98 protein-coding genes and 5 pseudogenes are annotated in these 92,153 nt (G+C 58.1%); 52 read left to right on the top strand and 51 right to left on the bottom strand.

Annotated features, from left to right (window positions below; translation table 11 throughout):
* Nucleotides 1-93: 93 nt before the first annotated feature.
* The 4 genes from C1A35_RS31500 to C1A35_RS36480 form a co-directional block, all read right to left on the bottom strand.
* Complete coding sequence (locus C1A35_RS31500) at nucleotides 94-756, bottom strand: SOS response-associated peptidase (RefSeq protein ID WP_104668178.1); 663 nt, start codon at nucleotides 754-756, stop codon at nucleotides 94-96.
* 8 nt (nucleotides 757-764) lie between these two features.
* On the bottom strand, nucleotides 765-1,022 hold the full coding sequence (locus tag C1A35_RS31505) for a hypothetical protein (protein WP_104668179.1): 258 nt from the start codon (nucleotides 1,020-1,022) through the stop codon (nucleotides 765-767).
* A gap of 68 nt (nucleotides 1,023-1,090) precedes the next feature.
* On the bottom strand, nucleotides 1,091-1,498 hold the full coding sequence (locus C1A35_RS31510) for a hypothetical protein (RefSeq protein ID WP_104668180.1): 408 nt from the start codon (nucleotides 1,496-1,498) through the stop codon (nucleotides 1,091-1,093).
* Nucleotides 1,499-1,571: 73 nt separating this feature from the next.
* Nucleotides 1,572-1,748: a hypothetical protein gene (locus tag C1A35_RS36480; protein WP_199773080.1), complete on the bottom strand. Its 177-nt coding sequence runs from the start codon at nucleotides 1,746-1,748 to the stop codon at nucleotides 1,572-1,574.
* 209 nt (nucleotides 1,749-1,957) lie between these two features.
* Between C1A35_RS36480 and C1A35_RS36855 the strand changes: the two genes are divergently transcribed.
* A complete protein-coding gene (locus C1A35_RS36855) occupies nucleotides 1,958-2,104 on the top strand; it encodes a hypothetical protein (protein ID WP_234823080.1) in 147 nt (48 codons plus the stop codon).
* A gap of 3 nt (nucleotides 2,105-2,107) precedes the next feature.
* Here C1A35_RS36855 and C1A35_RS31520 read toward each other — a convergent pair whose 3' ends face one another.
* Complete coding sequence (locus C1A35_RS31520) at nucleotides 2,108-2,371, bottom strand: hypothetical protein (RefSeq protein ID WP_104668181.1); 264 nt, start codon at nucleotides 2,369-2,371, stop codon at nucleotides 2,108-2,110.
* A gap of 58 nt (nucleotides 2,372-2,429) precedes the next feature.
* Here C1A35_RS31520 and ligD point away from each other — a divergent pair, with 58 nt between their 5' ends.
* From ligD to C1A35_RS31540, 4 genes and pseudogenes are all read left to right on the top strand, one after another.
* On the top strand, nucleotides 2,430-3,395 hold the full coding sequence (ligD, locus tag C1A35_RS31525; protein WP_104668182.1) for a non-homologous end-joining DNA ligase: 966 nt from the start codon (nucleotides 2,430-2,432) through the stop codon (nucleotides 3,393-3,395).
* A 273-nt stretch (nucleotides 3,396-3,668) separates the two neighbouring features.
* Nucleotides 3,669-3,856, top strand: a pseudogene (locus tag C1A35_RS36860) (DUF3606 domain-containing protein).
* Between the two features lie 307 nt (nucleotides 3,857-4,163).
* Nucleotides 4,164-4,577 carry a SyrB-like regulator gene (locus C1A35_RS31535; RefSeq protein WP_104668183.1) on the top strand — a complete coding sequence of 138 codons (414 nt, stop codon included), beginning with the start codon at nucleotides 4,164-4,166 and terminating at the stop codon, nucleotides 4,575-4,577.
* Nucleotides 4,578-4,689: 112 nt separating this feature from the next.
* Entirely contained in the window at nucleotides 4,690-5,232 is a 543-nt protein-coding gene (locus C1A35_RS31540) for a hypothetical protein (protein WP_104668184.1), read from the top strand.
* A gap of 100 nt (nucleotides 5,233-5,332) precedes the next feature.
* On the opposite strand, the gene C1A35_RS31545 is transcribed toward C1A35_RS31540, so the two are convergent.
* Nucleotides 5,333-5,641 carry a WGR domain-containing protein gene (locus tag C1A35_RS31545; RefSeq protein WP_234823081.1) on the bottom strand — a complete coding sequence of 103 codons (309 nt, stop codon included), beginning with the start codon at nucleotides 5,639-5,641 and terminating at the stop codon, nucleotides 5,333-5,335.
* Between the two features lie 112 nt (nucleotides 5,642-5,753).
* The gene (locus tag C1A35_RS31550) at nucleotides 5,754-6,248 is read right to left on the bottom strand and encodes a ProQ/FINO family protein (protein WP_234823082.1); all 495 of its coding nucleotides are present in this window, start codon (nucleotides 6,246-6,248) and stop codon (nucleotides 5,754-5,756) included.
* Nucleotides 6,249-6,448: 200 nt separating this feature from the next.
* Between C1A35_RS31550 and C1A35_RS31555 the strand changes: the two genes are divergently transcribed.
* Nucleotides 6,449-7,360 carry a nucleotidyltransferase and HEPN domain-containing protein gene (locus C1A35_RS31555; RefSeq protein WP_104668186.1) on the top strand — a complete coding sequence of 304 codons (912 nt, stop codon included), beginning with the start codon at nucleotides 6,449-6,451 and terminating at the stop codon, nucleotides 7,358-7,360.
* A gap of 30 nt (nucleotides 7,361-7,390) precedes the next feature.
* Here the strand turns inward: C1A35_RS31555 and C1A35_RS31560 are convergent, their stop codons facing one another.
* The 5 genes from C1A35_RS31560 to C1A35_RS31575 all read right to left on the bottom strand — a co-directional run bounded on the left by C1A35_RS31560 (nucleotide 7,391) and on the right by C1A35_RS31575 (nucleotide 10,982).
* A complete protein-coding gene (locus tag C1A35_RS31560) occupies nucleotides 7,391-7,762 on the bottom strand; it encodes a hypothetical protein (RefSeq protein ID WP_104668267.1) in 372 nt (123 codons plus the stop codon).
* A 112-nt stretch (nucleotides 7,763-7,874) separates the two neighbouring features.
* Nucleotides 7,875-8,450 carry a hypothetical protein gene (locus C1A35_RS36130; RefSeq protein WP_158665212.1) on the bottom strand — a complete coding sequence of 192 codons (576 nt, stop codon included), beginning with the start codon at nucleotides 8,448-8,450 and terminating at the stop codon, nucleotides 7,875-7,877.
* 336 nt (nucleotides 8,451-8,786) lie between these two features.
* Nucleotides 8,787-9,242, bottom strand: a complete 456-nt coding sequence (locus tag C1A35_RS31565) for a helix-turn-helix transcriptional regulator (protein ID WP_104668187.1) — start codon at nucleotides 9,240-9,242, stop codon at nucleotides 8,787-8,789.
* Nucleotides 9,243-9,838: 596 nt separating this feature from the next.
* Nucleotides 9,839-10,276, bottom strand: coding sequence for a hypothetical protein (locus tag C1A35_RS36865; RefSeq protein WP_234823083.1), 438 nt, complete (start codon nucleotides 10,274-10,276; stop codon nucleotides 9,839-9,841).
* Nucleotides 10,269-10,982: a ParA family protein gene (locus C1A35_RS31575; RefSeq protein WP_104668188.1), complete on the bottom strand. Its 714-nt coding sequence runs from the start codon at nucleotides 10,980-10,982 to the stop codon at nucleotides 10,269-10,271. The genes C1A35_RS36865 and C1A35_RS31575 overlap by 8 nt, the downstream gene beginning before the upstream one ends.
* A gap of 657 nt (nucleotides 10,983-11,639) precedes the next feature.
* On the opposite strand from C1A35_RS31575, the gene C1A35_RS31580 reads away from it, so the two are divergent.
* Genes C1A35_RS31580 through C1A35_RS31590 form a run of 3 tightly spaced genes read left to right on the top strand, consistent with a single transcriptional unit; the run spans nucleotide 11,640 to nucleotide 14,681 of the window.
* The gene (locus tag C1A35_RS31580; RefSeq protein WP_104668189.1) at nucleotides 11,640-12,041 is read left to right on the top strand and encodes a MobC family plasmid mobilization relaxosome protein; all 402 of its coding nucleotides are present in this window, start codon (nucleotides 11,640-11,642) and stop codon (nucleotides 12,039-12,041) included.
* Between the two features lie 3 nt (nucleotides 12,042-12,044).
* The gene (locus C1A35_RS31585) at nucleotides 12,045-14,462 is read left to right on the top strand and encodes a relaxase/mobilization nuclease domain-containing protein (protein ID WP_104668190.1); all 2,418 of its coding nucleotides are present in this window, start codon (nucleotides 12,045-12,047) and stop codon (nucleotides 14,460-14,462) included.
* A gap of 6 nt (nucleotides 14,463-14,468) precedes the next feature.
* The gene (locus tag C1A35_RS31590) at nucleotides 14,469-14,681 is read left to right on the top strand and encodes a hypothetical protein (protein WP_104668191.1); all 213 of its coding nucleotides are present in this window, start codon (nucleotides 14,469-14,471) and stop codon (nucleotides 14,679-14,681) included.
* Between the two features lie 102 nt (nucleotides 14,682-14,783).
* Here C1A35_RS31590 and C1A35_RS31595 read toward each other — a convergent pair whose 3' ends face one another.
* The 14 genes from C1A35_RS31595 to C1A35_RS31660 form a co-directional block, all read right to left on the bottom strand.
* Complete coding sequence (locus C1A35_RS31595; RefSeq protein WP_158665213.1) at nucleotides 14,784-15,455, bottom strand: hypothetical protein; 672 nt, start codon at nucleotides 15,453-15,455, stop codon at nucleotides 14,784-14,786.
* 630 nt (nucleotides 15,456-16,085) lie between these two features.
* Nucleotides 16,086-18,182 carry a type IV secretory system conjugative DNA transfer family protein gene (locus tag C1A35_RS31600; RefSeq protein ID WP_104668193.1) on the bottom strand — a complete coding sequence of 699 codons (2,097 nt, stop codon included), beginning with the start codon at nucleotides 18,180-18,182 and terminating at the stop codon, nucleotides 16,086-16,088.
* Nucleotides 18,179-19,201: a P-type DNA transfer ATPase VirB11 gene (gene virB11 / locus C1A35_RS31605; protein WP_104668194.1), complete on the bottom strand. Its 1,023-nt coding sequence runs from the start codon at nucleotides 19,199-19,201 to the stop codon at nucleotides 18,179-18,181. The genes C1A35_RS31600 and virB11 overlap by 4 nt, the downstream gene beginning before the upstream one ends.
* Nucleotides 19,182-20,387 (bottom strand): type IV secretion system protein VirB10, encoded by a 1,206-nt coding sequence (gene virB10 / locus C1A35_RS31610; RefSeq protein ID WP_104668195.1) that lies wholly within the window; start codon nucleotides 20,385-20,387, stop codon nucleotides 19,182-19,184. The genes virB11 and virB10 overlap by 20 nt, the downstream gene beginning before the upstream one ends.
* Entirely contained in the window at nucleotides 20,384-21,196 is an 813-nt protein-coding gene (gene virB9, locus C1A35_RS31615) for a P-type conjugative transfer protein VirB9 (protein WP_104668196.1), read from the bottom strand. The genes virB10 and virB9 overlap by 4 nt, the downstream gene beginning before the upstream one ends.
* On the bottom strand, nucleotides 21,193-21,888 hold the full coding sequence (locus tag C1A35_RS31620) for a virB8 family protein (protein ID WP_104668197.1): 696 nt from the start codon (nucleotides 21,886-21,888) through the stop codon (nucleotides 21,193-21,195). The genes virB9 and C1A35_RS31620 overlap by 4 nt, the downstream gene beginning before the upstream one ends.
* 37 nt (nucleotides 21,889-21,925) lie before the next feature.
* Complete coding sequence (locus tag C1A35_RS31625) at nucleotides 21,926-22,954, bottom strand: type IV secretion system protein (protein WP_104668198.1); 1,029 nt, start codon at nucleotides 22,952-22,954, stop codon at nucleotides 21,926-21,928.
* A gap of 14 nt (nucleotides 22,955-22,968) precedes the next feature.
* Nucleotides 22,969-23,196, bottom strand: coding sequence for a hypothetical protein (locus C1A35_RS36870; RefSeq protein WP_104668199.1), 228 nt, complete (start codon nucleotides 23,194-23,196; stop codon nucleotides 22,969-22,971).
* Nucleotides 23,186-23,890, bottom strand: coding sequence for a type IV secretion system protein (locus C1A35_RS31635; protein ID WP_104668200.1), 705 nt, complete (start codon nucleotides 23,888-23,890; stop codon nucleotides 23,186-23,188). The genes C1A35_RS36870 and C1A35_RS31635 overlap by 11 nt, the downstream gene beginning before the upstream one ends.
* 11 nt (nucleotides 23,891-23,901) lie before the next feature.
* Nucleotides 23,902-24,984 carry a lytic transglycosylase domain-containing protein gene (locus tag C1A35_RS31640; RefSeq protein WP_104668201.1) on the bottom strand — a complete coding sequence of 361 codons (1,083 nt, stop codon included), beginning with the start codon at nucleotides 24,982-24,984 and terminating at the stop codon, nucleotides 23,902-23,904.
* Complete coding sequence (locus C1A35_RS31645; protein WP_104668202.1) at nucleotides 24,981-27,440, bottom strand: VirB4 family type IV secretion/conjugal transfer ATPase; 2,460 nt, start codon at nucleotides 27,438-27,440, stop codon at nucleotides 24,981-24,983. Before C1A35_RS31645 ends, C1A35_RS31640 begins: the two co-directional genes overlap by 4 nt.
* Before the next feature lie 2 nt (nucleotides 27,441-27,442).
* Complete coding sequence (locus tag C1A35_RS31650) at nucleotides 27,443-27,742, bottom strand: type IV secretion system protein VirB3 (RefSeq protein WP_104668203.1); 300 nt, start codon at nucleotides 27,740-27,742, stop codon at nucleotides 27,443-27,445.
* 2 nt (nucleotides 27,743-27,744) lie between these two features.
* Nucleotides 27,745-28,089, bottom strand: a complete 345-nt coding sequence (locus tag C1A35_RS31655; protein WP_104668204.1) for a TrbC/VirB2 family protein — start codon at nucleotides 28,087-28,089, stop codon at nucleotides 27,745-27,747.
* 11 nt (nucleotides 28,090-28,100) lie between these two features.
* Entirely contained in the window at nucleotides 28,101-29,051 is a 951-nt protein-coding gene (locus C1A35_RS31660) for a lytic transglycosylase domain-containing protein (protein WP_104668205.1), read from the bottom strand.
* 158 nt (nucleotides 29,052-29,209) lie between these two features.
* On the opposite strand from C1A35_RS31660, the gene C1A35_RS31665 reads away from it, so the two are divergent.
* The 11 genes from C1A35_RS31665 (at nucleotide 29,210) to C1A35_RS31720 (ending at nucleotide 37,443) form a co-directional block, all read left to right on the top strand.
* Nucleotides 29,210-29,818: a hypothetical protein gene (locus C1A35_RS31665; RefSeq protein WP_104668206.1), complete on the top strand. Its 609-nt coding sequence runs from the start codon at nucleotides 29,210-29,212 to the stop codon at nucleotides 29,816-29,818.
* Nucleotides 29,815-30,351 (top strand): thermonuclease family protein, encoded by a 537-nt coding sequence (locus C1A35_RS31670; RefSeq protein ID WP_104668207.1) that lies wholly within the window; start codon nucleotides 29,815-29,817, stop codon nucleotides 30,349-30,351. Before C1A35_RS31665 ends, C1A35_RS31670 begins: the two co-directional genes overlap by 4 nt.
* Nucleotides 30,348-31,049 carry a thermonuclease family protein gene (locus C1A35_RS31675; RefSeq protein ID WP_104668208.1) on the top strand — a complete coding sequence of 234 codons (702 nt, stop codon included), beginning with the start codon at nucleotides 30,348-30,350 and terminating at the stop codon, nucleotides 31,047-31,049. Before C1A35_RS31670 ends, C1A35_RS31675 begins: the two co-directional genes overlap by 4 nt.
* Complete coding sequence (locus tag C1A35_RS31680) at nucleotides 31,050-31,460, top strand: hypothetical protein (RefSeq protein WP_104668209.1); 411 nt, start codon at nucleotides 31,050-31,052, stop codon at nucleotides 31,458-31,460.
* Complete coding sequence (locus C1A35_RS31685; RefSeq protein WP_104668210.1) at nucleotides 31,457-32,053, top strand: hypothetical protein; 597 nt, start codon at nucleotides 31,457-31,459, stop codon at nucleotides 32,051-32,053. Before C1A35_RS31680 ends, C1A35_RS31685 begins: the two co-directional genes overlap by 4 nt.
* A gap of 12 nt (nucleotides 32,054-32,065) precedes the next feature.
* Nucleotides 32,066-32,482: a hypothetical protein gene (locus C1A35_RS31690; RefSeq protein WP_104668211.1), complete on the top strand. Its 417-nt coding sequence runs from the start codon at nucleotides 32,066-32,068 to the stop codon at nucleotides 32,480-32,482.
* 418 nt (nucleotides 32,483-32,900) lie between these two features.
* Nucleotides 32,901-33,281, top strand: coding sequence for a hypothetical protein (locus C1A35_RS31695; RefSeq protein ID WP_104668212.1), 381 nt, complete (start codon nucleotides 32,901-32,903; stop codon nucleotides 33,279-33,281).
* Nucleotides 33,282-33,902: 621 nt separating this feature from the next.
* Complete coding sequence (locus C1A35_RS31705) at nucleotides 33,903-34,505, top strand: acyl-homoserine-lactone synthase (RefSeq protein WP_199773082.1); 603 nt, start codon at nucleotides 33,903-33,905, stop codon at nucleotides 34,503-34,505.
* A 61-nt stretch (nucleotides 34,506-34,566) separates the two neighbouring features.
* Nucleotides 34,567-35,223 (top strand): GntR family transcriptional regulator, encoded by a 657-nt coding sequence (locus C1A35_RS31710; protein ID WP_158665214.1) that lies wholly within the window; start codon nucleotides 34,567-34,569, stop codon nucleotides 35,221-35,223.
* A 24-nt stretch (nucleotides 35,224-35,247) separates the two neighbouring features.
* The gene (locus C1A35_RS31715) at nucleotides 35,248-36,498 is read left to right on the top strand and encodes a diaminobutyrate--2-oxoglutarate transaminase (RefSeq protein ID WP_104668215.1); all 1,251 of its coding nucleotides are present in this window, start codon (nucleotides 35,248-35,250) and stop codon (nucleotides 36,496-36,498) included.
* A gap of 207 nt (nucleotides 36,499-36,705) precedes the next feature.
* Nucleotides 36,706-37,443 carry a LuxR family transcriptional regulator gene (locus C1A35_RS31720; RefSeq protein WP_104668216.1) on the top strand — a complete coding sequence of 246 codons (738 nt, stop codon included), beginning with the start codon at nucleotides 36,706-36,708 and terminating at the stop codon, nucleotides 37,441-37,443.
* Between the two features lie 40 nt (nucleotides 37,444-37,483).
* Here C1A35_RS31720 and C1A35_RS31725 read toward each other — a convergent pair whose 3' ends face one another.
* Complete coding sequence (locus C1A35_RS31725; protein ID WP_104668217.1) at nucleotides 37,484-38,221, bottom strand: class I SAM-dependent methyltransferase; 738 nt, start codon at nucleotides 38,219-38,221, stop codon at nucleotides 37,484-37,486.
* Entirely contained in the window at nucleotides 38,218-39,390 is a 1,173-nt protein-coding gene (locus C1A35_RS31730) for an NAD/NADP octopine/nopaline dehydrogenase family protein (protein ID WP_104668218.1), read from the bottom strand. The genes C1A35_RS31725 and C1A35_RS31730 overlap by 4 nt, the downstream gene beginning before the upstream one ends.
* Before the next feature lie 182 nt (nucleotides 39,391-39,572).
* Here C1A35_RS31730 and C1A35_RS36135 point away from each other — a divergent pair, with 182 nt between their 5' ends.
* From C1A35_RS36135 to C1A35_RS31760, 6 genes are read left to right on the top strand one after another with little or no spacing between them, the layout of a single operon-like run.
* Entirely contained in the window at nucleotides 39,573-40,112 is a 540-nt protein-coding gene (locus tag C1A35_RS36135) for a discoidin domain-containing protein (protein WP_158665215.1), read from the top strand.
* Nucleotides 40,102-40,545, top strand: a complete 444-nt coding sequence (locus tag C1A35_RS31740; RefSeq protein ID WP_104668220.1) for a cupin domain-containing protein — start codon at nucleotides 40,102-40,104, stop codon at nucleotides 40,543-40,545. The genes C1A35_RS36135 and C1A35_RS31740 overlap by 11 nt, the downstream gene beginning before the upstream one ends.
* A gap of 15 nt (nucleotides 40,546-40,560) precedes the next feature.
* A complete protein-coding gene (locus tag C1A35_RS31745) occupies nucleotides 40,561-41,259 on the top strand; it encodes an HAD family hydrolase (RefSeq protein WP_104668221.1) in 699 nt (232 codons plus the stop codon).
* Nucleotides 41,260-41,290: 31 nt separating this feature from the next.
* Complete coding sequence (aepX, locus tag C1A35_RS31750) at nucleotides 41,291-42,190, top strand: phosphoenolpyruvate mutase (protein WP_104668222.1); 900 nt, start codon at nucleotides 41,291-41,293, stop codon at nucleotides 42,188-42,190.
* Nucleotides 42,187-43,329, top strand: coding sequence for a phosphonopyruvate decarboxylase (aepY, locus tag C1A35_RS31755; RefSeq protein ID WP_104668223.1), 1,143 nt, complete (start codon nucleotides 42,187-42,189; stop codon nucleotides 43,327-43,329). The genes aepX and aepY overlap by 4 nt, the downstream gene beginning before the upstream one ends.
* Nucleotides 43,319-44,527: an MFS transporter gene (locus C1A35_RS31760; RefSeq protein WP_234823084.1), complete on the top strand. Its 1,209-nt coding sequence runs from the start codon at nucleotides 43,319-43,321 to the stop codon at nucleotides 44,525-44,527. Before aepY ends, C1A35_RS31760 begins: the two co-directional genes overlap by 11 nt.
* Before the next feature lie 367 nt (nucleotides 44,528-44,894).
* Here the strand turns inward: C1A35_RS31760 and C1A35_RS36880 are convergent, their stop codons facing one another.
* Together C1A35_RS36880 and C1A35_RS31765 are read right to left on the bottom strand one after the other, a co-directional pair.
* Complete coding sequence (locus C1A35_RS36880) at nucleotides 44,895-45,086, bottom strand: hypothetical protein (RefSeq protein WP_234823085.1); 192 nt, start codon at nucleotides 45,084-45,086, stop codon at nucleotides 44,895-44,897.
* 320 nt (nucleotides 45,087-45,406) lie between these two features.
* On the bottom strand, nucleotides 45,407-47,404 hold the full coding sequence (locus tag C1A35_RS31765) for a right-handed parallel beta-helix repeat-containing protein (protein ID WP_104668225.1): 1,998 nt from the start codon (nucleotides 47,402-47,404) through the stop codon (nucleotides 45,407-45,409).
* A 350-nt stretch (nucleotides 47,405-47,754) separates the two neighbouring features.
* On the opposite strand from C1A35_RS31765, the gene C1A35_RS36145 reads away from it, so the two are divergent.
* A complete protein-coding gene (locus C1A35_RS36145) occupies nucleotides 47,755-47,985 on the top strand; it encodes a hypothetical protein (RefSeq protein WP_158665217.1) in 231 nt (76 codons plus the stop codon).
* Nucleotides 47,986-48,075: 90 nt separating this feature from the next.
* Here the strand turns inward: C1A35_RS36145 and C1A35_RS37145 are convergent, their stop codons facing one another.
* The 11 genes and pseudogenes from C1A35_RS37145 to C1A35_RS31830 form a co-directional block, all read right to left on the bottom strand.
* Nucleotides 48,076-48,198: a hypothetical protein gene (locus C1A35_RS37145; RefSeq protein ID WP_272939280.1), complete on the bottom strand. Its 123-nt coding sequence runs from the start codon at nucleotides 48,196-48,198 to the stop codon at nucleotides 48,076-48,078.
* A 367-nt stretch (nucleotides 48,199-48,565) separates the two neighbouring features.
* Nucleotides 48,566-49,303 carry a glycosyltransferase family 2 protein gene (locus tag C1A35_RS31780; RefSeq protein WP_234823086.1) on the bottom strand — a complete coding sequence of 246 codons (738 nt, stop codon included), beginning with the start codon at nucleotides 49,301-49,303 and terminating at the stop codon, nucleotides 48,566-48,568.
* Nucleotides 49,304-49,876: 573 nt separating this feature from the next.
* Nucleotides 49,877-50,962: an ABC transporter ATP-binding protein gene (locus C1A35_RS31790; protein WP_104668227.1), complete on the bottom strand. Its 1,086-nt coding sequence runs from the start codon at nucleotides 50,960-50,962 to the stop codon at nucleotides 49,877-49,879.
* 45 nt (nucleotides 50,963-51,007) lie between these two features.
* Nucleotides 51,008-52,309, bottom strand: a complete 1,302-nt coding sequence (locus C1A35_RS31795; RefSeq protein WP_104668228.1) for a D-tagatose-bisphosphate aldolase, class II, non-catalytic subunit — start codon at nucleotides 52,307-52,309, stop codon at nucleotides 51,008-51,010.
* A complete protein-coding gene (locus C1A35_RS31800; protein WP_104668229.1) occupies nucleotides 52,306-53,259 on the bottom strand; it encodes an SIS domain-containing protein in 954 nt (317 codons plus the stop codon). The genes C1A35_RS31795 and C1A35_RS31800 overlap by 4 nt, the downstream gene beginning before the upstream one ends.
* Before the next feature lie 12 nt (nucleotides 53,260-53,271).
* Nucleotides 53,272-54,129 carry a carbohydrate ABC transporter permease gene (locus C1A35_RS31805; protein ID WP_104668230.1) on the bottom strand — a complete coding sequence of 286 codons (858 nt, stop codon included), beginning with the start codon at nucleotides 54,127-54,129 and terminating at the stop codon, nucleotides 53,272-53,274.
* A complete protein-coding gene (locus tag C1A35_RS31810; RefSeq protein ID WP_104668231.1) occupies nucleotides 54,129-55,046 on the bottom strand; it encodes a carbohydrate ABC transporter permease in 918 nt (305 codons plus the stop codon). The genes C1A35_RS31805 and C1A35_RS31810 overlap by 1 nt, the downstream gene beginning before the upstream one ends.
* Nucleotides 55,043-56,299: an ABC transporter substrate-binding protein gene (locus C1A35_RS31815; RefSeq protein WP_104668232.1), complete on the bottom strand. Its 1,257-nt coding sequence runs from the start codon at nucleotides 56,297-56,299 to the stop codon at nucleotides 55,043-55,045. Before C1A35_RS31815 ends, C1A35_RS31810 begins: the two co-directional genes overlap by 4 nt.
* A 35-nt stretch (nucleotides 56,300-56,334) precedes the next feature.
* Nucleotides 56,335-57,290 (bottom strand): annotated as a pseudogene (locus C1A35_RS31820) (N-acetylglucosamine kinase).
* Nucleotides 57,287-58,081: a DeoR/GlpR family DNA-binding transcription regulator gene (locus tag C1A35_RS31825; RefSeq protein ID WP_104668234.1), complete on the bottom strand. Its 795-nt coding sequence runs from the start codon at nucleotides 58,079-58,081 to the stop codon at nucleotides 57,287-57,289. Before C1A35_RS31825 ends, C1A35_RS31820 begins: the two are co-directional and overlap by 4 nt.
* Before the next feature lie 168 nt (nucleotides 58,082-58,249).
* On the bottom strand, nucleotides 58,250-59,566 hold the full coding sequence (locus tag C1A35_RS31830; RefSeq protein WP_104668235.1) for an alpha-glucosidase/alpha-galactosidase: 1,317 nt from the start codon (nucleotides 59,564-59,566) through the stop codon (nucleotides 58,250-58,252).
* Nucleotides 59,567-59,667: 101 nt separating this feature from the next.
* Between C1A35_RS31830 and C1A35_RS31835 the strand changes: the two genes are divergently transcribed.
* Nucleotides 59,668-60,519, top strand: coding sequence for a helix-turn-helix domain-containing protein (locus C1A35_RS31835; RefSeq protein ID WP_104668236.1), 852 nt, complete (start codon nucleotides 59,668-59,670; stop codon nucleotides 60,517-60,519).
* A gap of 132 nt (nucleotides 60,520-60,651) precedes the next feature.
* On the opposite strand, the gene C1A35_RS36485 is transcribed toward C1A35_RS31835, so the two are convergent.
* From C1A35_RS36485 to C1A35_RS31855, 5 genes are all read right to left on the bottom strand, one after another.
* On the bottom strand, nucleotides 60,652-60,831 hold the full coding sequence (locus C1A35_RS36485; protein ID WP_199773083.1) for a hypothetical protein: 180 nt from the start codon (nucleotides 60,829-60,831) through the stop codon (nucleotides 60,652-60,654).
* Between the two features lie 132 nt (nucleotides 60,832-60,963).
* Nucleotides 60,964-61,899, bottom strand: coding sequence for an aldose 1-epimerase (locus C1A35_RS31840; RefSeq protein ID WP_104668237.1), 936 nt, complete (start codon nucleotides 61,897-61,899; stop codon nucleotides 60,964-60,966).
* 144 nt (nucleotides 61,900-62,043) lie between these two features.
* Nucleotides 62,044-62,958, bottom strand: coding sequence for an SMP-30/gluconolactonase/LRE family protein (locus C1A35_RS31845; protein WP_104668238.1), 915 nt, complete (start codon nucleotides 62,956-62,958; stop codon nucleotides 62,044-62,046).
* Nucleotides 62,959-62,960: 2 nt separating this feature from the next.
* Nucleotides 62,961-64,112 (bottom strand): mandelate racemase/muconate lactonizing enzyme family protein, encoded by a 1,152-nt coding sequence (locus C1A35_RS31850; RefSeq protein WP_104668239.1) that lies wholly within the window; start codon nucleotides 64,110-64,112, stop codon nucleotides 62,961-62,963.
* A 54-nt stretch (nucleotides 64,113-64,166) separates the two neighbouring features.
* On the bottom strand, nucleotides 64,167-64,949 hold the full coding sequence (locus C1A35_RS31855) for an SDR family NAD(P)-dependent oxidoreductase (RefSeq protein WP_104668240.1): 783 nt from the start codon (nucleotides 64,947-64,949) through the stop codon (nucleotides 64,167-64,169).
* A gap of 187 nt (nucleotides 64,950-65,136) precedes the next feature.
* On the opposite strand from C1A35_RS31855, the gene C1A35_RS31860 reads away from it, so the two are divergent.
* From C1A35_RS31860 to C1A35_RS37380, 3 genes and pseudogenes are all read left to right on the top strand, one after another.
* Complete coding sequence (locus C1A35_RS31860; protein ID WP_104668241.1) at nucleotides 65,137-65,826, top strand: GntR family transcriptional regulator; 690 nt, start codon at nucleotides 65,137-65,139, stop codon at nucleotides 65,824-65,826.
* Between the two features lie 65 nt (nucleotides 65,827-65,891).
* Nucleotides 65,892-66,047 (top strand): annotated as a pseudogene (locus C1A35_RS37235) (family 20 glycosylhydrolase); the annotation flags it as partial.
* 393 nt (nucleotides 66,048-66,440) lie between these two features.
* Nucleotides 66,441-66,680, top strand: a pseudogene (locus C1A35_RS37380) (TetR/AcrR family transcriptional regulator); the annotation flags it as partial.
* Between the two features lie 186 nt (nucleotides 66,681-66,866).
* Here C1A35_RS37380 and C1A35_RS37385 read toward each other — a convergent pair.
* Nucleotides 66,867-67,090 (bottom strand): annotated as a pseudogene (locus C1A35_RS37385) (IS110 family transposase); the annotation flags it as partial.
* Between the two features lie 260 nt (nucleotides 67,091-67,350).
* On the opposite strand from C1A35_RS37385, the gene C1A35_RS31880 reads away from it, so the two are divergent.
* The 10 genes from C1A35_RS31880 to C1A35_RS31925 all read left to right on the top strand — a co-directional run bounded on the left by C1A35_RS31880 (nucleotide 67,351) and on the right by C1A35_RS31925 (nucleotide 79,215).
* The gene (locus C1A35_RS31880; RefSeq protein WP_104668245.1) at nucleotides 67,351-68,865 is read left to right on the top strand and encodes a sugar ABC transporter ATP-binding protein; all 1,515 of its coding nucleotides are present in this window, start codon (nucleotides 67,351-67,353) and stop codon (nucleotides 68,863-68,865) included.
* Entirely contained in the window at nucleotides 68,858-69,853 is a 996-nt protein-coding gene (locus tag C1A35_RS31885; protein ID WP_199773084.1) for an ABC transporter permease, read from the top strand. The genes C1A35_RS31880 and C1A35_RS31885 overlap by 8 nt, the downstream gene beginning before the upstream one ends.
* Entirely contained in the window at nucleotides 69,853-70,812 is a 960-nt protein-coding gene (locus C1A35_RS31890) for an ABC transporter permease (protein ID WP_104668246.1), read from the top strand. The genes C1A35_RS31885 and C1A35_RS31890 overlap by 1 nt, the downstream gene beginning before the upstream one ends.
* 68 nt (nucleotides 70,813-70,880) lie before the next feature.
* Nucleotides 70,881-72,029: a substrate-binding domain-containing protein gene (locus tag C1A35_RS31895; RefSeq protein WP_234823087.1), complete on the top strand. Its 1,149-nt coding sequence runs from the start codon at nucleotides 70,881-70,883 to the stop codon at nucleotides 72,027-72,029.
* A 123-nt stretch (nucleotides 72,030-72,152) separates the two neighbouring features.
* A complete protein-coding gene (locus tag C1A35_RS31900; RefSeq protein ID WP_104668247.1) occupies nucleotides 72,153-73,364 on the top strand; it encodes a Gfo/Idh/MocA family protein in 1,212 nt (403 codons plus the stop codon).
* Nucleotides 73,361-74,314, top strand: a complete 954-nt coding sequence (gene glk / locus C1A35_RS31905) for a glucokinase (RefSeq protein ID WP_158665218.1) — start codon at nucleotides 73,361-73,363, stop codon at nucleotides 74,312-74,314. The genes C1A35_RS31900 and glk overlap by 4 nt, the downstream gene beginning before the upstream one ends.
* A 57-nt stretch (nucleotides 74,315-74,371) precedes the next feature.
* The gene (locus C1A35_RS31910; RefSeq protein WP_158665219.1) at nucleotides 74,372-75,379 is read left to right on the top strand and encodes an SIS domain-containing protein; all 1,008 of its coding nucleotides are present in this window, start codon (nucleotides 74,372-74,374) and stop codon (nucleotides 75,377-75,379) included.
* Nucleotides 75,380-75,423: 44 nt separating this feature from the next.
* Nucleotides 75,424-76,635 carry an ROK family transcriptional regulator gene (locus C1A35_RS31915; protein ID WP_104668250.1) on the top strand — a complete coding sequence of 404 codons (1,212 nt, stop codon included), beginning with the start codon at nucleotides 75,424-75,426 and terminating at the stop codon, nucleotides 76,633-76,635.
* 36 nt (nucleotides 76,636-76,671) lie between these two features.
* The gene (locus C1A35_RS31920) at nucleotides 76,672-77,586 is read left to right on the top strand and encodes a sugar phosphate isomerase/epimerase family protein (RefSeq protein WP_104668251.1); all 915 of its coding nucleotides are present in this window, start codon (nucleotides 76,672-76,674) and stop codon (nucleotides 77,584-77,586) included.
* A 255-nt stretch (nucleotides 77,587-77,841) separates the two neighbouring features.
* Nucleotides 77,842-79,215, top strand: a complete 1,374-nt coding sequence (locus tag C1A35_RS31925) for an ISNCY family transposase (RefSeq protein WP_104668252.1) — start codon at nucleotides 77,842-77,844, stop codon at nucleotides 79,213-79,215.
* A 6-nt stretch (nucleotides 79,216-79,221) separates the two neighbouring features.
* Here C1A35_RS31925 and C1A35_RS31930 read toward each other — a convergent pair whose 3' ends face one another.
* Nucleotides 79,222-79,959, bottom strand: a complete 738-nt coding sequence (locus C1A35_RS31930; protein WP_104668253.1) for a hypothetical protein — start codon at nucleotides 79,957-79,959, stop codon at nucleotides 79,222-79,224.
* Nucleotides 79,960-80,397: 438 nt separating this feature from the next.
* Between C1A35_RS31930 and C1A35_RS31935 the strand changes: the two genes are divergently transcribed.
* The gene (locus tag C1A35_RS31935) at nucleotides 80,398-81,825 is read left to right on the top strand and encodes an ISNCY family transposase (RefSeq protein ID WP_104668254.1); all 1,428 of its coding nucleotides are present in this window, start codon (nucleotides 80,398-80,400) and stop codon (nucleotides 81,823-81,825) included.
* 385 nt (nucleotides 81,826-82,210) lie between these two features.
* The gene (locus C1A35_RS31940; RefSeq protein WP_104668255.1) at nucleotides 82,211-82,357 is read left to right on the top strand and encodes a DUF1127 domain-containing protein; all 147 of its coding nucleotides are present in this window, start codon (nucleotides 82,211-82,213) and stop codon (nucleotides 82,355-82,357) included.
* Between the two features lie 235 nt (nucleotides 82,358-82,592).
* Here C1A35_RS31940 and C1A35_RS31945 read toward each other — a convergent pair whose 3' ends face one another.
* Nucleotides 82,593-82,880, bottom strand: a complete 288-nt coding sequence (locus tag C1A35_RS31945; RefSeq protein ID WP_234823088.1) for a hypothetical protein — start codon at nucleotides 82,878-82,880, stop codon at nucleotides 82,593-82,595.
* A 111-nt stretch (nucleotides 82,881-82,991) separates the two neighbouring features.
* Nucleotides 82,992-83,297 carry a hypothetical protein gene (locus tag C1A35_RS31950; protein WP_199773085.1) on the bottom strand — a complete coding sequence of 102 codons (306 nt, stop codon included), beginning with the start codon at nucleotides 83,295-83,297 and terminating at the stop codon, nucleotides 82,992-82,994.
* Between the two features lie 390 nt (nucleotides 83,298-83,687).
* On the opposite strand from C1A35_RS31950, the gene C1A35_RS31960 reads away from it, so the two are divergent.
* The 8 genes from C1A35_RS31960 (at nucleotide 83,688) to C1A35_RS32000 (ending at nucleotide 90,623) form a co-directional block, all read left to right on the top strand.
* Complete coding sequence (locus C1A35_RS31960; protein ID WP_104668257.1) at nucleotides 83,688-85,292, top strand: RcgA family putative transporter; 1,605 nt, start codon at nucleotides 83,688-83,690, stop codon at nucleotides 85,290-85,292.
* On the top strand, nucleotides 85,282-86,301 hold the full coding sequence (locus tag C1A35_RS31965) for an alpha/beta fold hydrolase (RefSeq protein ID WP_104668258.1): 1,020 nt from the start codon (nucleotides 85,282-85,284) through the stop codon (nucleotides 86,299-86,301). The genes C1A35_RS31960 and C1A35_RS31965 overlap by 11 nt, the downstream gene beginning before the upstream one ends.
* Before the next feature lie 580 nt (nucleotides 86,302-86,881).
* Entirely contained in the window at nucleotides 86,882-87,337 is a 456-nt protein-coding gene (locus C1A35_RS31975; RefSeq protein ID WP_104668259.1) for a DUF3846 domain-containing protein, read from the top strand.
* Complete coding sequence (locus tag C1A35_RS31980; RefSeq protein WP_104668260.1) at nucleotides 87,334-88,335, top strand: hypothetical protein; 1,002 nt, start codon at nucleotides 87,334-87,336, stop codon at nucleotides 88,333-88,335. The genes C1A35_RS31975 and C1A35_RS31980 overlap by 4 nt, the downstream gene beginning before the upstream one ends.
* A 101-nt stretch (nucleotides 88,336-88,436) precedes the next feature.
* Nucleotides 88,437-88,808: a hypothetical protein gene (locus tag C1A35_RS31985; RefSeq protein WP_234823090.1), complete on the top strand. Its 372-nt coding sequence runs from the start codon at nucleotides 88,437-88,439 to the stop codon at nucleotides 88,806-88,808.
* A gap of 297 nt (nucleotides 88,809-89,105) precedes the next feature.
* A complete protein-coding gene (locus C1A35_RS31990; RefSeq protein ID WP_104668261.1) occupies nucleotides 89,106-89,435 on the top strand; it encodes a hypothetical protein in 330 nt (109 codons plus the stop codon).
* A gap of 443 nt (nucleotides 89,436-89,878) precedes the next feature.
* Nucleotides 89,879-90,076 (top strand): trans-acting factor B, encoded by a 198-nt coding sequence (locus C1A35_RS31995; protein ID WP_104668262.1) that lies wholly within the window; start codon nucleotides 89,879-89,881, stop codon nucleotides 90,074-90,076.
* Between the two features lie 265 nt (nucleotides 90,077-90,341).
* Complete coding sequence (locus C1A35_RS32000) at nucleotides 90,342-90,623, top strand: hypothetical protein (RefSeq protein WP_104668263.1); 282 nt, start codon at nucleotides 90,342-90,344, stop codon at nucleotides 90,621-90,623.
* A 418-nt stretch (nucleotides 90,624-91,041) separates the two neighbouring features.
* Here C1A35_RS32000 and C1A35_RS32005 read toward each other — a convergent pair whose 3' ends face one another.
* Complete coding sequence (locus tag C1A35_RS32005) at nucleotides 91,042-91,269, bottom strand: hypothetical protein (RefSeq protein ID WP_104668264.1); 228 nt, start codon at nucleotides 91,267-91,269, stop codon at nucleotides 91,042-91,044.
* A 487-nt stretch (nucleotides 91,270-91,756) separates the two neighbouring features.
* On the opposite strand from C1A35_RS32005, the gene C1A35_RS32010 reads away from it, so the two are divergent.
* Nucleotides 91,757-92,110 carry a ParB/Srx family N-terminal domain-containing protein gene (locus tag C1A35_RS32010; RefSeq protein WP_234823091.1) on the top strand — a complete coding sequence of 118 codons (354 nt, stop codon included), beginning with the start codon at nucleotides 91,757-91,759 and terminating at the stop codon, nucleotides 92,108-92,110.
* Nucleotides 92,111-92,153 lie beyond the last annotated feature (43 nt).

The raw sequence follows: 92,153 nt of genomic DNA on the forward strand, positions 1-92,153 counted from the left end.
TGCACTAATGCTGGTTCTAATGCCAGAACATCGCCTAACTGGCTCGTTCAGCAAAATCCGCTCACCGGACGCTCACGCTACAAGCGCCGTGCACTAAAGGAGCAGGGGCTCTGTGGCTCTCTCCGCCGGCAGCACCATCATCGCATCATTGGGATAGGGGCGCTGCAGCGCCTTCGCGTGTTCCCAGTCGGCGGTCATCCAGAGCTCGATATCAGCCTCGCTCGTCAGCAGAACCGGCATTGCCTTGCTATGGATTGGCTTGACGACGTCGTTGGCATCGCAGGTGAGGAAGCCGAACAGCTCGTGCTCGCCGGCACGCGGGTTCTTCGTCGATCCGCGCTCACCTTTCCATGTCGTCCAGATCCCGGCGAAAAAGGCGAGGGGCTGGCCGTCATCGATCACGAACTGGCGCTCGGTCTTCTTCGGTTTCGTGTTTTCCCACTCGATGAATGTCGTCCATGGCACCAGGCAGCGGCTCGGAACGCCGAGCCAGCGGCGCCAATGCGGAGAATCCGTCTTGCGGATATTGGTCACGCCATAATCGGGCTTCCCTTTCGTCACGAACGAAGGTGAGGGCATGCCCCATGTGAGGTTTGCGATCTCGCGCTCCCCGTCCGCGGTGTTCCGAACGACCGGCGCGACCCGATCGGGATAGGCCTCCTGCGACGGGTTCGCCCGGTTGGTGATATCGCGCGTCGCCTTCGACCGGCGCCACAGTTCGTCAAAGAGCACTTCGATCGTGTACTTGTTGCACATGCGTCCTCTCAAGCGTTGCGATTGATCCTGCCAAGTCTCAGGCCGTTGCCTTCACGGTTCCCACATTGGGAGCAGATGAGATGAGGTCGGAGAATGGCGATCGGCGTGTCGGCGCCATACTTCTTCGCGAGCTGCCATCGGTCAAGCCAGTTGGTGTAGCCGCATTGCGCACACCGGGCGCCGATAATGTGCCATTCCGCCAGCTCATTGAAGGTGAGGTGGCCGATGCCTTGCGAAGTATCGATTTCATCGTGCTCGAAACTCACCTCAACTCGCGTCGGCGGTCTGACGCGCTCCTACTCGATTTTGGTAGGTATCGCGCTGGCGGACATCGTCAACGAGCGCCGACAGTAGGCGCCCCCATGCCGTGATACTCCGGCCTGAAGAACGTGCATTGGTATTTGCTCGTCAGTACTGCCAACAGCGCGCGAGTGATGGTGGCCTTGGCATCGTCTCGCCTGTTGGCATCAATGCCGACGAGGTCCTTCGCGACGGCCTCCGGCACCTTCCAAAGTTCCTCGGCCAGTAGGTCAATGATTTCCGTGTCATCGACCGCGACCCCGTCACGCTCAATCCGATGATTGATGCGGATGCCGGTTACGATCGACCGTGCGATCCAGTCAGCGCTCGACTTCTCCCGTCGCCGTGATTGGCCCGTGCCGGCGAATGCTCGCTTTATCGGCGCGCGCGTGGTCGTGAGGCGAATGTAGATGCCTTGATCCAGGCTCTCGTGATCGGTCACAGCCAATCTTCCTCGCTGCCGGCTGGTGTTCTGCCGCACTGTTGAACGAGCATCCCCGCCTGACACCTGGTGGTTAGCTCTGTTTCGCTGGAGGCCAGGTCTCCGGCCGATGCTCAAAACAGAACCATTTGGACGGGCCCTTGCCGATGGCGAAACCGAAGCCGCCCCAATTCTTGCATGCCGGGTGTTCGCACAGATGGACCCATGGTCCGTCGATCGTTTCGTTCGTCACGCCCTGTTCGTCGCTCACAAGACGGTCTCCTCTCTGACTCCTCCCAAAATTGGGGAGTTCGGACGCTAGCAATTGTTCTCTGTTTGTTCTTACATTATCTCAATCTCATGGTCGAGACAATTGGCGAAGCTTTCAGCCTGGGATGGCGACTTAAGGCGCGCTGCGCGTACGGTAAGCGCGAGGGCCTGAAGTCGATTCGCGAATGCACGTGGACCTATGATCTTGACATGCTGACGCTCGTCACCACTCGCGGCCGGGACTTTCCGCTTGCGCTGCTCGCGTCTCGGCTGCGCTGTCCGCGCTGCGGATCGCGCCTGGTTTCGGTGGCGTTCATTCCCCCGGCCGGTGGAGATCTGAAACGGGGCGCGGCCTAAACGTCAATGAACTGGTGAGGATTTCGCCTTGCGGATGATCACGCCGCCAGACTCTTCGAACATCTTGTCTTTGGCGTCGAGCGCGAACCAGTGATTATGCGCCAGTTCGATCAAGGCGTCGGCGACCTCTCGCTCAGCCCAGCCGGCCGCCTCGGCACAGTCGGCCACCGATCTGAAGGCGAATTCGATCGCCATCTGGCAATCCAGATCGCGATCGGGATACGCGCTCTCGCGCTTTGGTGGTGCAAAGGTCGGCTGTTTCGGCATGGCGCTCCTCCTGTACGGCCAGCTTAGACATTTTTGATGTTTCGCGCGTTAATGCGTAATGGCTAAAACAGCGAAGAAAAAGCCGCCTGCCGATCCGATGCCGCGCCGTATCGATCCCTGTGTTGCAACCCTCGTCGACAAGCCGCCGAAAGGTCCGGAGTGGGCCTTTGAGGTGAAATGGGACGGCTACCGGCTCGCGCTCCATGTCGCGCCAGGCGAGGTGAGGGCGATCACGCGTGGCGGCTACGACTGGACCAAGAAATTCGGATCGATCGTCGCAGAGGCCCGCGAGTTGGTGCACGCTTCCCTGATCATCGACGGCGAGGCGGTCGTTCTCGATGAGCAGGGCCGGTCAGATTTCGGGCTGCTGCAGCGCGCCGTCGGCAGAAAGCCGAGCCTGCACGATGCCAACGAGATCATCTTCTATGCCTTCGATCTCCTCTATCTCGACGGCCACGATTTGCGATCATTGCCGCTAGCGGAGCGCCGGCGCAGGCTCGAGCCGATCGTCGCCGACAGGAGGGGCGCCATTCGCTTCTCGGAGGAGATTCACGCCGACGGCGCCGAGTTCTTTCGGGCCGCGTGCGAGCTCGGCCTCGAAGGCATCATCGCCAAGCGCAGGGACGCACCCTATCGGTCCGGCCGCCGGCCGGAGTGGCTGAAGATCAAGTGCGCTCGGCGCGATACCTTTGTGATCGTCGGCTATGAGCCTTCGACCATGCCAGGAGCGGTCGGCCGTTTGCTACTCGCGGCGAAAAAGGGGAACGGGCTCGTCTACGTGGGCGGTTGCGGTACTGGTTGGAGCAACAAGGAAGCGGTAGAGCTTCGTGAACTGCTCGACGCGATCCCCGCGGCGCGGCCGCCTGTGGTGCTGAAACGAAAGGGCGCCGTCTTCTCCGAGCCGCTGCTTGTCGCCGACGTGGAGTATCGAGCCTGGACGCAGGACGGAAAGCTTCGGCATCCGTCGTTCAAGGGCGTCAAGAAACGGACTCGCAATATGAAGATCTATTCTCAGGACGAGTAGACGACGCACCCAGCTTTGGAATCGTGGTATCGCGGAGATAGGCATTTCGGGCCGTGGCAGCGGCGGTGCTTGACTGTCCGCTTCCGGCCAGGCCTGATAAGTTCAGCTGCCGATTGCAGGGCGCAATGCTGCCGTTCACAGAATTAATCGAGGACGTCGCCTTCGGCGCACGGAACCGTGCTCCCACGAGCCCTGCACGAGGGTTATTGCTGGGAACCAAAAGTGCCTTCTGCAATTAGATGCTCGTCCCAAACGGGCGAAGTGGAGGAGAACGTGGTCGACGATCCGACTAAGCGAGGCCGCGACAGGCAGTTTGTTTCGACACAGGAACACGAGGTTGCCTATATCATGCGGGCGGCCAGGCGACACGACAAAGAGTATTGAAGGCCATTAGGGAGGCGGGACCTTCGCGCGAAAAGGTCATGGACCATTTGCGCGGCCGTTCAAACGGAAAGCCCTGAGGCAACCCCTGCGAGACTGTTGCAAGTCTCGCCGCATCGATCACAACCTGATGATGGCCACGTCTGAACTCCATCTGAATGCCCGCGACCTTAAAGCGGTCCGCGGTATCACCGGAAATGAAGATGGCGCCGGCATGGATGCGACCACAGCCAAAAGGGATATTTCACGATCGCCCGATGTGGCGGCTAGGCTGTTCTGCCGAAAGCAGCGCCATCTTTTGACGGCTGGGTTGTTGTGGACCGGAGCCGCATTGACTCGGCCCTTTCCGCGTTGGAAATAAGCCTGATAGTTGCAGAGGGAACAGCCATGGCAGACGACAACAATATCGAGACCGTCGAGACGACGACCACCCCGGCGGAAATTGCGCCGCCGAAAAAGCGCCGGGGCCCGAAGCCGAAGAACGTCGCTGCGGAAGCGACCGCCGAAGCCGCAAAGGCAGATGGTGTCCAGACGGGAAGGGGACGCCGGAAGAAATCTGCGGCGTCCGCCGAAGGGGTGACCGCTGTCGCGGCCGGCGGCAAGACCTCGGCAAAGAACAGCGCCAAGGGCGCCGGAAGGACCCGAGCGCCGAAGCAAACCGCCGCAGCGGCAGCTCCGGTCCTTGACGACATCGCGGACCTGCTTCAGCTCGAAGAAGAGAATGCGCGACTCCGTAAGGCGCTGGCCGAAAAGCTGCGGGCCGAGAACGCGGACCTGCGCAAGCGGCTCGGACTTTCCTGATCGTTTTCGGTGATGGCCGATCGGTCTGCGCGATCGGCCTCCTCCTGCATTTTGGTGGCTTACCGGTCCTAGCAATGGGTGCCGACGCCACCGCGTGAGATGAGGGCGCACGATGAAGTCACCCTGGAAATACCTGGCCGGTTTGGCGACTTTTGGCCGGACAACCAAGGAGCCCGTGAGCCCCTCAGAAGCCGAAACTTCGAAGTCGGACCAGCCATCGTTCGCGCCGGAAAAAGGCATTCCGGTGCCATTGGATCGAAGCGATGACGCTACAAGCGCGACGCTTGACGGGCCCGGCACGTCGGCAGACCCGACCGGTAACCTCGTTGTCCCGGCCGAAATAGTCGAGCCCGTGTCCGCGGCCATTACGGTCGATTCGCCGCGCGCCGACGATCACGGGTTAGAACGCGCACAATCGGCGCGCCTGAGAAAAGTGCAGCGGCGCGTCAGGAAGCCAAGCGCCAGGCCCGTTGCTGTGGTTAAAGCGAACCAGCCGAAGGAAGCGACTATCGTCGTGCGGCCGCCACCGACGTTGTCCGACGAAGTTGCTGCTCTGGATGAAGAGGTCCGGCAGCTGAGGCGGCAGCTCTCAGAAAAGCTGCGGCTGCAGAACAAGCAGCTTGCAGGATTGCTGAAGCGGTTTGACAGATCGTGATCTGAGCGCGCTTTTCGACAGTCGTTTGACCCGAGCACGACGAACGCAACATTAAGTGGCATAGCATCCACACGTTCGCCCCGCACGCGGGGCGACAAGATCAAGTGGTCTGTTTTTCTGGCCGCGCCCGTGTCCGCGGGCGATATCCGCGCCGCAACTTGCGGCGCGCCAAATCAAGGAAGAGGCCGACCGCGTCTTCTTCGCGCGAAAACTGATGCGCCGCCGTTTGTCCGCGCGCGCCAATCCGTCCCCAGCGACGTGTGAGGTAGACTTCTCCGAAGAGGTTGCTGCCGATCTCGAGCGAATAGAAGCGCGCCATGTTCTTCGTCGCGTCCTTGCGTTCGATATAGAGGCGATAGGGCTGCGTGATCATGCGCGCAGAGTCGCGCGTTGCGCCGCGCCCGTCCAACGAGAGTTATGAATCGATTGAGCCTGACTGATTCATTTTCGTGATGGACCGGTCTGTCGATGCGCAGCGATCGCCGCCCGCGAGCTGCCAAGTAGGGAGCCAGAGCATCTATCTAGCGCGGTTTTTCCTTCCTTCTCAGAAGGGCGCTCCGGATCGCGTCCGTCTTTGTCGGTTGAGCCGGAGATGCCGACTTGGGCTTGCTGGATCCGTCGCGGGCTTGGAAGCCTTCATACTTCCTGAGCGCATCCATCCGGTCGGCATCCGAGACAGGTTCGACCGGCTCGCCATTGATGTCATGGCGGACTGACCCGGCCTTTGCCACCGCCATCTGATAGCGTCGCGAGTGCACATAGGTTGCCACCGCCTTGCGCAGAGCCGAGACGCTGACTTCCGGTTTCAGCAGGGGACGGACGTCATTCCAGAGCCCGAGCGCAAAGGGTCTGACCGGGTCACCAACTTTCGCCGGAAGAATCCCGATTGGCCGGGTGAGGAGAGCGTTAATCGCCGCGGTTTTCGCGACCTCTCGTTCTCGCGCCAGAACCGGCGCAGAACCCGTTCGGGGAGATTTCGTCGCGTCCGCTTTCTGACCCATCGCAGCCCCCGCCAATCCAGGATGTCACGCTTTAAGAATACGTCATTCGACGGCACGAACCAGCGACATCAGCTTGCGTTCCAAGGCATCTATAGCGTGTGTGCCGGAACGTGAAGTGCGGCGAGCCACGGCCCACGTGTGCCGTCAAGGAGAGGCGCACCTGCCTGATAATTCCTGTAGTAGACGGCGAGTCGCCTTTATCCTATCGGTTGCACATGAAAACGAGCCTGGAACATCTTCCCGAGAAGAAGCAGCGCGAGCTTGCCCGCGTCGTGGAGATCATCCACCAGGAGTTTGCCGATGCGCTCGAGGGCGGCTCGGCCGACTTCAAGAAGCGCGGTCGGATTCTGAAAATCATCCTGTTCGGTTCCTACGCCCGCGGCACCTATGTCGACGAACCGCACACGATGAAGGGCTACCGTTCTGATTACGACATCCTCGTTATCGTCAATTCGAAGAAGCTTGCGGAACCGGAGTATTGGGACAAGGCGAACGACCGGTTGATGTGGGACAAAACTGTTTCGACGCCGGTTGGGCTGATTGTCCATGGCGCCCGAGAGGTGAACAACTTCCTCGCGGATGGCCAATATTTCTTCGTCGACATTCTGCGCGAAGGCATTGTGCTTTACGAGCTCGATGACCGGCCGCTGGCCGAGCCGAAACGGCTCTCCCCAGCTGATGCGTTTCGATTTGCCAAGGAGTATTTCGATGACCGGATACCTCACGCCAGGGTCTTCTTAAAGACTGCAACGTTCTGCGTCAGGGAAGAGGACCTCAAAGAAGCGGCCTTTCTACTGCACCAAGCGATCGAACAATCGTACGCGGCGGTTCTCTTGGTCCTTACCAACTATAGCCCGCCGTCGCACAACCTCAAATTTCTCCGTGGTCTTGCCGAGGATCGTGATCAGCGACTGGTCGAAGCCTGGCCACGCGACCAGCATCGCTTTACCGCCTGGTATAACGTTCTCAACGAAGCCTATGTGAAAGCACGCTACTCCAAGCACTTCGAGATTACCGACGAGGGGCTCGGCTGGCTGCTCGAGCGGACGAAGCATCTCCTCAGTCTCGTCGAGACGGTCTGTCAGGAGCGGTTAAGCGAACTCGCACGGGCAGCGGACGCGACCTAACTCTGCGCTCGCGCGCAGGTCAGCCCGTCATCAAGCCTCGGCCTTCGTCTTCGATCGGCCGAGCGGCGCGCCCATCAAAGGTGCGACAGCCTCGAGCACCGCAGGCGCGATCTGGAATTGCCGCGCCATGCCGCGCCCCATGGAGTTGTTGCCCATTTCCTCGACGAGAAGGCCGCGCGCAACCAGTGGGTCGACCGTCTGGGCAGCTACGTTTCTCGCGAGACCGGTCGTGTCCACGAGTTGTGTCAGCGTGATCGGCGAGCCGGTGGCATGAAGTTTCTCGACCACGATCACCGTCATGAGCGCGATCTGTTTGAGGCGGGCAGCCGCCGTTTCGTCCTCCAGCGGATTGGCCATGATCTGCCTGGTGACCATAGTCAAAAGCGCAAGTTCAAACTGCATCGAATGCTCCCTCGAATTCTGGCTCAGCATAACAGGCGTGCTTCGCCGCAGTGGTCGGGCTTTGGGCCTGCAACGACTTCAGCTCTCGGGCCGAAGCTTCCCTCGGAGACGGTCAAAACCGCTCAAGCATTCTCTTGAGCTCCGCATTTTGCGCACGAAGCTTGTTCGCCAGCAGGTGCCGAAGACGCTTGTTTTCGGCGTCAAGCGTGGCCAGATCGTCCGAAGTAGTCGCTGCTGTCACAGCCCTCGCCGGTGGCACAGCTTTTGCGCTCGGAACAGGTGCCGGCAAGACCCGAGCAACTCGTTTCTGAGGGGCCTTTTTGAGGGCCTTAACAGTCTTGAACACTGCTGCCGGCTCGATTGCGGTTGGCGCGGGGCCGGGAACCTCATCGGTGACAGCTGAAACGGATCCGAGGCTGCCTGCGCTTATCGGATTTGTCGGCGGCTCAGGAGCGACATCTTCTACCGCAAGCTCGCTTGCAGGAATTGAAGCATTTGTGCCAGGCGCTGGTTCCCTGACGTCTTGAACAGAAGCCTTCCCGGCCCCGAACAGATGAGAGGATTGATCTTCAACCTCGCGGGCGAGCGCCTTGAGATCTGTGTCCCCCCAAATCGAGTTTCCTCCACTCTTTGGCAGGCGGCGACCGGATTTAAACTCAACAACGAATCTGCGTTGTGGTGTTTTCATGAGTACTGCACCTGAAGTTTGCTGATGTGCCGCATTCTACTGAGCCCCCAATACAGCGCAGAACTGCTCGTTTCAACGGTCCTGCGCGCGAACAGCTTCCTCCTCAAGCCGGACCACATCTACTCATATGCGTCGATGAGAAACCCCTAAAATTAGGGGGAACAAAAATGGTCAGAGACCAGAACGAAGGCGCAACCGACAGTTACGGTAACGGCGGGCCGCAGTATCAAGTAGAGCGAAGCCGGACGAAATAGACGTAAGGCACGTGACCAGGAGCCGCTCGGCCAAATTGCTGCGCGCTCAAAGACAGGTGCTTCAAGCAGGAAGAGAGCTTTCTCACCTCTTAGCCACCGCAGCCGCTGGCTCCGCCGGCGTCATGCGCTTCAGGAGTCCGATCAGATCGCGCATGGTGTCATGCGGCAACTGCTCGATGAGTTTCGTCAAAGTCCGACGGTCCTCTGCTTCTTCAAGTGTCTTGCCCCAAAGGTGGGGAGCGGTTTCGAAAATCATGTCCATCGGCATGAAGCCCATCAGTTCACAGAGATGAATAAGGCGAGGAACAGTCATGCGCGACTCGGAGCGTTCGTATCTCCCGTAAACGGACACGGAAAGTCCAAGCAGTTGCGCCACGTCGGCGCGGGAAAGCCCCTTGTCCTCTCGCGTTTTCTTGAGGAAGGCGGAGATGCGCTCATCCATTTGATGTGATGTTTGGATGCCGTCGAAGCCAGTCTTTCGATAGACGGGCCGCTCAAGCTCGGGATCAGTTGTTTCCACCAAATCTCGAGCGCGCATATAGCTGCTTAAATCACTCACCGATCATACCCTCTTCTGCGAGCCGCCCTCGGCAGCCACTATGCACCCAGTTGCAGCAATTTGGCACGTCCATCCCAGATGAACGCTGCGGAGTCCACTATCTTTTTGGGGGAATTTTCGATGGAGAACTTCCCTCAGGCCGTGAACCGAAATGCTTCAACATTGCCCGGAGATTCGAGCCTATTTGCGCCTAGAAGAGAGCAATCGGGAAAATAGCGCAACTAGCGATTCTTAGCGGCTATCCTCTTCCAACCGCCAGACTTCGCTCGGAAAACAGCGTCAATGTGTTTTGTTACTGATCCCGGCCGAGCCGCGTCGCCTGTGCGCTGGCGGAGTCTGTCTGAGAAACTCGAAGGCTGCGACCGACGTTAATCCAGAGCCAATACGATGCTCACGTACGTCTCATCTCGCCCGTGCGAGCAACTGCGGTCTCGCTTCAACATCCGTCGGCAAATGACGTTTTCGGGTATCGCAGCCGGATCCTGTTGGGCCAATTTGCTTTCGGTCAGAGCTCTTTTCCCCTGGGGCAATTCACCGAAGACGCAGCCGAAAGGGAAACCGTGGGCGATCTTCGGTTAATAGCCGTTTTCTTTGAGATACTGGTCGATTGCGGCCTGCATGATCTTAGTCATCTTCACGTCGTTTTCGAAGGAGGCTCTCTCCAGCCGTTTCTTCGTCTCATAGTTCAATGGGCAGTTGACGTAATGTTTGGATTCGCGATCGCGCGCCCTCTTCAGGTCACGGAGGCGAACTCTCGAATCTTCTCGCTGTAGCGCCTTGCTCACCGACCGCTCGCGCCGAGCCTCTTCTGTCGGTGCTATCAAGCGGCTTGGCGGTTGATCAGCCTCGACAGCGTGCGGCGCGGGGGCCTTAGGCTGTGTTTCGGCGCCAACTTCCTCTGACATCCGCTCCGAGTTCAGGAGAGCATCACCCTGTTTCGCGGCCGGGTCCACTGTGCGGCTGCGGCGGGGTGCGACCGCAAAGTCTGAAACCGTTGTTTGACCCTTAGCCATTCGCCGCTACCTCTTTCTGTCCCGACAGCAGATCCTCGATGTTCTGAACCAGGCTCATCACTTCGGCTCTCGCTTTCTTTACCGGATCCGTGAGGTCCAACATCTGCAAAGTGCCGTAGCCGTTTCGGATCTCACGATAGCAATTGCGCTCCATGAGTTCGGTCTCGAGCAGATAGGAGTCGTAGCCGCCTTCGCGCAGGTTCTCCACAAAAGGTCTGATCAGCCGATATGCTTCAAGCGCTCTGGCCGGCAACGTTATCCTGGTGACTAGATTGGCGTGGGGGATCAGGCGGCCTACTTTGTCCGAGATATCGGCAGTGTCGGCCGCGGCCTGTCCTGCAGCTTTGATCTCATCCTGGTTCGGTTGGATTGGCGTGAGCACGATATCTGATCCGGAGATGATCGCATCTCTCAGAACGGTGTCCTGACCGGGGGAGTCTATCAGAACGACGTCGAACCTGTTCGCGTCATTCTCCAGAAGCAGTTCTATAGCGGTTTGGCGCGCGGCGGTGACCAGCTCCATGTTTTCGGGAAGGTTGTCTTTCGCCTCGCTGCGTTTCCACCATTCCTGCAGGTTTTGGCGGCCGTCGGCATCGACGAGAAGGACGCGTTTTCCTTGAAGGGCATATTCCCCCGCGATCAGAATTGCCGCTGTCGTCTTTCCGGCTCCGCCTTTGCCGCTGACGGCTGAAATGCATAGAGGCATATGTGGCAACTCCTCTTGCCAGCCGATTAGGTGTCTCGGCCGCTCGTTGGGTGTGCGGCTATTTCCAGGCCGACGCACACATGATGTGAGCAATCGCCCACACGATATCGCAACATGCTACTACCATACGGTGTAGACGATCTCCGTCATTAAACCAAGCCCGCACCGTGTGAATAATCATTCCCATGGTGTGTCAGTGTGTTCATGTGAGCACATCGTGTGGAGATTCCGTGTTGCTAACTCGTGTGGAATTTTCACACGACGGTGAATGCGGACATCTGACGGCTGCTCCTGCAGGCGCCGTCAGTTCAGTGAACCCCGGAGCCGCGTGAGGCCGGCTTTGACGCTCGCACGGAAGCCGCAAGGGCGAAGAGCGGAGCGTCCCTTGCGGCTGAGTACGAGGGGCAGACAAAGGCCTTCAGGAGCGGATCTCGGAGGTGAACCCTGGTGAGCGTTTCCACGTTGTGAGGACCGGGCGAAGTCCCGGTCCTAGGAACTAAACGGGCGAGCGAAGCGAGTGCGGCTCGAAGTTGTTAGGGTGAATTGATCTATATTGAGAGTGGCAGGATACGGAAAAATGTGCTACGCCATTTTCCACAATCGAGGGACGAGCCCTCGATCAACTGTCGCAAGCGGCAGTAGGGGGCCAGAGGCGATATGGAAGACGGCAAATTCACCGCACCATTGGAGGCCGTGAAGAAAGACCGAACCCTGCATGTGCGGGTGACTGATGACGAGCATGCGTCGATCGAGAAGGCCGCAGTAGACGCGGGCATGACCGTCTCCAGCTTTTTCCGTTCCTTGAATTTGGAAGGGGCGGGCGTTCGGCCGATCCTGACGGGGGAGGATCGCCTGGTGATGGCAGCGCTGCTTGAAGATATGCGGATGATCGGCATCAATCTCAATCAGGTCGCACGGGCTCTGAACAGCGGCCGCGGCGTTCATCCAAGTGAGCTGGATATCAACCTTGAGAACGTGCAACGCATCCAGGCGGCAGTGATGAGCGAGCTTCGCTCTCTGGCGCGGCGGGCCGGCTACCAGCGCCGAGGGGAGACGTAACCCTTGGAAATCTTCTTCGGCGCATTCACCAGCGAATGGGAACAGCGGCGTGCAGCGCTGTTGCATGAGATGGCGTCGGGTGGCGGGGGTGCCGCGGCCGAGGAAGAGATGCGCAAGCGGCTGAAACAATTGGCGGAGCTCGGCGCTGGTGGTGGCGGTTCTCGTGGAGGAGGGAGCACTGGATCGAAGAGCCGCAGAGCTGCTCGCATCCAGGCGATGCCGGCGGCGGCAAGTCGGCCGATGGAGGCGAGGCTTGCCGCGATCGCCAAGGGAAGCCAGCCGGCGGTTGTCAAAATGGCATCCTATGGGGGCGGGGCGCGCGTCGGGGCGATGCTAAACTACGTGTCCCGATCCGGGGAGCTGAAGGTTGAGGACGAAAACGGCAGAGTCCTTGAGGGGCGCGAGGAACTGGCCCGGGTGCGCGGTGATTGGGATCATCTTTTCCAGAACCGCGCCGAAAGCCGTGACATCGCGAGCTTCAGCGTCGAGATAGCGAATTCCGGCCTAACGTCCGAGGACGCTTTGCATGAGCAGGTGCGAAGCACGTTATCGAGCGGCTTCGGTGATCGCCGTTATGCCTATGCCATCGAGAAAACAGCGGACCGATCAATATCGGTTACAGGGCTCGTGGTCCTCAGAAGCTTGCAGGGTGAGCGGCTGACAGGTGAAGCGAAAGCGGCCGGCATCATTCAAAGCCGATATGATGTCAGTGCGGCCGCCAACGAGGCCGGCGCGACGTTCTCGTTTCTTGGCTACGGGAATGGCGTCGAGTTCGGCGCCAGCCGTTTGCGTGGTCTGGTCGAGCAGCATCAGGACGTTCGCGATGACCGCGGCCAGCCGGTATCTGACGAAAAGACGGCTGGCGATCTGGTGCAGAAGGAATGGCGCGGCGAGCTGCATAGCCGAAAGAGCCGCGACGTGATGCACGTCATCATGTCGGCGCGCGCTGGAACGGATGTGGCGGCCTTCGAACGGGCAGCACGCGATTTCCTGGCGCACCAGTTCGCGGGGCATCGCTACGTCTTTGCCATGCACGATCCTGTCAGCGACCCGAAAGAGGCAGGTGAGGGCGGTAAGCGACCACACGTTCATGCGCATGCGATCGTCGCCATGAGGTCGGATGCCGGCGATCGCATCGAGACCACGCCTGCGGTGTTTCGTGAATGGCGATCGGTCATGGCTGAGAAGGCGCGGGAACATGGGATTAAGATGGAGATGACGGATCGGCGCGAGTTCGCCACTCCGCCGGCGTTCACGCGCACTCAGGTTCGGCCGGTGAGCCGCGACGGCCGCACGGAACATGTCGGAACCAGCGAGCCGGCGCAGGTTCGATACGACGCCAAGCGCAGCGGCCGGCGCACCATTGCAAAGAGCGACAGGAGTCGCCAGTACATCATATTGGCGCAGGAATCGTGGCAGAAGGTCGCCGTAGCGAGTGGAGACCGTCGAACTGTTGCCTATGCCACACAGCACAGAGAATATCTAGAATCTGGGCTTTCAGCGATGAAAATGCCGGAAAGCGCCCGCGTCATTCCTGTAGATTTCGGGTCGAATTTCCGCACCAATTTGGTTACATTCCAGGAGATGGTCTTGGAGGGTCAAGAATTGCGCGAATCGACACGAGCAGAGTTTGAGGCTTACGAGAAGAGGGTCGAAACGGCCTTGTTCAAATTGGAGCGCACCGTGGCTCCAGATGATCGCGCCGACTTCGATGAGGTCGCCGGGCTTGCCCGAGATTTCGTCAATCAGAAGCGCGAGCTGGTCGAACTCTACGAACAACGTAAGGAGGGTCTGGCGGAGCAGGTCAGCGAAGAGGCGCGTGATCCGGTCAACGAGGAATGGGATGGTTCGGTCTCCAAGCACGGCGAGGCTGTCGTCGAGGCTGGCAATGAAGCGCTGATCGACATCGACCACTACCGCCAGGGGCTTGATCGCATCGAGGCCGGAGAGTTTTCGGCCGACGGCAAGGCGGCAATGCAGGCCGGGCTTGACCAGGCGGTGCAGCGTGCCGCGCAAATGGCGATCGAGGGCAACAGGTATCTTCGAGACGTAGCAGAGCAAGATCCGGATCTACAACGTTCGATCGACCAGGCGGAAAACAAATCCGATCGTCCGTCGGACGTAAAGGACAAGGCGGGGAATTCGACTGCCGAGACCGTCGATGAACAGCAGCGCGATTTGCGTGCCGAGCCGGATCCAACGCCGATCGATAACGATGCGCTGGACTCTCACGAGCTCGCTTCCACCGTCGATGCTACAAATAGACTGCAAGATCGGTTAAATAAGGATCGGGAAGCCGCACAACGTACCGGAGAGACCACCCGCACGGATCCCGTTCAACAGCATATCCCTCGCCTCGAAGAGCTTGAGCAGGAACAGATCGAACGGAAGGAACGCGACCGCGACGATCGGGACCGTTAAGGCAAAATGTTGAACGATAACCGGCAGCAATACGTCATTCAGACCAATGACACCAAAGGCGACGAAGGGTTTGGTAAGTTCTTCGGCGCGGTAATCGTGTTAGTGATGTTTCTTGGCTTGGTCCAAATGGCCTTTGATACGATCACGGTTTGGTATCGAGACACTATGGCCTGGGTTGACGACACCGCGACCTACCTGGGCAGCTTCTGGCCATTCTAAAGCTCGCTATTTCGAGATCGGCGTCGATCGCGCCGATCTATAGTCCTGGCCCGACTTCTGACAAGAGCGGGACGCCCGTGGGAACTCGAAGCGGCGAGCGTTTCAGCGGCGCTCCGGTCGGTATGCCGAGCAATTTGCAGCTTCGTTGACCCCGACTTCAGTCTTCCGAATTTTGCAGAACACGGGCTTTTCCCATGTGTCCAGCCCGGCATATCGGCACAAAAAGCAACACTTCACGGGAACGCCTTCCCTAAACGCCCGCTGCGCCTCGCTTCGATAGCCGCCGAAGGCGACAAAATGTTCCACGATGTTTTGCGGTTGTAGTACGTGGCTATAGATAGTCGACTGGCGTCTCCGTTGGTCTGCGATTTTTGCTGGCGTTTCGGTCAAGATGTGCGATCTGCCGCTCTTGTATACGAAGAAAGCCGATAACTCGGTGCTGCAATTCGGCTGGCAGGCTACCTCCACTGGCGCCTGGCGCTTGAAATTGTAGGTCTCGACATTGTCAGCTCGCGCATCGATGCCCATTGCGAAGCGCGCGCACTGATCCTCATTTGAGACAAAAACTTCGACGATCGGTAGTCCGCTGCTTAGTTTTGCCGGCTCGCACCGGTGCGTAACTGCAACTTCTATAAGCAACTTTTTGTTGCTCGATGATGTGAGGAGGACGTCTGCTACGAACCCATCCACGGTCGCTTCTTCTTGTGCGCCGTCAAAGTAACGAGTGAGATCGATGTTGCGGCACCCCATCGGTTGCTCGCAGACGATCCCCAACTCATTTCGCCAACGAGTGCAGTGGCGTTTTACTGAGAGAGTTAGGGGGTATGGCCTCTGAGACTGGGCCGCAGCCCGGAATCCGTCGATTATTTGTTTCTTGGCGAGAGCGTGGAGGTACGTCTCACGAGTACACGGCGCTTCCCCCTCATAGCGGTGGCGAAAGTGCTTCTCGCGACGCAGGCCAAGTACGGGGACCACACCACGCTTACAGCTGAAGCAGATGAACTGCTGTTTTCTTCGAGGGTGGTCTCTGGATAGGTCCAGAATGTCAGAGGTCTCGTCGCTTGCGGATTGTGCGTACCGATATCTCATGAGCGTATGCTCCCGAAAATCGCGTCGATGTCATGAATGACGACGATCTCGAACGAGGTCAAAAACTCAGATAACGACGGCTGTCTGTCGGTCAAACCCGCGTCAGACATCCGCCCAAACGAATCCAGGTCGTGCATGGCACGCCTCCATCACGATTGTTTCGGGGATTTCATCAGCCTAATCGGCATCGCCGACGCTGGGTTCTTTTGGGCGGCTTGATCATGGTGCCAGGCGCCGCTGTTAGCTCACATGCACGAGTCGTACTTTAGGTAGCGATACTTGATTTGGTCAAGTGCACCGCGAGAAATCCGCGAGCTATTCGGCAGACACACCAACTTCGACGGGGTCGGGCACGGTCGCGCTGAAAATGTCCATGACGTTGCGGCGCTTGGTCGGGGACTGGTCACCGAGCTTCTCAGCCATCGTCCCGACCACTTCCTTGAGCCGCGCGGCCTTTGGTGACAGGCCGTCTTCAATCGCCTTTATCCGGGCTTCCATGGCCGCAAGGCTTGCAGACGCTTCAGCCTCCATCTTGGCAGGCGCCGGCTTTGGCTTTGGTCGCAGCGCGTTTTTGTTGACGGTTCGCTTGGCCGTGGAAGCAGTCTTCTCCAGTTGCGCATCGTCCAGTGTTGCGGCAACCGCCTCTATTGTAGCGGCCGCCTCTAGTTTCTCAGGTTCCGCGGGCTTCGGTGCGAGCACCTCCACGGAAGGATCTCCACCCCTCGCATACTCCGGTGTCGTGGCCGGAACGGCTTTCGGGGGCAGATATTCGACCTCCGGCACCTGCGGGATGTTGCCTTGAGAAAAAGCTTCCGCCGATTTGAATGGCTGCGTTGCGAAGAACCGTAGCTTTTCACCGAAGATCGGCCTTTGGCCCTCGATGAGCAGGATCATCCTGTTCTCCGGCATTTGCCGGACCTCCTGCGGCATCATCAGATCCCGTTCGCGAATCTGTTCCACCTTCGTGCGGCGCGGCAGGCCCATCAATTCGATCGTGCGCGATTCCGACTGATAACGGATCGTGCGCTTTCCGAGCGCGCGGGATGCATATTCGGCTGTGGCCTGGTCGTTGGCGCCGAGGACGAGCTGGTAGCCGCAATTGCCGAGCAGGGAATGCCGGGACGTTTCGCCGTAGATCTCGTCGAGGTTTTTCAGGTCCTGAATTATGAAGGCGAGCTTGATGTTGTAGCCGGCGACGTAGGGCAGCTTCGTCATGATTTCGTCCATCCGCTTCAACTGCCGGAACTCGTCGAGGAGGAAATAGACCGAAAGGGAGCCGGGATCGTGCTCGAGCGTCAGGATGTCCATCACTTGCTGAACGAACAGTGTAAGGAGAGGGCGCAGCAAGGTTATGTCGGTGATGTTCGGCGCCAGGTAGATCGAGATCGGCCGGCGTTTCATCGCGCGCAAATCCATGTCGGTGACATTTGTCGCCGCAATGATCCGCTCATTCTTGAAAGGCCGCATCGCCTTCTGGATATCCAGAAGCGCCGAGGCGGCCGCGCGTTCCGAGAGAGCGATATAGGAATTGAAGCTCTCGACGGTGAACTTCGAGAGGTACGGCTCTTTTTCCTTGATGTACTTCATCAGCGTCTGCAGATCGACGCCACTGTTGAAGAAGGAATTGACCTCGCCGAGTGTGCGCCGATCCTTGTAGAAGGCGCTTTCCGTGATGTAGCTGATGACGCCGGCAAGGACCTGCTGCGCCGTCGCTTGCCAGACGGAGTTTTCCGAGCCCACGTTTTCGGGCACCAGGATGCTGGCGATGTTTTGGATATCAGTGGTGCGATTGCCGCGCTCGGTCCGGACGAAATCGAGCGGATTGTAGCGGTTGGTCGTTTCCGAACCCGGCGCGAATAGGAAGACCTGACTGCCATTCTGACGGCGATAGCCCGCGGTCGCCTTGAAAACTTCGCCCTTGAGATCGGTGACTATCATCGAACCTTCGTGCATGAGGGCGTTCGGGATGACATAGCCCGCGCCTTTGCCGGACCGCGTTGGGCCGATGATCAGGTGATGCCGATCGTCCTTGGTGCGGAGGATGCTGCGCCCTATCCGGCCAAAGATGTGGCCTTTTTTGCGAAACCATTTGCCGCGCCGAAGCGAGGCGATGTCCTGAAACGCTGCATCGCCCAAGGGGCTGCTTGTCGGCTTCAGGCCGATGTATGCGATTAGGGCGGCGACGATCAACGCCGGCACCATGGAACCAAGCGCGACCTTCTGCAGGGCGGGGCTCGAGCGATAAATCCAGAACTGCTGAATGGGAACAAAAGGGTTGTTTGTGATCGTCTCTTCGAGGACCCGCCCGTCCTTGTAGAACAGCTGCAGACCCAGGCCGTATCCAAGCATCCAGACGGCGAAGGCTATCCCGACGCAGAAGAGCAGAAAAAAGGCCTGCAGCCCCTTCGTCATGTCTCATCTCGGGCAAAGAAGATTTCGGAGACGCCGCGCTTGCCGCCTTCACGGCGGAGCTGGATGACGATCGGGATGACCATCTGGATATAGGACATCAGGTCCTGCTTGGAAAAACCAGCCGACATGCCAGCTTGTTGCATCATCATGGCGAGCTGTTCGTAGGCACCCAAGGGCGTATCCGCGTGAACGGTTGACATGCTGCCGGGATGGCCGGTGTTGATTGCGCGCAGGAACGAGAACGCTTCCGCGCCCCGAATTTCGCCGACAAATAGACGATCCGGCCGCATGCGCAGCGATGACTCAAGGAGGTTTTGAATGGTCACGTCCGCGGTGCCCTGATCACCCTTCGACGCGATCAGGTGGACCGTATTCGGCTGGGGCGGGAACAACTCGCGTGTGTCTTCGAGGGTGATAATCCGCTCATGGGGATCCACACTCTTCAGGCAAGCATTGAGGAAGGTCGTCTTGCCCGATGAGGTGCCGCCGCTGATCAGAATTGAGACCCGCTTTGTGATCGCGGTATGAATGAAATCGTAGATCCGGCTCGCGCGCAGATGCCCGATCAGTTCCCGGTCAATGTCATTGAGGCCGCCGACGGCAACTGAGACTTTGTCGAGCGAGCCGTTGTCGCGGTACTGATCGAGCGTGAAGTTGTTCACCACCTGCTTGCGGATCGAAATCGAGCCACCGTCTGGGGCGGCCGGCGGCAGGACGATTTGAATACGTTCGCCGGTTGGAAGTGCGGCGCTGAGGATCGGTTTGGAGCGACTGATGAACTGATTGGTCGCCGCCGCAACGCGCTCGCCGATGTTCTGGATCTCATCGATCGTCAGAGTGTCGATCAAATGGTGCTCCATGTGATCAGTCCCGAACCGCTCCACATAGACGTACCCCGGCTTGTTGATGGCGATTTCGACCACCTTGGGGTCATCCAGGAACTGCTTGATCGGTTCGAGGGCGCGATTGAGGAAGTAGTGGGGATCGCGTTTGATCGTGTTACCTGCCGCGACGTTCACGTTGGATCTCCTTCATCGCTTCGGTGACCGGATCGTCGTACATGGCGCTGAAATCGAGGTCCTGGCGCACGTAGACAAAAATTCGCTCGCCTTGGCTGACGCTTATGGTGGGAGGAATGCGCAGGTTTTCACTGAGAACCGTATTGGCCATGTCGCTGAAGGTCTGCGCGATGGTCTCCCGCGCGATCTCTTCGCCCCGTGCGGCGTCATCGCTGTTGTTTGAGGCTTCCTGGCTGCCATATCCGGTCAGATAGCTGGCAGCGCCGCCGACAATAGAGAGCATGATCGATGCTCCGAACCGCTCGCGGAACTTGTTGTCGACATGACCGGTCAATCCCGACCGGCCCAGGCTGTCCGTGCCGATTGAGTTGAGGCGCACGGAAACGCCATCATCGCGAATAAGTCTGGTCCAGATGACGAAGATGCGTTTTTGTCCGCGGGTCACCTCCGACTGATATTCGCCAATCAGGCGCGTGCCGGTCGGGATCAGAACACGCCGGCCGTCGAAGGAATAGACATCCTGGGAGGTGATGGCGCGGATCTGGCCGGGCAGGTCGCTGTTGATGGCCGTCTCGAGGATGCCGGGAATCAAGCTTCCCTCCGGTATCATCGCGTCGATGCGCTCGATCTGCCGGGCCTTGGCCGTCCGGTCGGCAAGGCTCGCGGCCGCAGCCAAGTACTTGCTGTTGCGGTCCTCACCGGCAACCGTCAGCCCGGTTTCGTCTTCGCCTGACAGGCTACCGTTACCGCTTCCGCTTCCCTTCTGGTCGAGCGAGATCAGGCCCGACTTGTAACGCTCGGGAAACGCTTCGACCTGTACAGCCTCGGGCGCTTCTTCAATAATCTCTGGCGGCGCTGGGACCTTGAATTCGGTCGTATCGACGGTTTCTTCGACCACCTCGGGAGGCGCCGGCAGGTTGATGACTTCTTGCTCGGGCTCTGGTTTCGGCTGCTCTTCGTCACGCACAAAGGACGGCGGCCGAAAAGTCGTCGTTTGAAACTCCTCGTCGCTGTCAGCGACATCGCGCGGCTTTTCACCGGCCGTCGCAAGGACAAAGTAAGCGGCCACAGCGCCACTCAAGAGAAGGGCGGCCATGCCGAAAGTCTGGTTCCGTCCGGCGTTTCGGTTGCTGACCGCCGTTTCGTCAGCAGTCGTCATGGCTTCGAGTTCGGGGCTGCGCTTCATTCGTTTCCGCTCCTCCTGCGTTTCGTCGCTTGGGTGTCATGAGCCGGACTGAGAATGTCCGGATCCGGAGCACCGAAGTCGGGCTTGCGAAGGTTGAAGATGCAGGTCCACTGGTTGCCGTCGCGGAGCGTAAATTGTGTCGCGACACCGTCGACGACGATGTATTCGCCTTCCTTGCGGAAATTGCGCAGCGTCTCGGAGAAGTCCGACTGCACGGCAAAAATTGCCGGCACGCGGCTACCGAACTTAAAGAAGGTCTTCTTCCCGTCATCGAAGATCATGGTGGGCTTCAACGCCGGGTCGCCTGAAAACGAATAGTCGATGTTGACGTTGGCCTTGTCGATATTCGCCATGTCCGGGTTTGCAGCTCGGTACTCCGCTTCTCTGCGGAGTGAGGCGTTCAGGTCCTTCTCTGGGTAGACGAACCGGATGCCGAAGACCTGTTTGCCGTCGGTCGGCGCATGGTCGTTGAGTTCAAGGAAATAGATCCTCTTTGTCGTCACAACGTTCATGTTGGTGGCGACGTTCTTCGCGATCGGCTTCACGAAGAGGATGTTCCCCTTTTCGGACGGGGCAACCTGCCAGCTATCGGTGTCGCCGAGCGAAATCGTTTCGAATTTCTCGTCCTCATCAAAGATGATCATGGTGGAGATGCCATAGGTGGCAGAAACCTTGACCACATTGTTCGACTGGTAGACGACGCTGGTGACACGTGAATCCAGCGAGCCCGGTCGCGGTGCCTGCGCGGCATGGACGTGAGTCATCACAGCGGCCGTGAAGGCCGCAGAAAGCAGGAGACGTTTGATCACTTATCGCCTCCGGGTGTCACCGTCTCTTGATCACGACGGTAGTTGTAGACCTGGAAGCCCAGCGGATTTTCGAAGCGCCATTCATTGGTCGCAGGCGTGTCCGTGTAGCGATAGCGGACGACCGAAATAAAATGCCGGGTGATGGAGTCGGTGTCGGACTTCTCGGTCGTCGAAAAACGCACCAGAGCCGTGCTCGCATTGGAGAAGGTCACGGACTTGATATCGACGGTGACACTCTTGTTTTTGCCCAAGGCTCTCGCCGGGTTATTCGGGTTTGCCGCGCTATAGAGCTCCTGAAGCTCACGAGCCGCGTCGCCCGTAGAGAGCAGAGCGGCGATGCTGAAGTTCTGCTCAATCGCAAAGGGATCATAGCCTTCACGCGAACGAATATAGCGTACGACATTGGCCTGAGTGACCGCCTGTTGATCCGTGAGGTTTGCCGCCCGCGTCAGGCCGGTCTTGACCTCCATAAAGCCGGTGTTCTTGTCAACCTCGACGATGTACGGTTCGAAACTCTTCAGCGGCACGAGCATCACCAGCGCCGTCAAGGAGAGCAAGGTAATCGCACCGAAAATCGTCGTGACGAACCAAGCGAGCGTGCGTGACCGCTTGGCCTTCTTTACGATCTCCTGTTCCCACCGATCGCCGTCCTGGAAGTAGCTTCGAAGAACTGCTTCATTCGCATCTGCCATTCGTCTAGCCCTTAAACCTAAGCCTTGCGTTCGCGCCTCACCGAGGCGTGCTGTTGCTGCTGATGCGGTTCTGCATCGCCTCAGCAGCGGCATTTCGAATATTGGTCCTCATCCCTTCATGAGTGCGCGTCCTTGCCTGCACGCCGGCATTGCCGACGGCTCCGGCAAGCTTTTGGCCTCCCGACAGCGCCGATATGGGTGCGGAGATTCCCGCAAATCGACCGACCGCACGGGCTACATTGCCGAGCCCTGCGGCAACACCACCGGTGATGCCTTGCGCGAGAACCTGAATGTTGAAGAGGACAAACGCGCCGGCGGCACACAGCAGCAGGAAAGCCGAAATGTCGCTGAGCTGGAGGCGTCGCTGGTTTGCGGCGTCGGTGACCGTCGTCAATTCTGGGTCCATAGCTGCGATCAGGAATGCCGCCACGACATAAACGAACAGCGGGATCAGCGCATACATCAGCACCTGCTGGAACCAGGCGACACCCAAGCCGCGCGTCTGTTCGAACAGCATGCAGCCTATGAAGATCGGCGCGGTCCCGATCAGCACCCACATCATCACCTTGGCGAGCAGCAAGATCGCCAGCGCCACGGCAATGAAAACGCCAACGGCAAACATGATCAGGAAGCCGACCATAGACGGCAGCACCGAGAAGTAGCCGGACTGCTCGGCAAACGCGGAGGCCGCTTCGTTGGCGGTTCTCCAGATCATCGACAGGCCATTTGTCGGTTCGGTGATGCCGGTTCCGGTCGCGGTGAGGATCGCCCGACCGACATCTTCCGGCGTGTTGTTCATCCAAGAGTAGAAAAGCGTGTTGAAGTAGCCCCACTCCCTGATCAGCGCCAGGATGATCAGCATTCGGGACACGCGACCGATGATTTCAGCGACGCTGACGCGTGCGGTTCCCATGAAGAGCTGCAGCCCGTAATAGGCCACATAGGCAATGAACATGATGGTGAGCAGCGGCAACACCTCGTCGGCCACGATCCCGTAGGCTCTGGAGGAGAAATTCGCACCGGTTTGTTCAATTCTCTCGAGCAGCTCGCCTAAGAAATCCTGCATCGTGGCAATCGTCCTTATTCAGCCGTCATTGCGTCGATCGCTGCAATGGCAGCTGCGGCGTCGCCGTTGATGCTCATCATTGGGCCACATTCGGGCCGTGGATCCGGAGCGTAGGAGCTGAGGTTCGCAGGTCTCTTGCACGGCGCGGTCTTTTCCTTCGCCGCGGTACCGCAGCCGGCGAGGCCGGCCGCGATCAGCAGAGGAAAAAGCACCTTCGCTGGTATGGTGATTTTACTGGTCACTGTAGCTGAGGGCCTTCTTGGAGTTGGAGATGTCGGTCAAGCGCCTTTGGTTGTCGGCCTGGAGAGACGACACGGCACCATTCATCACGCCGATCAGTTCATTGATCGTCAGCCCGGCTTGCACCTGAAGCTGTGTGTTCTGGTCGATGGAACCCTTGATATCCTTGGCCTGGCCGACATTCGCGCCCGCCTGCTCAAAGGAAGTCCGGCGGGTTTGCACTGCCTGCTGAGAACCCGTCACGAGGGCGGCGACACCAAGGACGGTGTTCACCATCTCCTCATACGACTTGTCGCCCGAAAACGAGCTGTCCGTCTGGCCGGACAGATTTTTCACCAGTTGCAGGCCGTTGATGAAGGTCGTTGCAACCTTGGCGACATCGCCGCCCATACCGCCGAAGTTTGGAACGCCACCCGACATCAGGCTGTCGAACGAAGGCACCTGCGAGACGCTAAAGCCGTTGCCGATGGCCAGATTTTGCATCTGGTTGGCGTCGCTTCCGCGGTCGCCGGTGACAGCCTGGAGGGTTTCCTGAACCGTTTGCAGCACTTGCCTGTTGGTGCCGAGGATATCGTCAGTTGTCTTCGACGTCCTCTCAGCGATCTCAAGGTTGGCAGCGTCGATCACCGGGACTTGCGCGACAGCCGAGGACGCAAGGGCCGCCGCCGAGTACGCCGCCAAAATCAAACGTTTCATGGCAATTCTCCTCATTGAGCGTTCAACATCAGTTCTACTTTCTCCTCGCGCTCCCGCTTTTGGACGCAAGCTTTCTCAGCCGGGCTCCACTCCAGCCCTGCGCGGCCATCGCAAACACCGGTCGTTTCGCGCTCGTCGTTGTTCTCCTTGAAATCACTCGTGCGTGACGATCCAGACAGGCCGCTGAGACCAACCGCGTTACGGGAGTTCATAAGATCCGCCATCGACGTGCCGAGGCGAATGACCTGGTTCATCATTTCGAGATTGGCGTTGCGGGCGCCGGAGTTATGGTCCCAACTGTCCTGGATCGTGCCGCTGGACATCGCGCTCAACTGTTGTAACCAGGACGCGACGTTGCCACTGCTTTCCCCGATCGCCTGCGACGTCGCCATGGAATTGATCGTGGCATCGCGCATGCCAGTGAAGGACGTCGATCCGCCACCATAATTCACCGGAATATCGGCAACCTCGGACCCGCCGAAAGCTGGAAGCCACTTTTGGGTAATGTTCGCGACATAGCCCTGCGTTTCCTTGAACGGAGGGATGCCACCATACTTTTGGACATTGCCTGGTCCCGCGTTATAGGCGGCCAGCGCCAGATTGGTGTTGCCGTTGAACCGGCGAAGCTGCTGTTTCAGGTAACGCGCACCGCCGCGAAGGTTCTGTTCCATGTTGTGCGGATCAACGCCGAGGTCTTTCGCCGTGCCAGGCATGAGTTGAGAAAGACCGATCGCGCCGACCGGCGATTTGGCGCAAGGATTGAACCGGCTTTCCTGATAGACGAGCGCCATGAAGAGGCTTTCATCAACGCCTTCCTCTTGAGCGACTCGCTTCACGAGCCCGACGATTTCTGGATTGGCGGTCGCCGCCGAGGCCGCGTTGCCACTTCTGCCGGGCCGATACATCGAGCAGGTCACGCTTTTGCTAATCGTGTGGCGGTCGCTATCCGTCTTCTCGATTTCAGTCGTGGTCGCGTCGCGTTGGGTGTCGGTTCCGAGAACCTCGTCATCGATGACCGGCACTTGTGAGAGCGCCGGTCCGGAAACACCGAGCCACAGCGCGGAGATTACCCCTAGAGCAGGACCATTCCTCATTCGGCTTGCTCCCATCCGCAAAATTCAGCCAGCCAATTTTCAGGCTCGTCGCCATATTTTTCCCGAAGTGCCGCGCACTCCTCGACCGTCTCCTTGCGGCCGGAAAGCACCTTCACGAGTTCGGGCATGGCGGAGAGATCGAGCCGGGCAATGACCGAGTCATTGCCGTGCTTGATCAGGAAAGTTCGCTTTTCCGGCGGGGTGTTCTTGATGAAGTTGAATTCCTTCACCGTCAGGCCGAAGCGTTTGATGTAACTGTCTTCATCGGCCCGAGGGTTCGGGAAATGGATGTTGGTCGCCGATTGCTCGATGAGCGTATGCGAGGCTTTCGCTTTGGCGATATCTGCGGCGGACTGAGTGCCGAAACCGACAATGCCGTTCAGCTTACGGATGGTCTTCATCTTGTCGACGATGAAGGCGGAGAAGGTCTCGTCCATGAGGAGCTGCCAACCCTCGTCCATGAAGAACATGACCGGGTTGCCATCCAGCAATTCGTCCAGGCGGTGATAGAGATACATCAGCGCCGGCGTGCGAAGGTCCTCGTTACCGAGGATGTTTGTCATGTCGAATCCGAAGACGCTGCGACCAGAGAAGGAGAGGACGTCATGCTGCGCATTGAAAAGCCATGCCTTTTCCCCGTCGATCCATGGGCGCAGGCGAGAATGAAGGTCATTGGCGTCCGCCCGCGAACGGCCCACCAGCAGGCCGGCCAGATTTGGCAGATTGCGTTCTGCCGCAGGTTCCTGCATCAGTCGGACGATTGCCCTCTCAAGGGTGTCCTCGTCTTCCTGGGTGAAGTCGCTGCGATCGCTGGAGCGCAGCATGGCCTTTAAAAGCCGCAGCAGGAACTCGCGATTGGGACCGGTATTTTCGAGCTGGAGCGGATTGAAGCCGGTCGGGGTCCCCGGCGATAGCACCTCATAGGAGCCGCCGATCGCCCTTACGAAAATCTCGGCGCCGCAGTCCTTGTCGAAGAACACGGCCCTTGGTGTCGGCGACACGCGCATTGCCTGCGCCAGCAGGAACGTCAGGGCAACCGTCTTACCGGAGCCAGTTGGCCCGGTAACAAGGAAATGGCCGATGTCGCGACGATGAAAGTTGAACCAGTAGGGCGTTTGCGAGGTGGTTTCCAGCAGCGTGATCGGCAGACCCCAATGGATGCGGTCAGCCTGTCCGGTCGCGAAATTATGCATCGAGGAGAGGCCGGAGAAGTTCGCGCTCGAAAGCATGGCCTTGCGAGCAACGTAGCTGTGGTTGCCGGGGAGTTGTGCCCAAAACGCGGCTTCGAGGTTCAGATCCTCGCGAAGCCAATTGATGTTCATGTCGGTAAGGCAGGCGCCGAGTTCGGAAACCGTGCGGCTTATGCCCTGCAGATCGCGAGAGAGGCACAGAAGCGACAGATGGTGGAAGCCGAACACGGCCTCCTGGTTCATCAGGCCGTTGAGTGCAAAGTCGATATCCTGCTCGACCGAACTGCCGGATTCGTCCGATGCCCGGATCTGCCGCTGGAGACGGCTGATGCGCTCTTGCGCAATCGGCTTGTCGGCGATCGTGAAGGATTGCGTCAGGATGAATTCGTGGTTCACCTGCAACAGGCCATCGAGCATGCCCGGACCGGTAAAGGGCGGATATTCCTTGATGGACAACAGCGCTGCAAAGCGGCTGTCTTCGTCCACCGCCGCTTGAGCCTGCATAGTCCGCTTGCTGAAATGCAGTCTTGATGTGCCGACGTAGTTTCGGATGCCCATGCGCGGCAGGCGCATTTTGCGCGGCACGCCGCAGGTCAGGATCGTATTGAAGAATTCGCAGGGCTCGGAGTAGGGCTCGGCCCTTGTCTGTTCCCCCTGGTTTTCAATCTTGGCCTCGTCGTCGCTTCTGCGACGATAAGTAATGCTGAGCGCCCGGGCTCCGTACTTGTGCAGATCACGCACGATGTTGCCGATCAGCTCTTCGAGCTCCGTGACATCCTCGCGTGTTTGTTGGACCCGGGCGTCTTTGCTCGCCTTGTCGAAGATCCTTTTCAGGGTATCGCCAACGCCAAGCGCGCCCCGCATGCCGGACCGCACGATCGTCAGATAAATTTCGTTCGTGAACATGCGCTTACGGCGAAGTTGCTCCATGTAACGCTTGTTCAAGAGGTCGCAAAATGACTGGTCAAAAGCCCCGCCGATCTCCGTTTCGACCTCTCGCCGGATCACAGTCGACCAAAGAGAATAGCGGCTGGAGCCCAAGGCTCGGATCATCGTGTTTTGCACGATCGAACGCATGTTGAGCTCAACCTGGTCTTCAGTCTGGAAGAACAGCCCATCGAGCTTGATAACGCCCAAAAGCGAGCCGTTCTCCAACCCGATCACGGCATCTGAGACGTGGCGCAGATACGGGATATGAGTCGACAGGGGCCGCTCGTTACCAGCGGCCCGTCCAAATCCAAGCTCATCTTTGACGACTTTCAGCATGCTTACGGTCCGTAGGAGTTGGTGCCCCAAAAGCGCTTATTGGGCGTGCGCGGTGTCTTGCGAGAGGTCACCTGCAACACGTCGAGGATCTTGTTGTCCCAGGTGCAGAGCGAGAACAGGACGAGGTAGGCGATGGGGGCGATGAGCAAAGCCAGCAGATGGTTCGTTGCCAGCCAGCCAATGATGGTGATGCCGACGATCAGCACCACTGCCATGTAGGGCACGCCCCAAAGGGTCGGTGATCGGGTTAACCCGATCACCAGCGGCGTCAGAGCCGGGCGTTCGTCCTGAAACTCGCTCATGATCAGCCACCGCCGACAGACGAAATCATCTGATCAACGATCGCCGGCGCGCCGAAAACGAGGCCAATGCCGATCACGACCGCGCCCGCAGTGAACCACGAGAGGCGGCCAGCGAAGGCGAGGAAGCCAAGACCGATGACGGCAATGATCGCCATCAGGCGGCCGAACGGGCCGGTGATGAAATCGACGATCATCTGCACGGCCGTTTGAAGCGGCGCAAAGGCACCGCCTCCTGCACCCTGCGCGAAGGCACTGCCGGCCCCTACCAATTGAATTGCGGCCACGAGACCGATTAGGGCTGCAAGCTTTACAGCCTGAGACTTCCCCGTTTGCGTTGCAACCTGCATACTTCTCTCCTTCAAAAGTGCATCACACCGCCGACAAACGCGCCGGTCTTTTTCACAGCGATGACGCCAGCGTCCCCGCTGTCCCTCGCATCCGAGGCCACTTGATCAGCGGCCTTTCTCGATTTGCTTCTTTCCGTCGGCGTAGGAAGGCCGAGCTGGTAGTTCACGACCTTGGCGACGTACCCGACTGTTTCTTGGAAGGGCGGGATGCCGCCGTGTTCGTAGACCCGCTGTTCGCCGCTGTTGTAGGCGGCGGCGACAAGCAGGGGGTTCTGAAACTCGTCCAGCAGCACCCGCAGGTATTGCATGCCGCCCTCAATGTTCTGCGCCGGATCACAGACATCCTTGACGCCAAAGCGTGCGGCCGTAGCCGGCATGAGCTGCATCGGCCCGCGTGCACCCTTGGGAGAGTTGCGGCTTTGATCAAAGCCGCTTTCGGCCCAGGCAATGGCCGTCGCGAAGACTTCATCAACGCTGTACTTGTGCGCCGTCTGGACAACCAAAGATTTGATTTCATCAGCGCTCAGCGGAGACGGACCACAGATTTCGACGTCTTGGCTGCCCTGCCGATGTGCGCCAATTTGCTCTAGATTCCCCGTCGCGCCTCGCGTCAATTCGGCGACCTGTGCCGTTTCCTTTTCAGGTCCTCTACGGCTTAGGGTCGCATCAATTTGCTTCAATACCCCAAAATTCTGGAGGTTTTGACGTGTGGTGGATGCGCGCTTTGCGACGCCGTCGGCGCCAAGGACGAATTCTCTTTCAGACCCAGACCATCGCTCTTCAAAATTTGCGGCGAGCGCGCGTTCATTGTGAGTCGACGAAACTATTGTATTATTTGCAGTATTATCATTTTCAACAACGTCTTTGGCTTGAGAAATCCCACTCCAAACAAGCGACGCAAGGGCCGCTCCGATAAACGTAGCCTGGCCTGAAATGCCTGCTTTTTTAGCCCTTTTTTCCATCGTCTCCCGCCCAACTCGCGGTGTTGTGATTGAAAGGAAAACTGTTTATGTTAGTGCATGCATGACATCGATTTGCTTCAGCGTTACACTTTTTCTGGGCGCACTTAAACCCCCTTTCGCGCGGATAAGATTGAAGCAATATGGCTAAGGGCTAGAAAATGAAACGGATCATCATCGCCGGCCTCGTAAGTTGCGTAGTGGCAGCGCCCGCTTTGTCCGTCACGGACATCGACAAGAACTACATCAAGTCACTGGCAGCACCGGGAAAGACCGTGCTGGTGATCGAGTATTATGACGGGAGCGGCAACGTCGCTGACCGCAAGGGTTATTCAACGACAGGCGGTTTCAAGGCGGTCTCGCCGACCGATTTCCGCGTAGACGACAAGACGACGCTACACCTCTACGGGCTCGAGCCCTGCAAAGGGGACATGGTCAATCGCAGCGACGACTTCTCCGGGACCTGTGCCGACTTTGCGCAGCGGCAGCTTCAAATCATGCTGCAAACCCCCAAGGTCGTCTTTTGCCGGGCCTTCGTGAGCGAGGAAGGTGCGCCTTTCCAGAACGCGACCTGCTACGGCTATTACAATTACCCCGGCAGTCTCGATTCCGTCGACATGTTTGAAGAGCAGCTTCTTTCACTAGGCGCCCTTCGCCTCGCGAAAAAGCCGGACGGAACGCTAGTTCGCCCAGATCTCGCCGAGGCCCAGGAGATTGGACAAAAGGGCTCGTTCGGAATGTGGGCCGATCCGAGGGTTAAGGGTCAATGAGTAGGGCTCTTGTCCTTCTATGGACTCTGTTGCCATCAGCCGCTGTAGCGGCGCCGGTTGGATACTTTGATCTAGTGCCCGGCGTCACTTTGGAAACCGGCGATACCTGGATTTCGGAGGACAGGCGCTTCCGGCTCTATGGCGTGCAGTCGTGCTTGCGCGGCACTTCTTACACGGACAGCCACGGTCAGAAACGCGATTGCGGCGAGGCGTCCCTCGCCGTGCTCGCGGCTTATATCAAGGACACAAAGCCCGTTTGCGCACCCGTGGCGAAGAAGGACGATACTGCTTACGTCGTCTGCTACTCCACCGTCGGAAATCAGAGGCTCGACCTTGCGACCGTCCTGATCACCAGCGGATACGCCTTCGCAGCGCTCAACGGTGAAGGCTTGCCCTATCACGTCCCCTACGCTGTAGCCGAGCAACGAGCGCGCGAACAGCGGGCAGGCCTCTGGCAGTTCGAAGACGTGCAGCACCCGTCCATTCTCCTGAGCCGTGAGGTGAACGCGCGAAACAAGAAGGCAAGCCAATGAAGCGATACCTGTCTGCAGTCGCGGTTCTTTCTGCGCTCGTCCAATCCGCTAAGGCTGCCGATCTCGTGAAGAATCCGGCCGCGACGATGCGACAGCAGCAGGATTGGGCCGATGCTCCAGTGTATCGGCACCCGGTCTACAAGGGACGGGTTGCGATCATGGATGGCCGAACCCTATGGTATCCCCAATATGCGCAGCGCGTTCGCCTCGTCGACATCGACGCGTGCGAGCTCCCGCAATGGGCTCTTGATCCCAAATGGGTCGACCGCGAACGGCAGGAAGCACCGTCGCCGGTACCTTGCGGCCCACTTGCCAAAGCCTGGCTCAAGAGGACCGTAGGCGACAATCCTGTCGAATGCAGCGTCGAAGCCATCGGCAATGATGCAATTCCGCAGGCGCGTTGCACCTCAGGGGGGCGCGACATTGCAGTGGAGATGCTTCGCGTCGGCTGGGCGCGTGTGGCGTCACAGCATTCCTCCAGCAGCCAGTACCTAGCCTATCAGCGGTACGCGATGGCAGCCCGCTATGGCATGTGGGCCACTTATGTTCTCGACATGGACGAATGGCTACGCAAGGCGATAGACAAGACATTGGCGCGCCAGCCGATCGCTGATGCCAACCTCCTCGCCGAGCGTGAAAGCGAGATTTCACCTCCCTTCATCGATGCCCGCAGGAAGCCAAAGAGGACAGACCGATAGTTGCCCGACTTCGCTCGTATTGCGAATGCGTTCGCAACGGATCCGCTGGCGAGCCTGCTGCTCGCCATTCCGCTGTCGTTTGCGCTGATCGTCGTTTCGGAAAAAATCTGGTGGGTTCATGCACCGTTGGCTGCGGCGCTCCTGATCGTCTCTATCCTCTTTCTCGATCAACGTCATCTAGCGCTCGACTGCTTCCTGGTCGGTCTGTTCGCCTTTCCGCCGCTTTGCCGGGACATCCCCAATCAGCCGCTTCTCTTTCGGATCGGGATCTTCTGGTTCTCAGCCTTCGCGCTCATCGCAGCCGTCATCTACGCGGCCGGGGATCGGGTGCAACATGTCGCTCCGATCGACAAGCTGTTCGTCGGTCGGGCCTCTCCAGCCGCAACCATCAATGAGGACCATCTGACATGAAACGTCTGCTTTATGCCGCAGCCGGTCTTGCTGTGATCGCAATCGCCCCCACAGGGGCAAAGGCGCAAGACGCCGAGTGGGGCTGCCAGATTCTACTTTGTGCCGCATCCCAAAACCCGTCCTGGCATGGCGTCCCCTATTGCGTTCCGCCGATGAAAAAACTGATCCGCGCGATGTCGAAGCCGGGGTTCGATTGGCCCATCTGCCACCAGGCTAAAGCCGGCGAACCGGGCCGCGAAGAGTTTGAGGAATGCCCTGCCGGCTCTCGACCCGCCTCGAGCAGCAGTGGAGATGACCGTGTCTTCAGGCGGGATGAAAATGACCAGTGCGTCCACATCGTGGACAGGTGCGAAGGCCGCGACGAGTACGACCGCCTCTATGGTGATGGAGAAGCCAACGACAAGAACCGTACCACCTTGGAGATCCTCCGCAGCGGCAGAAATGACGGCGATTTCGGCTATCGGGACGACAAATACAACGGCTGCAAGGTGAAGATCACATCTCCCCGGCCGCGGCGCTCGAATCCCTGGTATTTCGACATTCCAAACGGCAATGGCGTCAAAGAGCGCTTCTGGTTCAACCTCAGAACCTAAGTGAGAAAGCTGATGAACCAGAACATCCTTGTAGCGATCGCCGCGACCGTCGGCCTCGTGACCGGCGCTGGCGGCACGTATCTTGCAACTTTAGAGCCCAAGGTGGAGACTCAGGCCATTTCAAAGGCCGAATTGGTTGCGGCTATCTCCGCGGATCCGTCCCTCTGCCCAATCCCTAAAGTCGAGGCGCCGACGGAGGCCGAAGCAACAGCGGCCTACCGCAAAGCTCACGCGGCATCTCCCCTTGTTTGGGACAGAAACGATCGGCCGGACATATCTGTGGCGCTGGGGCAGTGCGACAAAACCGGCTCAGGCCCGGGCGTCGCCTGCATGACTTCAATCAAAATGTCTCCTGAGGCGCGGCCCATTGATCGCATTGTCGGCTTCTCTAGATCGGCATCGGGCGAGTGGATCGCGACCATCAACTAGGTTTCAAAGCGTCTGCCTCATGCCGACTACCGCTCTATGGTTTCCGGATCGGCCCAGCGGAGGGACGTCTTTCATCGGCGTTGGTGAGCCTCATCTTTATTTGAACAAGACTGACACGGTCGCACATTCGACTGGCAATACCGTCTTCGCGTTGGATACGGCCGCTGCAACACCTTGGCTCGTTCCCAATCGCACGGCGACCTCTTGCTCTGTCCAGCCTCCGCCGCCCGCGCGCTCGGCTAGCCGCAGCGCCTGATAGAACGGGGAGAGCGCCCAAGGAACGCTAGTGTTGATGCGCTATACAGCGGAGGGATTCGGACCATTGGCCGTGACTCATCTCTACCGATCGCCCGAACGGGTGATTTTACGTGAAGCAAGATTCACGTTATAATTGTACAGTCTATAGAGGGGGCGAACCATGCGCACCACCCTGGTGATAGCCGCGTTTCTCGTCATGGGCCTCAGTTCCGATGCTGTGGCTAAAACGTGGAGCTTCAACGTCACGAGAAAAACCGAGCACAAGATAGGAGAAATCTACGGCTTAGGGGGTCAGAAATTCTGCGTCTGGGCCTACCAAAGAGGCACTAGAACGTACTCGCATGTCAGCGTCCGCAGATCACTGAATGGTCACGAAAAGTTTCTCTACAGGATTAAAGGTAAGCACTGCTGGAAATCGAAAGCAGGCGCATACATCGTCTATGGAGCGGCGGGTGACGTGGATCTCAAGGTGATCTTTGAGATCCCAGGCGGGGAGGACTGGAGGCCAAGTGGCGGCGGAGTATTTGAGCCGCCGACGTAATTATTCCTAAAGGGGGTAAATCCTAACCGAAGTGCATCATGTCGGTTTTGAGGGTAGGGGTTTAGCCTCCCTCTTGCAAACGTGCCCGGAACACTTCGGCCGGCGTCCTGTAGTCGAGGCACTTTCGCGGCTGGTCGTTGAGATGGCGCGCAAGTTGGATGAGCTTGCGTTGCGACACGGCTGCAAGATCGGTATCGCCCGGTCTTCCGCGCGCTGTATTCAGGCAGTTCGCGATCGTGGAATGTGTTGCGCCTGATCTCGCGGTAGATGTTTTTGACCTGAACCGCGTTTCGCAGTCAAGCCGGGGTTGCTTGACCGGTGGTCACGGCTTTCTGTTTTCGCATGCTCGCCGCTGAGCTCGATGCGATAGGCATTGGGTACGAGGCGGTCGAGGATGGCATCGGCAATGATCGAGGTGAGGTTGTTTCGCCCTGACGGCATCCGATAAACGCAAGGATTTCCGTGTGCGGAAAGACCGAGCTCACGCGTTTGAGCCAAGTGCCGCTGCGTGTTCGCTCTCTAGCCGCGGCTACCGTATTTTCCCTGTAGTGACAGCCCATTCGGCAGAAATACAGTGACGAAGCCATCATAAACCGAGGGTTTCGAACAATGATACACATCGTGACGCCACTGAATGCCGCCGAGCATAAGTCTTTGATAGAACAGATGTTCAGACTTCGGGCCAGACAATTCGCTAATCGGCGTAACTGGCGAGTTTCGGTAGAAGACGGGCGAGAGATCGACTATTTTGATACACTCGATCCAACGTACGTTCTAGTCAGCAACGACGCTGGTATCCTCGTCGCATCGCTGCGTGTGCTGCCGACAACCGGACCTCACATGCTTGCTGACGTTTTTCGCGACATAATGGCAGAATCGTCAGTAATCCGGCATCCGCTTATCTGGGAAAGCTCTCGCTTCTGCATCGACCCAGCGGTGGCGCGTAATTACGGTCCAGATGGCATCAACATGGTGACACGTGAAGTTCTTCACGGCCTCTTCTCGCTAGCGCGCGATTGCGGTGTTCAAAACGTCGTTTCCGTTTACGACTTGATGGTGGAGCGCATCCTGCGTCGCGCGGGATGCTTATTTGACAGAATTGGATCGGTTGTCGAGTACGATGACGGCTTATTGACGACCGCAGGTCTGTTTGAGGTAAGCGACGAGGTTATTGACCGGCTGACATCGATGCGGAAGCCCGAACGCCTGTTGGAAGGGGTTTGATATGGCCGTCTCGGCGTTGACTCCCACAACCCCAGAGCCTTTCGGTCCACTGGATGGAGCATTGTTCGATGTACCGGTGCACTCCAGTAAAACTTCCACGGCCTATGACCGGCTCACGCGGATGCTGATGGCCGGTGAGCCTAGGGGAGAAGAAAGGTTGATCCCCAGCGACCTCAGCCGACACCTCAATGTTGGCCTTACTCCATTGCGCGAGGCACTCATTCGCCTGGCGATCGAAGGCGTCATCGAACAGGTTCCCGGATGCGGCTTCTTTGCGACCCTGCCAAACTACGGCGAGCTCAGCGACCTAAACACGATCCTAGATCTGCTATTCGGCAAAATAGTAGACGACCGGAACATTTCCCTGTGCAACATGGTGGTGCATGAGGCCCATGCGAGCCCGAACCGCCGCTTTCAATGGTTCTACAACGGCCTCGCGTCTATATCGGATAGCGCCCATGTTATGCGGCTGTCTCATTGCTACACCTTAAAAATAGGTCGTCTGCTTGCGTTGCAGGACTCCCACGCCTTCGACGCCTCCGAATTGATGGTAGAAATTGATCGCTGCATTTCCGCCTTCAGCACTGAGGATCGGCTAGAGGCATCGGAGGCTTTCGTCAGCCATCGCAGGACAATGCGAGCGATCTTACCCCACCTTCTACTCACAGCGCAGACCAGAAGCCGCCGGCATCGAGAGTCGCTGCAAGTGAACGGCTAGGCTCAAATAAGAGTAATCACAGCTATGAACCTGTTTGCCCATCCGCACCATCCTATTCAGAACCGCGAAAGCCAAGTTAGATCGCTTTGCCGGCAGTTTGCCGAGACAGTTGTTCGGGCCACAGGAGACAGTTTCTCTACCCAAGAGGGGAACGAGTATGTCGACCTCACCTCTGGAGCTGGCGCGTTGAACTACGGCTACAACCATCCCGCGCTGAAAGCAGCGCTTGTTCGCTTCCTTGATCGGGACGGGATGCCCAACGCGCTCGATATGTACACCGATGCAAAGGCCAGCTTCTTTTCGGCATTTGAACACCACATCCTCATACCCCGCAGAATGGATTACCGGCTCCAGTGCGCCGGTCCGACCGGTGCCAACTCCGTGGAGGCGGCTATCAAGCTTGCCCGTCTCGCGACTGGGCGAAAGACCATTGTGGCGTTTACCGGGGGGTATCATGGGCTATCACTGGGCGCTCTGGCGGCCACTGCTTATCGAGGCACTCGAGAAGCGGCGACCGTATCATTGAGTGACGTCGTGCACATGCCCTATGAAGGCTATTTCGGACCGGACACACCCGGGATCCCGTTTCTGCGAGCCATGTTTGACGATCGCGCCAGTGGACAGCAGAAGCCCGCAGCCTTCCTCGTAGAGGTCGTCCAGGGAAAAGGCGGCATGCGAAACGGCTCGGCTGACTGGTTAAAGAGCCTGGCACAGCTTGCCGCAGATCTCGGGGCGCTCATGATCTGTGACGAGATATTTGCCGGGTGCGGTCGTACAGGTCGCTATTTTGCCTTCGAGCCGTTTGATTTTGTGCCCGACATCATTTGCCTGTCAAAGTCCTTGAGTGGCTTCGGTTTGCCAATGTCCATGCTAATGATCCGTCCTGAGGTTGATGTCTGGCAACCGGGTCAACATGCCGGAACTTTTCGTGGCAACGGTCATGCCTTTGTTACAGGCGCTGTCGCCGCAGAACTTTGGTCAGATCCGGCTTTTGTCGAGAACGTTGCCAACTTGGAAAAGTTGCTCGAGGAGCGGCTTGACAATCGTGAACCGGGGTTCGGACGGCCAACAGGTCGCGGCCTAATGCGAGGCCTAGCTTTTGAATCCACAGATCGCGCAGCCTCCATTGTGGCTGGCCTTCGTGCGAATGCGATTTTTACGACAACGTGCGGGCCGGAGGAGCAGGTGGTGAAGCTTTTACCGCCGCTTACGATGGCGCCAGATCGCCTCACAGACGTGATCAACCGGTTGGATAGGGTCTGCGCGAGGCGCTGACGCCGCCGCGGATATCCAGACGACGTGCGGCGTTCGAGGTTCTTCAGCACCAGATAGTCGAGCAGGAGAGGCGTGCGGATTCGACTGCACGTTGAGTTGTCACAAAACTGAGAACATTCTTTTGCAGTATCGGCAAATTGATTGCTTGCCACATCCCTCCTGCTCAAGGGTTAAGGGATTAAGGTACTTCCGAAGAGAGGAAAGCCGATGAAAACGCTGTTGCTCTCCGAGCGTTTCGAAGAATTGATGGTGGAGCTACCAGATAAAGGTCTGCCGGATATTCTTGCACTGGCAATCGGAGAGTTTGGCATCAACCGCTTTGCCTATTTTCCGACTGCCAATGCTGCACAGGATCCGAAGCCTGAAATCCTCACTAACTATTGCGATCCCTGGGTGACACGTTATCGGACGCAGAACTACCAACTGATCGACCCAGCGGTGTTGGCAGGCTCTTCCAGTTTCATGAACGTCGATTGGAGCGAATTCCAGAATACGCCGGAGGTTTCTAAGTTCTTTGGCGAAGCTATGGAGTTTGGGGTTTCTCCGATCGGTTTGACTATTCCCATTCGCGATCCCGAAAATCGACGAGCTCTATTTTCAGTCAATGCAGATATCAATGCGCGTGAATGGCCGGCATTTAAGAAGAGTTTTCAGGCAGACCTAACGTACTTAAGTTTCTTGTTCCACAAGCATTTGGTTGCGCGGCGCGCCGACCTTGCCCCAGTCAAAGCACAGTTGTCACGCCGTGAACGCCAGGTTCTGTCGTGGGCGGCGCTAGGAAAGACAACGTGGGAAACGGCTTGCATCCTCAAGCTATCGCAGCGAACAGTCGAGTTCTATCTGCGTAACTGCTGTGCACAGCTCGGAGTTGCGAACAAAACCCAAGCGGTCGCCGTGGCGCTTTGTCATGGCTTGGTAACGCTACTTCCCGTGCACTCGATTTGAGATTTTCAATACTGATAACGAAAAACTTGTAACAATCTGCTCAGAAGCGCGCCACCACATAGATTTCCTCGCCGTTGAAATCCGACGGAGCAAATTCCTGGTTGTCGGCCACGTCAAGAATATCTGCGCCATGTTGCCTTAGACGATGGCAAAGTTCTTCCGGAAATAGCATACGGTGAACCGACCTATCCGTTGCAACTATGTCGTCTCCACGACGCCAGTTGCGCCGCCGGATGGATTGTTGGGACTTTATATCCACGCAAAAACTGGTCTCGCCTACAAGGCGATCGCCGGCGGCGTCAACTACTTCAATGTTGGAAGGAGTGGACATCCTCGATGACATTAGGAGAGCTCCGTAGTTCAGTGCGCCTACGAGGACGATCGCCCCGTGTGCGGCGTGTTTGCGGATGACTTCAAACCCGTATTCGAGATCTCGCGGATGAACGAGATGGGAGAGAACGTTGCCGAGGACCAGTAGCCCTTCGAAACGGATGTCCAAGTTGAGGTCTTGCATTGGACATATATGAAACGATGCCTGGGCACGCGCGCGCGCCAAGTTGATCATAGCGGAGCTTGGGTCAACGCCTGTGCAAGCAATACCAAGCGAGGATAAGTATTGAATTTCCCGACCGGTTCCGCATCCCAGGTCAAGAACATTCCGAGGCAACCGGCCAAGGTAACGTCGGAATGTCGCTTCGCACATCCGCCCACGCCGGTGCGGCGGGTCGGGATAGACAGCTTCGTAGAGATCAGGATTGACGTAGAGGAAATTGGTCATACGAAACGGGTTGTCTCCTCATTCCGCAGCTGTGCGATTGGCCTCGAAGGCGGCCAATGCTCCGGCAGATATTCGAGTGCCGAAGCCTCCGGTCCTCCCAGGAACTCCACCGTCCATGCGTAGATCTCAGTCATATAAGGCATCTCGACGCCCAACCGTCGACCTAGTTCGAGCAAGAAGGCCATACCGTAGTAAAGATCCTCGCGAACTCCAGGATGATCCATCTTAAAGAGGTAGCCACCACCTTGTGCTTCGATCATTGGAATACGGGACTGGAAGGCCGAGCAGGTTCGAAAGGTCGATAGCATTGTCCGCGGATCAGCGATCAGGCTCCGGTATTGGTCGACGACTTTACCGTGCAGTGTTCCAGCACCTTTCAGCTCCAGTCCAAGAGCGCCTTCGATGGCGTGAATGAGGCGCTGCTGTTCCGCATCGCAACGCTCAAGGAAATATGCGGCCAGTTCTGTTAGGTCGGCCCACCAGCGAACCTGTTCGGTAAACGGCTTGCCGTCCCATTGCGAATACGGCCCCATGCGAGCGTACAACACCGAAGGATGGATGAAACCCAGTGGACTCAGTGTCATTTCCAGGAAATGGCTGAGCATCTCAGTGGGCTGCGGGAACAGATGTGCGACTAAAGCAGCGCCTTCTTCCCGCAATCCTAGCGGAACATCCTGGCCAAAACCAAGATAAAGCTTGTCCTTGAACCCGCCGAGTATAACGCTTCGGCCTGTATCCATTTTTGGACTCGTCGCGGGGACGCCTCTGAGCGCCCACACGACAATGTTGGGATCACGGCCGATTTCCTTTCCAACGAGCCAATCGAATCCCCCGCACCCGGGAATGGCGCCGATGAAGACGGGGCGGTCGCGACGGATCACTGAAGCTGCACGTCGGACCGCCTCTGGTCTGCCGTTAGCAGTTTGGGTGAAGATGATGACGTCGGCCTTACCGGCCACTTCAGTTATATCGTCCGTTACGATCGCGGGACGGCCGCTGCATAGTGCTTGCCCGTCGGAAACCATTGTGATGCCCTCTTGCGGCATGTTCCTGCGGATTTCTGCTGCCCGGCGTGTGTGCCAAAGAATCTGGACATCTTCCCTTTGCGAAAGCAAAGCCACCAACAGATGACCCATTCGGCCACCACCAGAAATCAAGATCGTGGTCATGACATCTCCTTTTTGTTTGCTTCACAATAATTGTATCGAGATGCCGGTCAATTATATAAAATAAATATGTGAAATATGTACTTTATATAGTCATATATTCAATTTTATAATAATAATATTACTTGAGTATCTAAATATTGATGATAACGGTATTTTAAGAGTACGAGGGAAGGATCTGCAAGATGTACATACCTCCGCTAGAGCTTGTTGGATCGGAGCCGGTATTAACGCCGCGCGAGTCAGAGCATTTTGCGACCGTGAGCACGAGACTAAGGCCTGTCTCAGGATGCAGAGTAATCGCATCGTCGGGATGTCATCGCTACGGATATTGGAACGAGCAATACCTGTTCGATGGTCGGGCTGATACCGGCTGGTGCACACCGAGCCGCACGCGGTCGCAAAGCGAATTCCTGGAGATAAGCACTGGATGCCAGACTCCGATCCAACGGATCAGGATGCTGTCGCGCGCCATCAATCCGGAAGCCGGTTTCCCCAAGCGGATGCAAGTACGGTCGGCAAAAGCCGAGGGTGAATGGCAGGCGCCAGTCACGCTGCAATCGTCGCAGCTAACCTCTACGTGCTGGCACGAATGGAGCCTGCCTGGGCTCCATGCGCCCTACCTCCGCCTCGATTTCTTTGATGTCGCGCGCAGGCAGGAAGGAAAATACTTCCTGCAGTTCATGGCGCTCGAGCTTTTGACGGAGGTTATCGATGTCGATTGATATAGCGCGGCTCAATCCGACCGCTGGAGCGATCTTTTTTGCCGAACAGGCTTCGAAATTCGGCGCCTGGGGAAGCGATAGCCTAGCATGCAATTTTTGGTATCTGAATCCCGGGCAGCAGTTGGTTCCAAGCAAAGCTGAGACAACGGATACCATTTTGGTCGTGCTTGATGGCGATGTCGCGCTCGAGACGTTCGAGGGTTCTGAAATTCCCCTCGACAAAGTCTACCGACCGGAGGCTGCGCGTGTGGTGAGTCCAGCGCCCAAGAGCGAGGGATACACCATTTTGCGATCGGAGCTGGGCCGGGCGGGCGATGTCTTTGCTGTCCCTATGGGGTTGTTCTTTGCCATAGTGAACGGTTCCGACACGCCTGCCACCGTCTTGTCGGTCAGCGCTCCTGTCCGTGATCGGGCGCAATATACAAGCCGCTAGAGTGCACGGTTTCCCATGGAAAAAGCCGCCATCTTCTTTGACCTCTACCATACTCTGGTGGAAGAACAGCCGGATAATCCGTTCTATTCACGGATCATTGCCTCACTCGGACTCGAAGCCTCGAGCTTCCTGCCGGCGTACAAATCCTGTGGTGACGCTACTATGCGTGGCGTGCTTGACGGAATGGGAGGGCGTATCGCAGAAGCGTGCCGCCTCTCGAATCAAATGCGTAGTCGTGAGCAGATCGCGGCAAGTGTCGCGAGCTGTTTGCCGATCTTTCACGCGGCTGTAATCCCATATCCGGACCTCGCTAAATCGCTCGACCGCATCGAGGCCGCCGGCGTGCCGATGGCGATCATCAGTAACGCGTCCCAGTATTCTGTTGCCGTTATTGAAGAACTCGGATTGTTCGAACGGATGGATGCGGTGGTGCTGTCATTCGAGGAGCGTATCCTCAAACCTGAACCTTCCATCTATCGTACCGCGTTGAAACGAGTCGGCGCATGCCCAAGTTCGTCGGTCTTCGTAGGCGATGGTGGAAATGACGAGTTAGCGGGCGCGCGGCATTGCGGCCTGCATACGATACTCATCGATCGACGGCTAACTCACACAGAGCGTGCAAGGGAGTACGCTGATCTCGTCGTTCCTTCTCTTTCTGCGGCTTCGGAAGCTGCCCTTTCACTTATAGAAACGAGTTGCAGTTCCGCAACCTGAACCACCACTTCCCACCCAGGAGATTTCCAGCATGTTGGATCAGCGTATCCTCACAAAGGCTGCCGCATTGCGACAGCTTCTCACCAGTCCCAAACTCGAATTTTTCATGGAAGCCCATAATGGGATGAGCGCTCGTATCGTTGAGCAAGTTGGGTTTCGGGCGATCTGGGCCTCCGGTCTGACGATTTCTTCGGCGTTTGGGGTGCGCGACCGCAATGAGGCGTCATGGACCCAAGTGCTCGAAGTGGTGAATTTTATGAGTGACCGAACAGAGATTCCAATTCTTCTGGACGGGGACACCGGATACGGCGATTTCAATAACTTCGCGCGAATTGTGCGGAAACTGGATCAGATTGAAGTTGCGGGTGTCTGCATTGAAGATAAGATTTTCCCGAAACAGAATTCGTTTCTCGGTCAAAGCCAAGAGCTAACTTCCATTGAAGATTTCGTTTCCAAGATTAGGGCAGGAAAAGAGAGTCAACGCGATCCGAATTTTTCGATCGTCGCTCGGACAGAGACGCTGATCGCGGGCCGCTCCATGCAAGAAGCTCTCGACCGTGCGGCTGCGTATCATGAGGCAGGTGCTGATGCCATCCTTATCCATTCCAAAAAGGCCGATAGCACCGAGATCGAGGAGTTTTGCCGGCAATGGAACAACCTTTGCCCCGTCGTTCTAGTGCCGACAAAGTATTATACGACGCCGGCTGACAGGTTCCGGGCGCTAAATGTATCTGCGGTGATCTGGGCTAATCATACCATGCGGGCAGCCATTACCGCCATGGAAGCGGTATGCCGAAGGGTCCACGCTGAAGAATCCCTGTCGGGCGTGGAAAGTGAAATCGCGAGCCTGGCTTGCCTTTTCGAACTTACTGGAGAAGCTGACTACGCCGCGTTCGCAGAACGCTTTTCTGCGTCGGGGTCTTTGGCATGATTAGCGCTGAAACTTGGGGCGAACATCTGACGGCGGCCGGCTATGACTTCGCATCGGGTGTGCCTTGCTCGAGCCTCTCGCCGCTACAAAATGTGTTCGTCATGGGTGAGCGCGTGGAATATATCGCCGCGACCAATGAGGGGCAGGCCATAGCAATCGCCGCAGGCGCCCGCATAGGAGGGCGAAAGTCGGTCGTCCTTATGCAGAATTCCGGGCTCGGGAATGCGATAAACCCGATCACTTCGCTGCTGGCGATTTTCGAGATCCCGATCCTGCTTATTGTTTCTTGGCGCGGTCGACCTGGATGGCTGGACGAGCCCCAGCACGAGGTGATGGGACGGATAACGCCCAACTTGCTCGAAGTTCTGGATGTGCCATACCGGATTCTGTCGGAGGATCCGTCTACTGCCTCGGCGGATCTCATAGATGTGCTCGACATGATAGAAACGACGGGCCGCACTCATGCGATTATCGTTCCCGACAAGACCTTCGCCCCCTTTCCCTGCGCCACAACGCTAGTGCCTCGGCGCGAACCTGGCGTCCATTCCCATGAAGGTAAATCAACTGGCCTGCTGCCGTCTCGCACTGATGCACTCGAACGACTCAATGCGGCCTGCGGCGACGATTTGATGGTCGCCACGACGGGTAAGACGGCGCGTGAACTCTTCGCCCTTGGCGACAAGGCTCGCAATCTTTACGTTGTCGGATCAATGGGGCTCGCGTCCTCCCTCGCACTTGGTTTGAGCTTGGTCACTGACGAAAGAGTCATCGCAATAGACGGGGACGGAGCGGCATTGATGCATCTTGGCGCAATGTCGACGGTTGCAACCTATGGAAGGTCAAACTTTGTGCATGTGATCCTCGACAACGGTTGCTACGATTCAACGGGTGCCCAGCCTTCGACCGCAGCCAACACGCCCTTTGCGGAAATTGCAGCTCTGAGCGGGTATCGAAAGAGTTGGACAACCGACAACATCGATAATTTCTCGGAGATCCTGGCGAGAACTCGCCGAGAGGCGGGGCCGTTGATGATAAGGCTCAAAATCGCGGCGGGTTCGCCAAGGGACCTGCCCAGGCCCGACAGAGCGCCAAGGGATGTTCTCAAGCGGCTGCAGGAGACCTTGGCTCATGCCAGCTAGTTCGGGCAGCGATTCTACTCAACGCCCATCCGACGCACTTCCAATGGCCATGCCCGCGGTAATACTTGCGCTGACCCAAATCACTGGCTGGGGCGCGGTTGGCGTCCTGCCCGTGCTCGCTAAGACGATCTCTACGGAATTCGGGAGCTCTTTATCAGCCGTCTTTCTGGGAACCTCGGCGATGTTCGTCGCAATGGGGATTGCCGCACCTTGGACCGGTCGTGCATTTATTCGGTTTGGAACACGTCAAGTTATGGCGGCAGGAGCAGCACTGATCGGGCTGGGTCTCTGCTTGCTCGCCCTTTCACCGAACCTTTCACTCTTTTGGGGTTCATGGGCACTGACTGGTGTGGCTGGCGCAATGTTTCTGACTACCTCTGCATACGCATATATCGCAGAGTATGCCGAGGATCGCGCGCGGAGTCTGATTGGTACCTTGATGTTGGTGACAGGCCTCGCAAGCAGTGTCTTCTGGCCAATAACCACGTTTCTAGACAATGTCATCGGCTGGCGTGGCGTTGTCCTTGTCTACGCTGGCATCATGTCCTTGATTGTCTGCCCAGTCGTCTGGGTAGGCCTTCCCGCAACAAGCAGCCCGGCTGACAAGGCGGCGCGTCAAAATGGTCAGCGAAAGGGGCCAGCCTTCGTCCTGTTAGTGGCAGCTATCGCCCTAAACACCTTCGTGACCTTCGGTGTTGAGGCGATGGGCATTCAACTCTTGCAGGCAATGGGTATGGACTTGACGGGGGCTGTCGCAGTCGCTTCGCTCCTTGGAGTGTTCAAGGTCGGTGGACGTGTGGTCGACCTTCTGGGCGGGCAGAGATGGGACGGGCTCTCGACTGCGATTGTGTCGGGGTCTATGATCCCGATCGGGCTTGGTGCGATCTGGATCGGCGGTGCAGGCTACCTTTCGGTCGGCGGTTACCTCCTGCTGTTTGGGGTCGGAAGTGGCGCCTTCGCCGTGGCGCGGGCCACCATGCCGCTCGTTTTCTTTCAAAAGGCAGACTATACGGCAGCGATGGCTACTATCGCCTTGCCGATGAACTTGATCACCGCGATGGCACCGCCAATTCTCGCGGCGTTGATGGCAGGTATCGGCGCTCAGGGCGTTTTCGCGGCTCTTGGCGTACTTAGCATCTCGGCTTTTCTCATTCTACTGCAGCTGAATCGCATGCGACGAAGCATGGCCAACGACTGATGCGCTTCGAGACGGACATCTCGATGCCTGTAACGACGGTTCGATCTCGAGATGAACTGAACGACTATAGGTTACCGTGCGGCAGACCGTAGTCTCCAAATACCAGCGCTGAAGCGGAGCGCCTACCACGCCTGTTGTAGAAACTGATGTAGTCTGGTCGCCCCGCTGCGTTTTGTGATCCGCGAGGAGATGCGTTTCAACGCATCTCTTGACGCGCTCTTCGTCTACAACAAGCTTTGTTTGCGTACGGAAGCAACTGAACCCAGCTGGATCTGATTTGGTTGCGGAAACTAGCCTCCAGCACCTACAGGCGATTGACCCGCTTGCACATTGGCCACGCCACCCGCTGGGGTGTTTTCACCGGGAATCATTGGCTGAGGAGCTTCGGCATGGTGTCGGGAAAAAGATTGTTGAATATTATGGCCATATAGGCGGCAAAGAGCGTTTCAATCAGGCCGGTAAAGACGCCAATATTGCCGAAATTGATGAAAGCGGTGAGAAACAGATATGTTGTTCCAAACAGCAACGATAAAGTTAGCGATGCCGAGATGGACGCCATCAACATCCATCGCCACCAATTCCACGGCGACTGGAATTACACCATCAGCTCAAATAAGCCGATATCGATGCGATAATTTATCAACGGATCCTTAGTCACGGGGAGGATTACTCGATTTGTGGGGCGGTCAGGCGGCGCGGGCCATTTCGGGCTGCTCAAGGTCGAGATACAATGGCGACGACATACTCCGTTCCGGCCCGCCCCACAAATCCTCATGCTCCCCCAGAACTCCAGCCGCCATATTCTTCAAAGCTCTACGTCGGTGGTGTGCAACCGCAAGATCCTTGTCGCGGCGGCCAGACCTATGCGTCGCCTTGGCGTCAGGTCTTCAACACATTGGCCCGACAGGCGATCGAGCGGACCGTATCAGCGTCGTAGTAGAGCCGTGGAGGTTCGATGTCCTCCTGCGTCGTCCAGCTATTGCCTTCCACCCACAGGCCAGTCCCCAGCTCGGCACGTACGCCGCCGCGCATCGGCTTCGGTGTGAGTGGTTTCTCTCGGTTGATTACCGTGTTTTCCTGGAAAACCAGATTCCGGAAAGACGTCGCTGTGATTGCGGGCCCCGGTGTTTCCTCGAACTGATTATGCTCGAACAGCAGGTCATCGAGGAGTGGAAAGGGCGAAGCCGCGCCGCGAACATCGGCGCCGATGTGGACGATCGCGCCGTCGCTGACGCCCATAGGATTACAGGCTTGGAAGTGGTTGCCTCGCACCACGAGATTTCGCGCTCCGAACCCCTCTTCCCAAAGGCCTGGTGACGCATCTGCCGTGACGAGCATTGCCGCATACTGATTGTGGAAGAAGCGGTTGTTCTCCACCAGCCAGTCGGCCCCATTGCACAAAACACCACGGGCACGGTTCTCGTGAAAGTAACAATCGCGGATGATCACGTTGCGCGTGCCATAACGACGGTTGAACAACATCGCGTCACTGGGGACGTGGGCAGGCAGCTTTTCACTGAAGACAAGCGTGACCTCGCTCGTCTCGTAGTTTGGCGTCGCGGATTTCAGCTTGGCCGTGAAGCCCGTGGGCGAGTAGTCACCATAACGGATCTCCACCGGGTCGCCGGCTGCGAACGGGCATCGCCAAGGCGTGATCTGCAAAGCCACCAGCGTGTCATCGCCGACCTTCTCCACGCCCATGTGGAAGTTGTCATGGATGTTGACGCAGTCATCGCCCATGAAGCTAAACTCGCACCGCTCCAGCCGGATGAAGCCTTGCGACTGCCCGACATGAAATCCGTCGGCCGTGGTGGTGATGGGGCGGCGCTCGTTGGCTGGAGGGGCGATGCGGCAGTTGACCAGCTCGAAGTGATGCTGATCGCCGCCAGTGACGAATCCCTCGCCCGGAAACGTGTAGATGTTCACGTTGCGCAACGAGAGATGGGAATTGCCGACCATGACGACGGCGTGCTTTTCGTAGGTGTAATGGCGCAGTAGGTAAAGGTGGCCTACGATGGGGTTGATGGGTTCGGTTGGCCACACGCGCACCGTTTGCTCATCGAGCTTCTCAATCTTGGTGGGTGCGAAGCCGTCGAACTCCGTGCCGGCGCCCGGCGCACGCAGCTCTTCATCGAGCGGGTTCATCGTGACCCAAACCTTGGGATCGAGCGGGGCAGCCGTCTCGAAGCTCATCACGAAATTCGATTGATCGTCGGCCAGTTCGGTAACTCTGCCTACCCAAGCCGGCGGATCGATCGCGCAATCCCAGTCCAGATTGAAGTTGGAGAACACCGATCGTCGGCAGTTCTTGATCGAGATGCCTTCGCCACCTTCGATCAGGTGGAAGAGAAACGTCGCCCCGCCGCCATCGAAGGTGAAGTCACTGAACCCATCGAAGACAATCGATTTGCCGGAAGTGAAGCGGTAGATGCCCCTGCCGACGACGAGCTTGGCCGCCTTTGTCTTGCGGCACTGGTCGAGCGCGGCCTGCAACGCAGCCAGGTTGCGGTCCGGTCCATCGACCGGAGGCTCGACACCATCGGCAATGGCACCAAAATCAGCCAGATGGAAAACCGGCCCATTGGGGTTCGCCGGCGCATCAATTGTAAAGGGCTGCGCCCCGGTGGCTCTGGGCGTCGCCGCGCTTCCGATCGATTCGGTAAGGGGATGCTCGGTCCATCCCGAGCCGCGCGCGATCGGCGCCGCACTCCCTGGCGTGGAGGCTGCCAGCGACCAGGGCACGGCGAAGAAAGCCGCGGACATGGCGCCGCCCTTTAGGAACCGTCGACGCGATGTGGCAGCTGCCGGGAGCGGCTCACACCTATCTCGCGCCAGGATTGACGCTTCTTCGATTTCGGACCGGTTCTCGTCGCACATCTAACTCTCCGGCTCCGCCCCAACGCGCAACTATCAACACAAATGTGGGCCAAGATGTCAATCGGCATAGAATGGCGGTCTGACGCACTCTCGCCGCATCTTGCGATCATACGGAGCCGATCCAAGCGAGCTTGGAGCAGGTCAATCTTCGCTCGGCCGTACCTCTGGCGCTTGACGAGCTTGGGCTTGGTTACCTACCCTCGGTCTGGCCGATCGACCGGGTAACGCGATTGCGGCACACACGGCTGCCTCGTCTTAACGACGCCGCGTGCCAAGGAGGCGACGAGGCCTTGCAGCGTAGGCTCAATCCACCTGGGGAGTCCTTCGGGATCCTTGCTGCGGACCAAGGCATGGAAGTCTGCGATGGTCTTGCGCGCCTCGACGAGGGCCGTGACGCGGCCTTCGGCGGCGGCGACGATCACAATTTCGGCCTTCGAGAGGTTGTCGCGGCCTATCGTCATCAGCCGCGCGATGGTGCGGGCCGAGGGTACGCACGTCAGCGTGTCGGCATCCGCCTTCTCGGCTCGGCGCCGGCGGGTCGCCATTCGCCGACGACGCGCAGGGACCCACGGAAGGCCTGACCTTTGAGCTTGCGCCAGAGATCGGTTGCATTCCTGGCTCCACTGTCCCACTGCCCGTTCAGCTAGGGCAAGTGGAGTTCCAGCTGGCAGTCATCGCGACCCCGTATGGGTGTCTTGAACCACCATGGTGATGCGCGGCGTGATGACCGAGCTCCATTGCAGGTCGTCGATCATCGCCATGGAGATGTCTTCCGGGCAGCGAAATTGCTGCATCGCCCGCAATGCTGAGAGCGCCACAGTATTGTTGGCTTAGGATCGCTGTCGGGCGCTCCGGTTGGATCAGCAGGCGCACGGCCGCCTCATAACCGGTCACCCGAGTGAACTGCCCGTCGACGACGAAATTCGGGTTCGCCTCCACTAAACTGCAAGGTCCCATTGTTTGGGAATCGAGATCGGTTACGAGCTCGTTTGACGAAGGAAGGCAGCCAGCGTCGCATGCCGACGGCCGACCCGCAACCGCTCAAAGTTCTGTGCCGGATGACGGGGATTGCGCGGCGAAATGCAATGAAGTACCGCCACAGCCCAACCGCGCGGGCGGCGGCGGACTTGCCAGTGGCTGGCACGCGGAGCGTGCCGTCCTTCATACGTCTAGCTGCCGCGTCGACGTCGCGTCGGTGATCATCTTCTGGATACGTCGCTGCACGCGCCATTCCCGCCCGATATCCCTGATCACCGGACGTGCTTCGGGCGAGAAGATGTAGTTGCGGAAGAAGGCGACATAGTTTTCCATCGCCGGGTTCACACCTGAATAGAACTGCTTTTCGGGATCGCGCAATAAATCCATCAGGTCCGCGCAATGCCGGGCGAAGCCGCCGCGAAGGATGGATGGAGACGTCGTGAATTTCGGGAAGGTGCGGAACAGTGGAATCTTGATCCCGAGCAGGTGGGTATACTCGTTTCGCCGATGGAAGTGGCCCTTGCGGCGGACGTCCCAATTCTGGTCGGCTGCGTGAAATGACACCTGGGCTATCGTCGGATCGGCAAAGGGCACCAGCAGTTCCTCGTGCATTTCCCTCAAAGCGATCCAGTCATCTTCGAGGTGGAACACGTAGTCGGCACTCGTCGCAGCCCACAGCCTCGCGACGGCTGCGCAGAAGCCGGCGATTTCCGGCTGGAAGACGGTGGCGTCGGGGAAGTAACTGCGGAAGATTTCTACGCACGCGGCATGGTCCTCGTCCGATCCAAAGAGCGGGTCGAGATTGAGATAGACCTCACGCAGATCAAGCTTTCCCAGGACTTTCTGACTGAAACTCGCAAGCGTCTGGGCAAGTAGCTCCGGTCGCCTGGTGCCGACAACACACAAGTCGATCGTGGACATAACACAAATACTCCAACTGCTAGAATCGCGGTGGCGAGCTGTACCTGAATTGAGATGCCGGATACTTGCGAACAAGTATTTCCGGATCGTCTGATTGCCTTCAAAATCAGATCAAAATCCTGACCCTTTTTTTGAACTCCGCCCTGGTCGTCGGAGAGACTATAGAGCGCCTGAAGCACCAGGATCTTGAACATCAAAACCGACGCGAAAGGAGGTCGACCGCCCTCCGATCCGTCGGAGCGCTTCAGCGCCTTGGCTAACGGTTTCTCAAACACAGGGAATGATGCTGTTGAGCTTTTCCCAGAGGTCGCCGACGGCACTCAGGCGCTCGTAACGCTCGTCGCCTCAGAGGCGCGAGGGCGGCGCACAGCAACGCCGTGCCAAGCGACGTATTCTGCAAGTTTCGGATTCGGTTGAAGGGAACACAAATTTACCAAGTAGTCCATGGAAGCTCCCGATCTTTAGATGCGTCGGACACTGAAGTGATCCCCTGAGCATACGAGAGGCTCTCTTGAAGTTTGGTGCCCCAACTTCGTGTTCCAGCAGGGAGCGCATGCGGCGGCGCGAGATTATCTATCCTTTTGAGCGCTGGTTCGTCGGAATACGCAACTCCGTGTGCGCGTTAAATAGGTGCACGGCGGAAAGATCAACACCTACAGAGATGACGTTGCCGGGTTGCACGTCAAAACGATCTCGAACGGAGGCGACGATGGGAGTGGTCCCTAGCTGGGCCGTGATCTGGGTTTCGGCGCCGGTCGGCTCTATAAGCGAGACCGTCGCGTCTACTCCACCCTGGTTTATGAGGAGATGTTCGGGACGTATACCGTAGATGACGTCCTGGCCTCTTCTTGCCGCGACGCTTTCGGCGAGCGGAAGCTGAACGCCTCCTTCGGAGATAAACGCAAATGGTCCCGATGCACTGACTTTTCCTCGGATGAAGTTCATACCCGGAGAGCCGATGAAACCGGCGACAAAGAGGTTGGCCGGCCGGTCGTAAAGATCGAGCGGCGACCCGATCTGCTCAACGTAGCCGTCTCGCATGACTACGATCCGGTCGGCCATTGTCATCGCCTCGATCTGATCGTGCGTCACATAAATAGTCGTTGTCCTAAGCCGCTGGTGTAGCTGCTTGATCTCGGATCGCATCTGTACACGCAGCTTGGCGTCCAGATTCGAAAGCGGTTCGTCAAAAAGGAAAACCTGAGGCTGCCGTACGATAGCGCGTCCCATGGCAACGCGCTGACGCTGGCCACCCGACAGGTTTCTCGGATAGCGTTCAAGCAGGTGTTCGAGGTTCAGGATTTGCGCCGCTTCCCGGACACGTTGCCTGATTTCATCCTTCGGGGCCTTCGCCAGCCGAAGCGAAAAACCCATATTCGCTTCCACCGTCATATGAGGGTAAAGTGCGTAGGACTGAAACACCATCGCGATGTCGCGCTCTTTAGGCGCCACGTCGTTGACCACCTTGCTGCCGATGACGATGTCGCCGCTGGAAATTTCCTCAAGCCCTGCGATCATCCGCAGGAGTGTCGACTTCCCACAGCCGGACGGGCCGACGAGAATGACGAACTCCCCATCCTGGATGTCGACATCCACCCCGTGCAAAACTTCGAAATGACCGTAGCTCTTGCGGGCGCTTGTTACGGTTACTGATGCCATCGTCGTCTCCAGCAAATATTGTAAGAGTGTGAGAGCCGTTGGTGCCTACCGAAGCGCTGTCGCTTCGGAATAGGGCGCCAAGGCAGTATCAATTGCGGCGAGGCAAAGGCTCCGCGCGCTCGGCTTGACGCGCCCCGAAACGACATCCGGATACAATCGGCCAAGATACTGGCTGATCAGCGTTTCCGGGATCGGGTTCGGAAGCTCTGCAAAAAGTTGATTAACGGCTTCAGCGGCTCGGCTGTCCGGCCAGTAGTAGCGGATCCGGTCGCTGTAGCTGAAGTGGCGCTGCAGGTGCTGCTCTTCTGGTGTGCCGCCATAATGGCTCGACCAATGACCTGGATTGGCTTGCATGATGTCTTCCATGACCGCGGGAAGCCCAGTTGATGTAGCCGTACCGCCGATGGTTTGACGTATTGCAGCCAGCCCGTAGAGCGCTTCCCGAAGAGCGAAGGTCAGGCCGGGGCCCACCTTCAAAATCCCAAATCCGTCGTCAACCAAGCCGGATAGTTCCAACGCCGGCTGGTAGTCCGTCGAGTGTGCTTCGAACAGCAGACCCGGCATTTTATCGAGGGCCGAGATTAGGTTCGTTGCCCTATCAGGCTTGTAGAGTGCAACATCGGTGTTGCCGAACTCGACGCCGGGCTGAACCACAATACCGATGACGCGCTCGAGGGCAGGTTCGGCGCCGGCCGACGTAAAGGCCGCTCGATGAACCGTGAGGGTTCTCAAAGCAGCTTCCGGGTGTGTGACCTCCAGTTCTTCCAAGGCGTGAGTGGCGCCTCCGGGTGGGGGTACCTCCGTTCCAATGATGTAGACCGGCGGTTTGCGGCCGGCACGTTTTGCAGCGTCTTCGGCGGCTCTAGCCAACCGCGCTGCTCTTTCGGCTGTCAACGCATCCGTGAGCGCCCGCGGTTCTCCTGCGCAGCCCATCGATGTATCGAGATGCAGTTTCTCGAAGCCTGCCTCGACGTAGGACACTATCATTGCTTCGGCGCGTGTCATGGCCTCTTCCGCTGGAAGTCTTCTCCACGGGTTCGGGCCGAGATGATCGCCGCCAAGTATGATGTGGTTGGCGGGAAACGCGATGGCATCGGCGATCCGTTCGATGAAACGCCGAAAATCGGCCGGTGTCATGCCGGTGTATCCGCCCTCCTGATTGACCTGATTGCAGGTCGCCTCCAGCAGGAGTGCTCGACCCTCTCGAGCCGCGCGGCGCAACGCTGCCTCGACAACAAGAGGATGGGCGGAGCATACAGAGGTGATGCCCCTCGGTAGAGGCAGTGCTCTCGGCTCGATCAGCTTCGCCAAGGCGATCCGCCGGTTCTGATCAACGGCGTTCCTCATGCCAAGGTCACCACTTTGGTCAGATGACGCGGGGAAACGGTGTCGATCCGCCTCCACTGCGCGGCGCGTTCGCCAAGGACTTGCAAGACAGGCAGGAAGACGAGGCAGACCAATGAAGGATCGACGTCGACGGGAAGCTCAAAGTCGCCCGGGCCGCCCAGGCCGACGACAAATGCCCCCTTTTCGCGCAATTCCATGACGAGTTTGGTTTCTGCTTCCTTCTGGTCAGCGCTATAGAGCATGATAACCGCGGTCTCGCTGTCAACGAGGCTGATCGGCCCGTGGCGGTATTCAAGGGGATGAAATGCCTGTGTCAGCACCTGGCTCATTTCCATCAGTTTGAGAGCGCCTTCCGATGCGATCCCGTAGAGAGCACCGCCGCCCAAGAAAACAACGTGAGACCGCTCATGAACGCGCGTGGGTAATGACGCATTAAGAGTTTTTGCCAGCGCTTTCGCCGAAGTGGGGATCGAGCTGGGGACATCCTGGCCAATCATCTGCATACCGAGAAGCAGCATGAGGCTTGCGGATGCTGTCATAACGATCCCTTCATCTGGATGGGTAGCAGCCGCGACGACCTCATCGCAGCTCTTGGCAAGCGAGCTCTCCGATTCCACTGTCAGTCCCGTGACGAAGGCGCCGTTAGCACGGCTTTTTTGCGCTGCGGCTACGGTTTCAGTCGTTTCGCCACTGCGAGAGATGGCGACGACATGTGTCTTCGTCCAGTCGGGCCAGAAAAGCGACGGGCGATTGAACCACTCGGCGCCCGGCACAGCGATCGCCCGGCGCCCGGCGCCGTTTGCAAAGGCTGCCAGTGACTGTGCGAGGTAGTAGGAGGTGCCGCAGCCGACATAGACCAGGAGATCGGTCCTTTGCGTGACGTTGTTCGAACCGATTGCCTTTTCCCAGTATGCGAACTGCTCGAAAATCACCTGTTCTGTCGTGTTCATGTTGTCTCCGGATTATTTGACCGAACCGGCCAGCAGACCGCTGACGAGGTATCGATTGAGGAAAATGACGACGAGGGCAGGAATGACGATCGCGATTGATCCGCTTGCCGTGATCAGCCCGTAGTCGATGAAATTCTTGGTGACGAATTCGGGGATCAACACCGTCAGGGGCTTGGTGGCCTGCGGTGAGACGATAAGGGGAACCAAGTACTGGCCCCAGGCTCCCAGAAAGGTAAGGATGGCTGCCGCCGTTAAGCCCGGGCCTGCCAGCGGAAGCACAATATTGAAGAATATGTAGAGGCGCCCAGCACCGTCGAGCTGGGCTGCTTCCTCAAGCGCCAGCGGGAGCGCATCAAAGACGCTACGCAAAAGCCAGAGCGAGAGCGGCAGATATGCCGAGACATAGATCAAGGCGACACCGACATAGGTGTCGACCAGATGCATCTTGATCATGATCTGATAGAGAGGGATCAGGATCGCGTAAGCGGGGATTGCGAGCGTGGCAACCACGGCGGCAAACAGAACCCGACGGCCCGGGAACTGAATCCGGGTGAAGGCGTAGGCTCCAAGCGAGGAGATCGCAACGCACAAGAGCGTGGCTGCTGCAGAGGTGACGACGCTGTTGAAGAGGGCCGCACGAAACTGTCTCCAGACTTCGACACCGCCGATCCGGGCAATGTTAATACCCAGAAGGCGCGAATAGTGGTCCAGCGTGAGATTTTGCGGGAAGAAGTTGATCGGCCGCACCGAGAAATCTTCTGTCGGCGTTACGGAGCTGATGATCGTCCAATAGATCGGACCCAGGGACCAGATGAGCAGGAGGGCGACCCCGGTCCAAATCAGCAAGCGGTAAGAGAGGCTGTATTTCATCAGTCGAACCGTGTGTTGTGATAGACGCGAAGGACGTAAATGAGCGAGACGAGAAGCGAGGCAAAGGTGATGACCACTGAAAGCGCCATCCCGTAGGAAAAGTGGAGGTTCTGGAACGTCTCGAGATAGATCTGCACGAGGATAGGACGGGTTTCGAGGCTAGACCCGGCAAGCACCCAGGCTTCATCGAACAGGTTGAAGGCATTCACGGTCGCATTGGTCATGGCGACCGCTATTGCGCTGCGAACGAGCGGAATCGTGATGAGGCAAAACATCTGGGTGCGTGTCGCTCCGTCGATCCGTGCGGCTTCATAGAGGTGGCTGGGAATACTCTGCATTGCCGCCAGAACGATGACGATCGTCAGGGGCATCATGCGCCAGACATGGACGACAGTGACGGCAATAATGGCACTCGTTCGGTCGTTGAACCAAACGTGGTTGTCGAAAGGCAGCCCTAAAGCCGAGAGGATACCGTTGAGAAGACCTGCGCCCGGCTGGTAGATCCACAGCCAGATCACGGAGTTGACCACACCCGGCAGGGCCCAAGGCAGAATGACCGCTGCCAGTATCCATTGCCGCCCAACTTTGACCTGATTGATCAGTGCCGCCGCGAGAACGCCGAATACCGTCTCGGTAATGACGGCGAGGGCTACATAGATCAGGGTATTCGCCCAAGTGGTTGCCAACATGCCGTCGGAGAGCATGCGGGTGTAATTATCCAGCCCGACGAAGGGTGCCCCCGCCTGCATCGGATTGACCCTATGCAGGCTGTCCCAAAGCGTGCGGCCCATCGGGTAGAAGACGAGGGTCGCCATGGTGATGCCAATGGGCGCGACGAGTAGCACGCCGAGGCTAGTGTCGGCATTGAAGCCGACACCCCGCTTTCTTGCTGGCCGTCCAATGGTGACAGCGGTCATTGCGCCATCGCCCGTTTTGCCGCCTCGGCAATGCTTTCGACAGCCTGCTCGACCGTCATTTCGCCCTTGGCTGCACTGTTGATCGCCGTGTTCACGCCGCTTGAAAATTGAGGATACCAGGGCGGCGTGCCTTGTGGAAAAAGCGCTCCAGCGGATTTCGATTGCGCAACGAGCACATCTCCGCTTTGGAGCTTGCCTTCGGCGTTGAGTTCGGACAGAGCAGACGTTCGGGTTGGCAGGAAGCCGTTCGCTAAGTTCTTCTTTTGGTACTCTTTGCTCGTGAACCAGTTCACGAAGGCGATGGCCGCCTCCTTGTTGGCGGAGACCTTCGGTATTGCGAGCGCCTCCGGAAGGCCAAAGCTGCGGGTCTCGCCGCTTTCGGTCGGCACCAGGATCGCTTGGATCTGACCTGCCACCAACGACCGGTTGGGATCATTCATCTGGCTCAGACGGCCGGGTTCACCTGAAATCATGATGCTCGTAAGACCCTGAGCGAACAGGCTCTCGTTGATCTGGATATCCTTGAGACCGGTGGAGGCTGGATCGACAAGCCCTTGGTTCAGCAACATCAATTCGAATGCAAGCGCCTTGTAGCCGGCGGAGTCCGGCTTGGTGAAAAGAGGGTTGAAGTCCTTGTCGAACAGTTCTCCACCGAAGGCCTTTGTCAAAAGATACCAACTGGTCGATGCACCTTCAGTCGCCGAGAGTGGTAAACCGACGGGATATGTCGAAATGCCTTTTGCCTTGATTTGCTTTGCCGCTGCTACGAGTTCGTCCAGGGTCTTGGGCATCTGCGCAATGCCCGCATCGGCAAAGTGCTTCTTGTTGACGAGCATGACGCGGAAGTCGTTAGTGTAGGGTATTCCGAGCAGTTTGCCGTCGACCGTGAAGATCTTCGCAACTCCGATATCGCGGATCGTTTCTGCATCGATCACGTCGTTGAGCGGCATGTACCATTCGGCGGCGCTGAACTGTCCCGTCCATGACCAGTCGAATTCGGTGACGTCGGCAGGCGGCGTTTCAGCGACGAGCGCCGTAACTAACCTCGAGCGGATGTCGTCCCACGACAGGGTTTGCAGATCGACATGGATACCGGTTTCGTCTTCAAACTCCGCGGCGATGTCTGCTCTCTGAGGCGAGGGCATCAGCACGGTAATCGAGGCGCCAGCGAGCGGTTTGGATTCCTGCGCGAGCGCTGGCAAAGCGATAGCCAGCGCGCCGGAGGCAAGCAGTGACAAGATAATTCTACGCATGTTCCCTTCCTTCGTTGTTATTGAGGCTTCACATTCTAGACTGCGCAGTCGCCGCCATTGCGGATGCGGCGGTATGCCCGAGCCAGCCATCATCCAACGGCCAACCGAGGTTTTGGGCGGCCGCCAGAAGAGCACCGCCGATAGGGGGAAGTTTCGGCGTTTCCGCTACCTTGCCGAGCCGGCGCTCCAGTGCGTCGAGGAGGCGCGTGCTAGAGAACGTGCCACCCGCATAGGTCCATCCAGTGCCTGCCTCGCAGTGTTCGGCAATCGCTTTATGGTGCTTTGCAAGTTCCTCCGCGGCGCGCTCGATCAACCCGATCGCTCCCTGGTCGCCGGCCTGTGCCGCGCAATCAACGAGCGTCGCCAACGCAGCGATACTCGAACGGGGTTTTTCAAGGCCGCTGACCCAGCCGCCCAAAGCATCCATCGGATCTGCAGGATCGAGTTCGAGATGTCGGAAGATGATGTCCGCCAGCGCGGTCACCTGTGAGCGCCCATCCAGGCTCTGGCTGACGAGATTGAGGGCCAGACGGCCGATCCAGTAGCTGCTCCCTTCGTCACCGATAACATCGCCCCATCCGCCCGCGCGGGCAAGGTGCCCGCCGGCATTCCTTGCCCAGGCCATGGATCCGGTTCCAGAAAGGAGGAGAATGCCTGGCCGACCAGCGAAGGCGCCGAGATGAGCGGCGTCCACATCATTCAGGATGGTTGTCCGCGTAGCGGGAAACGCCTTCACGATCGCCGCTTCCTGAAGACGGGACAGATGCGAGACCTCGCCGTAAGCAGGCAGCGCTGCCGCGACTGATGCGAGGTTGCGCTCATGGCGAAACGGTGCGATGTTCCGCTCAAGTTCGGTCAGCCACTCCGCATTGTCCATCGGATTGACGCCTCCGCCCAAAGCAGTGCGCAAGATCCCGCCGCTCTTGTTAGCAAGAGCGACAAGCACCTTGCTCCCGCCGCCATCGATTCCGAGGATCAACTCGTCGCTCATGCTCTCGCTCCGATCGGCGCGAACGTCGTGTCCACACCGAGCTCCGAAAACTGAGTACGCCACTGCGCCGTAATGCCCGTATCGGTGACAAGCTTTGCAACGTTGAGCGGGGCGACCTTGTAAGTTGCCATCATCCCGAACTTTGACGAGTCCGCCAGGAGGTAGCGGTTGGCCGAGCGGTTAAGCATGCAACGGTTAAGGCTCGCCTCCGCACTGTCCACACTATAGATCGCGCCGTCGGGGCTCACCGCACTCGCCCCCAAGAAGAGTTGGTCAAGCCAAATAGCTTCCAACATCGCCTCCGCCTGTGGGCCTAGGAGGGAGGCGTTTTCGCTGCGCAACTGTCCGCCCAAAAGGACGACTTCAAGATCGGGAACGTTCAGGAATTCCTGAGCGACGATCAAGCCATTGGTAAAGATGCGCAATGGCATGGGGTTGAGGCGAATAAGCCGTGCGAGTTGGAGAACAGTCGTGCCGGCATCCAGGAAAACCGTCGTGCGTGGCGAAAGTAGTTGGTAGGCAGCGTTGGCGATGGCGCGTTTTGCGGAAAGCTGACGTTTCTCGCGCTCCTGGAAGGCCATTTCCACCGACGAGCCATCCGCGATCCGGGCGCCGCCGTGCACGCGATCGATGACACCATCATGCTCAAGAACCTGCAGGTCGCGCCGGACCGTGGCGAGGGACGCTCCGACCGCATCCGCGAGGTCCTGGATTGTCGAGAAGCCATTCGCGTAAAGGTGGCTACGGATGGCATCCAGACGATCAGACTTTATCCCGCCGTTTTGACTCATCGCGCCGCACTCCCTAAAAATTCGTATTGCGTCACATTTGCATCACACAAGATCATAGTCAATCAAGTTTTTGATCGTTTATGATTTTTGATGAGAAAAGTTCCCAAAAATGAGAAAGCGCCTCCCGGTGAGGAAGGCGCCTGTGCCGAAAGTGTCCGAAGGGTTTGCTCAGCGATACTGCGGCAGGAGATTTCCATGCCGTTCGATCAGCTCGTCGACTAGGCTCCAGATCTGATCGGGAGAGAGTTCGGCCGACGTGTGCGGATCGAGGAGAGCAGCCTGATAGATACGGTCGCGGTTTTTGGTGAGCGCGGCTTCCACCGTGAGTTCCTGCACCGATACGCTCAGCTTCATCACCGCGGCCAGTTGCGTGGGTACCCGTCCGATCCGGATCGGCTGGATTCCATTCCGGTCGACATGGCACGGCACTTCAACAATGCATTCAGGAGGGAGGTTTTCGATCAGCCCATTGTTCGGAACGTTGCCGTATATGAGCGCAGGCTTGCCGGTCGTCGCTGCATGGATGATGCCGGCGGCATATTCATTGCTCCGGCAGACCTCGATGGGGCTGTCTCCCTCGAGATCCTTGCGAAGGGCGTGCCAATCGGCGATCTGCACCTCGCATCTGCGGATGTATTCATCAAGGGGAATGTTCAGTTTGCCAATGAGCTCGGGCTGGCGTTCCTTGATGTACCATGACGTGTATTCCGAGAAATGCTCACTGGATTCGGTCACAAAATGGCCAAGTCTCATCAGGGCGTCGAAACGGACTCGATCGTCTGAAGGTACGCGCCCTTCTTCGGCGAGCGCCTTCAGGCAAGGATAGAGGTCCTCGCGTTTGCCATCGGAATGCAGCTTCTCGTATTTTAGGAAGAAGGCGACGTGGTTGATGCCCGCTGATAGGTAGTTGATATTGGCGATGTTCTCACCTAGGCATGTCGCCAGATGGGAGGCCGTATGCTGTACACTGTGGCACAGGCCCACCGTTCGGATGCCGGGCGTCAGTTCCTTGATGGCCCAGCAATTAATGGCCATCGGGTTGACGTATTGCATTAGCAGAGCATCGGGACAAACCTGCTCCATATCCCGGCAAATCGCCTCAAGCACCGGGATGGTCCGAAGTCCTCGGAAAATGCCGCCAATCCCGAGAGTGTCGGCGATGGTTTGCCTGAGGCCGTATTTTTTGGGTATTTCGAAATCGGTCACCGTGGCCGGCTTGTAACCGCCGACCTGCATCATCAAAATCACGAAATCCGCGCCCCGCAAGGCATCGCGCCGATCTAGCGTCGCTTCAATTCTCACCGTTTCGAGATTGAGGGCCTCGCAAATGCGCCGCGCCACGATTTCGGACGTCCTGAGGCGTTCTGCATCAATATCGAAGAGGCTGATGACGTAGTCGTGGTCGGATGAGGTGGATAGAACATCCCCTAGGATGTTCTGCGCAAAGACGGTGCTCCCCGCACCGACGAGGCAAATCTTAGGCATTTCGATCTCCTGATGATCAACGTCGCCATTCGTATGCCTATTTTATAACGGAATTTCTTCCTGCTATTGATATACTTATTCCCGAATCAAAGCGAGCAGGCATGCGAGAAGCTTCCCCCAAGGCGGGCGAGTGGGGCGAGTCGCCCCGCTCCTTCCTGATCGAGCGCCACGTCGCTGATGCGATGCGGGCCACCCATTGGCACGATCACATTGAAATCAATCTGCTGCTCAACGGCAGCATGACCTATCTTTTCAATGGGCGACATGCGCACGTAGAGGCGGGTCGCACTGCTCTCTTCTGGGCTGCGATCCCTCATCAGTCGATCTTCGTAACACCAGAAGCACACCTGATCTGCATTTATCTTCCCCTTGCCGATTTTCTGGCTCTCCCGATTGATAAGACGTCGCGTCAGGCGATCATGCAGGGCGCATTCGTAGTGCAACAAACGCGAAAGGACATGATGTCACTTCTTGCCGCGCAGTGGAGCGAGGAATGGGTATCCGGGAGTAATTTGCGGCGCCAATTGGTTTTTGATGAAGTGAAATTGGCCGTCCGTCGACTCATCCTCGATCAGTCAGACAATCAGGGCTCAGCCAAGCAATCCGGACCGCCGGCGAACCCCGCTATCCGGCATGCGCAAGTACTGACGGAGCTGATCAATGCACATTTCGCTGAAGTTTTGACGCTGACGTCGCTCTCAAAGCTCGCGAACGTCCACCCGACCACGGCAAACCGAGCTTTTCGAGATGTATTGGGAATTACCGCAATGGAGTATCTGACCCGATATCGGCTCGCGCGTGCCATGCAAAGACTTGCAGAAACAGATGATCCAATCGTGGAAATTGCCCACGAGAGCGGTTTTGGATCGAACACACGTTTTTACGATGTATTTAAGCAGCGTACTGGTACGACGCCACGGCAGTTCCGGCTTGGTACCCGGTCCTCGGATTAGTCTCGTCTTGGAAACCACTTCGCAGCTTTACTCTTCACCTGTGAGCGGATCGCATAGGCGAGAGTGCTGACGCATATCCCGCCGTATATGACGCCTCGTCGGAGACACGGAATACACGGCCTTGGCCACATCCTACGTCGTGCCCAGCCGGCGAAGCGACACCGTGGTGCACCAAACATCTGAAGTCTCGTGCCGGACACGTCGCAGTAGCGCCGGCTCGAGAAAGATGCAGCTCTCATCGTCAATGTGGGTGATGCGTTCGGCGATGAAGCCAACCGGTACCAAATCAGAGGGGCGAAACTTGGTGCTCATCAAGCTGATTCCTTTGTGGAAACCCACAAAGCAGCATCGTTACAACTGCATCAAAACTGAGTCAGAGCCAAATTTGCATGCCGAAACACAAGCAGACGAATGCCAACCGACCGCCCCGCTTTGGCCCTGCGCCTAAACCCGCTGGCATCGAACGTATTCCGATATTTGGGGTATCGCGGCGTGATCGACGAAGCTTAATCGCATGCGGCCCGAAATGCTGCCTCCAGGTGCAACGCATTGCACCCCGTGTCCGGACACGCCGAGAGCCATCTTGTTGAATCCGTCGTCCACATTGCTCACGGGCTCGACGCAAAAATAGCCCTCGTTCTCGGGCGCAAAGACCACAATCTTGTCGAGAGTTTCGTCTGCTTCAAGGACAAGGCTGTAGCCGCGACTTGGCCAAGTCAAGATTGCGTGGCGGCTCCACCCCGAAAAGCAATGGTCGAGAACGATACCTTCAAGCTTGCGACCAGCCGTGAAGTCCAATTCTGCCGGCGTGGGTTGGGGATCGATCGATCCTCCCGAATCCGGTTGCGACCACACTAACGGGTTTAGGGTCTTGACAGTTGTATCATTGTCTTTTGGGAAAAACGGATGAAAACCGATGCCGACCGGCATCGGCTCTTGCCCGGCATTTGTCACCGCCAACTCTACCTCGAGCTCATTTGGCGACAACCGAAGTCTTTGGTGGACACTGTATCTGAAGGGATACCCGGTGACGCCGGTATGTTCTAGCGCAAGCTCTAGAGTGGCCTGCCCCTGGCAGCTTGTCTGCCAAGGTGAAACCCACCCGTCACCGTGGATAGGTACCGTTTGGCGATGATGGGTTCGCGGGAGCCGATAGTTCTTGCCAAGGAAGCTGAAACGCCCACCGACCACGGGACCCGAATAGGGTACGAGCGGAAAGCACCCCATGACAAGCGCCTCTCTCGCATCCACGACCTTGGGCTCTACTGGACGCAGCAAGTCGCAGAATCGGCCGCCGTGCCGGACTTGCCATGAGCGGATCGACCCACATTCGGGCTCGATGAGCAGCGAGCTTGTTTCCGTCCGTAAGTATTGCGTCATCGCTGGTGTCCATGTTGCCGGTGGGTATTGCTTTTCAGCCGAGCAGATCGGGTAGCATCCCCGTTGATTTGATTTGGAGAACAAGGATCAAAGATTTTCGTTGCGCCACGTTCAGTTTGACGGCCTCGGCCTACCCCCGACAGGCTACGGTGTAGCGCCAACAGCGTTCACCGGGCAGACATAGACCGAGGTGGTCGCCGTGATCATGAGAATGTTCCGACCGGCACCGCCAAAGGTCAGATTGGCGGCGCGCTCAGGCAAACCTATACGGCCAATCAATGTCCCATCGGGAAGATAGCAGCGGACCCCTTCGTCCGCGCCCATCCAAAGTCGACCTTCGGAGTCGACGCGAAGGCCATCGAAATGTCCGCCAGATTCGGCAAGCACCGCACCACCCGAGAGTGTCCAATCGAGCCCCATTGAGAAGCAGCGCACATGATCGGGTCCACCCGGTCGTTCCGTGCCCCCGGTGTCGACGATATAAAGCAGGGTTTCATCCGGCGAGAAGGCAAGCCCGTTCGGCATCACGAAGTCCGTCGTCATCTGGTGGACCGCACTATTCGCAGGATCGAACCGGTAGACGTGGCAGCCGTTTACATTCAGCTCCGCACCAGGGCCGCTGACACGACCGTAGGTCGGATCGGTGAACCAGATCGCGCCGTCCGAAGCCACCACGACATCGTTCGGAGAATTGAAGCGACGGCCACCGATCCGGTCGACGAGCGGGGTGATCGTACCGTCCGGCTCGGTCCGCACGATGCGGTGCGGGATCTGCTCGCAGGTAATCAAATGCCCTTGTCGATCGACCGTATTGCCGTTTGGACTGTTGCCTAACCGTCGGAAGATCGAGACCTGCCCCGTCGCCTCTTCCCAGGCCAGTATCCGATCCCCTGGAATATCCGACCAGACGAGAAGACCGCGCGAGGCAAGCCACGCTGGTCCTTCCGTCCACTGGCCGCCCGTCCATATCCGCTCGACACGAGCACCTGTGACGATGCAGGAAGCAAAGCGCGGATCGATGATGTCGAACACGGGCCCTTCGAGCGGGCCAAGGGCCATCTCTACCAATTCGTCACCGATCCGTCGTTGCGCTTCAAATGTGGCGGCTCCCAGAACTTGAAACTCTCCCTTTCGATCAACTCCTCGTTCACCACAACACCGAGACCAGGCGCATCAGTGACCGGATAATGGGCCCTCTCAATCCGGGGCTGGACCGGGAATATCTCGTCATTGTCGAAACCGAGTTGCTCGACAGTTGAGCTTCGGGTCTCCAGCCAAGCGAAGTTCGGAACGGCCGCGGCGAAATGCACTGTTGCCGCGGTGCAGATGGGACCGAGCGGGTTATGCGGCATCATATCGACATAATGTGCCTCACTCCAACCGGCGACCTTCATCGCTTCGGTTAACCCACCCACATTGCAGATATCGATGCGGTTAAATTGATGGATATCGCGCTCTATGTAGGGCAGGAACTGCCATTTGCTGGAGAATTCCTCGCCAATTGCAAATGGAATATCGGTGAGCTTACGCAAGGTTTCATAGGCCGCTGGCGATTCGTCGCGGATGGGTTCTTCAAGGAAATCGAGCGTACCCGACGGCATCTTTTGGCAGAAGCTTGCCGCCTCCGCTACCGAAAGACGATGGTGAAAATCGATGCCGAGCACGACATTGTCTCCAAGCACCTCGCGGGCCTTGACGCACCATTTGGCGGTCGTCGCAATGTGCTCACGTGGCTCGTAGACCGTGCTTCCCTCGTGGTCCGACGGCGACAGACGCACCGCTGTCCAGCCAGCTTCGATCAAATCCTTCGCCTGTTCGATCATCTCTTCGCTCGGCGGGGCTGAAGTAGTGGCAAAAGTCGGAATCCTTTCGCGCTGCTTGCCGCCCAGCAGTTGGTAGACCGGCACACCGAGTGCCTTGCCTTTGATATCGTGTAGAGCAATGTCGATCGCCGAGATTGCCGCCTGCAGGACGCGCCCACCCTCGAAGTACTGGCTGCGGTACATCTCCTGCCAAATTGCACCGACCAGGAAGGGATCGCGCCCGATCAGGAACTCGCGGTAATGCTCGATAGCGCCAACAACGGCCTTCTCGCGGCCCGAGAGACCGCTTTCGCCCCATCCAAAGATGCCTTCGTCGGTCTCTACTTTGACGATGAGCTGATTGCGGACCCCGACCCAGACGGGGTAAGGGCGAATGGCAGTGATCTTCATGCGTTTTGATCCCTCTTTGTAGGACGATATGCCTTCGGGCCGATACCCGATTGGCTATTTGGAAATGGAGTAGAGCAAGGAAGACATGCCATTGTCGGCAACAATGTTGGCACCTGTAATGCCGACCGCAGCGTCCGAAAGCAGGAAGGCGACGATTTCCCCGACATCGACAGGGTGGTTGTAGCGGCCGGTTGCGTGCCAACCTGCATAAATGCCGGCCAGTTCCGGGTTGGCCTTGACCTCGGCATCGTTCACCTCGGTATGTGTCAGACCTGGGCAAACCGCATTCACGCGAATGTTGTATCGACCGAGGCTCCACGCCATTCCGCGCGTCATCGAAGCAATGCCTCCCTTTGTGGCGGCGTACATTTCGAAGCCCGGCGCGGTTGCAAACGCGTGGTTCGACGCAATGTTGACGATGGCACCGCTCCCGCCGGCGCGCATCAGCCTGCCCGCCTGCTGCGCGCATAGTAGCGACCCGCGCAGATTGACGCTCCAGAGCAACTCGATACTCTCCAACGGAAAGTCGAGGAAATCCCCCGTGACTGTCAGGCCGGCATTGTTCACCAGACCGTCGAGCCTGCCGTATCGATCGCTGACCAGCTGAAAGAGACGGGAAACACTCTCCGGGTTCCCCACATCAGTCTCGATGAAATCCGTATCAAGGTCGAGTTCCGCCACACTTTGAGCGAGAGCGGAATTCTTCTCAGCGACGACAACGCGGGCGCCGGCTGCGCTGACCGCCTCGACGACACCAAGGCCGATACCAGCTCCGCCTCCGGTAACAATGACGATTCTGCCGGAAAGCGAGGTGGGCAAATGCTCTTTTGTAGCCACGTGTCATCCTCTTACAGCGCAATGCAGAAATGTTGTCCAACGAGCTAATACCGACATGCTACGCAAATGTCAAAGAATAATGTATAATTTTGTGATCATTGAGGGACGAAAATTCTGCTTCGTCCCGAATCCGTGTTCCGGTAAATACGGACGACGCGTAATGTTTTTGTAGAGGAGGTAGGTAGGCATGGTGGTCGGTCGTCCGCATGAGACGGAATGGGAGCCATACGACGATGCTCAGGCAACGCCTGCCGTGCACGATCGGATTCGCGAAGCCATGGTCGAGGGTGTTCTTGCGCCGGGATCACGACTCAAGGTTCAAGAGCTTGCCCGACGTTTCGAGACGAGCTCGAATCCGATACGCGAAGCTTTGCAGCGCCTTCAGGGCGAGGGCCTTGTCCTGATCAACCACAACCAGGGCGCCTTCGTGCGGCCGATCGACTCGCAATTCGTCCGCAACACCTACGAGCTCTTGGCGTTGATTGAACCCTATCTAATACGCCGGTTCGTCGAATTCGCGCTTCCCGAAGAGATTCAGGAACTCGCCGATCTAATCGGTAAATTCGAAGAACACAATTTCGCCGATGCGCAAATCTATCGCCGCCTGGACACTGAAATTCATGGCCTGACCTATCGACGCCATTATAACAAGCAAGCCATCGAATTATGGAAGCAAAAACGCATCCTGGTCGGATTGCTGGGGCGGCGCTACGCGATCAGCTTGGCGCGGCGTAAGGAGATTTTGAAGGAACATCGCCTGCTGCTCGAGGCCGTGCGGCATCAGGACATCGAGGGTGCTGGGCGTGTCGTGGAACGGCACGTCAAGGGCTCTAGCATTCATTTCATCGAATTACTGCGCGCGGACTTACCACGATAGCGAGGGTATGAAGATCACCGGCGCTGCTTTCGTTCAAAAGAGATTCCGTTTAGCACACGGCACACAGGACTCGAGGCGTGCAGGCCTGCATCTGGACGGAGCATTTCGTCTCGCGCGGATATTTCAATCGCCTCGTTTTCCCGCGCCTCCCGGCTTTCGTCGAGGCCGCCCAGAAGCCGAAAAGCGAGAAGGACTGGCATCGCTTTGCGGCTACCGCTCCGCCCGGTGTTCTAGCGTGTCGGGATTATCAGATGGCGTCGCGGGCTGGATTGGCCTGCGCGGTGCCACTCCCGCCGCGCCGCCGATCACCAATTCAGCGGTAATTCGAGGTCTCCACATACGTCCGTTACGATCCCAAGTCCCCACGCTGCGCACCAGAAGGGTGCTGCGTGCTGCGCAACGTTTCGATTTAAACAGCATGATTCTACTCTGTCCCCATGAGGAAACAGAGCCAGGCTAACCATGAAGTAAAGGAAGAGGTCGTCCCGGCCTCCAAGTGTCGCGTGCTCCAGAACCTGGTTACGGAACTGCGACGCCTGCTTGGTAAGAAGAAGATGGAAGTGCGAAATTCTCAAGGGAGCGCATGAGATTGCCACCGGCTCAAAAAACAATGCTTGGTCGAACGACCCACTTTCGGTGATTTTTGCCCAGACGACGTTGTTGTCTTCGACTTTCAGCAGAAATGTCCCCCAGAAGGGTCGAAAAACCAGCGAATCCGTCGATCAGCGGATAGCCGGCAAAGAGTAACGCCACGACCGTCGACAGGTATCCACCAAACTACGATGCAAGAGATCTGCGAGGCCCTGATAGTGAGCGCCGGGGCGCTCTACCGCTGTTTCCCGACCAAAGATTCCATTATCGTGGCCTTCGCCGAAGAAGAGCGCGCCGAAGCGGCAAAACTCATTTCCCACCTCGACTCGTCACCAAACATTGTGGCCGCGCTCACGCAGATCGTTCCTGAACTTGGATTCGGCGCCATCCGGGCTTGGCGTCAGAGAAATCGCCCGTCGCACAGCCCCTGCACCCATCAAACGTACAAAGGCTTGATAGCGGCGAGTGGGCGAGCCCGAGCCAGGCGCCAACCGAGCGCGAAGTAGGAAGTTGGATCCTCGATGGCGGCAACGTAAGAGAACGCCGTAACGGCGCGCCGATACGTTATCCGCAAGCGCGCGCCACACGCCTGTGCCAGAGAAGTTTGCCTCTCCAGAAGCTCCCGAACATTGGTATCAAAAACCCCACCTGTGCTTTTGGGTACGATGAGGCCAGAAGCGTTGGGTCGAAGGGCACTTTCCCCGCCAGATCCGCTTTCCTACCTCCCGACCCGAGATCGCCGTAACTTTCAATGAAACATCAAACTTGCCCACGCCAGTCCGGAAATACCGCCGACCGGGGGCCCAATGGCGACGTCTCTGGTATCAAATCATCGGGCTCTGTGAATCAAGCATCTTTATAAAATCAAATTGACATAATAAATTGAAGCGCTATTACTGCCTTCATCGGAGGCGTCGAACGGGAGGAGCACAAATGGGGATGGCTGGCACGGCGATTGGCGCGGAGCCAACGCTTTCGTTGCGCAATATCAGCAAGAGATATGGTGCCGTTCAGGCGCTTACGAGCGTCAGTGTCGATTTCTTCCGCGGGCGAGTTCACGGCCTTGTTGGGGAAAACGGTGCAGGCAAATCAACCCTAATGAAGGTCTTAACTGGCGCTGTTGCGCCGGACGAAGGGGATTGCATGATGGATGGACGGCAAATCGTCATGAACCATCCGCGAGAGGCGCAAGCGCATGGGATCAGCATCGTCCATCAGGAACTCAACCTATTCCCGCATCGGACGATTGCGGAGAACATTTTTGCCGGTCGCGAGCTCGTGGTCGGCGGTCGCCTCCAAATTCAAGCTATGTGGACCCGCACAGCCGAGATCCTGCGGCGCCTTGAGATTGACCTCGATCCGGACACACTCGTCGGCGGGCTCAGCGTAGCAAGCCAGCAGATGATCGAGATCGCAAGGTCGGTTGCGTTTGACGTCAGTGTACTAATTTTTGACGAACCTACAGCGACACTAGCCGAGGACGATTGCCGCGTCCTCTTCTCTCTGATCCGTAAGCTGCGCGCGAGCGGCCTTGTCATCATCTACATCTCACACCGAATGGCGGAAATCTTCGATCTCTGTGACGAGGTCACCGTCATTAAAGACGGGCGCAAGGCGTTGTCCACCCCGACGGCTGATGTGGATCCAGAGCAGCTCGTCTCCGCGATGATCGGCAGGCGGCTCGAAGAGTATTACCCGCCCAGGAAGGGCGTGCTGGGTCATGCCAAGCCCACCCTGACGATTAATGGAGGATTCGGGCAGAACCTATCGAGCATAAATCTCGAGCTGCGGGGTGGCGAGATCACGGGCGTATTTGGGCTAAAAGGTTCTGGCCGGTCCGAGCTCGCCTACGCGCTTTGGGGAAGCCCTGGCTTCCGGGAGGGTGCAGTTAAACTCGATGGTCGTCCGCTTACTCTCACCAACGCTCGACAAGCGATGCGGGCCGGTATCGGCTTCGTCCCGGAAGATCGTAAAAACGAAGGGCTAGCGCTCGAACACGCGATCCGCAAAAATTTTCTACTCGCCAAGTGTGTTCTCACCGGCTGGCTGGGCGTACCCGATCCTGCCGGCGCCCGCGCAACTCAGGCGATATTTGACCGCGTTGCCTTCGCTCCTACCGACTTGGAGGCGCCTGCATCGAGCCTTTCCGGAGGAAATCAGCAAAAGGTAGTGCTGTCAAAATGGCTCCTTGTCGATGCTCAAATCTTAATCCTGGCAGAGCCGACGCGTGGTGTCGACATCGGCGCCAAAGCCACGATTTATGGCCTTCTGCGAAAGCTTGCCGACGAGGGAAGGGCAATTCTCGTTCTATCTTCAGAACTGCCCGAGGTACTTGGAATTAGCGATCGCGTGCTTGTGATGCGAGACGGCACGCTCGTCGCCGAATTCCCACCCGACGCGGCGGAGGCCGACGTTTTACTCGAGGCAGGAGGCAAGCTTCATGCATAGTTTGATAGTCAATCTTGGCCCGAGGGTCCGCTGGCGCAGGATATTGCGCCGCGTGCCCCCGATCTTTTGGGCGCTAATGCTGATGCTGCTCTTGTCCGTGCCATTGCTCGCAGTCTATAGCCGGGCGGGCGGGATGTCGTGGGCGTTCATCTCAAATATGCTGGAGCGCTCCGTCACACTGGCCATCGTCGCGGTTGGACAGACCTTCGTCATCCTCGTCGGATCGGTCGACCTGTCCGTAGCGTTCGTTATCTCGCTCGCAGCGGTGCTGGCCTCTTTCATTATGCAGGGTGACCCATCAATGATAGCGGTCGCTGTTCCGCTCATACTGCTGGGAGGGGCGCTGATCGGAGTGGTCAACGGTGTGCTTGTCACCCGACTCAATGTGAATCCGCTTATTGCAACTTTGGGCACCGGCCTCATCATCCAGGGCGTGTTAAACACCAGTTTTCAGAATTTCGCAGGTTCTGTACCGCGTGAGTATCAACAGCTTGCATATGGGCGGCTGTTAGGCCTTCCAGCGCCGATCTTCTTGTTGGCGGCTCTCGTCGCTCTTGCCAGCTTTGTCCTCGTTCGCACCAGGTTTGGCGCGCATCTATACGCGGTAGGGGGCAACAAGGAAGCCGCGCGCCTAGCCGGCATCCGCACCACGCGCGTAATTATGCTGGCTCACGCCATCGCCGGACTGTTGGCCGCCGCGGCTGGACTGTTTCTCGTAAGCAGGCTCGGGTCCGGCGCGCCGTGGGTTGGCCCCGACGGAATCTATGACCTAGAATCCATTGCGGCCGTCGTTGTGGGCGGAGCGCTGCTCGCCGGCGGACGCGGTGGGGTGTTCGGCACCCTAGCCGGCGTACTGATCCTCGGCTTCATCGACAGCCTATTCAATCAACTCGGCATCGACCCCTACCTTAAGCAGGTGCTGCGCGGGGCGATCATCATTGCTGCGGTAGCCGTCTACTCGATCAGGTCCCGCGAGGAGGTCGCGTAATGAGCATTATCTCGACAAAGAGCGGTACGCTTCCCAAACGCTTTCTTAGACTGCGCGCGATTGAACCGATCTACTTCATTTTGATAGCAATCGTCGCCGCGATGGTGCTGTCGAACCCGATCTATCTCGACTACGGGCCGATGATGCAGCTGTTACGGCGTTCGTCACCCCTGATGGTATTAGCCGTTGGGCAATTGTTCGTCATCGTCTCCGGCGGTTTCGATCTTGCCGTCGGATCCCTAATCACCTTCCTGATCCTGATTTGCGCTCTGCTCCTGAACGGCAACCCCGAGCTCGCCTATTTTGCCATCGCATTGTGCGTTTTGGTCGGACTGATGTCCGGTGCTGTCAATGGCCTCATTGTTTCGTTCTGGAAGGTGCCATCCATCATTGCGACGCTCGGCATGTTGCTCATTCTGCGGGGAGGGGGGCTCTACATGTCTGGAGGTTCGGCGCGGGGCAATCTCCCTGACACTTTCCGAGCATTAGGGCGCGACAGTGTATTTGGCTTTCCTGTCAGCCTGATTGTCGTAATCGTGTTCGGCGCGGTGGCATGGCTTATTCTCCATCGCACTAGCTTTGGGCGTCAGCTCTACATGGTCGGGTCTAATCCCCGTGCAGCTACGCTGTCGGGCGTCAACGTAGCCGGCATCAGGATCGCAGCCTTCATGTTCTCCGGGCTGAGTGCCGCGATCGCGGCAACCCTACTCAGCGGTTTCTCGGGCGTCTCGACCTCAGCCGGCGATGGCTACGAGCTGCAGGCCATTTCCGCGGCGGTACTTGGAGGAGCGGTGCTCCTGGGCGGACGAGGATCGGTATTTCCCGTCATAGCTGGCGCACTTGCGCTGCACGCACTGTTCACGTTGCTGAACATCTGGGGCTTTCCCAAGCCAATGCGAGACGTGGTCCAGGGACTAATTATAATCTGCGCGGTGGCTTACTCCGCGCGCAGAAAGTGAGCGCAGCCAGAGCGTGTTCTGGCAATCAACCGGCGGGACATCTCGCCGACTTTAAGGAGGAGAAGGGTATGTCACTGAAACGCACGTTCAAATGCCTCCCCGTCGCTGCTTTCGCGGTGTCGATGGCCATGTCCGCGCTTGCGGAGGATGCTGATTTCTTCGATCAAGCGGAGCACGACCGCCAGATCGCGATGTTGGGTGCAACGCCCATCGGCGACCCAGCTAAGCCTTGGCTCCAGTCCATGACCGACAATTTCCGCGACACATCGAAGTACAAGAAAAATGGCGCGGGCACGATCTGCTTCTCAAACGCGGGTATCTTCAATCCGTGGCAGGTCGTGGGCTACAAAACCATGCGGGAAGAGATCAAGCTGCATTCGAACATCAAGGAATTCATTGTCACTGACGGTGAAGGCAAGGACGACAAGCAAATCGCCGATATCGACGACCTCCTGGCGAGCAAGAAGTGCGATGTGTTGCTTGTGACCCCGAACACAACGGCAGCACTTACTCCGGCAGTGGAGCGGGCTTGTGCGCAGTTGCCAGTAATTGTGTTCTCGCGTGGCGTCGCGACGGAATGCCCCGTCACCTTCATCACGCCGGTCGGCGGCTACGCCTTTGGCGCCCAAGCGGCACGGTTCATAATCGATGCGCTGCCGGAGGGTGGCAACGTACTCGCGCTTCGTATCGCTCCCGGTGTGGACGTCCTTGAGACACGCTGGTCCGCAGCTGAACGCATCTTCGCGGCCGAGCCCAAGATCAAGCTTATTGGTTCCGAGTTCACCAACGACGATCGCGCGATCGCAAAGTCTATCGTTGAGGATTACCTGCAGCGGTTCAACAAGATCGACGCCGTGTGGATGGATGCCGGAGCAACCTCCGTGGCCGCCATCGAGGCTTTCGAAGACCTCGGCGTCGATATCCCTGTTTTCACCGGAGAAGACCAGCAAGACTTCCTGGCGAAGTGGAAGGAAAAAAATATGACGGCGATCGCCCCGACTTACCCCACTTTCCAGTGGCGCACGGCGATCATCGCAGCGACCCAGATTCTTAGGGGCGAGAAGGTTCCAGGCCCGATCTGGTATTTGCCTCAGCCAACGATCACCGCGGATACGCTTAGCAAGTACACACAAGCCACGATGCCTCCGCAGCACTACGCGCTTTGCGGCTGCGAGGGCATGGCGGGCTACCCCGAGGTCTGGGGTGGCTGGAAGTAAGCTCCTCCCGAGGAGCTGGGCGGTGCCTTTGGGGCGTCGCCCGGCTCACCCGATAAATCGAATCACACGAGGGAATTAATCGTGTCCAATACATTAAATGAGTTAAAAACCCTGCGGATTGGTATGGTCGGGTCTGGCTTCATCGCCAACTTTCACCTTGAGTCGCTTCAATCGGTACGCAACGTTGAGGTACGCGGAGTATATGGACCAACTAAGGCGCGAAGGGAAGCATTTGCCGCAAAGGCAAATGACTTGAAGCTAGGTCCTTGTGTTGCCTACCCCGATCTAAACGCTCTTTTATCGTCACGAGAAGTGGACGCCGTCTGGATACTGGTGCCGAACCACGCCCGCTTGGAAACAATGCGAGCGATCCGCGACTTTGCCGTGGCCAATCCTGGCGTGTTGCGCGCAGTTGCGTGTGAGAAGCCTCTTGCCCGAACACTTCGTGAGGCGGAGGAAATGCTCGCGTTGGTCAAGGAATCCGCGCTGCTGCACGGCTATCTTGAGAACCAACTGTTCGCTACCGCGGTCGCTCGAGGCAAATCCATTCTTTGGCAGCGTGCCGCCTCAGTTTCGGGAGCGCCCTATATAGCAAGAGCGACCGAAGAACACTCGGGCCCCCACGAACCTTGGTTCTGGCAAGGCGAGCGGCAGGGGGGCGGTGTGCTTCTCGACATGATGTGCCACAGCGTGGAGGTCGCCCGCTTCCTTCTGACGGCACCCGGTGCGTCGCGCGAAACTCTAAGGCCCAAATCCGCCACTGGCATCATCGCCACGGTCAAGTGGAACCGCGAAGACTATGCCCGTTCGCTAACAGAGAGCATGGGGGCTGAAGTAGACTTTCTTAAGCGTCCGACGGAAGATTTCGCGCGGGGCACAGTAATCATGACCCGTGAGGACGGAACTGACGTCATTATTGAGTGCGCCACCTCCTGGGCCTATGTCGGTGCGGGCTTACGCATTCAGTTGGAAGTTCTAGGGGCTGAGTACTCCATGGAATACAATTCACTGGGGTCGGGGCTGAAGCTCTTCCTATCGCGCAATTTGCAAGGCGACACTGGGGAGGACCTTGTCGAAAAGCAGAACTCCGAACAAGGGCTTATGCCTGTGCTGGAGGACGAACACGGCACCTATGGCTACACCAACGAGAACCGCTCCATGGTGGAGGCGTTCCGCATGGGCGATATGCCATCTGAGACCTTTAAAGATGGGCTCGAGGTGGTGCGCATACTTATGGCTCTATACAAATCCGCAGAAGAAGGTCGCACGGTGGAATTCGACAAGGAAGATCTCACTGAGTTTGTCCCGGCGGTAGCGCGAGGAGCAACATCTTGAAGGGCCGCATTGACCTTGTTGCCGACATTGGCGGGACCAAGGCCCGCATCGCCTTTGTAGATGGACACCAGTCGGAACCGATTGTTCTCCATTGCAGCGAGTTTGGCTCACTTGAGGAGGCGCTGCGCGTCGCCATTGACAAAGCTGGCGTTCGGATTGGGCGCGCCTGCATCGGCGTGGCAGCGCCGGTCCTCGGCGATGAAGTCAGTCTAACCAACAACGACTGGGCATTTTCGATTAGTGCGACGAAGGCCCGGCTAGGACTCGACAAGCTACTGGTCGTCAACGATTTCGCTGCACTTGCTTCGGCGCTACCGCTGCTTGACGATACGAGCCTGGTCCGAACAGGGGGAGCCCAGCGCTGCGCATCCAGGCCCCAGCTGATCATAGGTCCGGGTACCGGACTTGGTGTCGCAACGGTGCTCTACGGTAACACCAACACACCGATCGTGCTGGCAGGCGAAGGCGGCTATGTAACTCTGCCGGTACATACTGAACGGGAGGTGGCGGTTTGGCAGATCTTGCGCAACCGCTTCGGCCGCGTGTCCGCCGAGCGCGTTTTGTGCGGCAGCGGACTGGTCGAACTCTTCAACGCGCTATGCGTCGTCGACGGTGTCGATGGAATGTCGGCGGCCTCGTCCCACAAGATCGTGAAGCGCGGAATGGCGGATAGTTCTTCGCGCGAGCGCGAGGCGCTCGACATGTTCCTAAGCCTACTGGGGGACGTAGCGGGGAACGCGGCGCTTACATTGGGCGCCCGCGGCGGCGTCTTTCTAAACGGCGATTTGCTGAACGAACTAGCACCGCTTTTGCAGGGCAGCGCCTTGCATAGCCGCTTCAAAAATAAAGGTCGGGGCGGGCCATTTCTCGAAGATGTCGGTGTCTTCCTTATCACTGACCCCTTCGCCGCTCTAAAGGGCTGCATGCAGCTGCTCGAACGAGCAGTGTAGTCGACAAAAGGAGAGATAGCTATGTCAACGGAGTCAGCCTTTCGTCGCGACACTCAGATGAAGCGTGAGATCGCCGAAATCCCTGGCTGCATCGCACGCCAAATCGACCAGTATGGTTCACTGTACAAAGATGTAGGTCGCCGACTGCGAGCGCATTCGCCGGCCGTAATGATCACAGTCGCTCGAGGGAGTTCCGACTGCGCTGCCGCCTTCCTGAAGTACATGGTCGAAACGCGGCTAGGAGTACCTGTCGCCTCGGTCGGTCCGTCGCTGTCGTCGGTGCACCGACGATCGCTGCGGCTCGATCGCGCGGTGTCTTGGGCGATTTCGCAATCCGGTGCCAGCGAGGATATCAACGCACTCCATAGTAGCAACCGTGCCGCCGGCGCTCTTTCGATCTCGCTCGTCAACAGCCCGCATTCACGCCTGGGGCAGAATGCCGATATCGCCGTGGCGATAGGCGCCTGGCCGGAGCTCGCTCTGCCAGCGACCAAGAGTTTTGTTTGCAGCTTAGTGGCGATTGCGGCCATCCTCTCGGAATGGACGGGCGATAGAAACCTCTTCGATTCGCTTCGTGCGCTGCCGGAGCTGGTGGAGCGGTCCTATACGGCGGATTGGGGCGTGGCTGAAGATGCACTCGCTAGGTGCGATAGCGCACTCATTCTCGGACGCGGAGCCGGCTATCCCATCGCATGCGAGGCGGCACTGAAGCTCAAGGAAACAAGCTATGTTTTCGCGGAGGCATTCAGCGCGGCTGAGGTTTGGCACGGACCTGCCGCGCTTATCACGCCTGAGCGCCCGGTCATCATGTTTGTCCCGTCCGACGAGGCGTCCGTCGGCGCTCTCGCCGCCGCCGATAAGGCCCGGGACTTGGGCGCGCGCGTTTTCGTTGTTTCCTGCAATCAGTCGCGCGACTGCCTGCCTATGCCCGATGCACCCAACAGCGTAGTCGAGGCGATCGCGATGATCGCGCGATTCTACGCTCTCGCCGAGAGCACCTCCGGCATGCGCGGTGTTGATGTGGATTCGCCAAGGGCATTGCAGAAGGTAACCGTGACGGTCTAGTAGCAGATACGAAGCTGCAGGAAGGAATACAGAAATTGAGGCAGATGGATCTCACCAACGCAGGGGCGTTTTCCGGCGCCAACCTCGAAAACGCGCGCGACCACAATAGACGTGTGACGATCGAGACCCTGCGGGTCCACGGCCCGCTATCGCGTGCGGACGTAGCACGGATCACAGGACTCTCCGTGCAGACCACGTCCAACATCGCGGAGGAGTTGATCGGAGCTTCGTTGCTTCTGGAAAAACCAGTTAGCAGTTTGCGGGGCAAACCTCCGAAAATACTCTCGATTAACCCCGACGGCGCTTATTCGATTGGCCTGCAACTCGATCACAACTGGCTGATAGGCGTGCTCTTAGATCTTGCGGGGGTGCGACGGGGAGAGATCATGGTGCCGGTCGACAGCCCCAATCCGCAGAGTGGACTTGCAGCCCTTGAGGAAGCGGCGCGCCAGCTCGTCGCCGATGCCCATGTCCAGTTTGAACAGATCTGTGGGGTAAGCGTTGTTATGCCCGGGCCTTTCGAAGTAGACTCGCTCGCTAGCGACGGGCCGACGATCCTACCCGGTTGGGCTGACGTAGCGGTCGCCGACCGTCTCGCCGAACGGCTCAATTTGCCCGTCTCAGTAGAGAACGATGCCACGGCTGCGGCGATGGGCGAGCATTACTTCGGAGTAGCACGCCGGCATCGGAATGTCGTCGTCATCTTCGTCGGGACGGGCCTGGGGGGCGGCATATTGATCAATGGTCAGCCCTATCGCGGCGCATTCCGGAACGCCGGCGAGATTGGTCATCTTACCGTTTATCCTGATGGAAGACGCTGCTATTGTGGAAACCAAGGATGCGCTGAGACTTATCTTTCAGTCCACGCGGCCTACGAGCATCTCGGCTATGAAAAAACACCACCAACGTATGACGAACTTCTGCACCGTCTCCACACTGGGGAGCGGCAATTCGATACATGGATGGACAAAGCAGCCGCCGTTTTGCGTCTTCTGGTGGTCAATCTCGAAAATATGTTCGATCCAGAGACTGTAGTCGTCAACGGTTTCATGCCGTATCCGGTACTTGCGGAGTTGGAACGTCGAGCTCTTCCGCTGCCACCTTCGATCTCGTCGCGCCAGCGCCGTGAGACTCCGCGGGTCATCCTGGGTGCAGCCGGACTGGAGGTGGCTGCCCTCGGCGCGGCTGTACTGCCACTTTTCTATAGCTTCGGACACCTGACACCCGTGAGTGCGGCGATGCCGCTAAAGACCTGACTGCGAATAATCGACCTGGGGCCGAAGGAGATGTAAATGCTTAAACTCAGCCTGAACAACGGCTTTGCGATGAAGCGCTGGCCTGAGCCGGAGGTGTGGGCGGATCTGATCGCCACGCGCATGGGTATCTCTGACGTGCAGTTGTCATTGGATCTCGTTGATTTAACCGGTGGGCCGAAGTGGCATGAAAGGCAAGCCTCCCGCATCCGAACGGCATGCAAGAATAATGGGATTGCAATATCGAGCGTGTTCTCGGGCCTTATCGATTATTGCGGCAGCTTGTTACTGCATCCCGATGCGGAGATGCGAGTGGCTGCACTAGAGCGATACAAGCGTGGCATCGAATTCTGCGCTCTCGTCGGGGCCGACACGTTCGGCGGCCACATGGGCGCATATAGTGTAGCCGACTACCTTAACCTGGGGCGCCGCCGAGCGCTTGCGCAGGAGCAACTAGAAAGAGTCTCGGAGCTTTCAAATCATGCAGGGCAGGCGGGACTGCGCTACCTTCTGTGGGAGCCCATGCCAATCGCACGGGAATATCCGAGCACTATTGCTGAATGCCTAGGTCTCGCCGAGCGCTTCGCGGAAATGACTGGAGCAGTTGTCGCTTACTGCTACGATGTGGGGCATGCATGCCGGTCTGATCTGCCTAGAGCTGAGCAAGACCCGTATCTTTGGCTCAGCAGTCTCGGTCATCTTAGCCCCATTGTGCACCTTCAGCAAACCGATGGAAAGCGCGATCACCATTGGTGCTTCACGGAGGAGACCAATAAGGTTGGCGTCATCCATCCAGAGCAGGTACTCACCACCATTACCAACACGCCGGCTTCGGTCGTCGAACATCTCACGATTGAGGTATTCCCGGCCTTTGAGATGGCGGACGATCAGGTTCTGGCTGACGTGACCAGCAGCTGCAACTATTGGCGCGATGGTCTAACGAATGCAGGTTAGTGGTTCAAGCTGATCGCGCCTCCAAAAACAGGCTGTTTGTTGCTTTTGAGAAGAATATGAGCGCTCGCAACAGTCTGACGCATCAGGGAAATCGAGAACGGGCCATCGTCGAAAAAGCAACACTTCCCAAATGACCGTCCAGTTCCATAAGAACTCTTACGCAACCAGATGATGTAGCCGCAAAGTTAAAGTGTCCTGTTTCTGCAAAGTTGGAATGTCACTCTCCTCGGGTTTTGATGACCTGGGAGATTGCGGATGGGATTGATTGCGATGAGCGAACGCGATCTGCAGCGGATTGAGGTTTTGTCGAAAGTGGTCGCCGGACGTATGTCGTTGGTTTCGGCGGCGCATGTGCTTGGCTTAAGCACCCGTCAGGTGCGTCGGCTGCTGGATCGGATCCGCACAGACGGCGCAGCGTCGATCCGGCACCAGGCGATCGGCCGACCATCAAACAATCGGATTTGTGACGGCGTGCGCGATTATGCCATGGCGATCGTGCGCGAGCGCTATGCGGACTTCGGTCCGACGCTGGCGGCCGAGAAGCTTGCCGAGCGAGATGGTCTGACGGTGTCGCGCGAGACCTTGCGCCAATGGATGTCGGAGGCCGGCCTGTGGCTGTCGCGCAAGCAGCGACGGACGTTCCATCAGCCACGATTGCGGCGCGAGGCCTATGGCGAACTGGTGCAAATCGATGGATCCGAGCATCGTTGGTTCGAAGATCGCGGTGACCCCTGTTCATTGCTGGTGTTCATCGATGATGCGACTGGCAAGCTGATGCAGTTACGGTTTGTGCGCTCGGAAAGCGCGTTCAGCTATTTCGAGGCGCTCGAGCTCTATCTGAAGGCGCATGGTGCTCCCGTCGCCTTCTATTCCGACAAGCATTCGGTGTTCCGGGTTGCGAAGAAGGATGCCAAGGGCGGTCAGGGCATGACCCAGTTCGGGCGTGCGCTTTGCGAGCTAAACATCGAGATTCTTTGCGCAAACTCGAGCCAGGCCAAAGGCCGGGTCGAGCGAATGAACCGGACGCTACAGGACCGGTTGATCAAGGATCTGCGTCTGGAGGGCATCTGCGGCATGGATGATGGCAACGCTTTCCTGCCTCGGTTCATGGAGCGCTATAACCGCCAGTTTGCCATTACCCCTGCCCGAGCTGAGGATCTGCATCGGCCGCTGAACCTTGCCCCGGATCGGCTACGCGACGTTCTGTGCAAACGTGAGCAGCGTTATGTCGGTGCCCAGCTGACGTTTTCGTTCGAGCGCCAGCGGATCATGCTGGAAGAGAACGAGGTGACGCGCGGGCTGGTCGGTCGCTATGTCGAGACCTACGCGCTTGCCGACGGCAGGCTGGATGTGCGCTGGAAGGGGCATTCCCTGCCATACCGGGTGTTCGACAAGGACCAGCGGGTGACGCATGCGGCGATCACCGAGAACAAGCGGCTCGGTGAACTCCTGACCTACATCAAGGAGCGCCAGGACCAGGAGCAAAAGCCGGTTGTGAAGACGAACAGCGACAAGAACGGCTACAAACCGCGTGGCCGCAGGCCGGGCAAGCGGACGGATTTCATGAACGATCCGGCGGTGATTGCGCGACGAGAGAAAGCGTTGATGAAGCAGCCAGCGGCGGAATAAAGAGCGTCAATGCACGCCGATGTCACTCTGCGTATCCGATTCCAACTGCAGGCAAGCTGGCCAAAGTGGCGTCTTGTGGAAGGCTCCATGCTGGAGGAGCGTGAGCCCCTCTCGTGCCTCATAGAGCACACCGAGCCAGCACAAGCGCCGAAAGACGCCATATTGGAGATCGGATTTCAACTTCCAGGCTTCTATGGTCATTTCGGTGTCCGACAGAGGCGCCAAGTCTGGATAGAGGATCTTCACAACGTCTATTGGCGTGCACCCTTCTCTGGCTTTGATATTGAGAAGATTGAGGAACATGCGCCACCAGCGTAACCGCGCTCGGACCTCCTCTTCCCGCTCGGTGGTATGGACATACGAATAGAGATAATCCGTGGCGATCAGATCGAAGAAGGCTTGCGGGTTCACCAGGAACTCCCGGCCGCGTCTGGTTGGCAGCAGCACATCTTTTTTCCGGCGAAGAAGCTTCAGATGACGGGTCATGTCGCGCACGACCCAAAGCGGCGGCATGTCGCTTTCATTGAGCACCTTGTTCATGCTGTAGAGGTCTTCGGCTGTGAAGCCTGGCCAAAGGAAGTGCACAGCGGCCCAATGCACGAACTTGCGGTTCATGGCGCCGGTCGCCGTCAATCCTATGCCGCCCTCACCGTCAGCATAGGCAACGGAAAGAAGCATACCGCGCAGAAGTGGGGACAGTGCGGCGACATCGACGTCACCATTCAGCTTGATTTCCGGAAGCATCGTGCGGCTGTGATCCCTACTCGCCCTATGCAGGTGCAAGCGAGTATCAACCCGCGACAAAACAATTGCTACTGAGAAAGCTAAAGCCGAAGGGGAGCGTCACCACCCGCCCCCTCCCTTCCCTTGCAACCCGGCCCAGCCGGTCCGGTCGGGGGCTTGCCTCCGTGCCAGTGGAGATGTCGGGTGTCGCATGTCTAAATGGCTGATGACGCGCTTCTAAATGGCTGGTGACGCGCTCAAAGTGACATTTCAACTTTGCGCAACAGCGGACATTTCAACCTGGCCGCCACAGATGATGTAGGGGCTATTTAGTAATGCGACAGTTGGGCCAGTTAGAGATGCGACACTCTCGCCTCTCGACGCGCTGGTCAATGTCAACGTTGGGAGCAAGGATGACGACCTTCCGCCTGGTGGAGACCATGAGCGTTCGGAGTCGTGATGTCCTGTTTGATCACCATGTCGCAGAAAGAATTGCATCGCCTCGAAGTCATTCAGAAGATCAATGATCGACGCCTAAGCGTTGTCCAGGCAGCCGAACTGCTCGGGCTCAGCCGAAGTCAGGTGCACAGGCTGCTGCAGGCTTATGACCGGTCCGGTGCGGCCGGTCTGGTTTCAAAGAAGCGATCGCGGCCAAGCAATCGGCGCCACAGCGAAGATTTTCGCAATGCGGCGCTGGATCTGATCCGCGAACGCTATCTGGATTTCGGTCCGACGCTGGCGCGCGAGAAGCTGATCGAACTGCATCACATCTCGGTCGCCAAGGAGACGCTGCGCCAATGGATGACCGAGGCCGGCATCTGGGTCTCGCGACGCGAGCGCAAGCAGCGGGTCTTCCAGCCGCGCGGCCGGCGTGACTGCTTCGGTGAACTGGTCCAGATCGACGGCTCGCATCACTGGTGGTTCGAGAACCGCGGCCCCAAATGCGCCCTGCTCGTCTATATCGACGACGCCACTGGCAAGCTGTTGCATCTGCGGTTCGCCGGATCGGAGAACACCTTCGATTACCTGCATGCGACGAAGGCGTATCTGCAGCAATGGGGCAAGCCTCTGGCATTTTACAGCGACAAGCACGGTGTCTTTCGTTCAACCCATGCCTCGGAGAAGGACCGGACGAGCGGCCTGACCCAGTTCGGGCGGGCGCTTTATGAACTCAACATCGACATCATCTGCGCCAACACCCCGCAGGCCAAGGGACGCGTCGAACGCGCCAACCAGACGCTGCAGGATCGATTGGTCAAGGAACTACGGCTGCGCGGCATCGACACGATCGACGCGGCCAATGCCTATGCGCCGGAGTTCATGGCCGACTTCAATCGTCGCTTTGGCAAGCCGCCGCGCAATCCGAAGGACATGCATCGGCCGCTTGCCGCGCATGAGAACCTCGATGGCGCCATGTGCCGCAAGGAAGTCCGCACGCTGTCGCAGTCATTGACGCTGCGCTATGACAAGGTCTTGTTCATTCTCGATCCGACGGAGCAGGCCAAGGCGCTGGCGGGTAAGAAGGTGGTCGTTTGCGACTATCCGGACGGCCGCCTCGAGATCATGCACGAGAGCTTCGTCCTGCCCTACAGAACCTTCGACACCTTGCGATCGGTCCATCGTTCGGAGGTCGTCGAGAACAAGCGCCTGGACGACATGCTTTCGATCGTCGCCGAGATGCAGGCCGGGCGTGAACAGCAGCGCAGCAAGAGCGGCCCTCGCCGCACCGGCCAGACGGATCATATGTTTGGCATTCGCGACGGCAGCCAGAGCAACGGCTATCAGAAGCGCGGCCGCAAGCCCGGCCGGCGGACGGACTTCATGAATGATCCGGAGGTCATTGCCAAAAGGCAGAAGGCACTAGCGCGCATGCAGGCAGCGGAATGAACCGCTGGCCCTCATAGCCTCAAAGCTAAAGCCGAAGGGTGTCCCTCACCCGCCCCCGCTCCTTCCTTGCAACCCGGACCAGCCGGACGGATCGGGGGCTGACCGTCAGCGCCAGCAGCGGTGCCGAGTGTCGCATTTCTAACTGGCTGGCGGCGCCGCATCTCTAATCAGCTTTGACAGATGATATGATATAACATTACGATTGGCTAGTCCCGCAGCCGCGACTCCAAGTCGGGTCGCGGATCATGCATTTTCCACATGGGAGCGCTGAGTTTTGAGCGCTGCAACTTACCAAAGCCCTGAGCTATAAGGTGTTCATCGAAGCAAAACGAGGCGCCACGGACTGGCCGCCAGGCTTCGAAAGCCCATTGAAAGGGGGATCAAGATGAATATCGCACGCTCTTTTCACAACTGGCGCAAGTATCGTCAGACGGTCACCGAGCTGGGCCGCATGTCCAACCGGGAACTCCGGGACCTCGGCATCGAACGCGCCGACATCGACCGTGTCGCACGCACGGCCTTCGCCCGTTAAGGCGATCTACAAGACTGACTAAATTGCCCAAGCGCCTGCATCTCCAGCGGGCGCTTTTGTTTTGGGGCGCATGTACTTTTGGTAGGATAGCTTCTGTTCGCGGAATAACGCGCACGGTTGGAGCTGCACCGTGAGCCGCCTGAAGGTCCTGTCAAAAGAAAGCCCCGCCGGCATCAAGCGAACCCCGGTACTCACCCGAAACCCACTGGGGCACTTGTGCGATCCAGGGGGACGGTCAATGCCGTTTCGGATTGTCCGTCCAATGCTTTGCCGAGGTGCCGGGATCGAGATAGCGTCCGAGTGATCTCAGGTGGGCGACGATTTCCAATATCAGGAAATCTCGGTCTCCGAACTTTTCACCTATTCGCTGCAGCTCATCGCTCGCCGCATCCATCTCCTCCAAGTCGCCGAGCACGTAGCAATCGTGCCCGACCGCACAGATATCGCAGCCGGCCTCGATCACCTCCTCAACGAATGCCGGAATCTCACTCCTTCCCATCAGCTTACGCTGGCGTGTTTCCATGTTCGTTCTCTCCCTGAAAAAGACCGGTGAAGACTAGTGCGCCACTCCCTGGGCGCGCTTGCGGAATCCAGCCGAGAGGCTGTGGCCGCAGCAGAGACGGCACAAGGACGCTCACGAAACAGACGCGCCGCCTGGCCGATCGCGAGGAGCTTCCAAGGGGGAATTCATCTCGTTGGCGTTCAGCGTGCCCCGTGTTGCGATCAGGTAAGCCGCCATATAAGTGAGCTTGCGCCTCGATTCCCGATCGCCCCGTGGCCTGTAGTTGACGATCGCCAGCCAGCCGGCCTCTTCATCCCTCGCCACGGCCAACAGTCGGTTGGCATAGGTGACGTTCGTAACCTCGCCGGCTGCCCTCCGCTCATCCCACGCACGAACAGCATCCGCCGTCGCCAGTTGTGCGGCGATATGGCGATCGATCAACTCATCAAGGGAAATCGCGGCTTCCGCCCCGCTTTCTTCCTCGTGCCCCTTCCCCTTAGGTCCTGCGATTTCCAGATATGGAACACCGTCGGAAGCCAACGCGCTCAAAGCCATGCGCATTCCTGAAGTGTAGGATCCGTTGATATGGAGCCGGAGCGAACTTGATGGGCTTTCGGTCTCCAGGCGGCGCTGAAAAGCTGACGCCGACGAAGTTGGCATTGAATGCCTCACCGATGGCAAAAGACCCCCTCCTTCCGATAGTTGCGCGCTCCATCTCTGAAGCGCTAAAAAAGTTGCATCCCGTCGAAGAGATCGTGATTTGAGGGGTAATGGCACGATAGGACACGAAACCTAGCGAAACGAAACGAAATCGGGGCCCGCAAATCGTTGATAAAGAACGGAAAGTTTTTTCTTGCACCGTCCAAAGACGGAAGGGATTTCAAGGAGCTGTTCAAACAATTGGCTGCGGCTGGAGCGGGTCGGCCATTGGGTAGCGATGGTTTTCCGGCAGGCCCATGGACGCCTGAGCTGCTTGTGGAGGCGATTTCACAGCTCGATTCGAACCGGATCGGGGTCGATCTGCGAACCGTGCAGCTTTGGTTTCAAGAGAACGAGAAGGGAATTAGCACCGCCAACATTCGGTGGCTCGCAAGGATTTTTGGGTGCGACGACCCGTTGGCAACCAGCGAATGGCAGATGGAGCTCAGTGCGGCACAATCTCGGTTAGCGGCCAAGAGACGAGAGTTGAAGCTTGCCGGGAGCAGCGTCGAGGTTCCAGATCCGCCGCGGACTGCGACCGCCGACGATGAGACGAAGACTCCGCCAGAGTTGGTACGGGATACTGACACCATGAGGCCAAGCCCGCGTTTCGGTTTGGCGAGGAGATCCGAGGCGCTTTTTAGTGGTGGATCGCCTTTGAATTTGCCGGCATCTGTGTTTGCGGGTGCCACCGCCCTTGGGTTTTTGTCGTATATCACGGGGATCCACAACGCTACCTTCGACCGGCCGGATGGCGTTGCCAAGCAGGTTGGATTTCTATGGGCGCCGAATTGGACTTTCGTCTTCATGGTGCTGCTGCCGTTGTTTTGCGCCTTCGTGATTGAGCTGCTGGGCTTCTGGAAACATGAGGGCCGCTCGAAGCTCGGAGTGCAGGCAGGTCGGATGCAGAGCGGCGACTCGTGGGAGCGCAAAGTCGAAGCTTCATCCTATACCTATTGGGTAGTCTTCTTGATTTGCCTGCTGTTTGCCGGTCTTTTTCAATGGATCGAAGTATGCCTGATCCCGTTGGTGAACGGCGGTGGCAATTATGCGATGGATTGGGGCAAGTTAGCGCTAGTGCACCCGGAGGTCATTTCGGTGCCAGAAGCGATCCTCTTCACAGGGATGGCTTACCTATACATGTGCCTGTGCTTCTATGTTTTCTTCGTTGGTCTCATTTTGCTTTATACGGTGGTGTATGATCTCTGGAGACTTGGAGAGGCGACGAAGGGTCGGCCTGATGCCGATCAGATTGAGATCAATGAAGTTGGCCTGAGGGTACTACGCGGGATTTTTCGGTGCACCGTGTTGGGGGTTCTGATCGCCATATGCATGAAGATCCAGAGCTCTTACCTGACATCAAGTGGCAGGAATGTTGCGGCGTGGCTGCTCAGTGATATGTCCTCCGCCTTTCATGGTCGCAACAATGTGAGCGACGGGATCGGCTATAGGATGCCAACGCACTTCAGCAGCCTTCTTATCGTTATTTCGGCCTGCGTTGTCTTTCTGTTCGCTTCCGTCCGTTTGCGTGTTGCACGCCACTTTCGTGTGCTTTTGTGGAAGATGGCGGCCGTTGTAGGCCTGCTCGTTGCCGGCTACTTGCTAATCGGGGCGTTTGCAGGCTTTTCGATCCTTTTGGGCGTTGGCCTGCTCCTTGCGATATACGGCCTGTTTGACCCAGGGTTTGGGCAATGGCGGGCGACTGAGTTAGGAAATCACCAGCGTGTATCATGATTGGCTTGATCGATGGGATGAGCGGCGGGCGCGGCGCGGCGAAGAGGAAAAGGAAACAACGGATTTCGTCCTCGACGAGAAACGCGCCTTTCCAGGCGCGAAGGAGGCCGTAAGTCTTGAGGAGTTTTGTGATCTTGCGGACCAGGCCGTCGCTGATCCAGCCTTCTACGATGAGCCGGATGTGAGCAATGAAGGTTTTCAGAAGCAAGATGGATGGCTGAGATTTCCATCGGGCATATCGACTGACATAGAGGAGAACAACGTCGTCTGGGCGAAGATCACGGAAAGCGGGTCGTTCGACCAGGCCCTGGTCGTCTTCCACCACTGGAACGCAACCTCGCGAAATCGTAAGATTGCCAGGTTTTTCTCACGGCGGGGCGTCACTGTCGTTGAAATTGCAATGCCCTACCATTTCGAGCGCCGACGTGTGGGCTCCTCGCACGCCGATTATATGCTCAGCGCGAATCTCGGCCGAACGATCCAATCTGTTCGGCAGGCAGTATGGGACGGGCGAAAACTCCTACGCTGGCTGAAGAGCGAAGGCTATCGAGAGATTTCCGTTCTCGGTATGAGCCTAGGCTCCTGGGTTGCGGGGCTCATTGCGGCGCACGATCCGGCTGTGTCGAAGGCCTCGTTGTTTCTGACGGCGGGAAGTCTCGCGGATATGGTTTGGACGGGGCGCGCAACGCGAGCGATACGCGAGAGCCTTGAGCCTGCGATCGGGCTGACCGATCTAAGAAGCGCCTGGGCTCCACTTAACATGGAGAACTACGCGCCTCGTTTGGCGCGTCCTGATCTCGATCTTCACGTTGTGCTGGCGAAGAGAGACAAAGTGGTGTTGCCAGAGCTATCGGAGAGCTTCATGCAACGCCTAAGGAGCGCCGGAGCCAGGCCGAATATCCTGCGTCTAAACTGTGGTCACTATTCCCTCGCCAGGCCGCCCTATATTTTGTTGGCCGGTTTGAGCTTGAAGCGGTTTCTATCGGCGACTGCCAAATCGGCCCGTTGAGTATGCGCTGCCGACGGACGAAACTTCTCCTCTACTGGAGCCTTTCCGCCTGGGCTATGGTCGACACTACGCCGCCCGGTTTCGCATCGATTTGGCGCATCGCTGACGCGGGCCCGCCGGTTTACACGCCCGTTGAAACCAGCATATTGTGCGCCGGCAAAGTCAATCATGAGTTGGTGATGGCAAGTCGCTAGCCCTTCTTGTCATGCGCCAAAGGGGTCGTCCTGTTCACGAGGCAGGACGGCCCTTTGTGTATCTGAAATGGCGACCGCTGGGCGGTCGGCATTTTCCTCAAGGGAGGGCAAGAAGGCGCCGCCCTCTCTCCCTCACAAGGGAAAAAACGGTCTCCCCGTCCTTCCTCCGCTCGCTAATCGCTCGCTCCGTGCAGGATCGACGCGGATCCGCATTCACGGATCATGCGTCGCCCCTTCGGCTTTGAGCCTCGGGCGGGCGAACCCCCTCCGTTTTGTTCCCTTGCCTCCCTCTCTCCCGCTGCTCCGCGCGAGCTCGGAAGCAGGAGCGGGGCTCCTGCCCCTCGGGCAGACGCTAGACCGCTTCGCGGAATGGAAAGGGCTAGAAAATGGAACGCGCAAACACCGCCTATGTGCTGGACCCGGAGACGACTATTTTTAAGCCGGTCGGGCTTCCTGTCTCGACGGGTATCCGGCCGGTTTACGACCTGATTGGATGCCGCCTTCTCGAAGTCCTGCGTTTCGATGAGCGTCACACGCTTTTCGTCGACGAGGAAGGATTGAAGGATGGCCTGACCGCCTTCACCATCTTCGAAGGCTTCCCCCAGCCGATCGCGGGCAAGATTGTTCTTGTCGGCGGGGATGGTAGCTCCCCCTACACGTCGCCGCTTGTCAGTCTTGAGGACGCGGCCAAGCATTTCAAATGCTGCCGACCGGTCCTCGATCCGGTATTCGCGCAGACCGACGAGATTTCCCCCGGAGGCATCATCATTGCCGGCGCGCTGGCGGGGCTGCAATCCCGCATCGAACGCCGTGCCCCTACTCTTGTCGAGGGAGAGGCATGATGAAAATCGCAACCCTCGAAAACAACATCCTCGCCATTGTCGCAGGGACCTTCGCTGCAACCATAGCGGCGGAGGACATCGAGCCGCAGTTTCATGCCCTCACCCACTTTCCCGACCGACGCGCGAAATCAGAGCTAGCGGACCTGGCCGAGCGGCTGAACCAGTTCGCCGTTCACGTTGTCGAGCTTTGGAACGAAGCTTGCGCCCCGATCCCGGAACCGGAAATCGAAACCTTCGCCCGTCGTCACGTCGAGTTGACGCGGCGTTATTGGGCGGCGGAAGGCCGTTGCATGAATTGGTTTATCACCGGTCCCGCCCGCTTCCCGCTTGCCCGCAACGAAAAGCGCATGCGGCTTTCCGATGCCCGCCGAGCCGACCTTAAGACGCATGAGGCAATCGCCCGGAAGGCGGTGCGGCGGAAAGCGTTCCCGCATGGCGCAGAAGATGAACCGATCCGTTCTGGCGATCCGGCTGCGTTGCAAAAGATTATGACGCGCATCGAGGCGACAGCGCTTTTTATCGATCAGATGAAGGCGGCGAACGTCATCATCCGGCGCATGGAAAAGGACCTTGCTGCGGAAGAGGATATGGTTGCGGCCGTCGTTGCCAGTACAGGCCTTACCGAGGAAGCAGCAGCCCGAGGCATCAAACTGGCTCCTTGGCAATCACGGCGCGGGTTCAGCACGACCAACAGCCGCGCCGAGCTCCGCCGCCTACAGCAGCGCCTTTTAGTCCTCGCAAGGATGAAGGAACGCGGCACCCGAAGCCACGAGCTTGAGACGAGCGCAGGTGCCGTCGAGATCAAGGAGAACGCCGAGATAGCGCGTATCCAACTGATCTTTCCCGACAAACCCGACGATACGACACGACGCGTTTTGAAAGCCAACGGCTTTCGCTGGTCGCCATCGCAAGGCGCGTGGCAGCGGCACCTTAACGAAGCTGGACGTCATGCAGCGCAACGCGTGTTGAAAATGATCATCGACGCCAGCGCCGGCTGATTACCCCCATTTGAGAAGGACCATCCGATGACTCACACAATCTATTTCGCAATGGAGTTCCATGGCGCCGGTGATCCCTATTTCGGCGGCACTGCCGCCGATTGGGCCTCTACAAGACCGACGACGGCGGGCAGGCCTTCATCAGCGCTGCCGACGCGCAGCGCCGGAACTTGGTTTTGGCCTATTTCCCGACCGCGACGGAAGCAGAACAGGCTGGAACCGCAGCAAGCACACGCAAGGGGCGAATTTCCGCCCTTCCTGGGAAACTCCGGTCCGAAGTGCCGACCGGACAGATTTCTTGGATCGTCGGCAACAAACATGTCGGCGAGGACGATAGCGAACTCGCCGGGGACATTGCCGAGAGAGCGAAGCGGGCAGGCGCGACCAACGCCGATTTGATCGCGCAGATGGTTGCTTACGCCCTTGCTTGCCACCGTGCCAATCAGGCGCTTGTGATCCATTTCCAGCTTTAGGAGGCCGCCGCACGATGCGACACGAACGCCGCAGCGTCGAGGTTTTCGACACCCCTTCTGGCTTGGGCGGAAGTCACACGGTTTCCATTGTGAAGGAGTTGGCTGCCGGTAGATTGCAAGTGCGCGTCTGGTATGGACGCGCCACGGCCAGAGGTTGGGAGGCTTGGAAGGATTGGGACGGCTACACCTTCGCGACGGAGCGGGCCGCCCTAACGAACAAGCGGACAATGCCGCTTTTCAAATAGAAATTGGCCGCGCCAAACGTGGTGCGGCCACCGAACACGAAAGGAACCGACATTGAGCCGCTACACGGTTGAAGTGAAGTCCGCGACCAACGCCGATCCTGACGCCACGATTGGCTATGACCGGCCCCTGAGGACCTTCTTTTTGCAAGCGTTTCCCGACCCGCTGACCGACGAATGCGCCTTATGGCTGGGCGCGTTCCTTGAGGAATACACAACCCTGGAATCGATCGTCGAGACCGCGCGGGCACGAGGCTACGAGGTTCGCGGCCTGTCGCGGGAAATGATGCTAGCAATGATCAAGGAATCCGGACCGCCGCATCCCCCGAGCCTTGGCGAACGACTGGGCATGGTGCGGTGGGGTCCCTCCCCCGGCCGATCCTAGCCCGCGTCGAGCAGGCGAGGACCGGAACGAGGGGCGCCCCGGACGCCCCTCCCCTCGTGCTCCCCTCCCCAACCGCCGACCCGCTACGGCGGGTCGGCTCATTTCGATCTGTTGTTTTTGTCAGCCGTTGAAGGCTGCTGTTAGCTGAACCGCGCTGCACCGAAACCGCGACCGTGAAGCCGCCCTGGTGGCCGGATGGCGACCCTCCGGTTGACGAGGACGGCGATGGCCTGGGCTACGAAGGCCGCGTTTTTCCGGCAGCTCCCGAGTGGCAGTTCGCAATCTAATGCTGCGCACGATACGGCAGGCCCAGCCTTGGCGTGCAACCCTAAAGGTTCTCCTCTTCCGCTTCGCTCCGTTGCGACCGCTCCGCGGTGCACTCGTCAGTGCCTTCCCTATTCGAGCTTCGCGATTACGCACAACCACTAGGGAGGATCCGCCTCATGAAAACGCTCGTAACCTTCTGCCAGAAAACCGGCCGCCGCCTTCGTCTCTATATTAATCGGCAACTCGCCAAACTGCCCCATAAGGGTCAGTTGAAAATCTCGATCGCGGTCTCGCTTCCGCTCATTGCCAAGATCGAGGTCAGCTATCAGTGCGACTTCGACGCTAAGGCCGACAACGACAACAAGCCGAAATAAGAAGGCCGCGCCACCACTTGGGCGCGGCTTTCGGCCGAGAATTTTGCATCTCGTCGACGAACTTTCGCGGTGCTTAGCCCGTGGCGCGGAGCGCTCCATACTCGGAGCGCCGCGGGCGGGAGGCTGGCTCGAAACTACGCTCGTTCTTGCACGACGACCGGATCAGATGCGACCCGCAACGGCTTGCGGACCTTGTCGAATCCTACAATGTCGAACGTACCGAGCCGCGGCTATAACCGGAGCGTAGATTGAGGAAGGGATCCAAATGGAATTCACGCTTTGGGCCTATCAGGTCACGCCGGGCTCCGACGATAATCTTTACTTTGCGGAGCATGAAGCCGATTGCCGTCGTGCTGCCCTTGAGCAGCGTGCCGAATTGAAAGAAGGCGACCCCGATGATCAGGAGGAACTCGGCGCGATGGCACTCTATGTGTTTGTGTTGCGGTCGATGACGGCTGGGGAATTGGTTGCCATCTTAAATGGGGAGGCATCGCTGATCGAGACGTGTGCGGTGGACCGGAAACTCGTCGGGATGATTGCGGATTAAGCGCCCCAACGGAAAGGGCATGCCTCCGAGGCGTCGTACCCCCGCCTAGCGACGTCATCGCGCCGTGTTTGAATTGCGGTCTTGACGCGCCTGGGAATATGTTCCTATTTTGTTCTCTTTCTCCAATCGAGCAAGAGCAATGAAACTAACCACACCCCTTCAGCCCTTATCGTTCATCGAGCATGATCCTGCGATGTACAACACGATCAAAGGCCTGCAGGAGTGGGAGGTGCTGGGGGCGCGATGCTCGGCATGTGGCCGGATCGGCTGGGTCGACAAAAACACTGTGCTGAGGCGTTGGGGCGATCAATATCTCATGAACCTGAGAAGCAGGTTTCGCTGTGACTGTGGCAACCGAACTGATAATGCCGTGCTGATTGGTCGATTGCCCCGGTAACACACCGGCAGCTACGACGGCTCAGCCCTCCGGCAGTTCTTTGAGCATCAGCAGTCGATTTCCCGGTAATAGCGTGATGATCTTGTCCTGTTCGAGCGCATAGAGGACCTCCACGATTTCATCCTGCGTGAAGCCGGCCGCAATCAAAGGGACGCCAATGTCGAAAACGTTGATAGACATATCCTGCAAAGCCTTCAAGGCGAGTAGGCGCTCGATCAATGCGGTTTCGGTTTCCGTGAATCTACTCATATAGCTTCATAACGCTTATCGGCTGAATTGTCCCAGGACGAGATCGCCGTACGGACGGAACGGAACCGATTGCCGGGGCCAGTCGATCCCGGTTCCCGGCTGCTCGCCGGCGCTATGCTGAACCTCCTGCGGCGGGCCTTTTAACCGGCAATTGGTGCGCGAACGGTCTCCGGCCGCTGCGCTGAGCCTGCGCCTGGTACGCTCATTGTTGCTTTGGCAGGGAGAGGGTGACCCTGCCCCCTCTCCCCTGCAAGGGGAAAATCGGTTTCCCCGTCCTTCCTTCGCTCACCATGGCGCGCTGCGTGCAGGATCGGCCCGGATCCGCTCAAGCGGATCTGTGCCACCCCTTCGGGCGGGTGATCCCCCTCCGATTTGTCCCCTTGCCCCCTCTCCCCCCGCTGTTCCGCACGAGCTCGAGAGCAGGAGCGGGCTCCTGCCCCCTCGGGCACGAGGGCCGCTTCGCGGGAAAAGGAAAAGGAAAACATTTATGACCGAAATCATCAGCATTGCATTGAACAAGCTGGACGCCGATCCGAAGAACGTTCGCAAGACCTACAGCCGCGAAGGCGTCGAAGCACTGGCGGCGAACATCCGAGAAGACGGCTATAGCCTTTTGCAGAATCTCGTTGTTCGTAAGGGCGACAAGAAGAGTCGCTATTTCGTAACGGCGGGTGGCCGACGCCTTGCAGCACTCAATCTGCTGGCTGAGGCCGGGGAAATCGCCAAGGATTTCGCCGTCGAGTGCAAGGAGCGCGAAGGCGAGGTCGCCACGGAAATCAGCCTGGCCGAGAACATCATGCGCGAGGACATGTTAGGTTCTGCGTCGCAACTGTCCTGTTGAGTTCGTATGACCGTCATGGTTGTGGGCCATATTCGCGGGGCAT

The organism is Ensifer adhaerens (genome assembly GCF_002940685.1).
In the GTDB taxonomy this organism is placed as follows: domain Bacteria; phylum Pseudomonadota; class Alphaproteobacteria; order Rhizobiales; family Rhizobiaceae; genus Ensifer; species Ensifer adhaerens_E.

Bases quoted from the DNA above. Each gene is read 5' to 3' on its own strand.
- C1A35_RS31500 (WP_104668178.1), bottom strand. From the start codon at position 756: ATGTGCAACAAGTACACGATCGAAGTGCTCTTTGACGAACTGTGGCGC.
- C1A35_RS36855 (WP_234823080.1), top strand. From the start codon at position 1,958: ATGCTGACGCTCGTCACCACTCGCGGCCGGGACTTTCCGCTTGCGCTG.
- C1A35_RS31520 (WP_104668181.1), bottom strand. From the start codon at position 2,371: ATGCCGAAACAGCCGACCTTTGCACCACCAAAGCGCGAGAGCGCGTAT.
- ligD (WP_104668182.1), top strand. From the start codon at position 2,430: ATGGCTAAAACAGCGAAGAAAAAGCCGCCTGCCGATCCGATGCCGCGC.
- C1A35_RS31535 (WP_104668183.1), top strand. From the start codon at position 4,164: ATGGCAGACGACAACAATATCGAGACCGTCGAGACGACGACCACCCCG.
- C1A35_RS31540 (WP_104668184.1), top strand. From the start codon at position 4,690: ATGAAGTCACCCTGGAAATACCTGGCCGGTTTGGCGACTTTTGGCCGG.
- C1A35_RS31555 (WP_104668186.1), top strand. From the start codon at position 6,449: ATGAAAACGAGCCTGGAACATCTTCCCGAGAAGAAGCAGCGCGAGCTT.
- C1A35_RS31560 (WP_104668267.1), bottom strand. From the start codon at position 7,762: ATGCAGTTTGAACTTGCGCTTTTGACTATGGTCACCAGGCAGATCATG.
- C1A35_RS36130 (WP_158665212.1), bottom strand. From the start codon at position 8,450: ATGAAAACACCACAACGCAGATTCGTTGTTGAGTTTAAATCCGGTCGC.
- C1A35_RS31565 (WP_104668187.1), bottom strand. From the start codon at position 9,242: ATGCGCGCTCGAGATTTGGTGGAAACAACTGATCCCGAGCTTGAGCGG.
- C1A35_RS36865 (WP_234823083.1), bottom strand. From the start codon at position 10,276: ATGGCTAAGGGTCAAACAACGGTTTCAGACTTTGCGGTCGCACCCCGC.
- C1A35_RS31575 (WP_104668188.1), bottom strand. From the start codon at position 10,982: ATGCCTCTATGCATTTCAGCCGTCAGCGGCAAAGGCGGAGCCGGAAAG.
- C1A35_RS31580 (WP_104668189.1), top strand. From the start codon at position 11,640: ATGGAAGACGGCAAATTCACCGCACCATTGGAGGCCGTGAAGAAAGAC.
- C1A35_RS31590 (WP_104668191.1), top strand. From the start codon at position 14,469: ATGTTGAACGATAACCGGCAGCAATACGTCATTCAGACCAATGACACC.
- C1A35_RS31600 (WP_104668193.1), bottom strand. From the start codon at position 18,182: ATGACGAAGGGGCTGCAGGCCTTTTTTCTGCTCTTCTGCGTCGGGATA.
- virB10 (WP_104668195.1), bottom strand. From the start codon at position 20,387: ATGAAGCGCAGCCCCGAACTCGAAGCCATGACGACTGCTGACGAAACG.
- C1A35_RS31620 (WP_104668197.1), bottom strand. From the start codon at position 21,888: ATGGCAGATGCGAATGAAGCAGTTCTTCGAAGCTACTTCCAGGACGGC.
- C1A35_RS31625 (WP_104668198.1), bottom strand. From the start codon at position 22,954: ATGCAGGATTTCTTAGGCGAGCTGCTCGAGAGAATTGAACAAACCGGT.
- C1A35_RS31635 (WP_104668200.1), bottom strand. From the start codon at position 23,890: ATGAAACGTTTGATTTTGGCGGCGTACTCGGCGGCGGCCCTTGCGTCC.
- C1A35_RS31640 (WP_104668201.1), bottom strand. From the start codon at position 24,984: ATGAGGAATGGTCCTGCTCTAGGGGTAATCTCCGCGCTGTGGCTCGGT.
- C1A35_RS31645 (WP_104668202.1), bottom strand. From the start codon at position 27,440: ATGCTGAAAGTCGTCAAAGATGAGCTTGGATTTGGACGGGCCGCTGGT.
- C1A35_RS31650 (WP_104668203.1), bottom strand. From the start codon at position 27,742: ATGAGCGAGTTTCAGGACGAACGCCCGGCTCTGACGCCGCTGGTGATC.
- C1A35_RS31655 (WP_104668204.1), bottom strand. From the start codon at position 28,089: ATGCAGGTTGCAACGCAAACGGGGAAGTCTCAGGCTGTAAAGCTTGCA.
- C1A35_RS31660 (WP_104668205.1), bottom strand. From the start codon at position 29,051: ATGGAAAAAAGGGCTAAAAAAGCAGGCATTTCAGGCCAGGCTACGTTT.
- C1A35_RS31665 (WP_104668206.1), top strand. From the start codon at position 29,210: ATGAAACGGATCATCATCGCCGGCCTCGTAAGTTGCGTAGTGGCAGCG.
- C1A35_RS31670 (WP_104668207.1), top strand. From the start codon at position 29,815: ATGAGTAGGGCTCTTGTCCTTCTATGGACTCTGTTGCCATCAGCCGCT.
- C1A35_RS31675 (WP_104668208.1), top strand. From the start codon at position 30,348: ATGAAGCGATACCTGTCTGCAGTCGCGGTTCTTTCTGCGCTCGTCCAA.
- C1A35_RS31685 (WP_104668210.1), top strand. From the start codon at position 31,457: ATGAAACGTCTGCTTTATGCCGCAGCCGGTCTTGCTGTGATCGCAATC.
- C1A35_RS31690 (WP_104668211.1), top strand. From the start codon at position 32,066: ATGAACCAGAACATCCTTGTAGCGATCGCCGCGACCGTCGGCCTCGTG.
- C1A35_RS31695 (WP_104668212.1), top strand. From the start codon at position 32,901: ATGCGCACCACCCTGGTGATAGCCGCGTTTCTCGTCATGGGCCTCAGT.
- C1A35_RS31715 (WP_104668215.1), top strand. From the start codon at position 35,248: ATGAACCTGTTTGCCCATCCGCACCATCCTATTCAGAACCGCGAAAGC.
- C1A35_RS31720 (WP_104668216.1), top strand. From the start codon at position 36,706: ATGAAAACGCTGTTGCTCTCCGAGCGTTTCGAAGAATTGATGGTGGAG.
- C1A35_RS31725 (WP_104668217.1), bottom strand. From the start codon at position 38,221: ATGACCAATTTCCTCTACGTCAATCCTGATCTCTACGAAGCTGTCTAT.
- C1A35_RS31730 (WP_104668218.1), bottom strand. From the start codon at position 39,390: ATGACCACGATCTTGATTTCTGGTGGTGGCCGAATGGGTCATCTGTTG.
- C1A35_RS36135 (WP_158665215.1), top strand. From the start codon at position 39,573: ATGTACATACCTCCGCTAGAGCTTGTTGGATCGGAGCCGGTATTAACG.
- C1A35_RS31740 (WP_104668220.1), top strand. From the start codon at position 40,102: ATGTCGATTGATATAGCGCGGCTCAATCCGACCGCTGGAGCGATCTTT.
- C1A35_RS31745 (WP_104668221.1), top strand. From the start codon at position 40,561: ATGGAAAAAGCCGCCATCTTCTTTGACCTCTACCATACTCTGGTGGAA.
- aepX (WP_104668222.1), top strand. From the start codon at position 41,291: ATGTTGGATCAGCGTATCCTCACAAAGGCTGCCGCATTGCGACAGCTT.
- aepY (WP_104668223.1), top strand. From the start codon at position 42,187: ATGATTAGCGCTGAAACTTGGGGCGAACATCTGACGGCGGCCGGCTAT.
- C1A35_RS31760 (WP_234823084.1), top strand. From the start codon at position 43,319: ATGCCAGCTAGTTCGGGCAGCGATTCTACTCAACGCCCATCCGACGCA.
- C1A35_RS36880 (WP_234823085.1), bottom strand. From the start codon at position 45,086: ATGGCGTCCATCTCGGCATCGCTAACTTTATCGTTGCTGTTTGGAACA.
- C1A35_RS31765 (WP_104668225.1), bottom strand. From the start codon at position 47,404: ATGTGCGACGAGAACCGGTCCGAAATCGAAGAAGCGTCAATCCTGGCG.
- C1A35_RS36145 (WP_158665217.1), top strand. From the start codon at position 47,755: ATGGAAGTCTGCGATGGTCTTGCGCGCCTCGACGAGGGCCGTGACGCG.
- C1A35_RS37145 (WP_272939280.1), bottom strand. From the start codon at position 48,198: ATGCAGCAATTTCGCTGCCCGGAAGACATCTCCATGGCGATGATCGAC.
- C1A35_RS31780 (WP_234823086.1), bottom strand. From the start codon at position 49,303: ATGTCCACGATCGACTTGTGTGTTGTCGGCACCAGGCGACCGGAGCTA.
- C1A35_RS31790 (WP_104668227.1), bottom strand. From the start codon at position 50,962: ATGGCATCAGTAACCGTAACAAGCGCCCGCAAGAGCTACGGTCATTTC.
- C1A35_RS31795 (WP_104668228.1), bottom strand. From the start codon at position 52,309: ATGAGGAACGCCGTTGATCAGAACCGGCGGATCGCCTTGGCGAAGCTG.
- C1A35_RS31800 (WP_104668229.1), bottom strand. From the start codon at position 53,259: ATGAACACGACAGAACAGGTGATTTTCGAGCAGTTCGCATACTGGGAA.
- C1A35_RS31805 (WP_104668230.1), bottom strand. From the start codon at position 54,129: ATGAAATACAGCCTCTCTTACCGCTTGCTGATTTGGACCGGGGTCGCC.
- C1A35_RS31810 (WP_104668231.1), bottom strand. From the start codon at position 55,046: ATGACCGCTGTCACCATTGGACGGCCAGCAAGAAAGCGGGGTGTCGGC.
- C1A35_RS31815 (WP_104668232.1), bottom strand. From the start codon at position 56,299: ATGCGTAGAATTATCTTGTCACTGCTTGCCTCCGGCGCGCTGGCTATC.
- C1A35_RS31825 (WP_104668234.1), bottom strand. From the start codon at position 58,081: ATGAGTCAAAACGGCGGGATAAAGTCTGATCGTCTGGATGCCATCCGT.
- C1A35_RS31830 (WP_104668235.1), bottom strand. From the start codon at position 59,566: ATGCCTAAGATTTGCCTCGTCGGTGCGGGGAGCACCGTCTTTGCGCAG.
- C1A35_RS31835 (WP_104668236.1), top strand. From the start codon at position 59,668: ATGCGAGAAGCTTCCCCCAAGGCGGGCGAGTGGGGCGAGTCGCCCCGC.
- C1A35_RS36485 (WP_199773083.1), bottom strand. From the start codon at position 60,831: ATGAGCACCAAGTTTCGCCCCTCTGATTTGGTACCGGTTGGCTTCATC.
- C1A35_RS31840 (WP_104668237.1), bottom strand. From the start codon at position 61,899: ATGACGCAATACTTACGGACGGAAACAAGCTCGCTGCTCATCGAGCCC.
- C1A35_RS31845 (WP_104668238.1), bottom strand. From the start codon at position 62,958: ATGGCCCTTGGCCCGCTCGAAGGGCCCGTGTTCGACATCATCGATCCG.
- C1A35_RS31850 (WP_104668239.1), bottom strand. From the start codon at position 64,112: ATGAAGATCACTGCCATTCGCCCTTACCCCGTCTGGGTCGGGGTCCGC.
- C1A35_RS31860 (WP_104668241.1), top strand. From the start codon at position 65,137: ATGGTGGTCGGTCGTCCGCATGAGACGGAATGGGAGCCATACGACGAT.
- C1A35_RS31880 (WP_104668245.1), top strand. From the start codon at position 67,351: ATGGGGATGGCTGGCACGGCGATTGGCGCGGAGCCAACGCTTTCGTTG.
- C1A35_RS31885 (WP_199773084.1), top strand. From the start codon at position 68,858: ATGCATAGTTTGATAGTCAATCTTGGCCCGAGGGTCCGCTGGCGCAGG.
- C1A35_RS31890 (WP_104668246.1), top strand. From the start codon at position 69,853: ATGAGCATTATCTCGACAAAGAGCGGTACGCTTCCCAAACGCTTTCTT.
- C1A35_RS31895 (WP_234823087.1), top strand. From the start codon at position 70,881: ATGTCACTGAAACGCACGTTCAAATGCCTCCCCGTCGCTGCTTTCGCG.
- C1A35_RS31900 (WP_104668247.1), top strand. From the start codon at position 72,153: ATGGTCGGGTCTGGCTTCATCGCCAACTTTCACCTTGAGTCGCTTCAA.
- C1A35_RS31910 (WP_158665219.1), top strand. From the start codon at position 74,372: ATGAAGCGTGAGATCGCCGAAATCCCTGGCTGCATCGCACGCCAAATC.
- C1A35_RS31915 (WP_104668250.1), top strand. From the start codon at position 75,424: ATGGATCTCACCAACGCAGGGGCGTTTTCCGGCGCCAACCTCGAAAAC.
- C1A35_RS31920 (WP_104668251.1), top strand. From the start codon at position 76,672: ATGCTTAAACTCAGCCTGAACAACGGCTTTGCGATGAAGCGCTGGCCT.
- C1A35_RS31925 (WP_104668252.1), top strand. From the start codon at position 77,842: ATGGGATTGATTGCGATGAGCGAACGCGATCTGCAGCGGATTGAGGTT.
- C1A35_RS31930 (WP_104668253.1), bottom strand. From the start codon at position 79,959: ATGCTTCCGGAAATCAAGCTGAATGGTGACGTCGATGTCGCCGCACTG.
- C1A35_RS31935 (WP_104668254.1), top strand. From the start codon at position 80,398: ATGTCCTGTTTGATCACCATGTCGCAGAAAGAATTGCATCGCCTCGAA.
- C1A35_RS31940 (WP_104668255.1), top strand. From the start codon at position 82,211: ATGAATATCGCACGCTCTTTTCACAACTGGCGCAAGTATCGTCAGACG.
- C1A35_RS31945 (WP_234823088.1), bottom strand. From the start codon at position 82,880: ATGGAAACACGCCAGCGTAAGCTGATGGGAAGGAGTGAGATTCCGGCA.
- C1A35_RS31975 (WP_104668259.1), top strand. From the start codon at position 86,882: ATGGAACGCGCAAACACCGCCTATGTGCTGGACCCGGAGACGACTATT.
- C1A35_RS31980 (WP_104668260.1), top strand. From the start codon at position 87,334: ATGATGAAAATCGCAACCCTCGAAAACAACATCCTCGCCATTGTCGCA.
- C1A35_RS31995 (WP_104668262.1), top strand. From the start codon at position 89,879: ATGAAAACGCTCGTAACCTTCTGCCAGAAAACCGGCCGCCGCCTTCGT.
- C1A35_RS32000 (WP_104668263.1), top strand. From the start codon at position 90,342: ATGGAATTCACGCTTTGGGCCTATCAGGTCACGCCGGGCTCCGACGAT.
- C1A35_RS32005 (WP_104668264.1), bottom strand. From the start codon at position 91,269: ATGAGTAGATTCACGGAAACCGAAACCGCATTGATCGAGCGCCTACTC.
- C1A35_RS32010 (WP_234823091.1), top strand. From the start codon at position 91,757: ATGACCGAAATCATCAGCATTGCATTGAACAAGCTGGACGCCGATCCG.